Raw genomic sequence first — 107,441 nt, forward strand, 5'->3', positions numbered from 1 at the left:
ATGAAACACCACATAAGGACGAACTGCCCCGCCCTTATGCGCTACGAATGGCCCGAGCCAAGGCGGCGCATGTCGCTGCTCACCATGATGGCCCTGCGCTCATCATCGGGGCTGATACGGTCGTCGCAGCAGGGCGGCGTATCCTGCCCAAGGCAGAAGATGCCGATACCGCCCGCCGTTATCTCACTCTCCTCTCCGGTCGCCGCCACAAGGTCATTACCGCTGTTGTGTGTCACCCCACGGAGAGTTGGGCCGAGGGCCGCCGCTGCGAACGTGTGGTAGAAAGCCACGTCACCTTCAACCGCCTGACAGCTAGACAGATTGACTCTCTCATTGAGGGGGGAGACTGGCACGGCAAAGCAGGAGGCTACGGTTTACAGGGGCAAGCGGCAGCCTTCATCCGACAGGTAGGGGGCAGCCCCTCTGGCGTGATTGGCCTGCCACTGTTTGAGACTGCCCAGCTACTCCGGGGCCAGCCTCTGCCCGCCGGACAACACTGGCTGCTCTGAGCCTTATGGAAATCCGCCTCGCCAGTGCGCCGGGAAATGTCCGCATCGCCCTGCTAAAGGATGATGAACTGCTGGATGTCGCCCTATGGCGACCCGGTGCCCCGGATGGCTGGGGCGATGTGCATATCGTCCGCATCACAGCCCATGCACCCCATCTCGGCGGTGCTTTCGTAGAACTCGCTGGCCCGACTGGCTCAGGCTTTATGAAAGGGCGCAAACTGCCAGCCGAAGGCAGCTTGCTCTACGCTCAAGTAACCCGGTCGGCCCAAAATGGGAAAGGACTACGCCTGCGTGCCCTTCCCTTACCGAATGATATGGAGCTGGGGGACTCTCCACGCCTCGTCACGCCCGGCCCCACCCCATTGGATGACATTCTCCAGCAAGCCCCGGCCGATTGCCCCCTCATCGTTGATGATGCTGCACTAGCGGCCCGCCTGCCCGCTTCCCTACATCCCCGCCTGAAGCGGGCAACCCGCAGTTTTGATGAAGTTCTGGAAGCAGACTGGGCTGCCCTGCTCAGTCCTGATGCCTCGGTTGGTCCGCTAATTGCCCGCATCACCCCAACCCCGGCTCTAACAGCCATTGATCTAGACGCCCACCAGAACCCGGACTTTGCCGCCAATCTGGCATGTTTTGGCCCGTTGCTGCGGGAGATCAGGCTCCGCAATCTTTCCGGCACCCTTCTGATCGACCCGGCGGGCGTCCGCAGTAACAAGCGGCCCGCTCTTGTCCCCTTCCTCCGTAAGGCGGCCGATAAGGAGCAAGACCCGCTCCAGCCCCGCATTACCGGCATCACACCTAGCGGGCTGCTGGAAATGACCCGTCCTCGTCACAGGGCACCACTCCATGAGCTATATAGCTCCCCTCATGGGCAGGGATTAGCGATCCTTCAGCGCATTATTAGTGAAGGCTTGAAAGGTGACCAGCTTCATGCACCACCAGCCATCATCCGAGCATTAGAAGCCGACACTGTGGCACTGAAAGACCTCTTCCATACCACAGGCCAAAGCCTTACCCTCCATAGCCACCCTGTTTCTCCATCACCTTGCTGGAGTCTTTCGTGAGTTGCCCCATCTGCAAAAAACCGACCACTCCTGCCTTCCGCCCCTTCTGCTCCCAACATTGCGCTGATGTGGACCTCGGGCGTTGGTTTAAGGGGGATTATCGCGTCCCCTCTCTGCGGCAAGACAATGATCCAGAAGAGCTTGAGGCCCAGATCGCACAGCTGACAGAAGAGTCCTCCCCTCATACGCCATAGGATTGGTGCATTTTCTTCTGCAAAGAGGGTTGATCACCCCTCATTCATAGGGTAAACCCCTCCTCATAGCCGGGTGGCCATGCTGCCAAGGCCCGGTGCCCAAGTAGCTCAGTTGGTAGAGCATGCGACTGAAAATCGCAGTGTCGGTGGTTCGATCCCGCCCTTGGGCACCATTTTCCTTACCCTGAAAAATTGTTTTTTATCGTTTAGGTACTGTTTCCTGCCGCTCCTCAAAAGACGGTAATAGAGCCTTTACGCAAAATAACTTTCCCTCCCTCAGAGGGCAGGCTTACCATGCTGGTATAGAGTCGAATTCGGTCTCTGTATTCCAGAAGGAAGGGCCTCATCATGACCACAACCTCCCATCCCATTGTTACGCTCAGAAATGGCATCACGCTTCCAGCTCTTGGCATGGGAACATGGCGCATGGGCGATGATCCTGCCCAACGAGCGCATGAAGTCCGTAGCCTTCAGATTGGGCTAGATGCTGGCCTTAAAATTATTGATACGGCAGAAATGTACGGTCATGGCCGCTCGGAAAGCGTGGTTGGGGAAGCCTTGCGAGGGCGAAGGGACCAAGCTTTTCTCATCAGCAAGGTTCTACCTCAACATGCATCCTATAATGATATGCTCAAGGCCTGTGAACGCTCACTAAAACATCTCGGTACGGACTATCTAGACCTCTACCTCCTACACTGGCGCAGCACTATCCCCTTTAATGAAACGCTCTATGCTTTCGAGACACTCCGGGAGCGGGGCCTGATCCGGGATTGGGGTGTTTCCAATTTCGATACGAATGACATGAACGAGCTTGCCGACTTCGGCGCATACCCTCTCGTCAATCAGATTCTGTACAGTTTGGAGTATCGTGGCACGGAATATGACCTTCTGCCACGGGACGAAGACGCACACATCACCAACATGGCCTATTGCCCGATCGGTCAGGGGGGCGACCTGCTACATCATCCCATCCTGCGGGCTATTGCCCATGAGCATAAGACCAGCCTTGGCCATGCGACACCGGCACAAATTGCGCTAGCGTGGGTGCTACGCCGCAGCAACATGATTGCTATCCCCAAAGCGGCAACGCCTCACCATCAAGCCCTCAATATTGCCGCTCAAGAAATCCAGCTAACACAGGGCGATCTGAACGCCCTTGATGACGCCTTCCCACCGCCCAGCGTCAAAGAGGCTCTAGCGGTTATCTAATAAACGTGCCCCCATCCCGGCGTTTCACTGGGATGGGGGTTTGGGGGAACCTTACCCCTGTTCCATACGGTTCATCGTCTTCCGAAGTGGATAGAGGGCCACTTTATGGATCACCGCCGCAGCGTTAGTGACCTGAAGGCTCAGTGTCTCCAGCGGGCTAGCTGGGTAGATCAAAGCCGTGCCGACAGACATGCCCTCATTAGCGAAAACCTCCAATGTGCAGGCATCCAGCACGATCCTCAGCTTGAAGCGGCGGCTGCCCGGAATCAGAGCTGAGGAGAATGTCCCCGTAAAGAAGGGGTGGGTAAACCCGTGCAGATTGCTTCTATCCAGCCACAACTGGCAGGAGAAGCCATCAAAACCAATACTCAGGCTTTCCCCCTGACGGTTGGAAAACACCACCACAAAACGGCCTGCTCGGCCTTGATCCCCATCAGGCAGATTACTCGCCCGATCCTCCAGCGACACATCAAGTAGCAGCTCCACAGCATCCCCAGTTGGGAGAGATAGCTGACGGCTGCTTTGTGGCTCCAATCGAGACAGAGCAAACGGGATAGCGGGCTGCCGTAATGCTTCCAGCCCATAAGGGTTCTGGGCGATCCGCAGCCACCCTGCCGTATCCCGCCGCAGAACAACCTTACGAGGAATGGTCATAATGCCACGCCAGCTTTTATTAGGCAGCTCCTCACAATACTGCCAGTTATCCAGCCATGCGATATAGACCGTCTGATTCCCCGGCATGTTCTCATAGGTCTGAAGAGCGTAGCTGTCCTTGCCGAAGTCCGTCAGGTCCACAATCGTATCATCGGGGGTGAAACGCTCACCATCAAACTGCCCAACAAAATACTGCGTGATGCTGCCCCCCTGTGGACCACCGGGGTTGATGGACACAAACAACACCCAGCGTTTCTCGCCGGGGGCTTCGCCTTCTACCTCCACCTCGGCCAGAGCCGGACATTCGTAATCCACCCCTGTAATGCCGGACGGGCCAAAGTCACTCAGATGCATCCAGTGCTTCAGATCAAATGATCCATAAAAAGACACCTTATGCTCACGGGAGCGGACCACAACCATGACCCATTTTTCGGTTGGAGCATGCCAGATCACCTTAGGGTCACGGAAGGAATTATGCCCGATATCCAACACCGGGTTACCCTCATAGTCCTTCAACGTCTGCCCCCCATCGGGGCTCCATGCAATGTACTGCGTTTGCCGTTGCGGGGTTGCACGTGTGTAGATAGCCACAAGGCCACCAGCCATTGGCGGCAGGGCTGGGGCCATAGGAACGGGCGACATATCGCGTGATACGGGATTGTCACTCAGCTGGCTCAGAAGGTCCGTTTTCGTCTTTGTCTTATCCAGAAGGTCTTGCGCCTGCTTGCTGACCGAACGCCGGTCCTGCTCATCTTCTGGCAATGACGGGAAAAGCTGGGCTGCTTTCTGGGCCGCTGTTTCTACTGACCCGGGCTGAGGTTTATCTTGTGTACGAGGTGGGAACAGGCCAGAGCGGTTATCCCGGTCTAGCACGGCACAGCCACTATAGGCCTCTCCGGCTTCCGTTTCCCGAATCGCAATCGGAAGGTCCTGCCATGTGTAGAGGTCTGTACTAACAGCATGCCCCCAATGAACATGGCCAGCATAAGGCCCAAACGGGTTGTACTGATAGTAAAGATGGAAATAACGCCCATCAAAGATCAATCCGTTTGGATCGTTCATGAATCCTGTTGACGGAGAGAAATGAATATTCGGCCGGTATTGCTTGTCAGCCAATGTCTCATGCACAGGCTGGGGGGCGGCTGCGGCTGCGTTACCCGGCTCGGCATGAGCGTTGTTAGGCTGTGCAGGAGCAGCCTGTCCGCTACCATTACCTTCCGCTGCTTGAGCTCTACCCCCCCAAAGGGCACCTGCTGCCAGAAATGATCCCAGAACCATACGCCGATTGACGGTCATACCCTGACCCCCTCCCTAGGATTTAATGGAGATGACCCGCTCTCAGGTCCGCCGAAAAAATGCCCTTATCCGGTCCTGTTTTGCAAGTCATTTACCATTAAACATAAAACATGTTTTATGATGCGCTACGTTATTAGCCATGCTGTTTCACTCATTGGCAGCGTGGAGCTTCTGTTTTACCGTTCCCTCTGCACTGGCCACTAGGATTACAAGGTGGCCTTCCCGCTGCCACATCGCTCCAACCGCAGGGACCATCGCCCATGAAACGCCTCGACCCTTTCCTGATGTGCCTGATTGGTGCGGTTCTTCTGGCATCGTTTCTGCCCTGTCCGACGATCTGGCAGCCGTGGCTCTCCCGCCTGACATCCCTGCTTATCATGCTGATGTTCTTCTTTCAGGGGGCCAAACTACACCGCAGGGCTTTGCTCGACAGCGTGAAAAACTGGCGATTACAGGGTACCACACTGCTCATCACCTTTCTCGTGTTTCCCCTGTTAGGGATCGGGCTGTATGGCCTATCTCACCAGCTATCAGCTACCGGTTTCCTGGGGCCAGAACTCTGGGCGGGGATGCTCTTCCTCTGCTGCCTGCCTTCCACCATACAATCCTCCATCGCCCTGACCTCCATGGCTCGAGGCAACGTGCCAGCGGCTATCTGTGCAGCCACGGTGTCGAACATTCTGGGCATTTTCATTACCCCCCTCCTTTGTGGCCTGTTCTTCGACCATAGCAGCAGTGGCGGATCCGGCCTTCAGACCATCCTCAATGTCGCAGAAGAGCTGCTCCTACCCTTCATTCTGGGGCAGTGTATGCAACGTTGGGTGGGTCCCATCGTCCACCGTCATAAGTTCCTCATTTCCTGTAGTGACCGTGGCTCTATTATCGTGCTGGTCTATTCCGCTTTCAGTACGGCAGTATTGCAGGGCCTCTGGCATCGTATCCCCGTTATCTTGCTTGTCGGGGTGGGTGTTGCCGATGCCATAGTACTCGCCCTTGCACTGGGCATTACCTATCTGCTGGGCCGGATGATGCGGCAAAATATTGAAGACGACATCACATTGCAGTTCTGTGGTTCCAAAAAAGCCCTGACATCCGGCGTCACTATGGCCAGCGTCATTTTTCCCACCTCAGCTGGGATCATCGTTCTCCCACTGATGATCTATCACCAGCTTCAGCTTTTCGTCTGCACCGTCATTGCCCGCCATTATGCACGACGCCCCCAGTTGGACCATGAAGCTGGCCCGCCACAATAAAGCTATCATGTCGAAGGATCATTGCCTGCCTGTTTCACAAATGCCGCAAGCAGGCTAGGCTTACCTCTCTTGCTCGCCCGCCACGGAGACAGACGTGCCACGTCATCCCACTGAAACACCCTCTATACGCCTCACCTATCTGGAGCGTTTACACGCCCACTTGGTACTAACAGGCACATTGCGAGAGAGCCTACTAGAACTGCTCAGCCGCCCCGCCGCCCCGCCACCGCTCCAACACTGGATCACCACCATTCTGGACCAGAACCAGAAGCAGGAACGGCAGGTCGCCCATCTCCTCCGCACACACGGGGAAAAGCCCCGCAACGACTCAGACACCCTCTCCGGGCTACTGGACACGGTGGTGACCTGTTTTCCCTCGGGGGATGTTCCCGTCCACCTTCTGGGCGTGATGCTGGACATTGCCGGCTGCATCGCCCGGCTGCGCACATCCCTTGCCCTGCTCCTGCTGCTGGCTGAAAAACTCTCCCTAACGGAGGATGCCACCATCCTCACGGAACTGCGCCAGAACAGCCGGAATGCCTCCCGCAGCCTTAAAGAAGTCCTGCCTGCGCTGCTGACAGGCGAGCAATAAGACACAAAAAAGGGGCTGCACACTCATGTGCAACCCCTTCTTTATTCAACAGACGATCAGCCTGACCTTACTTCTCAACAGTCCCAGCAAGCAGACCTGCGAGCGTGCGGGCAAAGCCGCTGGGGTCTGGCAGAGCTTCGCCTTCCTGAACACGAGCAAGGTCCAGAAGGATGCGCGCATGTTCTGCGACGCTCTCGCCCTTCTCCACACGCTCAGCCAGCGCACGGATGAGCGGATGACGGGGATTAATCTCCAACACCGGCGGTAGAGCTGGCATTTCCTGCCCGGAACGGCGCATGAGACGCTGCATGGCCAGGTCCGGCCCGCCTTCGCTTGTCATCACCACAGCACTGCCTGTCAGGCGCACGGTGCTGCGGACATCCTTCACAGCATCGCCCAGAGCGTCCTTCAGGGCCGGAGACAGTTTTGCCACATCGGCGGCTTCACCTTCTTCCTCGGTCTCCAGAGCGAACTTTTCAAGATCACCATGAGCCTGCGCTACGGAACGGAAGGTCTTATCCTTGTAGGAGTGCAGACGATCCGGCCAGAAGCTATCCACGGCATCAGAAAGCAGCAAGACTTCCAGCCCACGAGCACGGAAACCTTCCAGCTGGGCAGATGCCTTGAGGGCATTCAGATTGTCTCCGACCAGATAATAGATGGTCTCCTGCTCTGGCTTCATGCGGCTGATGTAATCATCCAGCGTTGTCAGCTCATCATCACGAGTGGAGTGGAAGCGGGAGAACTCAGCAATTTCCTGCCGATGTTCGGAATCTTCCCAGAGACCTTCCTTGATGACGAGGCCGAAATTGTTCCAGAAGCCAGTAAAGGCCTCACCACCTTCCTGCGCCCGCTTCTTGATCTCGCTGATCACACGCTTTGTTACAGCCTTGCGGATGCGAGCCAGAACCGGCGTGGACTGGAGCATCTCACGGGAGACGTTCAACGGTAGATCATCCGTATCGACCACCCCCTGCACGAAACGCAGCCAATTCGGCACCAGATTGGCTTCATCGGTGATGAACATGCGCTTTACATGCAGGTGCAGGCGGCTTTCACGGCTGCTCTGCTCCATGAAGTCGAATGGACGAGCACCGGGGAGGAACAGCAGCGAGGCAAATTCAACCGTACCTTCGGCCTTCCAATGCAGTGTGGCGTATGGTTCATCAAACGCACGAGCTACATGACGGTAGAACTCGGTATATTCCTCAGATGTGATCTCGGATTTCGGACGTAGCCAGAGGGCCTTGCCCTCATTGATGGTTTCTTCCTTTTCCTTGCCGTCTTCGTCCGGCTCATGCAGCACGACCGGCCATGCAATATGGTCAGCCCATTTGCGGATGATGCTACGCAGACGCCACGGATCAATGAATTCCTCGGCATCATCCTTCATATGCAGGACGATGTCCGTACCCGGACGGTCACGCTCGGCGGGGCCGAGGCTGTAAGAACCTTTACCTTCGGAGACCCAGCGAGCAGCGACATCCTCACCAGCACGGCGGGACACGACATCGACCTTATCCGCCACCATGAAAGCAGAATAGAAACCCACACCAAACTGACCGATCAGGTTCGGGCGTTCTTCCGGCTTGGCGTTGCTCAGCTTCTCACCGAAAGCCTTAGTACCGGACCGAGCGATTGTGCCGAGATTCTGGGTCAGCTCATCCGGGCTCATGCCTAGCCCATCATCAGAAAGCGTGATCGTCTTGGCATCTTTATCGGTTGAGATATGAATAGACGGCGTCTCTGGCAAGGAGAGGGCCGAATTGGTCAATGCTTCGAAGCGGCGTTTGTCTATAGCATCGGCCGCATTAGCGACCAGCTCACGCAGAAAGATTTCTCGGTCGGAATAAAGAGAATGGACAACCAGATCAAGCAGCTGCCCGACCTCGGCGCTGAAACTATGCTGCTTCATCTCTGCTGCGTTCTTGCCATCACTCATGATGCGTCGCTCTCCTCCAAAATGGCAGGCTCCATAGGCTTCATCTTCTGCGGCCATCCTGCCCCGCCGCCATAAGATGGTGCAGATATGGGAGAGGCCCTTCCCGCTTTCAAGCTGTTAACAGAGCGGGAAGGAGCTGTTCATTAGTCCTCATGCAACCACAAGAACGACCTCAGACGAGACCGAGAGATGTTCCTTCATCCACCACGATGGCCGACCCATGCAGGGCCACAGCCCCCGGGCCAGCAAGAAACTGCACCACAGCGGCAATATCTTCCGGCGTAGAGAAGCTCCGCTTACTAGGGTTAGCGTCTGCCACGGCCTTCAGGACATCAGCCTTCGTGGGGTCGTTAATCAACGCATCATGCATGGAGGTCTTTACCCGGCCCGGCTCCACGGCATTGATGTTAATGCCCAACGGCCCGAGTTCGAGAGCAAGACTGCGAACCAGAGCCGTAGCAGCCGCCTTGCTGGCAGCATAGCCCGCATACCCGGCAAAACCGTAAAACCCACAGATGGAGGAAATCGCTACAATCTTCCCTCCCGGCACATCACCGTCCTTACGCCGGATGAAAGGTAGGGCCGCCTGCACAACGTGCCACATGCCGTTAACATTGATGGTCATCATTTTATCGAACGCATCAGGCGTTTCATCCGTAATGGGCGTTCCAAAAAATACGCCTGCGGAATGAACTAGAACATCCAGCGTTCCGACTTTGTCACCAATGCTCTTCATCACCGTTTTTACGGCGGCAAAATCCGTGATGTTCACACCATAGGCACAAACCTGCACATCATGTCCTGCTTCCCGGCCTGCTGCCTCTACAGTCTGGACAATTTTTGTATAATCACGCTCCGGGCTACTACCTAGAAGGATAAGATTATCCCCTGCCCGTGCAAATGTCTCTGCAATTGCCAGCCCAATGCCGGAGGTACCACCCGTTACCAATACGGTTCTGCCCTGTGCCATGCCCGCTATTTTCCTTCCATATCGTCATGCCATGACCTGAATGGCCATAGCTCCAGATATGGTCAGGCGGGCACGACTTGTCCACCATGCCCGCCCCGGAACAAGTCGTCCGGCTTTTAGAACGTACTACCGCCTAGCCTTACGCCCTCTCCAGTGGTTAAATCGACTTCGCAGAGATAAGGACCAGCAGCCAGCAGCTCGATGGACAAGAAAAGCGGTTGAGCTGTTTTCTCTGCCCTGTCAGACAGAACAAGACGGGCCTCGCCCTTAGTCCAACGGCAAGGAGAGGCTTCCTGCACATCCCACCCGTCCCGTTGGGGAGCGGAGAGAAAGCCTGTCACTTCTTCCCGCATGCCATCTTCCCAAAAGAGTTGTACTCGACTAACCAGCACACCCAGCCAGCGTCTATCATCCACAAAAGGACCGATCACATCACAGGGGCGACTGATGCGGGAGATAAGCCTGACTTCATCGCATGGCTCTATCAGACGGAACAGATACCGCTTCCCAGCCTTGCGAACCAAAGGCAAAGCATGACCCGATGGAGCCAATACGGTCAGATCGGGATCGGTAACTAAGTCTCTCGCTTCATTTGTTCCTGATGTGAAACGTTCCTGAATCGTACGATAAACAGGCTCCACAAAAGCCCGCTGAACACCTAGCGGTGCCGCTGCATCTTTCTCCCAGCAACGGCTAATACTTTCAGACCACTGACCTGCCTGAAAAATAAAACCATGACGATTGCCGGTTTCTAGGTAACTTTCTGTCAAAGCACCATCAACCTCGACAATAGCGTGAGGCTCGACCTCAAAATGCCAATAGTCATATTCCGTAAGGCTTCGATCATAGAAAATGGAAGAACCATTGACCAACATCCGTACCGGTATGAAATGACCATCTAGCAAAAGACAATGCTCTGCCGTAACGAACATATCCTTCTGCGGCACATTATCCGCCAGTGCATTCCGCCGGATACATACAGGCCAGCCAGCCTCATCATCGGGTAATTCAGGCCGAACAGAAACATGCCCCTGCCCAACCCATGTAACCCGCCGAAGCCCCTGTGACCGCCCCTCAGCCGTAAAGACCTGCACGGAATCCCCTACAGCTAACGTCTCCACGGCTACAGTTCCCGTATCCGTGCGGACCATACTACCGGGCAGATAACAGGTTATGACACCACCTCTTCCATCATCATGACCATTATTTCTGGTAAAATTATAGCCATAGCCCGTGATGTTCCCCAGAAAATCCCGCTTAGCCGTACCGTTAACTCGTAGATTAAACGGATCACCTTGCAGCGTTGTTGTCCGCCCGAGGCTCAAAAAACCCAGAGCATCAATCCCATCGCCAATTTTTGTCCGGTCTGTACTAGGGTCGTAAACAGCCCCAACAGACTGCGTATTCGGAAAGTCCATGACAAAATTCGAAGGGATTTGTGTTGTTGGCCTACCGAGGCTATCCACAAAATTAACTGGGACATCAAGCCGGACACCAAACCCCTGCATTTCTATCCGCAGCTCACCAGCATTAGGCCCCACCGTAATAGAGGACACTGCAGATGCGCTCAACAAACTGGAACGAATAACAAGGCGGCCCCCATCCAGCGTAAGCGAATTGCCTAGCCCTAGATTGACGAACCCCCCACCTACATAAGCTGTTGCGCCCCCCTGCACAGTGATGGAACAGTCACCACGCACCTGCCCTAAGAGAGAAGACAGGTCCACCTGAACAGGATCACCCGGTGAGGTATCCCGCGTGCGGGTCACAACGATGGATGAAAGCCCCCCAAAATCCAAAAGACTGGGGATTGATCCACTACCGTAGATAGTGGCTTTGCCAGCTTCCACCCTGATTAATGCCATGGCCATGTATTATATGCCCCGTTAGCCATTATGAAACGGGGAATGACTTAGGTCATTTTATTTAAAGTAAAATTAAAATACCCTTTTTAAAAAGCAATTTACGCGTTTAAAAAAGATAAACATGAAGTATAAACCAAAATTATGCCAATATTGTCTATATTTCTACACAATATACCAATTTTTGACATAGTTACACTCCTCATCATGCCCCACCTTTCAGGAAAATTATTTCACCATACTCAGTGGAGCACATCAGCCAATGGCGTTAGAACCAGCTACGGATACCAAAGGTGAAACGGGCCTCACTTGCCGTCTCACCCCGTTTCCGCGCCATATGCCGCCCTTGCGTAAGGGGAGAATCATATGTCACGGCAACATAAGGAGCCATTTTACGCCAAACCTCATACCGCAGACGCAACCCGGTATCGATATCCGCCAACCCTGACCCAATCTGCCGCCTTGGGTCAGCACGACTATAAAGATTCAACTCCACTTGCGGTTGAAGAATTAGCCTATTGGTCAACAGAATATCGTAAGAACCCTCAAACCGAGCCGCTACACCACGATCACTGAAATAACCGGTCGCCTGCACCTCGAACTGGTACAGGGCCAACCCCTCCACACCAAAAGCACCCCAGGCACGGGTCCGACGACTATCCAAATCCAACCGGACACCACCCTGCAGGTTAAAGTAAGTGGAGATCGCCCGACTATAGAGCAGTTCCTGATCCCCATCATGAACTTTCCCTTTTGTCATGGTGCCTTCGCTCTTCAGCCAGAGACGGTTATAATCTCCACCATACCAAGCCTCACCATCCCAGCGGAGTGATGACTTCCCACCAGCCTGATACCGCCCCTCAAACTCATCCAGCACACCATGAAACCAGCGGCCCATATCCATTGCATGCATGTGGTGTCCAATATCCACTACAGGGGCAGGCGCATCCACGGCTTTATGAACGATGCGGGGCTTTTTCTCCGATAGCGGCTTTCCGCTTGTCTGTACCTTCGATGTGGCAAGGTGGGAGGAAGCCTTCATACCCGGCATGTCCATGCCCTCCATGTCGGACATGTCCATATCGCCCATATCGGACATATTCATTCCGGACATGTTATTATCATCTTGCCCAGCAGGTGCAGAAGTTCTCCCATTATCAGGGGCAGAATGGGTCATAATCATCCCATCCATTGCCTGCGCTGACGTGGCCAGAAGACACCCCATGACTATCAAGGGCAACGATTTCCCTGTTTTCATGAGATTACCACCTCCCGGAACATACCCGTTTGCATATGGTACATGAGGTGGCAGTGATATGCCCATGTGCCCGGCGCATCTGCCGTTACCAGCACACTCATGCGTGAACCGGGCTGCGAAATGACGGTATGTTTTAGAGGTCGATGCTGGTCATCCGCCCCATTTTCTAACTCACTCCAGAGACCATGAAGATGAAGGGGATGTTCCATCATCGTATCATTGATGACCATAAAACGAACTCGCTCACCACGGGCCAGATGAATCGGTCCGGATTCGGAATATTTACGGCCGTTGAACCCCCATATATATCGCTCCATGTTTCCCGTGAGATGTAGGATGATCTCCCGTGACGGCGGGCGTTGATCCGGTGGTGGCCGCAAGGCAACAAGATCACTATAGGCCAGCACACGGCGACTTATGCCTTCCAGCCCATCCCCCGGACTGCTGACACGCTCGATTGGGTTGGCAGCCACATTTTGGTTTTCCACATTCAAGGGCGGAGGACCGGGATCATCAATCTCATCGGCCGGTGTCCGTTGTATGACGGGCGGCATGGCCATGCCCTTCATACCCTTCATAGGCATGGCCATGCCCATATCCACCATGCCCCGCACGGGTCGGGGGTCCATCGGTGGCACGTCTCCCAGCAGGCCATATCGTGGCGTCAACGTGCCACGGGCATAGCCTGTTCGGTCCTCACTTTGGGCGAAGATCGTATAAGGCTGTACCTTCTGTGGTTTCACCATTACGACATAAGTCTCGCCCGGACCGATACGAAACTCATCAACCGGCACGGGAACAACGGGATTCCCGTCTGCTTCCACCACCTGCATCTCCAGCCCCGGGATGCGAACATCAAACAGCGTCATAGCCGCCGCATTGATGACGTGCAGGCAGACCTGCTCACCAGGCTGAAACAGCCCGCTCCATCCAGCTGATGGGGCCTCACCATTCATGAGATATGTATATAAGACCCCACTGACATCAGAGATATCTGTGGCACTCATCCGCATGTGGGACCACTGCAAACGGCTCTTCAACGCCGCACCCAGGCCGCCAGCACGGCGGCTTTCCTCTGGCAAAGACGCAAGACTACGCTGCCGGAAATTGTAATAATCGTCCTGCATCTTGAGGTTATCGACAATCTGCTCTGCCGACACGTCCGACCAGTCCGACAGCAGAATCATATGATTCCGATCAGCCTTTGGCAGCAGGGCTGGCCCCGCAGGCTCGACTACCAAAGCCCCATAAAGGCCCGCTGATTCCTGATGGCCCATATGGCTATGATACCAGTATGTGCCACTCTGGAGGACCGGAAAGGAATAAGTAAACTTTCCACCAGCAGGAATCCCCGCAAAACTTAGCCCCGGCACACCATCCTGATCACTTGGTAAACGGATACCGTGCCAGTGCAGAGATGTTGGTTCATCCATGTGATTATGAACATGAATACGAACCTCCCGCCCTTCCTGCCAACGCAGAACAGGGCCGGGCATTTGACCATTAATGCAATATCCCTCGCCAGAATGACCCGCAATACGGACCTTCCGACGGGTAATATGTAAGTCCATCTCCAATGGAGGAAGCGGTTTGGTCACAGGAAGTTCGGCCCGGCCTGTCCCTGACAGAGCCATGAAAGAACCCGCTGCCCCCAGACCAGCCAAAAACTGGCGGCGCAGCATAGAATGATGCGACATAATAAATTAACTACCTGAAAGACGTAACACGAACAGCCAGCCCCTACAGGGCCGACAGACAAGGCAAGTCAGACAGACAGTGCGGCAGGTGGACGCCAAGGAAGTGCCCTAAAGGACCACAAAGGCCGTTGCGCTTCATAAAACGGGAAAGCCGCTTCCGACATCCGCACGGGGGCCAGCGTCTGCTTTTCTGGCAAAAGCCCAGCCTCGCAAACCGCATGATGGCTCTGACAGCATGGGGCCATACTATCTTCCATAGCCATTCGGGATGATGACGTATCTTCCATCATTGTGTCCGGCATCCCCACCACAGATTGCAGGTGGGTCATAGAGGATGGCATGTCCACTCCACCAGCCATAGCCATAGGCATGACAAACAGCGGCAGCTGCATCATCAGACACAGCACTACCCCCATCATCATACGAAAGAGCCATCTAACTGGCATGATACGCCTTTTCTCCTCCTGCGATCCTCACCAGATTAAGGAGGTTCCTCCCTTTTGGGAAGGCAATTCCTAACACCCCTTATCGCAAGCGAGATTTTCATGAGCCACTCCCTGACCCTGCCCATCACCGGCCTGAAATGCGATGGCTGCATCCGCTCCCTGACCCGTGCCCTTGAAGCCTCCCCGGCCATCGAGACAGCCACTGTCACGCTCGACCCGCCACAGGCACACATCATTTTCGCTGGCCCCGCCCTCTCTAAGGAAGACTGTGCGCTCCTTATTCAGAGGGCCGGTTTCGAGACGGCCTAAAGAAAAAACCACCGGGGTCCATGGCCCCCGGTGGTTCTTCAATATCCATGTTACCACCCCAAACGGGCGGCCATGTCATGGCGGATTAGAAAAGTCCGCCACCCTTGGGCAGCAGGCTGCCTGTCAGGAAGGACTGCACCGCACCATCACGGTAGCCCTGTGTCCCAACATAACCACCGGACAGACCCAGCATTGCGCCCGTCAAGCCGCCAAACGTCAGTCCCAGAATCACGCCGACGGCCTCAGCAATCACACCAACACCGATGACACCGCCTGTACCGTTGGCACCACCGTTAGCACCACCCGTGAGGCCACCAACGGCCGCACCGACAACACCATCCACGATGCCGCCGACGAGGCTATCTGCCAAACCAAGCGAAGCACGCACAGGGAAAAGGCCAGTGCTGCTATTGCTGCTTCCTGAAGAACCCGTCCCGTCACGGTAGCCGAAAAGACCAGCACCAGATACCGCACCAAGCTCGTTAAAAGAAAGTTCACGCATTTCTAGAACCTTTCAATAAACTCACACTCAATTGCGAGTGGGAGCAGTATGCATTAAAAAATGGAAATATGTTTTCATTATGTCGCTGTTATTTTTGATTTTTTACCATATTTTTTATGGTTTATTACCTACGCACTCCTATTTTGTACTTTTCCTTATTTTTAAATCTACCTTCTCTGTTTTTTAACATTAATTCCTTAGAGTCCCGCATCGGTGACAGTCATAGAGGCTGCCCAACCCTCTGTAGTTTAAGGTACAAAACATGCGTGAACTTAGCGTTGTAGAACTGGATGCCGTTTCTGGTGCTGGTTTTCTGGGCGACCTATTCGGTCTTGGCGGTTCCTCCAACCGTGCTCAGGGTACCGGGACCGGGGTATCTAACGGCTTGGCAGACTCCATCCTCGGCGCTATCGCCGGTGCTTCCATCGGTGCAAACAGCGGTATGATTATCGGCGGCATACACGGCGGTGACGGCGGTGGCGTCCTCGGTATTGGTTCCATTGGTCAGGCTGTTGGTCTGATCGTGCCGACCATCATGGGTGCCATCAACGGTTGTATTCTGGGTGCTATCTACGGCTTTAGCAACGGCCAGACATGGATCAACCAGCTGATCCAGGGTACGGCTAACGGCACAATCGGTCAGGGACCGAATGCTGCTGCTATTCGTATCTAAAACCAGCCTTCACCCTAAATCTCTTTAAAAAATCCCCGCCTGTTTTTCGGACAGGCGGGGATTTTTTTTCCCAAAATAGATGTCCCACTATCAAGCGGGACTAGGGCTGGCAGCTCCCGCCACAGGTGAGGCCGGGGCATCCCCTCCCTGCGACAGATTAGCCATCATCTCGGCTGAAACACCCATAACAAATATCCCATCCGCTCTTTCCGCCGTACCGGGACGATGGGTTACAACTACTCGGGTAATGGGCAGCTCATTCAACACCGCCTCCACAGCCTGTTCAGAAGCAGGATCAAGATTGCTCGTTGCTTCATCAAGGAACAGAATACGGGGAGCCTGATACAGCGCCCGAGCGAGAATCAAGCGTTGCCTCTGCCCACCGGACAGCGTGCTCCCCATCTCACCGACAATCGTTTCCAAGCCCATCGGCATACGTTGAATATCTTCATGAATCTGTGCATTTCTTGCACATTCTGCCACCCATTCTAGGTCCATCTCATCATCAAAGCCTGAAATATTCTCGGCAATGCTGCCAGAAAAGAGAATATCATCCTGAAGAACACCAGCAATCCGGGCACGATAAGCCTCCCTGTTGGCGGCTTTCAGTTCCATACCTTTCCAGAATATCTGGCCCTCTTCAGGTTGGATAAGCCCCATCAACAACCCCAGCAAAGTGGATTTGCCACAGCCTGAAGGCCCAACAATCGCCAGACTTTTTCCCGGATAAACCTTTAGATTCAGGTGACGGAACACCCATGTGTCTTCCTTACCGTAACGATAGCCGAGATTACGACATTCCAGCATCGGAACATCCGGATTCTCCATTCCATCGTCATCGACAAACCCAGCAGTATCGCTCACAGGGCTATCTGCCTCGCTCCCTTCTGCCTCGGCCAACGCAATATCAGACAGACGGTCACACTGAACCTTCAAATTTTTGATCTTAAAAGCAACGCCGATCAAACTACCAACACGACCACAGAACTGGTCACGATAGCTCATAAAAGCCATCAACATACCAATGGACATACCACCGGACATCACCATCCGTGCCCCCAGAACAAGCGTTGCCACTTTATCCAGAGCGATCAGAATTTCCTGTGCTCGCGCGAAGATGAGATCATAACGCTGAATACGCAGCCCCGCATTGATATTGTCGATCATCCGGTTAGTCCAGACGACTGTCCGACGCCGCTGGAGGCCCATCAACTTGATGCTGCGGATACCACGCAATGTCTCGATAAAATGCCCCTGCTGCGCTGCTGAATGAACAAGAGTTTCTTCGCTCATCTCCTTATAAGGGCCGTACTGGATGAAGCGCACAACTAGATCCACTAACACAGTGATCGCCACAAGGGCCGCCATCCATTTGCCGTATATGATGATCATGACCAACATACCGATGGCCATGATTCCATCTAGAACACTCTGCACTAGGTCTGTCGTAAAAGTATGCTGAATGGCCCCGAGGCTGCCAAAGCGGGATATAATGTCCCCCGCCCCACGCTTGGCAAAGAAATCCTGCGGGAGGCTGAGCAAATGAGTGAACAGGCTGACATTCCATTGCAGCGAGATACGGGTAGAGAAAATCATCACCAACCATGTGCGGAAGGTAGAGATTACACCCTGTATGACCACAAGAATGAGCATTCCGGCCGCAATGGTCCAAAGGAGAGACTTGTCGCCTGTTGTCAGCACCTCATCAACGACCACCTGCCCTAGCATGGGGTTGATGAGAGCCAGAGCCTCCAACCCCAGAGATAACCCGCCCAAGGTCCACAGGACCGTTTTTAGCCCCACGATATGGCGGAACATGTCCCGCACCTTCAGCAAGGAGCGGTCATCTTTTTTCTCGAATTTAGTTTCCGGCGTCAGCTCCAGTGCCACGCCAGTAAAGTGACGGGACACCTCCTCCAAGGCAACTTTCCGCTCTCCTCGAGCCGGATCGTTGATGACAATGCCGGAGTCCGTAACCTTCGTCAGCACAACAAAATGGTTAAAGTCCCAGTGCAGGACGCAGGGGCGGGAAAGTTTGCTGAGGTCATCCAGCTCCAGCCGGACAGGGCGGCAATGCAACCCATAGCGGCTGGCAATTTTCATCAAGGCCCGCAAATTAAGCCCCGTGCCAGACACCGATGTCTCTCGCCTTATGGAGACAAGATCTACCAGACGCCCGTAATGGCACAGCACCATAGCCAGACAGGCCAGTCCGCACTCTGCAATTTCTGTCTGTAGGATAACGGGAACCTTACGCCGAAAACCGGTATGGATAGTATGAAGATTCACGGCGTCCCCTCTGTCTGATGATTATGTCTGGAAGGTACGGAAGATGGGGTAGTTTCTGGCCGGGAGACCCTGTCCGCCAGAGAGGCAGCAGGAGCAGCACTGCCAGATATGGATCGGACCGTGTCCACCATGGACACCACAGGGTCCAGCAGCCACTGATAGAGTTTGCGCTGGTCGATGGCGATTTCCGCATCCACAGCCATACCAGGGGTCAGCTTTTCATGCTGACCATAAGCAATGATGAAATCCTGATCCGGCCGAACACGGATACGATACACATCTGCACCGGGCTGCGGCGCAGACGCACTGCCACCCTGCTGGCCCGTTCTAGCCGCGTAATTGCTCCGCTCTGGCAAAGGCGCCTTGGTGACCTCCACCACTTCCCCCTCGTAGAGACCGAAACGCTGGTAAGGATAAGCGGCATATTTCAGCAGCACATGTTGCCCGGGTCGGACGAAGCCAATGGCCTGACTGTTCACATACAATTCCGCTTGCAGCTTGGCCTTGTCTGGCAGGATGCTCAGCAAGGACTGCCCGGGATTAACCCGCTGCCCCACGACTGTGCGGATGCCATCCACCGTCCCACTAACACGGGCGTTGACAACCCCCATGCTCTGGCCATGTGCCTGAATGATCTGCCTCTGAACATCGGAAAGACGAACGGCAAGATCGTTCATGTCTTCAGCAACCTTATACTGGTGCCGATTGATCCTATACTGGAGGTCAGCCATATGGCTGTTCATTTCGACAAGTGTCCGCAAAGTCTGAGACTGCGTATCCATAAACTGGACATAGCTGAAAAGCTGACTTTGGAACTGGCTTTCCGTCACGAGATGACGATCCATAGCCGTCCGCATCTCGTTCATGGCCCTTTCAATCAGGGGCAGGGACTTCTTGTCCCGCCCTGACTGCTCCTGCAACATACCATATTGCTGATGCAAAAAATTAAGCTCATCCTTAAGAGAGGACAGCTCTACTGGAGCATCAGAAGCTAGAAGTTTCTGCCGGCTTTCCAAAAGGTTCTGTTCTCGCCGCAACCCATCAATAAGCTGACGCCCAGTCGCCCCGGATTCCGACCAACTGGAAACATCCACGCTGAAGAGCCGCTCCCCCGTTGTCACATGATCACCCTCATGGACATGGATTGTGGCAATAACACCGCCTTGATCCGCCTCCGCAACGACTAGCCCTTCTGGCGGCAACATGACCCCATTGGCATGAATACGCCGCGTATAGGACCCAAAAGCAACGTAAACCCCCAGACAGACGACAAGTGCCACAGTACAGAGCGCTGCGATCTTCCCCGAGAGGGGTTCGATCAACTGGACGGAGCCGATCCACGCCTCCTGCCGCCATTTCAGGGCCTCTCCCCTAAAAAGCGGGCTTGCTGAATCTTCAGCCATACACCACACAAACAGTTAAAAGAAAAAGTAAATGAATATTAACGGTTATCATGCATAATATTATATCCACACACAAAACAAGCAAGTCACTAAATGACTAATGCTTTCTTTACTTGAGGTTAATATTTTATGTATCTTTTCTTTTGCTTGCCAGAGAAAAGACACGCCACTCTCCTAATAGCGTTCATCAGCTTATTCTCACCGCTACCCACTCTGGCAGCAACGGACCCAGCCCCTGTCACGCATCTTTCCCTGCCAGAAGCCATGGCTATCGCCTATCGCTCCAACCCAGAAATACTCCGCGAGCGGGCCATATTGAGACAGACAGATGAATCCATGCCGGAGGCTCTGTCTGGCTGGCGACCAACGGTGACAGGCAGTGCAACGGCTAACTATAATGAATCCAACTACGTCACGTTCCCGTATGGGGGGAGCTTTCGCTACAATCAGAAATTCCGGGCACCAGGCTATGCAGCGGGTGTAACCATCAGCGAGCCTCTCTTCCGTGGGGGCAAAACGTGGGCTTCCATGCGCAAGGCTCGCAGCTCCATCCTTGGGGAGCGGGCCCACCTCGTGGATATTGAACAGCAGCTCTTCATCAATGTTGTTTCGGCCTATGTAGCGGTCACACAGGCCCGTGCCCTGCTGGCCTTAACACTGGAAAATGAACATACCCTGAAGGGTCAGGTCGAACTGACAACCCGACAACTTGCCCTGAATCAGGCTACCCGTACCGATGCCCTTCAAGCGGAATCGCAATATGAGGCGGCACAAGCCTCCACACGTCAGGCAGAAGGGCAAGTTCGTGTTGCGGAGGCGACCTTTCAACGAGTCATAGGAATTGTTACGCCAGAAAAACTTTCTCCAGCAGAACAGCTTCCTTCTCCTTTTGTTTCAGAAGCGCAAATAAATCAGCTAACCATCAATGACCTACCACAGGTCATGCAAGCTCAATATCAGCTTGAATCAGCAAAGCATGACGTTAAGCTAGCCATCGCCGAGCTACTCCCAGAGGTTTCCGCTCAAGCCTCCTACCAACGGCAGGTGAATCAAGGGAACGGTAAATTCTCCGAAGACGCCACAGCCGTCATGCTTCAAGCCTCCCTGCCGCTCTATCAGGGTGGTGGTGAGTATGCCCGCATCCGGGCGGCCAAACAGGCGGTTGACGCTGCTCTCCATAATCTAGCCGAACAGCGTCGTGAAGCTCGGGAAACAGCCCTGAGTGCGTGGCAGAAACTTACTGCCGATAGCGACCAGCTTGCACGGAACCAAAAAGCTGTCGCTACTGGTGTGGAGGCCCTCCACGCCATTCAGCAACAGGAACTTCTAGGCGTTCGTACCACCTTTGAGGTTCTCCAGCAGCAGGAACTACTCTTTGATCAACAGAAGACGCTCGTCCAGAACGCTACCAACCTGATTCAGGATTCCTACCGGCTGGCCGCAGCAACCGGCCACCTAACAGCCAAAGAACTCAAACTGCATGTAGCCCTCTATGACCCTCACGCCCATTATCATCAGGTAAAATGGAAACTCATCGGGATGGAGTAAAACGCTTCCCGCCTAAACATACCTGACACGCTACAGACCTCTCATTCTGCTCTGGTCCTGTTCCAGTAAACAGGGCAGAATGAAACACCATGCAGCCTAAGTCCGACCCTACCCTCGCCTCGGTTTCCGCTCCTCTTACACCATCTGGTGTAAAGGATACGCCCTGCGCCCGGCAGAAGGCCCGGCGGGCAAGGTTCGTCCAAGGCAACATCATGCGCCATGTTATCACCATGGCCGGGACGGGTGCCATCGGGCTGATGGCGGTCTTTTTCGTAGACCTGCTCAATTTCTTCTACATCTCCCACCTACATGACCCCACACTAACGGCAGCCATCGCCTTCGCTACCTCTCTGGGGTTCGTACAGGTGGCCGTGTCCCTCGGCATGTCCATCGGGCTTGGTGCCAATACGGGACGCCTCATTGGTGCCTGCCGCCACTTCCGTGCACGACGCCATGCTTCGGCGTTTCTTGTCCTCATGCTGGCTGTCACGACCACTCTTGGCCTTATCACGGCCTGTCTGGCGCACCCGCTTCTACAATTGCTCGGGGCACGAGGAGCGGCGCTAGACCATGCCACGCACTTCCTCTACATCACCTCACCCGCTCTGCCACTGGTCTGCTTGGGCATGGCCCTGTCCTCACTCCTGCGCGCTGTGGGGGATGCAGGCCGTGCCATGAGGGTGACGCTAACGGGGGCTGCCTGCACGATCATCGTAGACCCCATACTAATCTTTGGCCTGCATCTGGGGCTAGAGGGAGCAGCTATCAGTACCGTGCTTTCACGCTGCGTCATTTCCCTGAGCGGATTTCTCAACCTCCGGGGGCATGACATGCTGGAACGCCCCCGCCTAAAAATGATTCCCCACGCTAGCCGGTCCATCGGTGCCATTGCCCTACCTGCAATTGGCACAAACATGGCCACACCCATCGGCAATCTCATCGTCACGCATGCCATGTCCCGCTTCGGGCTTGAGGCCGTATCCGGGCAGGCGGTGATAGACCGCATGGTGCCTGTCGCCTTCGCCTTCGTCTTTGCCCTAACGGGCTCCGTTGGCCCTATCATGGCGCAGAATCTGGGTGCCCGTCAGCCTGACCGCGTTAGGGAAACCTTCCTCTCAGCCCTTAAGCTAACAGCCCTCTGTGTTGGGCTGGATTGGCTGACCTTCGCCCTATGCGAACCGCTGATCCTCCATGTATTCCATGTTCAGGGAGCGGGGATAGAGCTGGTGCGGCTCTTCTGCCACTGGGCCGTGGCCAGCTACATGTTTGTTGGGCTGCTCTTTGTCTCCAATACAGCCTTCAACAATCTGGGGCACCCGCTCTATTCCACTGCCTTCAACTGGGGACGGGCCACATTAGGCACGATCCCCTTCATCGCCGTTGGCGTCCATTATGGCCCCCAAGGGGTGATGATCGGTCAGGCTCTGGGCGTCACGCTCATCGGCTCTCTAGCCCTTATTGCCGCCCTTACCGTCATTCACCGCCTCAGCCAGACTCTCCCTCACCGGAAGGACAGAATGCACTAGCCATTCTTTCCACCGGCAAACACTGCCCGATAGAAAGCTAGCTCCCGAGCAAGGGAGTCTGCAATCACATCGGCATCCCGGAAGCCATGCCCCTCTCCCGGATAAACATGCAAGGACGATGCCAGAAGCTGCTTTTGTAAAGCCTGCCCCTGAGAGAGCGGCACGACACGGTCGGCATCCCCATGTAGGAACAACACGGGTGCCGTGATCTTCTCCGGCCATGAAAGCGGCGAGCGGGCTAAATAGACCTCTTCTTCCTCCGGCCACGGCGCCACAAGGCCATCCAAATAGCGGGCTTCGAAACGGTGCGTTTCCTCAGCGAGCCCCCGCAGGTCTGTAACGCCATAGAGGGATGTCCCCGCCACAAACAGGTCAGACTGCGCCAAAGCGGAGAGGACCGTCAGCCCCCCAGCACTGCTACCACGGATGACACAGCGTTGTGGGTCCACCAGCCCTTGCTCAATCACACCTTGAACGGCCCGGCAGCAGTCCTGCACATCCAGTACTCCCCAGCGTCCATCCAGTGCAGCACGATACGCCCGACCAAAGCCAGTGGAGCCACGATAATTGACATCCAACACAGCAAAGCCCCGTGATGTCCACCACTGGACCTTGAAGGACAGGTCTGTCCGGGCCTGCCCAGTCGGGCCGCCATGAACGATCACAACAAGCGGCGGCTTCCCCGCTACAGCCTCACAATGCGGCCCCTGTGCTGGGCGATAGAACTGGGCATAAAGCGGCCCCAGCCCATCTTCCACGGGGAAAGATAGCGTTTCTGGCAAAGCAATATCCGCCGCCACAACATCGGATGGCAGCTCCCATGCCTGACGAACAATCTCCCGTTCCTGAGCGGCACCATCCAGCGTACCAATCAGCAGGGCAGGGGGTGCATCGGGGGGGCTATTCAACCAAGCAAACCGTTCCCCATCACCCAAGGGGACAGGGACATCATCCGGTACAGCACCAGCCAACACATTCTGCCAACCGGATTCCGGTTCATAAAGCAGGGTCACCGGCACGCCATGCCGTACGGCACGGGCCAAAAGCCGCCCGCCTGGTAGAGCCGCACAACAACTCTGCCCGAACACCCAAGCCGGAAGCCCCACCTCAGCCGGGGCCGGGGGTAGAGAGCAGGCATACCATGCTACGGTATCAGATTCCGCCAATTTTTCAGGCTCAAAAGCAACTGGCGTCCAATGTCGATCATAGCCGGAAGGGGCATCAACCGGAGCAGCATCAGACAGCGCATAAAGACGCGACCCATCCCAGAAAGGCCCCATCACGCTACAATCCTGCCCCGTCCCGCCGGCAAGGCAAAGCGTCCCACCTGCGCCGGAAAGGTCCGTCACATAAAGGCCCGTTTCCGTCCACGGCATATGAGGATTCTGCCATGCAATGAAGGTTAGAAACCGGCCATCAGGCGAAAGACGGGGAGACATGTAAAAATCCGCTCCACTCTGGAGGGAGCGGATCATCCCCTCTGCGTCAATTTCCACAAGGTCTGCCCGTTCTTCACCTGTGGCTGTTTCTACTTCCCGGACGCAAACAAGCCGACCATCACGCAAGGAGAGGTCGGCGTAGCGATACGTCACACCCTCCGGCCCTGTGGCGGGACAAAGGGGGAGGGCGGTACGACCATTGAAACTGCGCCAAAGGCCCCCTTTTCTACTATCACTAAATACCACAACCATATCCGGCCCGTGACATTCAGCAGCCCATGCCCCGCCACCATAAACATGCATGTCCGTGCCCACCTGGGCCTCTGATGGTGTGAGGTCATGCAGGGTGCCGTCAGGTGCTCGCCCGACTACAACACTTCTTCCCTGTTCATCAGGGCGTCGCTCCTGCCAGAGAACCCAGCCCTCCACGGCTCGTATTTCCGCAAAGCTGCGTGTCCGGCGTGTCATAAGGTCTGGTGTGACCCAGGGCAGGGAGGGAAGGGATGAGGACGGGGGTGACATCATGGTGTCTCTCCTGCAAAAACGCTCTTGCCTTATTTCGAACTGCCCCGGTATCCTGCAAGCAAGAAAAACTGGCAGGGCAGTCCGCCATCTGGACCGATTCTTCCGGCTGGGCTGGCTGGTGCAACCGCGTGCCCCTTTACCTAGAGGAAGCCTCCCCCCTGATACAGCATCTCTCTGCTTTTCTCGAACATCTCCCCCCGCTCTATGCGTATTTAACACTGGGAGTCATTATCCTTCTGGAGAGCACAGGCATCCCTCTGCCTGCCGAGAGCCTGCTTATCTTCGCTTCGCTTTATGCCTCCCATACGCACCATTTCACCCCAGAAGGGTTGATCATCTCGGCTATAAGCGGCGCTATCATTGGGGATAATATCGGCTATATCATTGGCTATCAGGTCGGGTATCGCCTGCTGGAAAAGCACGGACACAAGGTCGGCCTACATAATGACCGCCTCATTCTTGGCCGCTATCTCTTTCGCCGCTTCGGAGGGGTTGGTGTGCTGCTAGGCCGTTTTATTGCTTTCTTGCGCATCCTAATCGCCATTCTCGCCGGGGCCTCCCGGATGCCGTGGCCGACTTTTACACTCTATAACGCCCTCGGGGGGGTACTCTGGGGGGCGTGCTATGTACTCATTCCCTATGAGCTTGGCAGCCAGATTGACAGCTTCACCGGCCCTGTCGGCATTGGGCTTGCCACCGTTATGCTGACACTTCTGGTCGGTTCTTTCCTTTTCCTCCGCCACCATGAGCATACACTCGTCAAAAAAGCATTAGCTGACGAGGAGCAGCGGGCAGCCAGAAAGAAGAAACACCGTCATTTTCACTAATCAGAGGCTCAGACTTTACACCGCAACGTGGAAGGGAGGGGAAATACCCTCCCTTATGGCCGTACCACAATCATAATGACGATGAGGACCATCAGGACAGTCGGCACCTCATTGGCGATCCGGTAGAAACGTTCGCTATGCCGGTTCCGCCCGGCGGCAAAGTCACGACGCCATACGGCGCAGGCCCCGTGGAACATAAACAAGCCCAGAAGACAAACAACCTTTACCCACCACCAGCCAGAAGACCAGCTCACAACACCGGGTAGAGAGGCCATCAAGGCCCCTGTAAAGAACGTCACAATCATGGCTGGAGCCATGATCTGCCGCTGCAGGCGGCGTTCCATCAAGCTGAAACGGGCACTCTCCTCGGAGCCTGCCTTGATCTGCGTGTGATAAACAAACAGACGGGGCAAGTAGAACATCCCGGCCATCCATGACACAAACGCCATGATGTGTAACGACACAAACCAGCTAAGATGGTCTAGCAGAAACAATACCATAATCCAGTTATCTCCCGTACGTTCCGACCCAGCCGTCAGCTCCGAGCATCAACGCCTTCTATAGCCATCTTACGACTACCCCTACTTGAAAGCCGGGGCCAAAGCAGCCTCCAGCAAAGGCATAACCTCATCCAGATGCTCTACCCGCACAAATCCTTCTACCGGCCAAAAAGCAGGCAGAGGATGAGAGGCTGGCCGTAGCAAAATACAGGACATGCCTGCCCGCCGGGCTGCATCGGCCCCAGTATCACTATCCTCAACCACCACAGTTTCCTCTGGCCTGACACCTTCCACCTCGGCACCATGCAGATAGACGGCCGGGTCTGGCTTGGGTGTCCCCATATCCGCTGCGGAATGGATGCGCTCTTCTGGCAGAAGACGGTTCATCCCGGTGAAACCAAATTTTGCATCCATCTCTGCCATGGATGAATTAGACCCAACACGAACAGGAACATGCCGTGCCGCCAGAGCCTCCAGCAGAGGAATGGCCCCTTCCACCGGCTCGACACCTTCCTGCATAAGCCTGACGAGATTGTCCCGCATTTTCGTATTCGTACCGGGGGGCAGGGGATGGCCCAGCTCGACCTCCAGCTCCTTCACCACATTCGGTAGGGCTTTACCCGAAAAACGGGCCATCCCCTCCTCATCAGAAATGTTCAAGCCCAGCGACCGGGCAAAACCCGCCGTTGCTCGGCAGGATGGCCCTTCGCTGTCGATCAGCACACCATCACAGTCGAAGATGACCAGCTTCAGTCCCGGTCGCAGTGCATCTTTCATGATTATACGTCCCTGATCGTCTCAACCAGCGTGGCCACATGTTCCGGAGGCGTGGTTTTAATGACCCCATGCCCCAGATTGAACACATGTGGCCGCCCTTTAAGGCTATCCCGAATGCGGCGAGCTTCTGTCTTCAAGGCCTCACCGCCATTCAGCAGGATCATCGGATCAAGATTACCCTGAAGGGTCACCGTCTCGGGCACCATTTCAGCCACCTTAGCCATATCCGCTACCGTATCGAGGGCTAGGGCGTTGATGCCAGTCTTCTCAGCATATTCCGCTACCATGACGCCGCCCAGACGGGGGAAACCGATCAACGGCACATCTGGGTGGCGGGCACGAATATGGGCAACGATCTGCCGGGTCGGCTCAATAACATAACGGCGGAAGGCCTCCGGCGGGAGGATGCCACCCCATGAATCAAACAGCATGACGGCCTCTGCCCCAGCCTCAATCTGCCCACACAGCATTTCAGCCGTGTTGCGGATCAGAATATCCATCAACTTATCAAACAGGGCTGGGTCATTTTGCATCATCGCCCGGATATGGGCGAAATCACGAGAGCTACCCCCCTCGACCATGTAGCACGCCACAGTAAAGGGGCTACCAGCGAAGCCTAGCAAGGTTGTTTCTGCTGGCAGTTCCACCCGCAACCGGCGCAGGGCCTCCCGCACGGGGGCCACAGCTTCCATCATCCGCCCTTCATTCAACCGGGCAAGGTCTGCCTCGCTGCGAATGGGGGTCATCACAGGGCCGCGCCCTTCCTCAAAGCGCAGGTCCTGGCCCATAGCCCATGGCAGAATGAGAATATCCGAGAACAAAATCGCCCCATCCATGCCATAGCGGCGGATGGGCTGTAAGGTCAGTTCCACAGCGATATCGGGGGTCATACAGCGTGTGATGAAATCCGCCTGCTCCCGCATAGCCCGGAACTCTGGCAGATAACGCCCCGCTTGCCGCATAAGCCAAACAGGCGGCGGCCAGACAGCCTCACCCTTCAAAGCCCGCAGAAGCGGCTTGTTCTGTGTCTCCCCCCCCATAGGGGCGGCTCTGTCCTGTTGTTTCATGCCTGTACCTTGTTCAATATCCCGGGAAAGGGGAGGGGGTGACGTGCCCCCGCCACGGCCATATCCATTGTATGGCATCCGTAGGATTATCCTTGCCCCGCAGGAGCGGCGGGCGTCAACTATGTTCAACTATGTAATGTAGACGCTGTCGCAAGAGGAACTGATATGATAGCGGCTGCTCAACAGACCGTAAGGAGTACCCTTCATGCCCGTTCTTGCCAGCGGTTCTACCATACGCCGCCAGCTTCTTAATGCGGCTGGTGTCACCGTGACTGTAAGCCCCGTGGATGTGGATGAAGATGCCCTGCGCCAGCAGGCGGAGCAGAAGGGCCTATCCTTACAAGAGACAGCCCTTGCACTAGCCCACGCCAAGGCAGAAGCGGCGTCCCCCCAGCACATCGGGCGGCTCATCATCGCCGCAGACCAAATTCTGGGACTAGACGGACAGGCCTTTGCCAAACCGGCTGACCTAACAGAAGCCCGTACCCATCTTCTAGCATTGCGGGGCCGAACACACACCCTCCACACTGCCGTAACACTTTGGCGAGACGGGCAGGCTCTCTGGTCCCACAATAGCAGCCCAACACTGACCATGCGGTCCTTCTCAGATGATTTTCTAACCCAATATCTCCAGCAGGAGGGCACTGCTCTTCTGGCCTGCGTTGGGTGCTACCGGATCGAGGGTCTGGGCATTCAGCTTTTTGAATCTGTCTCTGGCAGCAGTGATGCCATTGCAGGGTTGCCGCTTCTTCCCCTACTGGCGGCCTTACGGCAACAAGGTGCCCTGACAGCATGAAAACAAACCGACAGACTCCCTGAATACAGGGGATAATATTTTGTGGAAAAAAGTGCCTTTACCCCCTTGCCTTTCTCTCCTGTGTGACGCTATACACTCCCCACGCGATGCATTACGGATGCACCGTAAAAAGTGGGGCCATAGCTCAGTTGGGAGAGCGCTTGAATGGCATTCAAGAGGTCGTCGGTTCGATCCCGATTGGCTCCACCATATTTCCTCTTACAATTTGTTTCATGTGAAGCATTGGTCGGATAGCCCGTCTGGTTCTATCGCCGGTACTGCCACATCATCTTCAGCCATGTTTCTTTCCTGATGCAGGCTCACCCCACACTTACGACCCGCCTGCGTCATGGTGCCAGAGTGGTTTTTCCTCCCGGCTGGTGGGGGTTTACCCTCCGCACTTGGGCGGCCCTCTTACTCTCCCTTCTTGTCGCCTTCTGGACACAAATTGAATCCCCTGCCAGTGCCGCTGTAACAGTTATGCTGCTGGCTCAGCCTCTGCGGGGGCAGGCCCTCAGCAAAGCCTTTTACCGTGTCGTAGGAACCCTAATTGGGGGCGTAGTCGCACTCTGCCTCATCTCCATGTTTGGGCAGGAACGTCAGATTCTGCTCGGCGGATGCGCCATCTGGATGGCCATATGCGCCTATGTCGGCACATTACGCCGGGGGTTCCGGGCCTATGGGGCGTTACTGTCCGGCTATGTCGTGGCCCTGATCGCCATTGCCCATATTGATGCCCCACAAAATGCTTTTCATGTCACGATCGCTCGTGTGTCCACCGTGATGATCGGGGTAGCCTCCATCGCTACGGTCGCTCTGCTTTCTGGCACGCCGCATGTCTGGCCCCGGCTTGTGCGTGGCCTTCAGAAAGTGGCTGCGGAAGCGCGCCATGAAACCCACCTCGCCCTAGACGACACAACACCTACCCTGACCTCACTAGAGACCATCGCCCTCTCTAGTACCGTTTTCTCTCTGGCTCATCAGGTGCATGACACCCGCACGGAACTCACCAAAGGCAGACTCCGAGCAAAAGGGGCACAGGTCTGTCTGATCGGTATGGTCACGGCCCTATCCTGCTGCCGCAGCCTGCTCTTCCTCATGCGCCATGCCACTATAAACCCCGCTGTCATGGCACTGACACGCTCGGACATACACGCCCCATCCGGCACGGACCGGACGACCATTATGACCGACCTGCTTGACCGCCTGCCAGCGGATACCCCCCGCCTAACCCGAGCCGATGCGTGGCGTCTGGAGCGCACTGCCAGCCTGATCGCCAGCCGCCATAGCAGCCGCAAAGGACTCAACACACTTCTGAAGGCGGCTCCTCTGGGTAAGGTAAAGGCCATGAGCCAGTTTGCCTTCCATCCGGACAGAGTGGCAGCGTTCATCAACGCTATCAGAGTGCTATTCTGCTTCAGTGTAGCGGCGGCCCTCTTCATCGGCAGTGGGCAACCCAATGCCTCCACGGCCCTTTCTCAATGCGCCATGCTGCTGTGTCTGGGTGTTACCCAGCCTAATAGTGCCACCTTTGGCCGGGGTATTTTGGTCGGTACGCCACTCGGCATCATTACAGCCGGGATCACATCCTTCCTCATCCTGCCACACACCAGCACGGTGCCCAGCATGGCCATCATCATGCTCCTTCAGGTCACCATCAGCTGCCTGCTCATCATGAATCCGGCCACAGCCGCCATGGGTTCACATTACGCACCTTTTTTCTTCGTCTTTCTGGGGCTGAACAACCACCACGACTATAACTTCCTCAGTTTTGTGGACCGCAATACATTCTATCTCTGTGCGGCGGGGATCACTGCCTTCTTTCTCATCAAATTCATCCCACCACAGCCACGGCAGACACGTTTCCGCATCACTCTCTCCATCGCCAACGAGTTGGAACGCCAGTTTTCTTCTCGTTCTCCCGCTTTCACACCGGCCTTGCTCAGCCGTAAATATGACAGACTCCACCAGCTCTACACGCTAAGCCGCACCATCAGCGAGGCCAGCAAAGGCAAAGCGGCATGGCGTATCTGCGAACGATTCATCAGCCTAGCCGACCTCACAACGGCTCTGGCCCGACTGGAGCTAGACCTCAAAACAGCCCGCCAGTACCCAGAACTGGCCCAGCTAGCTGAAACCACACAAAAAGACATGAGCCATATGGAACTCTTTTCACTGGCGGAGCATCTCTCCCTCATGGCAGAAAAGATGCTCTCTCAGGTGTCTTCCTCCTCCAAACCGGCCTATGTTGTGGCTGTTCTCTGTGCAGCAGGGCTGGAAGAAGTTCGCTTTCTCCTCCAAGAGAATAAATCTGCTCTTCGCCACTACGGAATAGGACGCAGGAGATGGTAATGCGCCATCTGGTCATCAATCTGGACGGACTGTTTGTCTCTTCCTTCATCATCGATCTGGCCCTTGCCCTGCTGGGGACATTCCTGCTCCGCCTCATCCTCCAGTGGTTGCGGCTCTGGCGTTTCTTTGCCAATCCGCCCTTGGCACAATTCGCCATTATGATCTGCCTGCTCGGCCTGTTCACCATCCTGCTATAAGGCTGCCAGTGTTTACCCGTGCCTATCGCCTCATCCGTTTTTCTGTCACGGCCTCCATCCTTTGCGTGGCCGGGTTCGTAGCTGTTGTCCTCTGGGATTATTACACCGCCGCTCCTTGGACCCGTAACGGGCAGGTTCGTGTTCAGGTGGCTAATATTGCCCCTCGTGTTTCCGGGCAAATCCTCACCGTGCCAGTGCATGACAACCAGCAGGTCCATGCCGGGGATGTGCTTTATGTCATCGACCCATTCGACTATCAGGTCGCCCTTGAAAAGGCCGATGCGGATGTAAACAAGGCCAAGGCAGACCTCGACTTCCGCCTGAATCAGGCCCGGTGGCGCCATGCCATTCCCGGCACGGCTGTCTCGCAGGAAGAAAAGACGCAATATGAGGCATTAGCCCAGCAAGCTAGGGCCATTTACAATACGGCACTCGCCCAACGCAAACAGGCTCAAATCAATCTGGATCGCACAACTGTTCGCAGCTCCATAGATGGCATCATCACTAACCTGACTATGAGACCGGGTGACTTCGCTTCTGCGGGGCAGGTGAACATTCATGTCATCGACACAAATTCGTTCTGGGTAGACGGGTATTTTGAGGAAGTGAAAGTCCACGACCTTAGTATAGGCGACCCAGTCCGCATGGACCTAATGGGTTATCACACGCCGCTTTATGGGCATGTAAGCAGCATTACCCGTGGTATCGCCAGCAAGAACGCCCTAACAAACACCCTTGGCCTCCCCATGGTGGACCCCGTCTATACATGGGTGCGGCTGGCCCAGCGTATCCCTGTCCGCATCAGTCTGGATACCATTCCGCCAGACCTCAACCTTGCTGCTGGCATGACCGCAACGGTCACGGTTATCTCCGAAAAAGGCAACAGACGGCGGCGCAGCAATGAGGATGCCTTCCAGCATCTCAGTGACGATCTCCGCCATCTCTTTGGTTATAAGTAAGGCGAGGAGAGGCCGCCAATAAAAACGTGCCTCTCCATCCCTATCAGGCGTGCTGAGCGGCCTTCTCCCAAGACACTTCTTTATGGGGGACACCACCAGAACGCAGCAAATGACGTAGTTTTTTGACGATGAGGAAAACCTCAATATTTTGGTCCCCACCCTGCCTATTCCATGCCTTCTGTCCCATCTCCACGATGTCCTTATCCTCATGGAAGATGCGATTTGTGAACACACCCAGCTTTGAGGTCTTCCGACCAAGCAACGGGGTACCAATAATCCGGTGAGATATCGATCCTGCGAAGATCATTAAGGTTGTTCTGACAATACTTCAGTCATAGCACCAACACCGTAATGCTTATTTTGAAGAGCAATACCCAACACACGCCAGCACACCACTAACGGCCATAGCGTTCGATAAAAGGTTACTGCCCTCAGGATAGAACGGGCGTTCCTTTGCAGGCGATTGGAATGTTATTATATAACATTACCTCTGCTTACGGCTTGAAAGTCTCTCATGTCCCTGTTGCGCCCCTTCGCCTACCTGTCCTTCCTTCTGCTGCTGATGGCAGGTCTGCTGCCCCACCCGGCCCTTGCCGAAACCAAAGCAGGGCAGGAGCAGGCTTCTCCGCTGCTGACCTGCGTGGAACCCGTATGGTGCGATGTTGCCCAGCAGATCGGTGGCCCGGCGTTGCGGACAAACGCCCTCATCACCAGCGAAGGGTTAGACCCCCACCATCTTCAGCCGTCCCCGCTCATGGCCCGGCAGCTCGCTATGAGTGATGCCGTGCTGCTCAATGGAGCGAACTATGATGACTGGGCAGCAAAACTTCTACCGCCTTCTGTAACGCTCTTCATAGCTGCGGATCACACGGGCTGGCTGGCAGGGGATGACCCACATCTTTTTTTCGACCTCCCCACCGTGCGAAAAACAGCCCAGCAGATCGCCGCATGGCTTATAGAGAGAGCACCACAAAACCATCAGGACATCAGCAACCGCCTTGCTCTGTTCGAAAAACAGATCGACCTGATCTCCGAACGTCTCCAGACCATCAGTCAGGCACATCACGGCGCACCTTTCGCCATGACTGAACCCGCTGGTGCACGTCTCCTTCTAGCCGCAGGGCTGGAAATGACAGACCAGAGCTGGGCCCGAGCCTTGATGAATGAATCTGGCCTCGCTCCCTATGATACCGCCCAGCTGGAAACCGCCATCCAACGGAAAACCATCCGCTTTATGGTCTATAACCCGGCCATCAGCGCGCCTCAGGCTAGCAGAGTAGAGGAGATGGCCCGACAGGCGGGTATTCCTCTCATTGCCATTGGAGAGAGCCTCCCAGCTAAGCAGCACTGGCAGGACTGGCTGAACACCATTCTGACGTCACTTGAAGAGGCCCTGAAACAAACAGCCTCCCAAACTGCCCCCATCCAATCCCAGCCATGAAAGAGGCCCATCTTTCCTGCCGGGACGTCAACCTTCAGGTCGGCAGGCACTCCATCCTACACCACGCCACGCTAGACCTTCCTCTGGAAGGGCTGACCATATTGCGTGGCCATAACGGGGCTGGGAAGACCTGCTTCCTCCGGGCCCTCATGGGACTGCTTCCTCTGCAAAACGGGCAACTTCTCATCAATGGACGGCCTCCCGTTAAAGCCCGTCAGCATTGTGGTTACATGCCCCAGAAAGCCGATGATACAGCCCCCATGCTACCCGTTATCAGTCATGTTATGGCCTGCCTGAAGGGAACGCATTGGGGTATTCCTCTCCTCAACAGAACCCGCCACAAAGCAAAGACCCTTCTTGAAGAAACCGGAGCTCTCCCCCTGGCAGGAAAGCCACTAGGCGTTCTTTCCGGCGGGGAACGGCAGCGAGTGGCACTAGCGCAAGCTCTCGCCAATACTCCAGACCTGCTTATTCTTGATGAACCTTTCGCTGCGCTGGACCCTAAAAGCCATGAGGCCCTTCTTCAGCTCTTTGCTCGACTTCACCAGCGCAACGGGACAAACCTGTTCATCACGGCTCATGGCCCTCTAAAGACCCAAAACCTCCCACTGCCCATACGAGAGATCACCCTAAAGGAAGGCACGCTGTATGTCTGAACCCGGCCTCTTTACCTTCCCTTTCATGCAACATGCTTTTCTGGGCTGTTTTCTGGTCTCTCTACTGGCTGGTAGTTTAGGATGGCTCATGCTGCTGCGGCGACAGGCCTTTGCCGCCCACGCTCTACCTCACATTGGTTTCAGCGGGGCGGCGGCAGCTGTGTGGCTGCACTTTCCTCCACTCATGGGCATGGTGGCGGCCAGCATGATGGGCGGTTTCTTTATGGGACGGGAGCAGCAGGGCAGGGGGCATCCCGCCCAGCGGGATACGATAACCGGGCTCATTCTAGCCGCCAGTCTAGGCATTGGCATCTGGTGCCTGCATGAAGCCAATGAAGCATCATCCCAAACAACGACACTGCTTTTTGGTGATGTTCTAGGGCTAGATAGCTCAACACTGGGCCTACTTGCAGGGCTAGTGGTGGCCTGCCTCGCTGGGTTGGCCCTTCTTTGGCGGCCTCTGCTTTTCATCAGCCTCTGCCCTAGCCTCGCAGAGGCACAGGGCCTCTCATCAACCCGACTAGGGCAGCTCTTTCTTCTCCTCGCCGCCCTTGCTGCCGCTGCCTGTGCAGAAATCGCCGGGGCGTTGCTCTGTTTCAGCCTGATGATCGGCCCGGCCTCTGCCGCCCTAAAGCTAGAACTCTCTCCCCTCCGAGGGATAGCCTGCTCCGTACTGGGTGCGCTCCTGCTCTCATGGGGTGGGCTGGTCCTTTCATGGTATAGCAACATCCCACTGCCATTCTGGATTAGTCTGGGCGGGGTTGGCCTTTACCTGCTGGCCTGTGCCCGCATGAGGCGAAAACTACCCCCGTCAGAAATCCGTAAGATTCATCAGAATTGAATGAAAAATAACAAGGACGGCCACAACAATGACATGAAACAGGATCACCCATTTCCCATCCAGTACGAACACCTCATTATCACTCTTCGGCCAGACAGTCCGAAACAGCTTGTACCAGAAAGACGGTGACGTGACCGGTCCTGCTGAAATTTTCATCTCTGTCTGTCTCCCTCATGACCATCAGATATCCGGCCTGACTTTAGAACGGAATGGACACTCCCAAAAGGATGACAGTTACCACAAATTATAAAACTTCTCCTTGAGAGCGGTTCCTTTCCCCGCTATGCGCCCTTATCATGAAATTCTGATCGGTCCATCATTCCTGCCCCGGCGGGGTGATAACGACCTTTTGACCTATTTGAGAGATTTTTCCGTGACGCACCCCGCCATGCCAGACCCTCAGGAACATTTTCTGGATGGACCAAGCCTCCCCACCGGGGTGACACGCTTCTGGTTGGTGCGTCATGCTATTGTAGAAAAGACGGCACGACAGACCATGTATGGCACGCTAGACGTGCCTCTTTGTCCCCAGCACCTCAGCAACCAACAGCCCGCTTACAAAGCACTTGCCCGCCGTCTACCCCGCCAAGCACTCTGGTTTTCCTCTCCCCTCCAGCGGGCCCGCAAAACCGGACTGACTATCCAAAAAGCTGGAAATTTCTCTGCCCCTATGGAAATAGACCCCGCTTTCATCGAGCAGTCCATAGGGGAGTGGAATGGCACCCCTCATGACACGTTCCCTGCCTTGCTCAAAAAGCCAGCCCCCCCTTTCTGGTCTATCGCTGCGGATGAACGCCCCCCGGGGGGAGAAAGTATGATGGATGTCCGCCAGCGCATCGGTCAGGCACTGGATAATTACGCCCAGCAGAATACTGGACAGGACATGATCGTCCTCAGCCACGGCGGAGCGATCCGTATGGCACTGTCCCACTGTCTGGACATTCCCGTGGACACCGCATTACGCCTCTGCATCCAAAATCTTTCCCTGAGCATCATCGAGCATATTGCTGGATATTGGAGAGTGGTTGCCATCAACGAACTTCCTGACTTCCAAGAGTCCGCAGAATGAAGGAGTGGTTCAAGGATGATCTGTTCCGCGTTGTTCTAAAAAATGCGGGGAAGCTGGGTTCAACCAAACTAATCGGAGCCGTGGTAGGCCTTGCTGCCTTGGTCATGACCGGGCGAGCACTGCACCCTCATGACTTCGGTGTCCTAACCCTAATTGCCTCCTATATCGAAACCGTAGCAGCTATCGGCCAATTCCAAAGCTGGCAGATCGTCCTGCATTATGCTGCCGTTCCTTGGCAAAAAGGCGAACGTCAGACTGTCCAAACCAGTATCAATCTGGCCATTGGTTTGGATATCTGTGCCGGGCTTGTCTCCATGATTTTTGGTATGCTGGCCTTTCTCTGCTTGGGCAAGACGCTGGGCATCCATGATAAACCCACCCTGCTGGTGCTGCTCTACTGCACACTGATCCCCGGTATGGGCAGTACGGCAGCCTATGGGATCCTCCGACTTTTCGACCGCATAGACCTCGTCTCACGCCAGCAGCTCATCACACCGACCGTCCGTGCCATTGGCTGCCTGTTCGCCTTGTTGAGCGGCACCAAGCTGACCGGGTTTGTCATCGCTTGGTATCTGGCCCTCCTTGCCGGGCAACTCTATCTCTGGGGCACGGCCCTGCTTGAGCTAAAACGCCATGATCTGCTCAAAGGGCTACGCCCCAGCATCATGAAGGCAGCCCGGCAGATGCCCGAAGGCATGTGGAGCTTCGTCTGGACAGCCAGCATCACTACTATTCTGGAAACAGTCTGGGAGCCGATCAGCAAACTACTCGTGGGTAAGATTGTCAGCACATCAGCTGCGGGTCTCTATTCCCTATCCATGGAATTTCTGGATGCTGTCCAGCGGCCTGCCAAGCTGCTGGAGAAAAGCTATTATCCAGAAGTTGTTCTCATGAACCCACGGACCTCCGCCCCCTGGAAGCTAGCCCTGCGGACAAGTGTTCTTTCCGGTGCGTTAGGGCTACTGGCTATGTTGGTGGTCTATGTGGGCGGAAAACCTGTCATCAGCATGTTCGGCCACCGCTTTGGTGATGCAGCCACCCTGATGATGTGGATGTCGCCATCGTTGGTCTTCTTCACCGCTGGTCTGCCTATGGAGGGCGTCCTCTACACAGCCGGACGCTCCCATTATATCATGCTGGCACAGCTTGTTTCCGTCATTCTGTATGTCCCGCTCCTCATCTATATGGGCCATCATTATGGCCTAAACGGCGCAGGGCTTGCCTATGCTCTTGGCATATTCTTCGCTACCATGACTACATTCGTCATGATGGGTATGACCTATCTGCGCCGGAATAAAATTATCCTCCCGCACGAAAGAGAAACCCGCCAAAATAGCAACCTGCCTACTGCATCAGGCAGCTAAACCTCATCAGGAGACGAGCCAAACCCATGCCCATCTTCCCCTTCCGCCCTTCTGCCAGCCGCCGCAGCACACCGGCTTTCCCACAGAAGATGCTGGATACCGTCTTTGAGCATGTCCTTCTTGATGATGTTCCTCATCCTGACACGCCACTGCCGGATGACGTGCTGCCAACCTGTGAGATGGCCGAGATCAAAGATGGCTATAATCTCTGCTGGCAGCTTCTGGAGCATGGTGTGGACCGCAAGGCCTTCCGCCGCCTAATCCTGAAGATTGCCCTTTCTGGCAAGGCTAGTGAAGAAGAACAGCTAGCCTTTAAATATGCACGGGCCAAGTTCAAACATATGCGCTTTGCCTGTGCCAACTTTACCCGGCATCACCGCTATCCGATCCTGCTGCATCTCATTACCATCGTCATGGGCAATATGCAGGATGCTTTTAAAAACCATCAGAGACGAGCAACCCTGACTAACGGTCTTATCCTCTGGGTGGCTCTATCACCAGCTTATTACTGGCTCATCGCAGCACCGATAGCCCTGTGGAAAGAAGACAATACGGCCGGAATCATTGCTTATCAGAAGAAAGAAAATGCCAAACTGGCAAAGCTGATCCGCAAGCTAGATTCCACAACGGGCCATGAATTCCATGTCATGCGTAAAATCATCAGCCGCCGTGTGGCCTTCAATGATACATTGCGCACGATCCGCCCCTCACAAAAACTAAACCAGCTTTCCGAATATCTGGCTACGATCAACGGCCTGATGGGCGATTTCCATGATGGATTGATTGAGAAAAAGCTGGAGGGAACGCAGGATTACCGGCGAGACCGCTTTCAATCACCGGAGGAGATACCCCAGCGGCTTCAGGCTTTCCTGAAACGCTGCCCTCGTTAAACAATAAAAAACCGGGCTGGCTACATTAACCAGCCCGGTGCAACAGAGAGAACCCGCTCGTCAGACAAGCTCGTATTTTTCCAGCAGAGATAGTACTTCCTGCTGCACAGCCTCGTAGGACTGCCGAGCATCGACCTCAACCAACGGTGCATGATTAAAGGTCAACTGCGGCATAAGCTCCGCTTTGACCCGCAGAGCCTCCAGATCATGATCCGGTTTGCGACTATGTGCTGTCTCTGCATCCACATTCAACCGAATGACTAGATCGGGCTTAAAGGCCGCGATTTTGCGGTAAATGCCACACTCCAACCACGCCAGAAAACGGATCAGCGGATTATGACTATAGGCCGCTGAAAGGCCGGGACCATCACACTGGCCGGGAACTTCCATCTGCGGATAACGATCCGTCACGACAAGAAAGCCCTTCTCTACAGCTCGCTTAACCCGCCAAAAACGCTTCAGCCGCACCAAAGAGAAAGCAAACAGAACAATTCCTGTCAACAAACCCGGCATTTTCTCGCCTTTGGTCCGGGCCTTCTTGGCCTTTTTATTCAGCTTCTTTTCCAGTGCAGCACCGATGAAGGGCAGGGTGCCAATCCGCCGCCCGAGATCACCAGAACCCAGGCCAAGATACCCATAAACCGCCGGTCGTGTTTCAGAAAAATGCTGGACCAGATATTGGCTGATGCTGGATTTCCCGGACCCATCACACCCAACAAGCGACACTAACCTGCCCGCACGACCAGCCTGTCCACCACTATGAGGGCTGCTTCCAGCCTGACCGGCTTGGGGATATAGCGCCAATACCTTACGGACCGTTTCCTCCGCCTGAGCCAGCACATGTGCCAGAGGTTCGGTCGCATCAATATCAACGATGGGGGCCCCTGCAAAATCTAGCCTTGAAAGGTCATCAATCTTGCGAGCCAACTTGAAGGCCACATGATCAGGCTTGCGCCGTAAGGCTGTCTCCAGATCGACATTAAGCCGTATGACGACATCCGGCCTGAACCGAGCCATCCGTGCATATAGCGTCCGTTCTACCCCGCTAAAGAGCCGGAACAAAACACCATCACGATTCAAATTCGCCAAAGTAGGGCCGTCCATAGGACCGGGAACGCTATTCTGCGGGTAGCGATCCGTCAGTATCGTCATGCCCTGCTCATGCTTATACCGCATAAGCCCGTAACGCAGCACCCGCCGCATGGACAATACAAACCCCGACACGGCTGCCAGCACACCAGCCTTTTTGCCGGACTGTATCTTGCTATTCTCTTTCTTAGCCTTGCCCGTCACATACGGGCCGATTAGGGGGAAGGGGGCTAGCGTCCGCTCCAAATTACCTGCCTGCTTGCCCAAGTGGCAGAACGCTGTTGGCCGTTCGGCCTGCAACAACGCCAGCAGGGCCGTCCCCACGGTGGACTTCCCACTTCCATCGCACCCGACCAAGGCTATCACCGGCTGATGCCGCCCTGCGACCGACCGAGGCTTGAACTCGCTTACACGCATAGCACTCTCATCTTTCCTGACGCTGCCATCCTATCCTGTCCTGCCTGTCCATAACAGACTTATGGTAAGGCCGCCCGCATAAAGTGCCTTGTATCTTCCTCCCCGACTTTCATCAGCCAACACAAAGCACTTCACAGCAATATGGCAGAAGCAGATAGCACCCGAGTTCGCCCTAACAAATTACAAAAGGCCTATAAGTTTAACATGCTGGAACACGTCATCATCCCGAAACACTTACGACCATAAAAAATGGCTGGCACCTGTAAAGCTACCAGCCATCCAGCAACACTTATTAAAGGCCTATCTCTCAGGCTCTATCATCACCCGGCTGCGGGCCAAACCTGTTGTCCCCCGGCGTCCCCGGCAAACAAAGAAAGATGATATTCACGATAGGCAATAGAAGCCACCAGCCGGAACGGTCTGTATCATGTAACCGCCGTACCCCAGCAGCTATACTAGGAAGAAAACTGAAAAGGACATATAGCCCTCTCAGGATATCAGTACCTATGATACGGCTAACGAATAACAGGCCGATAGAAATAAGGAAATTAAATAGCGCAAAATACCAATATTCAGGGCGATTTGCCCGACCATTAAATGTAACGTAATTTTTAATACATTTTATGTAAAAATCGAATGGGTTGCCGCTCTGCATTTCTTGTCTCCTAAAAAAGAAGACTTAACCCTTCTCGAAAATAAACAGAAAGTCAATGTTTATCTATTTATTTCAATTGAAAATATATTCTCCATTATGCCCCGATTAAGGACTTACAATGCCACTCCATACCGACGAGCACACCAGACCACGACAAGATAAAGCAGAATAGTCAGCACACAACCAGCCGCCAGACTACCCCAAAAGGGCCAGCCACGCCGCAATAGAAACGGAATTAATAAAAACATAGGCAAGGATGGCAAAACGTACCAGAAGGTCGCCTCACTATGAGTAGCCATCAGTTCCCGATCAGGCTTTTCAACCCAAAGGAAAAGCATCCCCAGCACTGAAACAAGTGGCAATGAAGCAATAAGAGCTCCCAAAGCCGGCAAACGACGGGCCACCGTAGCGATAGAGGCCACAAGCACGGCGGAGAGACACGTCTTAAGGAGAAAAGGTATCATCATCTTTCCAGCAAAAAACACAAAGTTGAGTGTCCTGCCGCTGGCATCTGGAAAGCTGTTTACATTTTTTCAAGGGAAATCGGCCGATTGTGGTGGGCACACTAGGGCTCGAACCTAGGACCCGCTGATTAAGAGTCAGCTGCTCTACCAACTGAGCTATGTGCCCACAATCGGTAACCGATGGATGGTTATCTATCAGCCCTTATCAAACCTGACAAGAGGATTTTAAACATTTCATCAAAAAAATTAGCCTTACCCGGTCAGACGGGCCATCAAAGCCTCAAACTGCTCCAAAGATGAATAATTGATCTTCAATGAGCCACTTTTTCCGTTAAACCGGATCTGCGTTTTCAGGCCAAAACGGGCAGAAAGGTCTTCCTCCAACCGGGTGATCTCCGGGGCAGGGGCCGCAGCGACCTTGTCCTCACTGGCAGCCTTGTTCAGACGGGCCACAAGGTCTTCTGTCTGACGGACATTCAATCCCTTTGCTAGCACCTCCGCCATACCAGCTACCGGGTCAGGATGACCCAGCAAAGCACGGGCATGACCAGCACTCAGCCCACCATCCCGCAACTGGACCAAAACCGCCTCCGGCAAGTTCAACAGACGCATGGTATTGGTGATATGCGAACGAGACTTGCCAATCGCCCCAGCAAGTTCTTCCTGCGTCAGGCTATACTCCTGTAGTAGCCTTTGCAGGCCCATTGCCTCTTCAACGGGGTTCAGATCCGACCGCTGGAGGTTCTCAACCATAGCGGCCGCCATAGCATCCGTATCATCAAGCTGACGGATATAAACCGGCACTTCATGCAGACCCGCCTTCTGGGAAGCCCGCCAGCGGCGTTCACCAGCAATGATCTGATACCGCCCCTTCTGTTCCGGGTCCGGCCGGACAAGAATAGGCTGAATCACCCCACGGGAGCGGATGGAATCAGCCAGTTCTGCAAGGCGATCCTCATTCATATCGCGGCGAGGCTGGAAAGGGCTGGGGGCCAGAAGGTCCACCCCCAAACTCCCCGGTTGGGACGGAGTATGAACCTCCCCCTGTGGGGCGCCGACACGGGCCAGATTGGGGGCCTGATCCCCCAGAAGAGCCGCCAGACCCCGGCCAAGTTTGCGGGAGGAGGGGGATGCCTTCTTAGCCATGTCGCTCAGCCTTTCTTCTTCAGCCGTTTCAACAGCTCAGCTCCCAGAGCCTCATAGGCCAATGCCCCAGTAGAGCTGCGGGCATAATCCATGACGGGACGGCCATGACTCTGCGCCTCGGAAATACGAATATTACGAGGAATCATCGTTTTAAAAACCTGATCCCCAAAGAAACCCCGTGCATCTTCTGCAACCAGAGCAGACAAATTGTTACGGGTATCGAACATCGTCAGCACGATCCCTTCCAGATGCAAGTCTGCATTAAAGGCTAGACGCACCCGCTCGATGGAACGAACCAACTGGCTAATCCCTTCCAGAGCGAAAAACTCACATTGCAGCGGCACTAGCACGCTCTGAGCCACAACAAGCGCATTGAGGGTCAACAATCCAAGGCTAGGCGGGCAGTCGATCAGAATAATATCATAACGGCTTAGCAACGGTTGCAGGGCGTCCCGCAGCCGGTATTCCCGGCGGTCCTGATCAATCATCTCCAGCTCGGCACCAGCTAGGTCGCCATTAGCGGGCATGACATCCAGCTTTGGCACAACGCTAGAGCGCAGGAGTGTCTCAGAAGGAGCATCCTCCAGCAGGGCACCATAAGTCCCACGGCCACGCTCATCATATTCCAGCCCGAGGCCGGTAGACGCATTCCCTTGCGGGTCTAGGTCCACCAGCAAGACACGCTTATGCCGTGCCAGAGCCGCCGCCAGATTCAGGCTGGTGGTCGTTTTGCCGACACCCCCCTTCTGGTTGGCAATAGCGATAATGTGCGGAGTGTGTGAGGCAGCTTTAGACACGTCTGAAATCACTGATCCTGAGAAGGGCCCCGTCAGGGTCTGTTCGACTGGGAAGGGTTTCATATGTCATGTGCCAGTCGGAGCGGGCACTGGTCAACTCATCTGATGCTTTTCTTCCCTTGAGGAAGAGACAATAACCTTCTTCCTTCAGCAGGGGGCGTGCCCAGTCGAGCAGCTGGGGTAGGGGAGCTAGCGCACGGGCAGTTACAATGTCTGCCGGCTCAACATCCGCCTGTTCAATCCGTTTTGCCAGCACGGTAACCCGGGCACCACATTCCCGGGCAGCCTCCCGCAGAAAAGCACATTTGCGCTGATCAGATTCAATCAGCGTGACCGGGTTATCCGTGGCAATCGCCACGATTAAGCCAGGAAACCCACCACCAGAGCCAAGGTCTGTTATCCGGGCACCGGCGGCAATATGGGGGACAAGCTGGAGGCTGTCCTCAATATGACGCTGGCGCAGATGAGCAATATCCTTTGGGCTAACGAGATTGATCTTCTCATTCCAACAGGTCAGCAAGCTGGCAAAGTGAGCGAGCTTCTTTTCTGTTTCATGTGAAACATGCGTCATCATGTACGGCTCCTGACATAAGCAAGCAGAGCAACAAGAGCCGCCGGGGTCACACCCCGGACACGCCCCGCAGCGGCAAAATCAGCAGGACGGGCGGCACTCAACCGCTCTTGCATTTCCTGACTCAGCCCCCCGATTGCCCCATAATCCAGATCATCCGGCAAGCGCAGTGCAGCTTCACTTTTCAACTGCTGAATCTCCCGCTCCTGCCTGCGCAGATACCCACCATAACGGGCCTCTGTCTGCACATGCCGCCCAATACGGACCGGCAAAGCGGCAAACCACGGGGCAAGGCTAGCGATTTGGGCCTCATCAGCCTGTGTGGCCAGCACATCCAGCAGGCTGCGCCGCCGCCCATCCTGCGAAACCTCAATGCCATGCTCCCGCAAGTGTTGGGGTAGGAAGGCCGGTTTCCGGGCTTCTTCCATCGCCTCATCAATCTGGCGCACGGTGTTCCGGAATGCTGCTTCACGTTCTGGCCCAACACAACCCGCTTCAATAGCCTTGGGAGTGAGACGCAGATCAGCATTATCAGCCCGCAACAGCAGACGATATTCTGCCCGTGACGTGAACATGCGATAAGGTTCGCTGATGCCGTGCAAGGTCAGGTCATCAATCAACACGCCGAGATAAGATTCCTCACGCCCCAGCGTCAGCGGCTCCTTACCTCCTACAGCACGAGCCGCATTCAGCCCGGCCAAAAGCCCCTGTGCGCCAGCCTCCTCATAACCAGTCGTCCCATTGATCTGCCCGGCAAGATACAGACCGGGCAAGGCCCGCAGCTCCAGAGACGGGCGTAGTTCCCGTGGGTCAACATAATCATATTCTACGGCATAGCCGGGAGTGACGATGCGGGCTGTCTCCAGCCCCGGCATAGAAGCGATCATCTGCGCCTGTACATCGGCGGGTAAGGATGTGCTGATGCCGTTGGGATAGACCAACTCTCCGCCCGGATTGCCCGGTAGTGCCTCTGGCTCCAAGAACACCTGATGACTGTCCCGTCCTGCAAAACGGACGATCTTATCCTCAATGGACGGGCAGTAACGGGGTCCCCGTCCGGTGATCTCACCGCCATACATGGCCGAAAGATGCAGGTTATCTTCAATGATCTTATGCGTCTGCGGCGTTGTCTGCGTGATGCGGCAAACAATCTGCTTATTGGGTAGCGAAGTTGTCAGCGTGCTAAAGGCTTCCGGCTCAGCATCGCCCTCATCGGCGGGCAAGGCTTCCCAGTTGATGCTATCACGGGCCAGACGGGGCGGGGTGCCAGTTTTTAGGCGGCCCATTTTTAGCCCCAGAGCTTCCAGCCGCGACCCTAGCTGCGTGGCAGGGGCATCACCAATACGTCCGGCTGGCTGACTAACCCGCCCCGTATGGATCACACCCCGCAAAAAGGTGCCACTCGTCAGCACGACAGCCCCAGCAGAGAAACGCTGACCATCCTCACAGATCACACCCCGGACATGCCCTTGCTCAACAATCAAGTCGCCTACTGCTCCGGCCAGCATGGTCAGGTTGGGTGTGGTAGCTAGAAGCTCCTGAATAGCCGCCCGATACAGCGAGCGATCCGCCTGCGCCCGTGGCCCATGCACCGCTGGCCCTTTGGAGCGATTCAGTAGCTTGAAATGAATCCCGGCCCGGTCTGCCGCTTTGCCCATAAGGCCATCAAACGCATCAATCTCCCGCACAAGATGGCCTTTACCAATGCCACCAATAGCCGGATTGCACGACATGCTCCCCACAGTGTCCAGCTTGTGCGTCAACAACAAGGTTCGGGCACCGAAACGAGCGGCGGCGGCGGCGGCTTCTGTCCCGGCATGACCGCCCCCCACCACGATGACATCATAAATATGCGTAGGTGATGTACTCATTGAGGTAACGTCACTTTCCTATACAGAACTGGCCGAAAATCGTATCAAGCAAGGCTTCGACATCCACATGTCCCGTCAGCCGTCCGAGAGCCTGCATAGCTAGTCGCAGCTCCTCACCACGAACCTCCGGCCATGGGGCTTCCAACGCACATGTCAGATGCTCCTGCGCTTCCTTCAATCCGGCTCGATGACGGGCACGGGTCAAAGGTGGCGTGCCACGCTGAGCCATGAGACGAGCTAGGTGAGCCTTTAGCCACTCCCGCAAAGGGGCTAACCCTGCTTCATCCTTTGTATGAATGCCGAGCTCGCCCGCCTGTGCCGGGACAAGGTCCGTCTTTGTCCGCAGCTTTATGGCATGCTCCGCCAGCAAGGGCGTGTCATCATCCGGCCCAACGAGATGAAAGAGCAAGTCTGCATCCTTAACGTGCCGCATGGTCCGGCGGATACCTTCCGCCTCAATTTCATCATCCGTTTCTCGCACGCCCGCCGTATCAATAAGCCGAACACGGATACCTTCAATCATCCAATCGACAGCAATGGCGTCCCGGGTGGTGCCCGCCTTTTGCGTAACAATGGCGGCATCCTGCCCGCTCAACGCATTTAATAGGCTGGATTTGCCAACATTCGGTGCCCCGGCCAGAACGATCTTCAGACCATCACGGACGATCTCACCCCGCTCATCAGCAAGATGAGCCTGCATCTCCTCACCTAGGGCGCGGCAATCACCCAGAAGAGCTTCTTCCACCTCCGAGGGAAGCTCCTCATCCGGGAAGTCGATCAAAGCCTCCTGCTGGGCCAGAATCTGCCGCAACCGGGTAGCCCAACCCATATAAAGCTGGCTCAATGCCCCATCGGCCTGACGCAGAGCCTGATGACGCTGGGCCTGCGTGTCAGCCTCTATCAGGTCCGCTATGGCCTCAGCCTGCAGCAAGTCCATCCGGCCCGCCTGCACAGCCCGCCGGGTAAATTCCCCCGGTTCAGCAGGGCGGGCACCAAGCGACACAAGTGCCTGTGCCACGGCTTCTACAATGGCTGGACCTGCATGAAGATGCAGCTCGAAACTGTCTTCTCCCGTGTAGGAGCGTGGCCCCGGCAGCCAGAGGACAAGAGCATGATCCAGCACGTCACCTTCATGCCTCAAAGCCCGTAAGCTAGCATGTCGGGGCGCAGGCACTATCCCGCAAAGGGCTTTCAGCAGGGCGGCACTGTCTGGCCCACTAACCCGCATGACGGCAATAGCCCCCTGCACCGGGCCAGTTGCCACGGCAAAAATAGTATAAGTGGATGTACTGGATGGTGTCATGCACCTTTCATACAGCACTCAGACGGGAAAAGCAGCGGCCCGAAGAAAGAATTGACGCCCCCCAGCAAAACGGGCAGCCTTATTTTCATGCCACAGCTTTCTTTCCATTCTCCCCTCGGTGCCCTAACCCTCAGCGAAGAAGAGGGGCAAATCGTCTCCCTTGATGAAGGCTGGGGCCGGGACCAAAGCGAAACGCCCCTCCTGCTGAAGGTGCGGGACATGATGCAAGATTATTTTGACGGTGAAGCGGTGGACTTCCAGTCTATTCCGTTGATGCTTGATGGCACGGCCTACCAAGAACGTGTCTGGGCAGCTCTCCGTGCTATTCCCCACGGTCAGACTCGCACTTATGCCGATTTGGCCAAAACTGTCGGCGGGAGTCCGCAATCCATCGGTCAGGCCGTAGCCCGGAATCCATTGCTCATCCTCGTTCCTTGCCATCGTGTCCTGCCCTCACATGGCAAGAGCTATGGTGATTATAGTGGATTTGAAGGCACAGACAGCAAGGCTTTCCTGCTAGAGCTGGAACATGAAGCAGCCTCCGACTGAAACGGCTTACTCCCGTTAGATAATTAAATAGAGAAAAGGGCAGAGTCATTAAATGGCTCTGCCCTTTTCTCTAATTGCCCAACAAACTGAACGAAATTTCAGTTGTTCATCGCATCGAAGAAATCCTGATTGGTCTTGCTGTAACGCAGCTTATCCAACAGGAAGTCCATGGCATCCATTGTGCCCATCGGGGCAAGGATGCGGCGTAGGACCCACATCTTGGAGAGGGACGCCCGATCCACCAGCAGCTCTTCCTTACGGGTGCCGGACTTGGTGATGTCGATAGCCGGGAAGGTCCGCTTATCTGCCAGTTTACGGTCGAGCATAAGTTCGGAGTTACCCGTCCCCTTGAACTCTTCGAAGATGACTTCATCCATGCGGGAACCTGTATCAATCAGGGCCGTAGCGATGATCGTCAAGGAGCCACCTTCCTCGATATTACGCGCCGCACCGAAGAAGCGCTTCGGCCGCTGGAGGGCATTAGCATCCACACCACCGGTCAACACCTTGCCGGATGATGGCACGACCGTGTTGTAGGCACGGGCCAGACGAGTGATGGAATCCAGCAGGATGACCACGTCACGCTTATGCTCAACGAGACGTTTTGCCTTTTCCAGCACCATCTCTGTCACCTGCACATGGCGATGTGCTGGCTCATCAAATGTGGAGGACACAACCTCACCACGGACAGACCGAGCCATGTCCGTTACTTCCTCTGGCCGCTCATCAATCAGCAACACGATGAGAAATACATCTGGATGATTAGCAGAAATGGAAGCTGCAATGCTCTGAAGCATCACCGTCTTACCCGTTCTCGGCGGTGCCACGATCAAAGCACGCTGGCCCATGCCGATGGGGGAGACCAGATCAATCACCCGAGAGGTGTAATCCTTCTGGTCCTTACGATCACGGCCCTTACCCTTGGCAGGAGCCGGAGCAGCACCGCTTTCCCCTGTTGGTTCGGTTTCCATACGGAGGCGCCGCTCGGGGAAAAGGGGGGTCAGGTTATCAAAATTGATGCGGGCACGGACCTGTTCCGGTGCTTCAAAATTGATCGTATTGACCTTCTGAAGCGCAAAATAACGTTCCCCGTCCCGAGGGGCACGGATCTCACCTTCCACCGTATCGCCGGGGCGCAGGGCAAAACGCCGCACCTGAGCCGGAGATACATAAATATCATCCGGGCCAGGCAGATAATTGGCTTCTGGGCTACGGAGAAAGCCGAAGCCATCCGGTAGAATCTCGAGCGTTCCTTCGCCGTAAATGGCCTGTTCACGCTCAGCAAGAGTCTTGAGGATGGCAAACATCATATCCTGTTTACGCAGGGATGATGCATTTTCGACCTCCAGCTCTTCAGCAAAAGCCAGCAGATCAGCAGGGGATTTCTTCTTCAGTTCGGCGAGATGCATGAAATGATGCGCCTTGATATGCCCCGGTGGGGTAATAATCGGGAGAAACAACAACCAGATATAGGCCGGATACCCGCACGGTCCCGCATGGCGGACCATGCGCCACGGAGCATGCCAGACCTTAGGGGCAGGCAGAACTGCCTTCCGGTGCGAAGGAGACGACCCGGAAGGCAAAGCAGGACGCCGCCACCATCAGGTCGGCTTTCTTCCTAGGTGAAAGAGGGCCGCACTGTCAAGCGGCCCCCACTAAGGCAAAGTCGGCCTCTTAGACCACCTTCAGCATGGCATCCGCCGTGCGCAGAGCAAGGGCCATGATTGTCAGTGCCGGGTTGGCCGCACCAGAACTTGGGAAGGTAGAATGGTCGCTGATCCACAGATTATCGATGTCAAAACTACGCCCATACGGGTTTACCACCGCTTCCCCAGCGTCTGTTCCCATCCGGCACGTCCCGATCATATGGGCCGCACGGCTGATAACACGGATATCCTTCGCCCCAATGGACTCCCACATCTTTACCATCAAGCGGGAGGCATGACGGTGCATGGCTTCCTCATTAGGGCCATATGTATGGTCGATCCGTGGTTTGGGCAGGCCAAAAGCGTCTTTCTCATCAGAGAGGGTCACACGGTTCTCATCTCGTGGCAGGCTCTCGCCATGCATCCCAATCCCTGCGCTGTAATTATAGGCTGCCAATGTCTTGCTCAATGCATCACCACGGCGTCCATCCGCCCGCACGAGGTTAGCAGCCCATGTTAGAGGCATCATACCCAGAGACTGCAACAAATACCCCCCGGCAAAGTCAGCATCCTTTGGCCGCAACATATCCTCAGAGATCGTCAAGGACGGATACCCCTTATTGGGACGTGTTTCTTCATCAAACACACCCCAAACCTGTGTGGAAACGTGCGTCATGTAATTACGGCCTACCTGCCCGGAACTGTTTGCGAGGCCATTATTCAGAAGCAAACGTGCCGTTTCCACAGCCCCAGCGGACAGCACGACAGCCTTACATTTCTGCCGTTCTTCCCGCCCATTGCGAATATAAATAACCGCCGTAATGCGCCCTTGGCTGTCCCTTTCAAAACCGGTTGCCATGCACCCGGCCCGCAACTCTGCCCCATACGCACAAGCTAACGGCAAATACGTATTATCTGCGCCGGATTTTGCCCCGTTCCGGCATCCCTGATGACACGCACCACAATTCACACAGCCTCCACGGCGACCAAAATGAGGCTGATCACGATCTTTTGTTACTACAGCCAGAGGACCATCCGCATGACGCAGGCCAATATTATCACAGGCCTGACGCATCTTCAGAGCCGCCCGGTTAGGTGCAGCCGGAGGATAAGCATAATGGCGGCTTTTATCCCAAGGATAATGAGCAGGGCCGCTCACGCCGATGAAACGCTCCACTTCTTCCACGTAAGGTTGAAGCTCCTCAGCACCGAAAGGCCAATCCACACCTTTTCCGCTCTCGCTGTATAGCTTGTAGTCTCGAGGATCCATGCGAGGAAGAAACGCTCCATAGTGCAGGAGGGAGCCACCAATCCCCGTTCCACTATTATTGCCACCAAAAGCCTGAGGTGTACCACCACCAGAAAGACGCTCATGCAGCCAGTACAATTCCTGTGCAGTTGGCTCATCCGGCGTATGGGATCGGGCATTAAAAGATGGCCCAGCTTCTAGCGCCACAACTTTACGCCCGGCCATGGCAAGCCGGGCAATAAGTGGCGCACCACCCGCACCAGTACCAATGACCACAACATCGGCGGTTTCCTGTGAAAAATCGTTATGTGTTTCCTGCATCATGCAACGGTTTCCATCAACTTATGGATTAAAGATGTTTGTACTGGGGTACATGGGGACAGTACTGCCTAAGGCGAAAGAGGTACCGAGTACTGGGGACGGTACTGTACCCCCTTATAAAACGGGGATTGTACACAGCCCTGCTGTGGAAAAAGAAGGATAACATTCTGAAGCCCTTGCTCTGCCTGACTTCCAGAGGTTGTACACAGTGTTAGTAAACTGGGGTACATTTTTCGAAAGCCGGGTACCCCGATTTCCACAAGGTTCTTCAACAACATCTAACTCTTAGATTTATAATCTTATTTGTTGTGTTGATCGGATGTTTCATCCCTCAACCTAGCTTCAGTCTAACCTGTAGCATTGAAAAATAAGACAGTATTATCCCCCTACGACAGTCTTTTCCGTACCCCTTACACAGGCGGAAAAGCCCTGAAAGACCCCCTTATGACAGTTCTAAAAAATGGCGCTCATTTTTGGGCTCAAATGCCTCTCTTTTGGTAAGAGATTCACTAGAAAACCCTTGAATTTCCTTATCTCCACCGGTCAAATTGGATGATATGCCCAGTTGTTCTTGTGCAATAGGATGCGCCAGAAACGCAGCAACGATTTGGTTGCGGAGATCACCACTCCAGAGAGCCATTTGCGCTGCAGAAAAAGGGGCTGAAGGGACATCAGGCAATGAACCATCAAAAGCCTTATCCAAGATTGTACCACGTTGTTCCGGGCTAAGAGTGGGGTAATTCTGCTGGAACAGAGCCTGCGCATAGAGGTTCAAAGAGGTAAGACCCTCTTCCCATGCGGTAAGGTCTGTCGGAAGATCAGCAAAACGCCATCCATCTCCCGGCCCGGCGAGAGTATGGTCAATCATGACAGCCAGATTGAGATGTACATCCCCTAAAAGGGGAGCTTGTGGGAGAATGTCATCACAGACTAGCTCAAGGAGCTGAAATGCCTCTGAAGACAGATGTTCTCGCTGGCCTTGTTCCTGTTCCATTCTTTTGAGCAGAGCAGTGCGTGTTCGGGCGGATAGATGATCTGATTGAAGAAAGCTGGGCAAGGGGCGTGCCATGAATTGTTTCCTGCTGGATAGAGTGAAAAGATAAAGAGAAGGCTTTACCCTATAGCCTCATAGGGAGATATAAGGCTAATGAGAGACTGGGTCTCTTCCGGGAGGTGGGAGATTGGGTCCATTTTTCAAGTTCTGGAATGGCAGGAGTCACGATGACGGTTGAAATTAAAGTCCCTGTGCTTGGTGAAAGCCTGAAACAGGCAACCGTAATGCGTTGGCTTAGGCAGTCTGGTGAGTATGTACAGGCTGGTGAAGCTGTCATGGAACTGGAGACGGACAAGGTCACATTGGATGTGGCATCTCCTGCAGCCGGGGCATTGAGCCATGATCTGCCAGAAGGCACCGATGTTGAAGTAGGGCAGGTCATTGCCTCAGTAGATGATCAGGCTACCCCCCCTGTGGTGGAGCAGACCAAACCACAAGCTCCTCAAGAGGCGGATGTAGAGCAGAACGTGACTGACCATGGATCGGCGACATCTGGCGAAGCCGATCGACCTGTGGTGACTGGTGGCTCCGTTACGCATGCGGCACCGGCGTTATCTGATACACCTGAATCTCTCCCGACCGAAGACGGAACAGGAGAACGGCGTGTGCCTATGAGCCGCCTGCGCCAGACCATTGCGCGCAATCTCAAGGCGGCTCAGAATAACGCAGCTATTCTAACAACGTTCAATGAAGTTGATATGAGCGCTGTTAAGGCACTGCGTAGCCAGTATCGCGATCTATTCGAGAAGAAGCATGATGGAGCCCGACTAGGCTTTATGTCCTTCTTTGCTCGGGCTGTTGTGGGAGCTCTGAAGGATTTTCCGGTGCTGAATGCCCGGATCGAGGGTAATGAGATCGTTTATCAGGATCATGTCAATCTGGGTATTGCCGTAGGAACAGAGCGTGGGCTGGTTGTTCCAGTTCTGCGAAAAGCGGAGACCTTAGGCTTTGCCGAGTTGGAACGCCGCATTGCCGATTATGGCAAGCGAGCCCGCAAGGGAGGGCTTGCGCTGAAGGAGCTGGAAGGCGGTAGCTTTACTATCACCAATGGCGGTATTTTCGGTTCATTGCTATCAACCCCCATTCTGAATGCGCCACAATCCGGCGTGCTGGGGATGCATGCCATTCAGGATCGGCCCGTGGCACGAGATGGACAGGTTGTCATCCGGCCTATGATGTATGTGGCGCTATCCTATGATCATCGTCTTGTAGATGGGCGAGAAGCTGTCAGCTTCCTTGTGCGGCTTAAGGAACTGATCGAAGACCCTCGTCGCCTGCTGTTGGATATCTGATTTCCAGCCACAATAAAGAAAACCCCCTCCATCTTGATCGGATGGAGGGGGTTTTTCATCTGTTCAGTGCAGGGATACTGAGCAGAAAGTGGGGATCAGTGCCCCCAACCAGCAGGAATCTTGCCGCCATTGTTGGCCAGCTCGGTGTAAACCTGCTTGATCAGCCAAACATTCATCGTGGCTGTATCGTTCTTATCCCCGGTATAATGCAGATCATCAGCCAGAGCCTGACGGGCCTGCAGGGAGCTGTCGAGGCCCAGAAGCTTGAGCAGATCGACAATGGATTCCTTGTAGTTCAGCGGCTGGCCTGCTTTGGCGGCCAGTTCCTTCAGAACGGCATCAACATCTACCTGTGAGATGGAGGGAGCTGCTGAGGCAGCGGCTGGCTGTGCCGTATCTGCTGCCTGGGCAGAAGAGCCGAACAGGCTTGTTGCAAAGCTAGAAACTTTGGAAACGATATCGTTAAAGAGACCCATGATATATTCCTTCCCTGAAACAGGAATGACTGGTCGGTATGACCCTGCCACCGGGAGCGGCAGCAGGGAGCATGACAGAAAAGATCAGTAACGGTACAGGTCGTGTTTGAACGGCCCGTTAGGGGAAACCCCAATATAATCCGCCTGAGCCTGTGTCATTTTGGAGAGCGTTGCGCCCACTTTAGCAAGATGGAGAGCCGCAACCTTTTCATCAAGGATTTTCGGCAGGGTATAAACTTTTCCTGCCTCATACTGGCCTGCTTTTGCATTCCAGAGTTCGATCTGGGCCAGTGTCTGGTTGGTGAAGGAAGCGGACATCACGAAGGACGGATGACCGGTAGCATTGCCCAGATTGACCAGACGGCCCTCGGAAAGAAGGATGAGGCGGCGGTTCGGGGCCAGCTCAATCTCATCAACCTGCGGCTTGATGTTGGTCCATTTGTGGTTGCGCAGGGCAGAAACCTGAATCTCACTATCGAAATGCCCGATATTGCAAACAATGGCCCGGTCCTTCATCTCACGCATATGCTCGATGGTGATGATGTCCTCGTTACCGGTGCAGGTCACGAAGATGTCGCCACGGGGAGCGGCGTTCTCCATCGTGACGACCTCATAGCCTTCCATAGCGGCTTGAAGGGCGCAGATTGGGTCAACCTCTGTCACCAGCACGCGGCAACCTGCGCTGCGGAGAGATGCGGCGGAACCCTTACCCACGTCACCATAGCCAGCCACAACGGCAACCTTGCCAGCCATCATGACATCAGTGCCACGGCGGATAGCGTCCACAAGGCTCTCACGGCAGCCATAGAGGTTGTCGAACTTGGACTTGGTCACACTGTCATTAACGTTGATGGCTGGAACTTTGAGTGTGCCTTTGCGCTCCATGTCCCAAAGACGATGCACACCCGTTGTGGTCTCTTCGGAGATGCCACGCACTTCCTTGAGGAGTTCAGGGTATTTCTCATGCATGAGAGTGGTCAGGTCCCCGCCATCATCGAGGATCATGTTCGGTGTCCAGCCATCCGGCCCCTGGATGGTCTGCTCAATACACCAGATGAATTCTTCCTCGTTCATGCCCTTCCAAGCAAAAACGGGAATGTTAGCGGCAGCAATGGCAGCGGCAGCCTGATCCTGTGTGGAGAATACGTTACAGGAGGACCAACGGACCGTAGCACCGAGGGCGATCAGCGTTTCGATCAGCACGGCGGTCTGGATGGTCATGTGCAGGCAGCCGGCAATCCGTGCGCCCTTCAGCGGCTGGCTTGTGCCATATTCCTTACGGAGGGCCATCAGGCCCGGCATTTCACCCTCAGCGATGGAGATTTCCTTACGGCCCCAGTCGGCCAGGGACATGTCACGAACCTTGTAGTCCTGCGTAGCCATATATGTTTCCTTAGTTTTAGGCAGTTGATCATCATGGACGGAACCGCAGGCAGGCAAGGCCTTTGTGCGGTTCCTGCACTAGGAAACTATAGAGCCTTGCTGTGAGGCTGGAAAGAAGAACGGACCAACAGTTTTCCGTTACAAAATAGTGTCATCCATATTGCGTCCTATCGGGCAACGTGCCAGAGAACGGGCGGTATTCATATGCCTGGAACTTTGGCTTTTCCCGATAAAAGGGATGTCCGGCCGCCTTCAGTCCGGGCAGGAAAACTGTAATGGGGGGTGGCTGTGCCCGACAATACTGCTCCAAATTTTCCGTTTACAGTGCTGGACCCTTCTCTGAAGGAAGCTCACCCTATGGCCCGGATCAAAGGGCTTGTCTGGGCGGTTCGTGCCGTGCCGGGGCAGGGTATTACACCGCTAGAAGCCGAAGAGGTGCAGCGTATTCTTCAGTCTCCCAGCGAGGAAGGCTATGAGGCCGCATCCGGGGAAAATGGCTGGTGTTGGCTGCATTTCGATACGGTGCATAGTTCTGCCCGTACCTATGTAGGCCGTCTGCCGGGTATGCCAGAGGACGTAGGCGCTATGCTGGCGGAGACGGATTACGGCATTGCCCTTGAGGCCGCCGATGATACGGTATGGGGGGCTCTCCCAGCTTTTGATGATGCTCTGGCAGAAGAAGACCGGGAAATCTGTGCTTGGCGTTTTGCTATGCGGCAAAATATTCTGATCACGACACGGCGGACCCCCATTCCTGTATTAGGATCGGCCTACCGTTCTCTCCAGACACAGGGCGTGCCACGCAATCCGGCTGGGGTGATCGATCGTGTCCTGCGGGATTTTACGGGCACGGTGCGGCGGCAGCTCGCGCAGCTTGATGACGAGTTAGATCGGGCAGAAGATGTGTTGTTAGCTATCGTCCACGGGTCAGACCTTGGTCATTTGGGTGGTATTGTCGGTAAGGTTCGGCGTCGTTCAACTGAATTGCGGCGCGTGGTCATGCCAATTGACCGTGTTCTGCGGGATGAAGACCTAGAACTGCCAGAATGGGCTGAAGATGACCTGCGGGACCGTGCCGAACGGCAGATACATGCTGCGCTGGACGATTTGATCGCTCTTCAGGACCGGGCACGGTCCTTGCAGGATGAGCTAGCCTCCAGTCAGGCAGAAGAAACTAACCGCCGGCTCTGCATCGTGTCGATCGTGACGACCCTTATGCTGCCGGCCACTCTGGTTACAGGGTTCTTTGGCATGAATACGGGAGGCATGTTTCTAGCATCTGGTGGATTGGGAACCATTTTTGCTGGTGGCCTGTGTGTTGCCGCCATGGCTGTGACATTCATTTTCATGAAGATGGCCCGCCTGTTCTGACAGAATGAACCATAATGACTGGAATGAATACAGGATATGACTGGTCTTGATAATAACTGAAATAAACGCAGTTGCTTTATTGCTTCTCATTCTCATCAATCAAGCTGATGTCTCTGTTCAATGACATTAATCAAATAAAATATCATTTTTTTAAAAGTGAAGGGGATGGACATTGTCTGAAAAGCTACTTACCCTCCCGAGGTGAAGGTTGATATCGGACTGGATTAGGACTGTTTATTAGAGAAACAGGATCAATCATTTTCCCTTTTCGGTTGGTATTACCTAACGTCCATAGTCAGATTAAAGGTAGGAGTCCTTACATGTCTGATAAGAACATCATCCGCACGACCGCCGGCGCCCCATGGGTGAGCAACCAGGACAGCAAGTCCGCCGGTCCTCGTGGTCCGCTGCTGCTGGAAAACTATCAGCTGATTGAGAAGCTCGCTCATCAGAATCGTGAGCGTATCCCTGAGCGTACTGTTCATGCAAAAGGCTATGGTGCTCATGGGACGCTGACCATCACCAAGGACATCACAAAGTACAGTTGTGCGTCCATCTTCTCCAAGGTTGGGAAGAAGACGGATATGTTCCTGCGTGCTTCCACTGTGGCTGGTGAGCGTGGTGCTGCCGATGCCGAGCGTGACGTACGTGGTTGGGCACTGAAGTTCTATACCGATGATGGTAACTGGGACTTGGTGGGGAACAACACGCCGGTGTTCTTCATTCGTGATCCTATCAAGTTCCCGGACTTCATCCACACGCAGAAGCGTCATCCCCGCACCAACATGCGTTCCGCTACCGCTGCATGGGATTTCTGGTCCCTCAGCCCGGAGAGCCTGCATCAGGTCACCATCCTGATGTCTGACCGTGGTATCCCCAAGGGTATCCGGAACATGAACGGTTATGGCAGCCATACCTATTCTCTGTGGAATGCCAAGGGTGAACGCTTCTGGGTGAAGTTCCACTTCAAGACACAGCAGGGCCATGAGTTCTACACGAACGAAGAAGCTGCTCAGGTTGTTGCCGGGAACCGTGAATCCACTCAGGAAGACCTGTACGAGAACATCGAGAAGGGGAACTTCCCCAAATGGACGTTCTACATTCAGGTGATGGAAGAGGAAGAGGCCGAGCGCGTCAACTTCAACCCGTTTGACGTGACCAAGGTTTGGTCACACAAGGACTATCCGCTGATCGAAGTTGGTGAGCTGGAGCTAAACCGTAACCCGGATGATTATTTCTCCGAGGTTGAGCAGGCTTCCTTCTCTCCGTCCAATATCGTGCCGGGTATTGGGTTCTCACCGGACAAGATGCTTCAGGGCCGTATCTTCGCTTATGCGGATGCTCACCGCTATCGTGTCGGTACGCATTATGAATCCCTGCCGATCAACCGTCCGAAGATTGCAGTGAAGAACTATCATCTGGATGGTGCGATGCGCTTTGATGCGCCGAAGCGTGGGGATGGTGATTACTACGAGCCGAATTCCTTCGGTGGCCCGGTGGAAGACAAGGCTGCGATGGAACCGCCGCTGCGTGTAAGCGGGGACGCCACATATTACGATCACCGTAGCGATGGCGATGATTTCGCACAGCCTCGTGCTCTGTATAATCTGTTCGATGATGCGCAGAAGCAGCGTCTGTATAACAACATCGCTGGTGCTATGGCCGGTGTGCCGCAGAACATCATCGACCGTCAGCTGGGCCTCTTCGAGAAGATCGACCCTGCTTATGCTGAAGGTGTCCGCAAGGCACTGAAGGGCTGATAGGCTTTTAAATCCACCTTCCGGTTTTTCGGAGGAGGGATATAAAAAAGGTCCTCTGGGTAACCATTCCCGGAGGACCTTTTTTGTGGGTTATGCTCGGCTCAGCCTATCCGGCGAGCTGTGAAATCGTGCATTTGACCAAAAGAGAGGGAGAGTTCCTGTTCTGGCAAAAGTCGGCCAAGCTGGGTGAGTGTATCCAGATGCTCTGCTAGATGGAACGTAACATCCCCCAATGTCAGTTGGTGGGGGCTATTTGGCAGGAAGAAGGCTGGGCCAAGGACGGTCCCGTCATGAGTTTGAATAGTGGCTAGTTCCCGGTCAAACATCATGGCTAACCCGAACAGAGCTTCGGCTGTTAGTGGCAGGAAAACATCATTCTCTGTGATGAGAGAAGCATCGAAATGGACCTCATTCATTTCCGGCCCGATGCCAACCCAGTTTTGAATATCTTCCGAACAACGTAAGGCAATGATGTTCGGCATGATAGGAATGACATCCACGTCCGGCAGAGGAAAGGGGAGAGAAACCTGTTTCCGGAAATGCGCCCTGACGGAGGAATTGTCTTGGTTTTTCTGCGGCAGGGGGGCTTCGAGATGGAGACTCAATCCCGGTACTATTCTGGTGTCGAATAGTTGGCGGACAACCCTGTCATTGAGGGTATCATGACCAAGCATCTGCCCCGTTGTATCCAATAGCCATAGGGGAGGGGGAGGAGATGCGGGTGGTTCGTGATCAGTCTGATGGATGTTCATGAAAAAGGCAGCTCCCTGACAAGATCGCCTACAGGCTTATATGTTCCACGGGAAACATTCCAGAGGTTTGGCCGTTTTTTCAGGCAGGGAGCTTGCTTGATCAGGGAATTGTGTCAACCAGAACTATTTCTGTGTCGTCCAATGCCTCAAGCGTGATGGCTTCTTCCTCGCTGATGGCAGCACCGCTGCGTGTGGTAACGTGCTGTCCGTTTAAAAGAAGACTACCGGATGCGAGAACGAGATATAGCATCCGACCTTTGGCGGGTGTGTAGTGGGAGCGCTGCCCTTTTTGGAGAGTTAGTCCCAGAACACGGGCTTCGGTATGGATGGGCAGAGCTCCTTTATCATCCGCATAGCCGGAGGCCAAAATGGTGAATTGGCCTGTTGTCTCTTGTTTGGGGAAACGTCTTGTCGCCCATGAAGGCTTATGACCTTTTTCTGTCGGAGTGATCCATATCTGAAATATCTGCGTGGGGATGGGTTCGAGGTTGTATTCACTGTGGAAGATACCTGTCCCTGCGGACATAACTTGCACATCCCCGGCTTCGGTCCTGCCTGTGTTGCCGAGGCTGTCTCGGTGCGTAATGGCCCCACGGCGAACATAGGTGATGATCTCCATATCCTTATGGGGGTGAGTATCAAACCCTGTGTTAGGGGCGATGGTGTCATCATTCCAGACACGCAAACGACCCCAGCCCATACGGTTTGGGTCAAAGTAATGAGCAAAAGAGAAATGATGACGTGCATCCAGCCAGCCATGATCAGCATGGCCGAGTTGGGCGAAAGGGCGGATATCAATCATGGTATGAAACCTGCTGTTGTCGAAGATGGCTAAGCATGTAGGAATGGTCCTACTGTTTCATAGGGAAATGAAAGAAAGGCATTGTTGCCATATTTTATAGTATGGTGAGGAGCCGGGTTGTCTTAGCCCACTTCAGGCAAACGCAAAGGGGGTAGAAAATGAAGTTGCCGGATTTCGAGGCTTGGGCAATTTTTGCCAAGGTGGCAGAGCGTGGCTCTTTTTCTCAGGCTGCTAAAGAGCTTCAACTCTCACCGCCGACTGTTTCCAAAGCGGTGAGTCGTCTGGAGGAATCTCTTGGAGCTGCGCTGTTCAGCCGCAACTCTCGGCATATGTCCATTACGCAGGTAGGCCAGCGTGCGCTAGAGCGGGCAAACCGCATGTTTCTGGAAGCAGAACTGGCCGAGAATGAAGTCAGGGGCGGGGGCATCCAGCCTTCTGGACTGATCCGCATGACAGTGCCTACTACTTTTGGCCTTAGGTATGTAGCGGCTGTTTTGCCTTCTTTTCTGGAAGCCTACCCGGAGATTGATGTGTTTGTCAGTTTTACGGACACGTTGGCTGACCTTGTGTTGGAAGGGTACGACCTGGCGATACGGATCGCCACACTTTCTGACTCGGCCCTTAAGGCTCGTAGAATATGTACGGTACGGCGTATTCTTGTGGCCTCGCCAGAGTATTTGAATCGTCTTGGTCGTCCGTCCCACCCGCGAGAGTTGGAAGGCAGGAAGAGCTTTGTTTACGTCAACGGGGATACATGCGGGGTCATTAGATTGACCGAACGACAGACAGGGGAAAGTTATACGCTTTCTCAGTCGGCACGGTTTCAGTCCGATAATGGCGAGGGCTTTCTCCCTGCACTGGAGGCTGGTTTGGGCTTTGGGTTGTTACCGGATTTCATAGTGAGCGACGCCCTTAAGGAGGGGCGGTTGGAAGAAATGATGCCAGCATGGGGGGCAGAGGATATTGCGCTCTATCTTGTTACAACAGGCAATAAACTGCGGCCCCAAAGGGTAAGCCTGCTGATGGATTATTTGGTCAGGCAGTTTGAAGCGCCGTCATGGCGACTACCTGTTTAAGGGGGGAAATCAGGATAGTGCCGGTATGGTTCCTTCAAAAACTGAAAGGCTTTCTTTCTTATTCTGTCATATTCAAGTCCCGGAGGGCACGGTATCCCTGAAGCTAGTTAATGCCTCCGCTAAGTGAGGGGGCTGACCGGAAGGGATGGTTACTATGTCTAAGATTCTCGTGCTGTATTATTCGTCTTATGGCCATGTAGAGACTATGGCTCGTAGTGTTGCTGAGGGTGTGCGTGCTGCGGGCGTGGAAGCCGTTGTAAAACGTGTGCCGGAGCTGGTTCCGGAAGAGGCCGCCAAAGCAAATCATTTCAAGTTGGAGCAGGAAGCTCCGATCGCCACCCCGGCTGAACTTGCTGAGTATGATGGCATCATTGTAGGCGCTCCGACCCGTTTTGGGCGTCTGCCAGCACAGATGGCTAATTTCTGGGATCAGACCGGTGGTCTTTGGGCCAATGGTAAGTTGATCGGTAAGGTTGGTGCTGTATTTACCTCCTCGGCTACCCAGCATGGTGGTCAGGAAACAACGCTTTACTCTCTGATGTCCAATCTGCTGCATCATGGTATGGTCATTAGCGGTCTGCCCTACAGCTTCCAGGGGCAGATGCGGAATGATGAGATTGTCGGCGGTGCTCCGTATGGTGCTACGACCATTGCTAATGGTGATGGCTCCCGCCAGCCAAGCGAGACCGAACGGGCAGGCGCACATTTCCTTGGGGAGCATGTGGCTGGTCTGGTTAAAAAGCTGGCCTGATTTTTCAGTTACTTTCGTTCACGCATAAGACCTTGATGGGGGCCGGTTTCCGGCCTCCATTTTTTTGTGGTCAATGTTCCATGTGAAACAGTTAGCCCGCCACGGGTTTATGGTGCTGCCCGACCAGCAGACATTTTTTCATCACGCTAGAGAGAATGGCTTTTTTAAGTGGACGAAATCGGCCATGTGTCGGGTCAATCGGGTAGTTGCTCTTCTCAGGAAGGGTGCAGCCATAGACACGGATTAACAATGTAAAATGGCTGAAGATGTGTTTTACCTCTCCACAATCCTCCCACTGTGCTTGTATGGGCGCGCACTGGGTAAAGGCCGTTTCCGCTAATTGTGCCGGAGATGGTGTAAAGCGTTCTTCAGACCACGGCGTGCCGGGAAGTTCATCCGTTCCCCCTAGTAATCCCTCCGGCGGACGTGAGCGGAGCAGGACGTTTCCTTCTGAATTAATGATACGGAAGAGAATGGCGTGCCGTGTAGGGCGAGGCTTTTTCTTCTGTCGTGCGGGCAGGGCTTCAGCCATGTTGCGGGCCTTGGCAAGGCAGCACTCCCGCCACGGGCAGGTCAGGCAGGAAGGAGACCGGGGAGAGCAGAGGCTCGCTCCGAGATCGAACAGAGCCTGCGCAAAATCAGAGGGGCGGGCTTGCGCTGCTGGGTCATCATTCAAATGGCTAGCTAGTCGGGCTAGCAGAGGGCGGGATGCAGGCAGAGGGTCTTCCACGGCATTAAGCCGTGCTGTGATGCGCTCCACATTACCATCGACCGGGACGGTGGGAATATTAAAGGCAATGGCTGCAATGGCTCGGGAGGTATAGGCCCCGATGCCGGGGAGTTTCTGTAGGTCCTCAACTGTACGGGGAAAGGCTCCCAACTGATGGACGGCCTGGGCGCAGGCATGGAGGTTCCGTGCGCGGGCATAATAACCTAGGCCGGCCCAAAGCTGGAGAACCTCATCCAGCGGAGCTTCTGCCAGAGCACCGACCGTTGGAAAGTGGCTTAGAAAACGCTCGTAATAAGGAATGACCGTCTGCACGACAGTCTGCTGAAGCATGATTTCACTGAGCCATACGTGATACGGGTCAGCCTGTTGGCCGGGTGCTGCACGCCAAGGTAGTGTGCGGCGATGGCGGTCATACCAGTGGAGAAGAAGGGAAGCATCAGGTGTCACGCCGGTGTCTATGACGAAGAAAAGAGGTCAGGGCAAGGGGAAGGTGTTGAACTGTTTCCGTCCATCCCGGGGATGATGGTATGAAGGCTGTATATGCAGCATGATGGAATGGGACCTATGGCAGACGAGACCAGCAGAAAAAGCCCCGCCCGTTCATCGGCTTCCGGGCAAGGGTGGAAAACGGACGACAAGGGGTGGACTGAACGACGCCGGGGCACAGCCCGTATGATCGGGGCATTTCTACCCTCGCTGACAAAACCCATTTTTCGGAAAAAATCGCCGCTTTATGTCCGGTTGCTTATGGAGTGGGATACGCTGGTTGGCCCTACGCTAGCGGAAGTGAGTGAGCCATGCCGCCTAAGGCCGGGTGTATTGACCATACGCTGTTGCGGTCCGGCGGCGGTAGAAATGCAATATGCAGCTCCCCGTATTCTGGCCAATATCAATACGGCTTATGGCCTCTATGGGGATGAAGCCTTGCAATATATAAAGCTGGTGCAGGATCGGCCCGTCCAACGTAAGCCGTCTCGTCCTCCCCAGAAAAAATGGAAGAATGCCCCCCCAATTCCCGTAAGCGGTATTGAGGATGACGAGCTGAAAGAAACGCTGGAGCGTCTGGGCGGTCATATCCGTGCGAAAAAGCAAGGGACAAAAAAAGCCCGCCACTTTTAAGGGTGGCAGGCTTGGGCCCCGTGCCCTCGGCCTAAGGCGGAAGACACGAGACAATGGGACGGTCTATTAGTCGCTTACGATGTCGGAAGCCTTATAACCTTGTGCGAAGAGGTGTGTCCGCATCCCGGTAAAGTTGACCTGCTGCTCAATCACCTGCCGCACATTCGGCTTGGCGTGGTAAGCAATACCAAGGCCAGCCGCCTTGAGCATGGGGATGTCGTTTGCACCATCACCCGTTGTCAGGCTGGCAGAGAGCTTAACGCCTCGCTCGGCACAGATGGTTTCCAGATGTTCTTTCTTGGCATCCGGGCCGAGAATGTCACCAATCAGCTGACCGGTGATGATGCCATCCTTGATCTCAAGCTGATTGCCGTAGTGCTCATCAAAACCGAGCGTCTTGGCAGCCCGTTCGGTGAACCAGTCAAACCCACCAGAGATGAGGGCCGTGCGTGCGCCATTAGCCTTCATGGTATGCACCAGTTCCTTGATGCCGTCCGTGAAGGGAAGGTGCGCCAGAACGTCCTTCAGCAGGGATTCAGGGTGGCCCTTAAGGCCGATGGTGCGCTTGCGGAGGGATTCATCAAATTCCATCTCGCCATTCATGGCACGTTTGGTGATTTCGGCTACATAGTCACCCGTGCCCGTTGCCTTGGCCAGATCGTCCAGTGTTTCACCATCAAAGATGGTGCTGTCCATGTCGGACACAAGCACGGCTTTGCGGCGGCCACGGGTCTTGGTGAGAATGGCATCGACTTTGTAAGGAGCCAGAGCAGCACGGATTGTTGCAGGCGTGGCATCACCGGGGCCGGGAGGCGGGCAGAAAATGTCAACGGCTTCACCTTCGGACAGAACGACCGGCGGTTCACCTTTGACAAGAGTGCGGGCAATGTCGATCGCCTCTTTGGGAAGAGTCCCATGGCGGCGATTGGCAACAAGAGTCAGAACACAGGGAAGGGACATGACATCTCTCGCTAAAAGATCAGAAGATATGGCAGAATAAGTGTATGAACTCTTCTGAAAACGCCCTCATTGTGGCGGGGCCGACCTGTTCGGGCAAGTCGGCTTTGGCCTTTCATTTGGCAGACCTGTATTGTGGTACGGTCATTAATGCGGATTCCATGCAGGTTTATAGGGAGCTGCGCATCCTCACAGCCCGCCCTAGTGAGGAAGAGGAAGCTGCTATTCCTCATCGTCTGTATGGCGTTTTACCCGCCGCTACGCCTGGTAGCGTAGCGTGGTGGCGGGAACAGGTTCTGGCAGAAATGGCCGCTTGTCGTGAGGCTGGGCGGTTGCCGATCCTCTGCGGTGGAACAGGCATGTATCTTCGGGCATTGACAGATGGCCTTGTGGAAGTGCCCGACCCCGGAGAGGAAGCCCGAAAACAGGCCCGCACTTTGCTGGAAGAGATAGGCCCAGAGGCTCTACACGAAAAGTTGATGCAGGCGGACCCGCAGACAGCCTCTCAGCTTCATAAGCAGGATTCCCAGAGAATAAGCCGTGCGTGGGAGGTTTTCGTAGGAACAGGCCGGGGGCTAGCCTCGTGGCGGGAAGATAAAACCTTGCCAGCTGCACCGTACCGTTTCATTTCGCTGCAGCTGGACCCTCCCCGGGATGAATTGCGGGCTGCCATTGTCCAGCGTTTTGACGCTATGGTGGACGCAGGGGCGTTGGACGAAGTAGCGGCTTTGCGTGAGCAGAACCTGTCGCCCAGCCTTCCGGCTATGCGGGCTCATGGCGTGCCGGAGTTGGGGCAAGTGCTGGCAGGGCAGAGCAGCATGGAAGAAGCCAGACTGGCCGCAACCCGTGCCATTGGCCGTTATACCCGCCGACAAGCGACATGGTTTCGCCACCATAGGTTGAGTCGGGAAGGGGATGGCGAAATAATATTTCAAAGAACTGGCATGAAAGAGTTCTTTTCGAGTAAAAAAATGCAGGAAATTGAATATTTCATATCATCCAGAATTGACGGACCCGTTCCAGAGCGATAGAGCAGAAGCGTTGCGTTAATCGGCAAAAGGACAGATGCCATGCCTGCCAGCGAGACAGCCCCCATGATGGCAACAGGTGCCGAGGTTATTCTGCGCGTTCTCGAGGAAGAAGGTGTGGATGTCATTTTTGGCTATCCGGGTGGGGCTGTCATTCCCATCTATGATGAACTCTTCAAACAGAAGAAGATCCGTCATATTCTGGTGCGGCACGAGCAGGCAGCAACTCATGCAGCTGAGGCCTATGCCCGTTCCACCGGTAAGGTTGGTGTGGTGCTGGTGACCTCTGGCCCGGGCGCAACAAATGCCGTGACAGGCCTGATGGATGCGAAGATGGATTCCATCCCGCTGGTCTGTCTGGCCGGGCAGGTCCCCGTGTCGGTGATCGGTACGGATGCTTTCCAAGAGGCAGACATGGTGAACATCACCAAGCCTGCTACTAAGGCCAGTGTTCAGGTGCGTGAGGCGGCGGCTTTAGCCCCGACCCTGCGGGATGCCTTCGCTCTGGCCCAGTCTGGTCGTCCCGGTCCGGTTTTTGTGGATCTTCCAAAGAACATTACAGCGTCTAAAGCACCTCTGCCTCCCCGTCCTGCGGCGGTGAAGGAAGAGGCAGCCGCAGTGACACCAGATGCACAGGCCATCAGCCGTGCTGTTGAGGCCATGAAGAAGGCGCGCAAGCCTCTGCTTTATGTGGGTGGTGGTGTTGTTAACTCAGGGCTGGAAGCAGCAAAGCTGCTGCGGCAGTTGGCAGAGAAGACGGGTTTTCCCGTGACATCTACCCTGATGGGGCTGGGGGCTTATCCATCTTCCAGCGATCATTTTCTGGGTATGCTGGGAATGCACGGTTCTGTGGAAGCCAATATGGCCGCCCATGACTGTGATGTGTTGATCGCTCTGGGTGCTCGGTTTGATGACCGGGTGACAGGCCGTGTTGATGGCTTCTCGCCTCATTCTTTCAAGATTCAGGCAGATATTGACCCGCGCGAGTTCGGTAAGATCGTGAAGGTTGATGTCATGTTGCAGGGCGATCTGAAAGACACGCTGAAAGCCTTGTTGGCAGGCTGGGGCGATGCGGCAGCACCGGACTTGTCCGGCTGGTGGAAGGAAATCGACCAGTGGCGGGCGGTGAATGGTTTTGGGTTCGAGCAGGATGAGGCCGCTACGGCCAGTATCAAGCCGCAATACGCTATTCATCGCCTGTATGAGAAGGTTAGAGCTGGGGGGCGGGACTGTTTTGTCTCTACCGAAGTTGGCCAGCATCAAATGTGGGCTGCTCAGCATTTTGGCTTTGATGAACCCAATCACTGGCTGACGTCAGGCGGGCTGGGAACCATGGGATATGGGTTGCCGGCCGCTGTGGGTGCCCAGATTGCCCATTCTGATGCACTGGTGATTGATATTGCCGGTGAGGCCTCCACCCTGATGAATATTCAGGAGCTGGGGACGATTGCCCAGTATCGCCTCCCGGTGAAGATTTTCATCTTGAACAACCAGTATATGGGCATGGTGCGGCAGTGGCAGGAGCTGGTTTATGAGTCCCGCTACTCCCATTCCTACAGCGCAGCCTTACCGGATTTCGTGAAATTGGCGGAATCGTTCGGTATTCGTGGTCTGCGGGTCGATGCGAAAGGTGGGCTGGATGAGGCTATCGATACCATGCTGAACCATGATGGGCCGGTCCTGCTGGATGTGCATGTGGAGCAGGAAGAGGGATGCTTCCCGATGATCCCGTCTGGTTCCTCTCATGACCAGATGCTTCTTGGGCCGGGGCGTGTTTTCGGTGGGGCACGGTTGACAGAAGAAGGTAGACATCTCGTCTAAACTTAGAGTTTTTCCGGCTCCTCGGTGCTCTTATGGGTGTGGGGAGTGGGGTTGAGTGTTTTGTGTTGGGGAGTGATCTCCCGTCGGTGCAGGGCAATTTAAGGGTCTGTGCCTGTTGAGTGAGGAAGAGTAAGAGCCATGCGTGTTTATTATGATCGTGATGCAGACATTAATCTGATCTGTGAGAAGAAGGTTGCCATCATTGGTTACGGCAGTCAGGGTCATGCCCACGCCAATAACCTGCGCGACAGTGGTGTGAAGGACATCGTGGTTGCTCTGCGTCCGGAGTCCAAAGCCAAGGCCAAGGCAGAGGCTGCTGGTTTCCGTGTTGTGACGCCTGCTGAAGCAGCCGCTTGGGCCGATGTTGTGATGATCCTGACACCGGATGAAGGCCAGGCCGCTCTGTATAAGGAGCAGCTGGCCCCGAACTTGAAGCCCGGTACAGCTCTGGTGTTCGCTCATGGTCTGGCTATCCATTTCCGCCTGATCGAGCCGACCGCAGATATGGATGTGTTCCTGATCGCTCCGAAGGGCCCGGGTCATACGGTGCGTTCTGAGTATCAGCGTGGTGGCGGTGTGCCTTGCCTGGTAGCCGTGCATCAGGATGCTTCCGGCCATGCTAAGGATGTGGCTCTGGCCTATGCCTCCGCTGTTGGCGGTGGTCGTGCCGGCGTGATCGAGACGAGCTTCCGTGAGGAAGTGGAAACCGATCTGTTCGGTGAGCAGGCTGTTCTGTGCGGTGGTACGATCGAGCTGATCAAGGCTGGTTTCGAGACGCTGGTAGAAGCAGGCTACGCGCCGGAAATGGCCTACTTTGAGTGTCTGCATGAGATGAAGCTGATCGTGGACCTGCTGTATGAAGGCGGCATCTCCAACGTTAACTACTCCATCTCCAACACGGCCGAGTATGGTGAATATGTCAGCGGTCCGCGCGTTGTGACCCCGGCTGCCAAGGATGCCATGCGTGAGGTGCTGAAGGATATTCAGAACGGCACCTTCGTGCGTAACTTCATTCTGGAAAACCAATCTGGCAATGTTGGCTTCAAGGCCTCCCGTGCCCGTGATGAACAGCACCAGATTGAAAAGGTTGGCGCCAAGCTGCGTGAGATGATGCCGTGGATTGCCAAGAATAAGCTGGTTGATAAGACCCGCAACTGAGGTCTTTTTCACAGCCATTTGCGAATGGGGAGGATTTTCCTCCCCATTTTTATTATGGCGACATTTGGGCATTTACTGTCGAAAGGTACAGAATAGAGTTGCGTTAAACGTTATATTCCCTTAGAGGTCACGCTTCCGCTCCTTCATTGGGAAAGGCTGCGGCAATCTGCTGGTTCAGGAGTACGTTATGGACGCACTTGCTCGACTGGGGATGGAATCGGACCTTCCGAGAGATATCCAGAACACTGAGGCAATCGATACGGTCTTTGAGGACTGTAAGGACTTTTTCATTAAGCGTGATGGTATTACCTACGCAGGGAACCATCTTCTCATCGATTTCTGGAACGCTAGAAATCTTGATGACCCCGATCAGATCGACGCTACTTTAAGGCGTGCTGCCGAGGCAGCCGGGGCGACCATTCTTCATGGTCATTTCCATCATTTCACACCTAATGGCGGTGTGTCTGGTGTGCTGGTGCTGGCCGAGAGCCATATTTCCATCCATACATGGCCTGAACGTCATTTCGCCGCTGTTGATATCTTCATGTGCGGTGTGTGCGATCCCAACATGTCCATTCCTGTTATGCAGGAGCTGTTTCAGGCAGGACGTGTGGAGATTGACGCTTTTAGACGTGGGCGTGTCAGCGAGACACGGCATACAGGGCGGTAAGCTGGATTAGGAAAGACCGGGTTTTCTCCCTGTTTTCCCATAGACTATAGTATTGTTCCCGTTCGCTAGCCGGGTCTTTCGGGCTGGGTGTAAAGAACGGGACCGGGGGCTGCGTGCCTTGCTGCCTGTCTCGTAAGGGGAACAGGTGGTAAGGCGTGGCCCTGTAATGAAGAAAGGATGCCGCCATGACATCTGGCACATCTTCTGGAACCTGGTTCAACGAGGCGCTTTATCCCGATTGGGGCCAGCGTTTCAAAGTGGTGAAAGAGCTGGTTCATAAAAAATCGCCATTTCAGGATATCCGCATTTTCGAAAGCAGTAGCCACGGCCGTGTGCTGGTGCTGGATGGCATCGTGCAGATCACCGAACGGGATGAGTTTATCTATCAGGAGATGCTGGCCCATGTGCCGCTCTTTATGCATCCCAACCCCAAGCGTGTTCTTATCATCGGGGCCGGCGATGGCGGTGTGCTGCGCCGTGTCCTCCAGCATGAAACGGTTGAGAAAGCCGTTATGGTGGAGATTGATGGTGATGTGATCGAACTTTCCAAACAGCATCTGCCGATGTTTGGGCAGGATGCGTGGAATGACCCACGGGCTGAGGTCATCGTTGGGGATGGTATTGATTACGTCAAGAAAGCTGGTGATGCTTCCTTTGATGTCATCATCGTGGATAGTACAGACCCGATCGGTGTAGGTGATGTGCTGTTTACGGATGATTTTTATAAGAACTGCGCTCGCATCCTTTCGGATGAAGGGATCATCGTCAATCAGTGTGGCGTCCCCTTCCAGCAGGCTGATGAGCTACGGGAGACAACGGCCCGCCGTGCGAAATTCTTCCCCCATGTTACGGCTTATCTGGCGGCTGTGCCGACCTATGTCGGTGGGTTTATGACGCTGGGTATGGCCAAAAAGGGCACACCGCCCCATAAGCTGGATGTGGCCGAGCTAGCCCGTCGTGCGAAGGGCATCGAGGCAAGCTGCCAGTACTGGACACCAGATGTGCATGTTGCCTCTTTCAGCCTGCCTCCTTATATCGCCCAGAACCTCCCCCGCCCGTAAGGGCCATAGAGAAGGAACCCCACCATGCGCCGGACAACAATCGCAGACTTCCAGAAAATGAAGGATGAGGGTCGGCGGATCGCCATGCTCACAGCCTATGATTATGCCTCGGCCCTTATTGCCGAGCAGGCGGGTGTACCGGTCATTCTGGTGGGGGACTCTCTTGGAATGGTCATGCAGGGGCAGGACACGACCCTGCCTGTGTGTGTGGATGATATGATCTACCACGCCCGCATGGTTATGCGGGGTAGCCATAAAGCTCTTGTCGTGGTGGACCTACCCTTCTTGTCTTACGCAACGGAACAGGATGCGGTGGATGCCGCCCGGCGTGTAATGCAGGAAGGTGGCGGGCAGGCCCTGAAGCTGGAAGGCGGGCGGGAAATTGCCCCGATTGTTCGCCGGCTGACGGAAATGGGGGTGCCTGTTATGGGGCATCTGGGGCTGACACCACAGGCCCAGCATCAGATCGGCTTGCGGGCGCAGGCCAAACAGGTAGAGGCAGCTCGCAAGCTGCTGGATGATGCCCGTGCTTTGGAAGAAGCGGGAGCCTTTGGCATTGTGTTGGAAGTTATTCCGGCTGAATTGGGCGAGCTGGTGTCTCGGTCATTGACCATTCCAACCATTGGGATCGGGGCCGGAGCAGGCTGTGACGGACAGGTTCAGGTCTGGCATGATGTACTAGGTCTTTTTGAGGGGAAATCACCCCGTCATGCTCATCGTTTTGCCGAAGTCGGTGAGCAGATGGTGGGGGCGCTTTCCCATTATGTCCGACAGGTGGAGGAAGGGTCCTTCCCGACACAGGCACAGAGCATCAGCATGAAGCCAGATGTTCTGGAAGCTTTGAAGATGAAGGGTTGATTTCTTCGCTCATGCAGTATGGCGGAGGGTGCGCTCACCCGGATTGTCAGACGGGGATGAAGCTGGCAGAGTGGTTCACTTCCCCCTGTATTTACAGGACGAAAACAGAATGACGGATGAAACATTGAAGCCCAGCCCCCTTCACGCCCTGCATGAAGAGCTGAATGCCACGATGGGAAGCTATGCAGGCTATGCCCTGCCGGAGCATTACCCTTCCGGCATGGAAGTGGAGCATCTCCATACCCGTAAACAGGCGGGGCTGTTTGACATTTCCTTTCTGGGGCAGGTCCGTGTCCGTGCCAAAGAGGATAATGCCGCCATCGCGGCTGAGGCTCTCGAAGCCTTGATGCCGCTGGATATCAAGAGCCTTGAGAAGAACCGGGTCTGTTACGGCCTGTTGACGACCGATCAGGGGGGCATCCGGGATGATCTGGCCATTTCTCGGCAGGAAAATGATTTCCTGCTGATGCTGAACGGCCCGAACCGGGAAGATAATGCCGATTATCTCGAAAATGCCATAGGCGATGATTGCAAACTGATCCGGGAGTTCGACCGGGCCATGTTGTCATTACAGGGGCCGCAGTCGGCGGAAGTTCTTTCCCGTGTTTTGGGGCAGCAGGTCATTGCGGGTATGCGGTATCGGGATAGTGCTGAAGTGCCGTGGGAAGGGGGTAGCATTGTTGTAGCCCGCTTTGGTTATACGGGGATGGAAGGGTTTGATATCTCCATAGCGGCAGAGCAGGCAGAAGCTTTTGCCCGCCGCCTGTTGGCGGACCCAGATGTAGCGCCTGCTGGGCTGGCCACCCGCAATAGCCTGCGTATGGAGGCAGGGTTGTGTCTGTATGGGGCCGATATCGACAAGACCACATCCCCTGTGGAGGCCGCTTTGGTTGGCAGCATTGCTGCTTGTCGCCGGGCCAGTGGGGAGCGGGCTGGCGGTTATCCCGGTGCCCAGACGATTGAGGGGCAGATGGAGCATGGTATCTATCGCCAGCGTGTCGGCCTGCGGCCGCAGGAGGAGGTTCTGTTAGGGGGTGGTGTAGAGCTGTTCTCTGATGAGGAAAGAACCGACCGTGTCGGGCGTGTTACTTCCGGTTGTTTCAGCCCGACTCTGCGGGCCATGATTGCCATGGGGTATGTCACCCCCGCCCATGCGGCAGAAGGGACAACACTGTACGCCACAGATGCGGAAGGGCAGCCTCATAAAGTCATTGTAACGGTTCTGCCTTTCATCCCGCAGACAGGACACTGAACACCAGCAGAAAACAGATGGTGAAGTTTATGAACAGGGCTTTACATGGCCCTGTTTTTTGTTGAGGCTCACTTCATGCAGGGCCCAAGGTATGGCACGGTTCGCAGCTCCTTATTGATGAGGGAGCGGCTGACGGGAATGTGTTTTGCCAGTGGCTGCTTTTGTGCTCAGTGTAATGTTATCAACAGCTGGGCATGGCAACTCAAGGAGAGTCGAGATGAGTGAGACCATCCATATTCTGGCGCTTATTTCCATTTCGGAAGATAAAGCTGCTCAGCTGGAGAAGGCCGTGCAGGTCTGTGCTGGCCATTCGTTGAAGGAAAAGGCCTGTCAGCGTTACGAAATTTCCCGTGATGCTGAGAAAAAGGGTCGCTTCACGGTCTGTGAGATCTGGGCCAGTAAGGAAGGGTTTGAAGCCCATCTTGCTAGTGAGCATTTTGGCCATCTTGCCGGTTTTGCCAAAGAACATGGTGCCGAGCTGGAGGTCATCCGTCAGCAGCCGCTGCATCCCGCATCGTAAGCTGGATTTAGGGAGAATCACCACATGGCTGATTATCGTCTTGGAATTGATTTTGGCGGCACGAAGATCGAAATTCTTGCGCTGGACCGTGGCGGCAAAGAGGTGCTGCGTGAGCGCATCCCCAACCCCGGGGTCTATGACAAGGCCATTCAGGCTATCCGGGACCTCGTGCTAAAGGCGGAGGAACAGGTCGGCTGCGTTCCAGCTCATCGCATCACGGGGACACAGCTTACGTCCACGCTGGGCATTGGCATTCCCGGGTCTCTGTCCCCAGAGACAGGCCTCGTCCGTAACTCCAACGCAACATGGTTGAACAATAATGCGTTCAAGCGTGATGTGGAGGAAATCCTCAACCGCCCTGTGCGGGTGGAGAATGATGCCAACTGCTTTGCCCTGTCCGAGGCTGCTGATGGAGCTGGGGAAGGCTATTCAACCGTTCTGGGTGTAATTATCGGGACAGGTATGGGTAGTGGCATTGTGGCGAATGCCCGTATTCTGTCCGGTCATCATCACATTGCTGGTGAGTGGGGACATATTCCTCTGCCGTGGGTTAAGCCGGAAGATATGCCCATGCGGAAGTGTTTCTGTGGTAACGAGGGGTGTCAGGAGCGTTATCTCTGTGGCCCGGCTCTTGCTGCAGAGTGGAAGGGCGAAGGGAACCGCTCTCCTAATGGGATTGAGGAAGCCGCTCGGAATGGGGATGAGGCCGCCATTCGTGCGCTGGACCTCTACATGGACCGTTTCGCCCGTGCCTGTGCACAGGCTGTTAATTTCCTCGACCCTGATGTGATCGTGCTTGGCGGTGGCGTGTCCAACCTCTCCAGCATTTATGAGCGTGTGCCCAAACTGCTGCCTCGCCATGTGATTACCTCCCCTTGCACAACGCCGATCGTGCAGAACCGTCATGGTGATAGTTCTGGTGTGCGTGGGGCTGCATGGCTGTGGGATGTAACAGAAAGCGGCCTGCCACGTAGCTAACTAAATCTAGCAGAGTGCCTTACCCTCTTTATGGGGGTGAAGAGCTAGAGGATCGGGGCCTTTCCTGTAAAGGGAGAGGCCCTGATTTTATGTGGGCAATACTTAATCTGGCAGAGAGTCCTGATATGAAAAAACCGCCTACCCCGCATAAGAGGGTAGGCGGTTTCCACAAATCCCACTTCCCACTCCCGGAGGAGCAGGAAGGCAGAAGTAAGGATTAGACGGAGTAATACATCTCGAACTCGACCGGGTGCGGTGTGTGTTCGAAGCGGTACACTTCCTGCATCTTGAGTGTGATGTAGCTTTCGATCTGATCCTTCGTGAAGACATCCCCTTCCAGCAGGAAGGCGTGGTCGGTCTTCAGGGCTTCCAGAGCTTCACGCAAGGAGCCGCAGACGGTCGGGATCATGTTCAGCTCTTCCGGCGGCAGCTCGTACAGGTCCTTGTCCATAGCTTCGCCCGGATGGATCTTGTTGCGGATACCGTCCAGACCAGCCATCAGCATAGCACTGAAGGCCAGGTAAGGGTTAGCTGTCGGGTCGGGGAAGCGGACCTCGACACGCTTTGCTTTCGGGCTGGTAGCGTACGGAATACGACAGGAAGCGGAGCGGTTGGCGGAGGAGTAAGCCAGCAGCACCGGTGCCTCGAAGCCCGGGATCAGACGCTTGTAGGAGTTGGTGGAAGGGTTGGTGAAGGCGTTCAGTGCCTTGGCGTGTTTGATGATACCGCCGATGTAGTACAGGGCTTCATCAGAGAGATCAGCGTAACGCTTGCCAGCGAAGAGCGGCTTGCCGTCTTTCCAGACAGACTGATGCACATGCATGCCTGTGCCGTTATCGCCATAGATCGGCTTGGGCATGAAAGTGGCCGTCTTGCCGTAGGAATGGGCAACATTGTGCACGCAGTACTTATAAATCTGCATGAAGTCGGCAGACTTTACCAATGTGGCGAATGCCGTGCCCAGCTCGTGCTGGCTGCGGGCCACCTCGTGGTGATGCTTTTCGATCGGCAGGCCCATCTCGCCCATAGTGGCGAGCATTTCGGCACGCAGGTCGTTCTCGCTATCCACCGGCGGAACCGGGAAGTAACCACCCTTGCGGGCCGGACGATGGCCCATGTTGCCTTCCGGATATTCCTTCATGGAAGCATCCGGCCCCTCGATGCTGTCGAGGTGATAGGTGCCGTAATTTTCACCTGTGCCAAAGCGGACGCTGTCGAAGATGAAGAATTCAGCTTCCGGGCCGAAGAAGGCCGTGTCACCCAGACCGCTCTTTTTCAGATAGGCTTCAGCCTGTTTGGCAGTCGCACGGGGGTCGCGGTTGTAATAGCCGCCTGTTTTAGGGTCGATGATGTCGCAGATCAGGATGAGCTGCGGGCGTGCAGCGAAGGGATCGACAACAGCTGTTTCCGGGTCCGGCAGGAGGACCATGTCGGACTCATTGATGGCCTTCCACCCCTGAATGGAAGACCCGTCAAACATGAAGCCTTCTGTGAAGGTATCTTCCTCAATGGTACGAACAGTTTGTGTTGTGTGCTGCCACTTACCTTTTGTATCGGTGAAGCGGAGATCGACAAACTCGATACCATGCTCTTCGATCAGCTCAAAAACGCGTTGTACGGCGGCTTTCTGAGGGGAAGGGCGTTGGGCGGAAGAAGAGGAAACTGCTTTTTTTGCCATGGCTGCATGCCTCGCATTTTTTGAACTGATACCAAAACGATTAAGGGACAATTGTTCTTCTGTCGAGGGCTTGCTCGTAAACTTCATTTTATGAGACAGGATATTCTCAGTTTTTTATACTTCTCGGCTCTCGAGCTGATTGGAAAACCATCTGGTGGTCATGTCTGAGCCTTCCCTGACAACACTCTCTGATTCCTTGTTTTTTCACGATGCCCTGCCGTGGACATCTGATGATGTAAATCGTCAGCTTTCCCGCAGCCTCTCCGGCATGGATGATGGGGAACTGTTTCTGGAATATCGGGAAGAGGAAACGCTGGGGCTAGAAAACGGCTTGCTGCGGAATGTGGGCTTCAACCGGTCTTCCGGTTTTGGCCTGCGGGGTGTGACGGGCAGCCAGACTATCTTTGCTTATTCCGACTTACTGGGCATGGAGGCCCTTCAAAGGGCCGCTGAAGGGTTGGGAACTGTGGATCGCACAGCCCTCCGCTTGGGCCAGCAGGCCCCTGCCAGTCCGATGAATGGTGAAGCGGTTAGCCGTTCTGCTCTTTATGGGGTGACCCACCCGCTGGAGGGAGGAGAGTTCTCGCAGCGTGCGGCTCTTCTGGGCGAGATTGACGCTTATGGTCGTGGGCTGGATCGTCGTGTGGTGCAGGTCAATGCTACATTGAACACGCAGTGGCAGGTTGTGCGGATCATGCGTCCTGCTTGCCTTCAGAAGGAGGAGGTCGGCCCGTTGGTGGATGTCCGCCCCTTGGTCCGGCTCGATATTTCCATTGTGGTAGAGCAGGACGGGCGGCGGGAGAGTGGCCGGTCTGGGCAGGGGGGGCGCTATGCTCTGTCCCGTTTGATGGCCCCTGCATGCTGGCAGGCTATGGCGCAGGAGGCTTTGCGTCAGGCTCTGGTAAATCTGGAGGCTGTGGCTGCACCGGCGGGTGAAATGCCCGTTGTGTTAGGTGCTGGATGGCCGGGGATTCTGCTGCACGAGGCGGTGGGGCACGGTCTGGAAGGCGACTTTAACCGGAAGGGCACGTCTGTCTTTTCCGGGTGTGTGGGTAAGCGTATTGCTGCCCCGGGCGTGACGGTTTTGGATGATGGAACCCTGCCGGAGCGGCGTGGTTCCTTGAATATGGATGACGAGGGAACACCGACCAGCCGGACGGTGCTGATTGAGAATGGCATCTTGCAGGGGTATATGCAGGATAGGCTAAATGCCCGTCTGACAGGCGTTGCCCCTACGGGGAATGGTCGCCGTCAGTCATATGCTCATGCACCAATGCCCCGCATGACTAACACCATCATGGCGGGAGGCAATGCTTCGGAAGAGGAAATGATCCGTTCCACCAAGAAGGGGATTTATGCCCGTAACTTTGGTGGGGGGCAGGTTGATATTACATCCGGTAAGTTCGTGTTTGCTGCCTCGGAGGCTTATCTGATTGAGGATGGCAAGATCACATCGCCTGTGCGTGGGGCTACACTTATCGGTAGTGGAGCGGAAGTGATGGAGCAGATCAGCATGATCGGTCCTTCTATGGAATTGGACCCCGGCATCGGAACATGTGGTAAAGCCGGGCAGGGTGTTCCTGTTGGTGTGGGGCAGCCGATGCTGAAAGTCAGCGGACTGACGGTTGGGGGGACAGCCTCATAAAAACATTCAGGAAAAACAGAATGTTATATTGTTTTTCCTGAATATGTCTCAGACAGATAAAACAAGTTGAATATGTTTCAGATATAAATAAATTTTCATTTCTCTATTGCAAAATATCTTTTTGCTGTCGTAATATTTTTTCATCGCAGCAATGAAAGATGGTTCACCGTGATGAAGAAGTCCGTGCGTTACGCAGCCCTTCTGTCCAGTCTCTTTGCAGGTACTTATAGTGTCTCTGCGAACCTGTATGCCGCGGATGCCACCACTGTTGCTGCCAACGCCGGCTCCCAGACGGACGATAAATCTGCTAAAAAAACAGGTAAGACAGCGCAGCCTGTCAAAGTCTCTGCAACGGGCGGGACGGCATCTCAAGGTGCAGTAACCCAGCAGCCGGTTGTTTCCATTGCGGAAAAACCGGGACCGAAACCACTGCCAGAACAGTGGTATACAGGGTCTCTTTATTCGCCATCACCTGCGCTGCCTGTGCCGGGCATGATTGCTGTGGAGCCTTATGTGGCTGCTGGCCTGCCAGCTGGAGCGTTTGATTCCAACGGGCATCTCAATACGAGAAAAGGGGCTGGTGGACAGCATTCTATCACTCAGTTCTCCTTGGCAAAGTACGGTATTACGAAGAACCTTTCCATCTACCTGCTGCCAACATACAGCTATAGCTGGGGGAACCATAGCAAACCTTCTGGTCTGAAGTTCAATGACTTGCCGGTGGAGTTCCAGTACCGGTTGACGCCGCATTATACGCCATCCATCACGCTGTATTTTGGTGTGAACACACCAACCGGTGACTATAAAAATCTTGCCAATGCTTCAGAAGGCGTTGGTCAGGGTGTTTGGGCACTTCGGTATGGTGTTCATAGTCAGTTTGCTCTGCCGTTCTTCAAACATGCTATGCGTGTGCGTCTTTGGGCGCAGGTCCGTCACCCGGTGGCCAGTACGAAGCTGCACAATATTACCAGCTATGGAACGGAGAAGGGTTTCACCGGGCGTGGCCATGTTGGCCCTTATGGGAATGAAGGTGGCTCGGTCGAGCTAGGTATCACCAAGAAATGGGTTTTTGCGCTGGATCTGTACCACACATGGGCCACCTCCAGCTCGGTTAATGGATATAACGTTTATTCCAAGAAATATATCAATTCGCGGACGGGTTGGTCTGGTGCCTTCAATGTTGGTCCCGGTATTGAATATAACTGGACATCAAGTATTGGCGGAATTGTCGGCGTGATTCTGCCGGTGGCTGGGCATAATACATCTCGTTCTATCTCCCCGCAGGCCGCCGTGTTCGCTGTGTTCTGATTGGCCTAGCTTAGAGTATAAAGAAAACCCCCGTCTGCTTTCAGGCGGGGGTTTTTTCGTATCAGCCCTGAGGTAGGAAAAAGACCCTGAAAATACTCTTCAGGATGAAGGGAATAGCGTACTGAATGGTCAGCAGTAGGATGAGGGGAGCGAAATCCATCATGCCTGTTGGTGGCAGGATATTGCGGATAGGCTGGAGGACAGGTTCCACAAGCTTGGCCAGAATTTCAACGATGCTCATCATGAAACGGTTGGAATGGGGGTTTATGATGCCAAAGCTGACGGCCATGGTAGCGAGACAGTAGGCAAGGATAATCCACGTATAGACATCCAGTACCACCATGAGCAGGTTGATGATCTGGAGATAGATGATGGCAGCATGCACAGGCAAGAACCCCTCTCGGCGGCGTGAGATGAATGCGGATTATTACATGTAACAGTCTTCTTCCCGGCTGGCGAGATCAGGTGCTGTTTGCCCACATCTTGACAGTTCCAGCCGTGCATGATGTCCTATACCATACATCGTGGGGCTATAGCTCAGTTGGGAGAGCGCCTCGTTCGCAATGAGGAGGCCAGGGGTTCGACTCCCCTTAGCTCCACCATGATTTCCTAATATATGATGCCCGTTTGAGCGTCCCCATTGGTGGGGAGTACCCTGCATGTGTTCCATAAAGGAAAGAACATGCAGGATCATGCCGAAGACTTACGGTGTCGGGATGGATTGGGAGATATGCTCCGCTAGCTGCACGACAAGTTTGCGCATGAGAGCAGCCGTATCAGCGTCTGCTCCGACAGGGCCAGAGGCAGAAAGATGGGCAATATTGCGGATGAGTGGTTTGTGGCGGTCACGCGGGACGATGGCCCAGTGTGCATTCAGGATAGCTTGCCCGCTGACATCCACATCAAACTCCGAAATGGCAATCATAATCTGCATGTCGGCAGCCTGAGCTAGAGGCTGATCCGTGACCAGAATATTATGTTGTATTGCAGCCACTTCGTTCGTGATCAGGTCCGTGACACTGAGAGAGAGACGTGATGCCCAACGGGAGTTGGGGCTGCGGTGGATCTCCTCACCCTGCCGTGTGATGATGTCCTGGCAGTCCAGATAGTCTGGCATAACAACCCTGCTTAGCTGCACGACTGTTGTCTGCGGGGAAACCCGTAGGGATTTGTCGGAGTGGACAGGGATACCGAGCGTGTAGATATGCAACTGTGGAGAGGTGCAGCCTGCAAGCATGCTGCAGCCCCCCAGAAGAGCAAGGGCGGTACGGCGGAAAGGAAACATCATGGGCGGCGTCCCATAAGCAGGAGTTGCGGGTTGCGTTCCACATCGCTGGCGAAACCACGGAGAGAGGAGGCTGTTGCGGCAATATCCCGTAATGCAGCGTCCAGATTGGCCCGGTCTACAGAGCGGGCTGAAAGAATGTCCTGAAGTGCCTCCAGCGTGGCCGTGGCAGAGGCAAGCGTCTTGTGGATATCCTTACCGCGCATCTCCAGCTGGGAGTTGCCTGTATCAAGTAGCTTGTCCATTTTTTCCAAGGTCACATCCAGCTGGGTCCGCAGGTCTCTGATAGTCTCTGTGGCAGTTTGTATGGTCTCTTGCGACTGGTCAGAGGTCTTTTTCATGCTGGCAATGAGGCTGGGTAGGTCCTGATGGAGGCTATCGCTCAGTGCTGTGATGGAAAGTAAAGCAGTATCAGCATGCTGGCTGATATCCTTGATAGGAATCTGCTCCAGCGTGTTTTTCAGTTTTTCCATGGCAGAAAGTCGGACGGGGATTTCTGGCAAGGAGGTGATACGAGGGTGCAGTGTGGCTGGGACAGATTTGTCAAAATCTAGCTCGATATTAGACTGACCCGTTACGAGGCTTTGGAGGTTCAGCCCAGCACGCAGGCCGTCATCAACCATGACCTGAAGATTGATCTGCTTTCCCCTGGCGTTGTCTTCGACGACATGCACCTGCTCAGTTTCCAGCGTGATGATAACGGGGATATAGGCTTTACGGTCTTGCGGGTCGACATGCAGGGTAATGCTCTTGACTGACCCGACCTTCACGCCACGGAAGTTGACCGGGGCACCGACAGAGAGGCCAGAAATGGAGTTCTGAAACACCAAGGCTACTTCCCGTGTTTTGGAGAAGAGACGAAGGTGACCAAAGGCCATAATGATGAACAGTAGCAGTACGCCCCCAAGGACAACAAAGAGGCCGATCTGGGTTTTCCTATTGGTGTTTTCAGACATGCTGTTCGGCTTTCTGTTCTGTCTGGGAGGGGATGGAAGCAGAGCGGTGCATGAAGGCTGTTACCTCTGGTAGGGTACAGCTGTCATGCAATGCACGGGGAGAGCCATGAGCAATAGGCTTATGCGTGATAGCATCTAGAAAGATGCCATCATCGGCAATGGTGAAGAGGCTGGGTAACTCGTGGCTGACGATGACAATCGTGGCACCCAGCCCATCACGCAGGGTGAGGATCAGATCATCCAGTCGAGCGGAGGTGATCGGGTCCAACCCGGCGGAAGGTTCGTCAAAGAAGAGAATGTCGGGTTCTAGCGCAATAGCCCGTGCGAGGCCGGCACGCTTACGCATTCCCCCGGAAATCTCGAAAGGGAAAAGGTCGATGGCGTGTTCCATCCCGACAAGCCCGAGTTTCAGGCGGACCATATCTTCAATGACATCGGGCTTGAAGTCCGTGAACATTTCCAGCGGCAGGGCGACATTTTCCCCGACTGTCATGGAGCTCCACAACGCACCACTCTGGAAGAGGATGCCGTAGCGGCGATTAATGGCTGCACGGTGGGCGTCATCCTGCGCCCAATAGTCTTTGCCATCGACCATGATGCGCCCTGCCGTAGGGCGAAGGAGGCCGATCATGCTCCGCAGCAGGGTGCTTTTGCCGCAGCCCGATCCGCCCATCACAGCAAAAATAGAGCCTTTCTTCAGGTCGAAGGAAACATTCTGCTGGATGATCTTAGGACCAAAAGAAAGTTGAAGATCACGGACGGAAATGAGCGTTTCTTTATCAGGCATCATTATATCCCGACTGCGTTGGCGAGGACGGCAAAGATAGCATCTAGAGCGATCACCCCGACAATGCCGATCACGACAGCTCGTGTTGCAGCAATACCGACATCAGCAGCACTGCGGCCTGCTTTCAGGCCGATCCGACAGGCGGCTAGAGCAATGAACCCGGCAAAGAAGAGGGCCTTAATGAAGCCGAACGCAAACTGACTGAGTTCCACACCATTGAAAGTGGATAGCCAGTAGCCGGTGGGCGAAAGGTCCATCATGGTCATGGAAACGACAAAACCGCCAAAAATGGCAACTAGTGTGCCATAGAGATACAGCAGCGGCATCATAAGGATCAGCGATAGGATGGAGGGTAGCAGGATATAGCCCGCTACGGAGATTCCCGTTACCTGAAGGGCATCAATCTCCTCATTCCCTTGCATGGTGGAGATGCGAGCAGCATAGGCACCACCCGTTCGCCCTGCCATGATGATGGCTGTCATGATGGCAGAAATCTCGCGTGCGGAAGCAATGCCAACCAAATTGGTCACATAGATCTCGGCTGCAAATTTACGCAATTCTAGCAGTCCGACAAAAGCCAGAATGGCCCCGATCAGAAAATTGACAATGCTGACAATGAGCAGGGCAGAGGGGCCAGCGTTCCAGACATCCACGAGCAGGTCTTTAAGGCGCATGGAACTCTTGCCCCGCAGGGCTTTGAAGGCACCCCGCAGTACATCCAGCAAAAGGGAACAGGATGTGCTTATTTCTTGGAGGATGTTTAAAGTTGTTCCGCCAATGCGGGCCAAAATCCCTTCTCGGGCGTCTTGATGGGGCGAGGGGTGACCTGCCTTGCCCGGGAGAAGAGCTAGAAGCCGCTGTGCTGAGGAAGGGAGGGTGTGATCGTCAAAAACTAGTGAGGCCTGAAAGGCCGCTTGTTTGACGTTCCACAGAAACATGATGAAACCGGAATCCCACCCTTTAAGACCGGCAGGATCAATCGATAGGCTCTGTCCTGCTTTGGGAGAAGCAGCAGTGAGTGCGTCTTCCGGGAACTGCATCAACTCATTAGACAGGGCTTTCCATTCCCCGTTGATCGTCAGCGAAAGGCCGGTATCCGTATTATCGACAGACCAAGAGGGAGAGGATGCCTCTTGTGCAGGGGAGGAGGAAGACGCCTGCTGGGTCATGGGAATAGAGGGACGGGGCACCATGCCATCGGCATGGAGAGGGTGGAGATTTGTAGCATGGTTTTGCTCACAAAATGTCTTGTCCGGTCATTCTATGTCAGTTTTTTAATGAAAGCGAGCGCTTCCATTTAGAGCTGTTCTTGGCACACGGGATGAGTTTTCCGCTAGGGGGTGGCTTGTCCGTGACTAGCATAGAGCCGCAGATGCAGCTTGTGCCCGTTGGAATAATTCAGCCCTTCGAATTGGTCATACAGAATGACCTCTGCCCCGAGTCGTTTAAGCTCTTGTTGAAAAGCTGGTTCATCTTTTTGGTCCACAAGGGCCAGAGTGCAGCGGGCATGGTCATGCAGTGCATCTGCCGCCTGTAGAGGGGACAGCAGGCTCACTGTTCCCCCCGTAAGGAAGACGAGACTTGGCTCCCTATAAGAGGGGGAGAGTAGGGTGCTTTCAGGGCAGGGACGTAGCTCTCTGAAACTTTCTGCAATACGAGGGGAGAGTTGGATGCTGGTTAGATGGGGCATTACGCACAGGAAAATACCGACCTCGGCAAGCAGGGCAGTTCCTATGGAACAGATGGCCCCACCTCGCCAGTCTTGTTTCCAGAAAAGTCGGATGCCCGCCAGAAGAAGCGGCAGACTCCCAATAGTAGGGATAAGTGTAGCTGCGGAGAGATGCCCTTCCATCTTGTAGAGGAGAACAGGTCCAGCCGTGCAAAAGAGAAAACCCGCTACCCCCCAAAGCAGGGCGTAGAGAGTAATGCCCAGTTTTGCCCAAAGAGATCGTAATGGGTTGAGAGGCCACGCCGTGAGGCTAGCGGCGGTTAGAAGGGCAAGGGCCGGATAGGTTGGCAGGACATAATGAGGAAGTTTAGTAGCGAGACACTCAAAGATGAACCAATGAGGGATGATCCAACAGAGAAGGAATAGAACTTCAGGTTTGGTATGCCGCTGCCAGATAGCGGGGAGAGCACGAACAGTCGCCAGAGCTCCCGGCCAGAAGGCCAACAGGAAGAGGATGAGATAATAACCGGGAGGGAAACCATGCGTTTCCTGAGGGTGTGCAATCTTACCAAGCAGATTATGCCCTACGGCACGACGGAAGAACTCACCATGACTGACCACGGCAATGCCAATACACCAAGGTAGGGTGATGAGCAGGCTGATTATCCAGCCCCATCCTGCCCGTAATTGCCGAATGAGAGCCATACTGCGCAGGCAGATGGAGAGTGAGAACAGGGTGCCGAGTGCAGGAATAAGGACGATGGGGCCTTTTAGCATCAGGCCGATCCCGAGAGCGCACCAGTAGAGCAGACTGAACCGGTATGGTGTTGAGCGTTCCGCTCGCATATCGTCAAAATGGCGGAGTAGCAGTGCCTGAAGGCAGAGAATATCGAGGAGAAGGACGCTGTCGATAGTCGCCATTCGACTTTCTGCAGCGAAGAGAGGGGCGACCAGCAAAAGACTCGCTGCACATAGTCCGGTAATTCCGCCGAATAGTCGGGAGCCGATCCATGCTGTCAGGAGGACACTGAAGACGGATGCCAGCAAGCTTGGGATGCGGTATGGCCAGCTTTCATGGCGTAGGTTGCTGTTTTGTGTGATGGCTTCGGTGGTTTTTACTGCTCCTGCTTCGAGCCAATAAATACCTGCAGGTTGAAGATAGCGTGGCTGATCCTGAAAGCGTATGTCCAGAAAATTGCCTGAAGACAGCATCTGGGCTGTAGCCTGCATGTAGCGGGGTTCGTCCCGGTCCAGCGGTGGGAGGCTGAGGCGTCCCGGCAGAGCGACCAGAAAGGCCACAATAGCAAGCAGGGCATAATGGCGGAAAGATAGTGTCATGAATACTCCGCTGCACACCGGATGAGCCGAGATGATATCTGGCCCTTAAGGGAAAGATCAGCCCGCTGGGCTGGTTGCGGTTGTTCCGGTTTTATCGTTCGGTCAGCGGTGGTGGGCGGCGGGTCCGGTTCTGTAACCAGAGAACGCCCAGCATATCCCGCACACCAACGAGAGCCCGATGCAGATTCGTATATTTGGAGTACCCATGCAACCGAGGTCTGTGTTGCGTCTCAATACAGATGAGCGGGGCACCGTAGCTTTTCATCAGGGCGGGGATGAAGCGGTGTAGCCCTTCAAACTGCGGGAGGGAGAGAAACAACTCACGCCGGAACAGTTTAAGTGGTCCGCCCGTATCAGGGCAGTCATCTTTTAGCAGGCGTTGGCGAAGCCCATTGGCAAAACGGGTGGCTAGCCTGCGGGAAAGCCTGTCTTGTCGTTTACGGCGGATGCCGACCACAAGAGGGCTGACAGGGTCTTCATCATGAGCCAATGCAGTTTTAAGCATTGTCTGAATGAAGGTGGGATCATCCTGCCCATCGCCGTCCATCGTGGCGATCCACGGGGCACGAGCGGCCCGAATGGCCGTGCGCAGGGCTGTTGATTTACCCAAACATGAGGGGTGAACAAGAATACGTAGCTCGGGAAGTATGGTGCTGCGGGCTTCTTGCAGTTTTTGGAGGGTGTCGTCCGTGCTGCCATCATCCACGAAGATGACTTCCGTTGGGGGAAGGGCTTCAAGGGCTGTATGGATTTCCTTACAGACGGGAAGGATATTCTCGCCCTCATTCAGGACGGTGACCACGACAGCCAGTAAGGGACTGGTCATCTCACTGGCTGTCATGATGTTTTACGCAGCTTTGTCACCAAAGGCATGCGGCAGTGCCTCTAGCCCATTATTGATGAGCTTGTTGGCAAGGTCGGGGTCTTCTGCCAGCTTTTTGCTGAGGACATCCTTTGCGGCGGCTAGAGCCAGAGCGGCAGCCTCACGGCGGATATCACGCAGAGCCATTTTTTCGGCCGCTTCGATGCGCTCACGAGCCATTTTCTCGTGGCGAGCAACAAGCTCTGCGGCATCACTTTCGGCCTGAGCACGGAGCTTCTGCGCCTCTTCGTTGGACTTAGCGATCAGTGCCTGAGCCTCTTCCTGTGCCCGGCTATGGTCACGGCGGGAGTCCTCAAGCATCTGTTCAGCTTCACGGCGGAGACGTGTGGCTTCGTCCAGATTCTTACGGACTTCATCAGCGCGGCCATCAAGCTTGGAGGCGATACCCCCCCAGATCTTGCGGCCAAAGATGACGAAGAAAAGGACAAAGGCAAGCGCTGTCCAGAAACGGGGTTCATGAAACATGCTTAGCTCCTCGTGGCGTGGGCGTGTTCAACAGCAGCGGCAATGGCCTGCTGGTCAGCTGTGCCAATGAGGCGCTCGGTGAGAGCCACGGCAGTGCTGGAGGCGATCTCATTGATCTGGGCCAGCGCATTGTTGCGGGAGAGAGCAATCTGCGCTTCGGCTTTTTTGATCTCAGCTTCCAGACGGGCTGCTGTCCCTTCTGTCTGAGACCGGATGTTCTCTCTGGCAGCATCACGGATACTCTGGATGGTGGCAGCTGCCTCCTCAGCGGCTTTTTCGCGCGCTTCGCAGAGTTCTTTCTGTGCCTGATCAGCATCTTTTCGGGCACGGCGGGCTAGGTCCAGATCATTCCGGACACGAACCTCACGGGCCTTGATGACGTCCGCCACTTTGGGGAGGGCGGAGCGGCTCAGAAGCAGGTAGAAGACAATGAAGATAAGGGCACCCCAGACCACCTGCCCTTGTAGCAAGGGGTCTTTAAAGTGGAGCTGGGGCATGCCTTCCGCCACGGCCCGGCCCGGTAAGGCCGCAAGGGGGGCGGCGGCAGACAGGAGGAAACGAGGCGTAAGGCGCATGGGTCCTGCCCTCAGACGAAGAGAATAAGGAAGGCGATCAGCAGGGCGAAGAGGGCGATGGCCTCTGTCAGGGCGAAGCCGAGCATGCCCAGACCGAACACATGCGGGCGGGAAGCCGGGTTACGGGCAATGGAGTTCACCAGAGCAGCAAAGATATTACCGATACCAGCACCGACACCGGCGAGAGCAATCACGGCAAGACCAGCACCAATCTCACGGGCGGGATGAAGAAGATCCATGGTTCAGGTTTCCTTTAAGACAGGGCGAAGGGAGACACGTGGAGACAGTCAGTCACTTAGTGAGCGACAGCCTCACGCAGGTAAATGCAGGTAAGGATGGCAAAGACGTAAGCCTGTAACAGCCCTACCAGCAGCTCAAGTGCCGTCAGTGCGATATTCAGCACAAGCGGAGCAACAGCCAGCGCATCGCCGACAACTCCAAGACCGGCAAGCATGATCGTGAAACTTGCAAAAACCTCCAGCAGCACGTGCCCGGCCACCATATTGGCGAAAAGACGGATGGACAGGCTGATGGGGCGGGAGATGTAGGAAAGAATCTCGATAGGAACCAGAATGGGGGACAGAGCGATCGGCGCCCCCTCCGGCATAAAATGCTTCAGAAAGGCCACGCCCTGAAAGCGCAGGGACGTCAGGATACAAAGGATGAACACCGTTATCGCCAGAGCGAACGTCACGGCGATGTGGCTGGTGAATGTGTAGGAGAACGGCAGCAGGCCGATATAGTTACCGGCCAGAATAAAGAAGAACAGAGCAAAGATGAACGGGAAGAAGGCCGTACCTTTTTCACCGATGGTATCAACGGCGAGCCCGTGTACAAATTCGTAGCTGACCTCTGCCGCAGCCTGCAAGCGGCCGGGGACAACGGCTTTTGGCTTCATACCGACATAAAGAAATGCCAGCACAACAGCCACGCTGATGACCATATAGAGTGGGGCCTGAGAGAAACACAGGGCCTCACCAAAAGAACCAAAAATCGGATGCAGCTCAAACTGTCCGAGCGCGTCAATCGTCGATCCGCTGGCCACGCTGGCTTCTCCCGTCTTTCTGTGTCCCGTTATCGGGGACATCCATCACATTCACAACACGCCAGACATTCCGCAGGCCGGCTGCCATACCAAGCATGGCGAACACAATTATAAACACAGGCCTGTATCCTGTCCATCGGTCAAGCTCATAGCCAATGCCTAAGCCTACGGCAATACCGGCGATCATGTCGCTGGCGATACGGAAGGCCATACCAAGGGAGGACTGCTCAGAAAGTGTGGATGATTTTGCCTTTTTTGCACGAGGGGCAACCTTCTGCTCCAGTTGGGCAAGCCGGTCGTCAAATTGGTCGCGCTTTATCGCCTCGTGATCGGTCATCCGCGATCTCCCCTGTGTCCCCGCCGGGTGGCGGAACAACGCTTTATCCCCACTACGCTCGTAGTAGCGGGGAGGACATCCGTACAGGACAGGAACTAGCTAGACAGGCCATTCAGGGCCTGTCAATGCTTTCCCGTTCTGCACGGATGGTATGATGCCTTAGCCAACGAGGCGGAGTTTGCGGTTTTTCGGCCGTGAAGACGGACCGTCCTGCTCCGGCCCGAAAGGCAGCATGGGGGCTTCCTGCTGTTTTTCGCCGCTTTCTGTGGGGGCATCGGGCATACGCTGGCCTAGGTAGGCTTCCGAGAGGGCCCGGAAGGCGTAATCCAGCATGGAGGTCGCATAGCTGGCCATGTCATCACCCTCTACGGTGCCGCAGGCACCAAAGCGGGAATAGGCGAACTGTTCGACAAACACATCCAGCGGCACGCCGAACTGGAGGCCGATGCTGACAGCCTGACTGAAACATTCCATCAACCCACGAGCCATAGGGCTTTCACGGGGCGGTGTGAGAGTGAGGGAGGCAAGGGTACCATCCTCAAATTCACCCGTTCGCATGAAGAGGCGATGGCCGCCGATGGACGTGCGCTGACTAAAGCCGCCTTGCCGCATGGGTAGGGGACGACGGACGCCACGCCCCAGCTTTTCTTTGAGGTCATCCAGTTCTGGCTCCGGCAGTGCCGGGAGATGGTCGCAGAAAGGCTGGATAGCATCATGCATTAAGGCATGGGCTTGGGCCCCAGCGGGCTGAAGAGGGGGTTGCCCATCTAAGGCAAGGGCCAGAGCGGCTTCTGGTGAGAGGCCTTTATGGGCCAGCCGGTTGAGTGTGGAGGGGCGCAACCCTCCCTGATTGGTGACCAGAGAGAAAATTGGGCCCGGTCCGCAGGCTTCCACATCTAGTAGCGCATCGACAGGCCCCGGAGAGGAAAAGCCGGTCTCAATAAGGGCAAGCCCGGTCACGGAATGCATGGCGGAGCTGATGGCAATGCTAGCCTGTTCGATATCCGGTGCGTGAGGGCAGGCAAAGGCACTGTCCGGTGTCGCTGTGCCCGAGCGAGCAACTAGCCGTGTAAAGCGGGCGATGGCTGAGGCTGTGGCTCGGCCTTCGTTGCTGTCATAATCCAGCCCAAGGGCAGCTAGGCAGGCATCAAGGTCCGTTAGCAGGATGAGACCGGCGGGGCCGTCACTGTCATCATGAGGCGCTGGATCATCAAAAAGAGGTAGATCGCCACTGCGATAGGGGCGGCGGGCCGCTTCCAGTCTGCGCAGGCTATCGCATGCCAGTTTCAGGCAGGCTGCAAAATGTTCCGTGGCGAAGATGCCATCTTGCACGAAGCCGGAAAGACGGATGATGAAGCCGGGTTGTCCATCTGGTTCGTTGCGCCAGATAGCGGCGTTAGGCGCCATTTGCTGCATCAGTAGCAGGCAAGACAGGCTACGTCCGATAGGCGGAGCATCCTGCGGGCTATGAGGCAGTGGGGGAGTGGAATCAATCATCTCCACCCAGCGGGCAGCTTCACTGGCAAGACGGACCGGTCCACCTTCCGCAGTGGTCAGCTGGATGAGTGCCTGAGCGGCATCGTCACTCCAGACAGAAGGGAGGGTTACCGATCGCAGAACTGCGCTGTCGGGGTCTGTGTTCGTCTGAAGCGTTCTCATGTGAACGCCACTCCAGTGAAGATGCGCTTTCATAATTAGTGAGTCTAGTACTGAAGGAAGGATGAGGAAACCGTAATCCAAGGGGGATAGCGGGCATAAGCAGGCTAAAAAGTGGGGATATGGGGGATAACTATCCCTTGTAGGGGGAAGAAGAAAAAACGGCGTCCATCATGCAGGGTGTTGGACGTGAGGGGCGGAGTCCGCTAGAGCGGTATGCGTGACTGCATGGTGGGTCAACAATACTAGGTGAGGATGCTTCATGGCTTCGGATAATGCCGGGTATATCGCAGCAAGACGGGCCAGCCGGGACCGGATGGAACTGCTGGTTGGGCTGGTGACGGCAGTCGTGCTGGCGGTGTTGATCGTGTTAGCCCTTGTTGGGCGGCAGCATCCGCAGGATAGCGGCTATCCTCTTCATGCATCATTCAGTCATATTGATGGGTTGAGTGTAGGGTCGGATGTCCGGCTGGCCGGTGTTACGGTTGGTCATGTGCGTAGCATGCAGGTGGATACCCATACATTTCAGGCCAATATTGTTTTTTCTGTTTCACCGAGTATTCAACTTCCTGTGGATAGCGGGGCTATCATTACATCGGACTCCCTATTGGGTGGGAAATATGTGGCCTTAACCCCCGGTGGTGATTCAAATATGTTGAAGCCCAACGGGACGATCAGTGAAACGCAGGGAGCGATCAGCCTTGAGCAGTTGCTGAGTAAGTTCATCTTTTCGGTTACGGACTCCCTTCAGAAAAAGGCGGCACCGGCTGGGCAGTCGGGTGAATCTCTCCCTTCTACGCCGTCTGCAGGTGTTGGGTCAGAGCCGGGTGTGGGGCAGTCAGCACAGTGAAGCATCATCCTGATGAACCGGTCTGGCTGGACCGGGATGGTCAGCCCATAAGCTGCACGGGTAAGCTGCGTGTCCTGCGGGAGAACGAAGAGGAATTGCGGCAAGTACTGCGTGATGCTTGTGCAGATGCCCTGCTCATGGATGTAGGGCCTGTATTCCTGCGGCATCACATGGAACAGATTCTGGCAGATGTGATGGCCGAAAGTGGAGCCGGAGAGGCAGCAGGAAAGGAAGGTGCGGAGTGAGGATCAGGAAGAGTGTTCTAGCCCTACCCTGTCTGGCAGGTCTGTTGGCTGCAGTGCCGGGTGCCCTTCATGCGGAAGGTGCTAGAGGTGTGGCGGCTCCGGCTGTTTACCCGGCCACGACATGGCAGGGGCGTAATGGGGCGGTGTTGCGGATCATGCGGCGTCTGGATTCTCATGTGGAGCTGGTGCCACTGCGTGTGGGGGTGGATACCACCTACGGGCCTTTGTCGCTCCGGTTGGAGCGTTGCTTGCAGAAGCCGGATGGCCTGCCAGCGCAGACAGCCGTTTTGCTGAAGATTGAGGAGAATCAGGACTCTGGCAGCTCTCCTTTTGAAGGATGGATGTTCACGGATGACCCCGCTCTGGGCGCTTACGCTGGGGCCTTGTATGATGTGCAGGTCGTGTCCTGTGATGGCGATAAGGTAGAGCCGATGGTTGGCCCTTTGCCAGAACCTATACCGCCGCAACTGCCTATGGCTATGGCGCCGCATGTGGAAGCGGATGAAGGGCAAGGGCCGACAGTGCTAGCTCCTCCTTCGGGTGGGAGTGGCGGACAGGGTAGTGGGTCTTCTGGCCCGACATCCTTACTGCCGCCGTCACCATCATTGCCAGCACCGCAGCCGGCACCGGGTACGGTTACTCAGCCCTAAAATCTGAACGGGATACAATAGAAGGAGAGGGGGATGCTGTTTACCGACAAGCGGCAGATAAGGGCCGTCTGGCGAATTGGTGGGCTGTATATTCTAGCCGCTCTACTTGTTTTCCTGATCGTTTTTGTAGCTGAGACGTTCTTGCATATGGTGCCTTGTGAGCTGTGCCTGTGGGAACGTGGGCCGTGGCGGGTGTTGTTGGGGATTGGTGTACTGGCTTTGGTGCTATCTCCACGCTATGCCCGTTGGGCGGCTGTCGCTGGGCTTGTTTGCCTACTGGTCAGTGTTGGGCTTGGGGGTCTTCATGTTGGGGTAGAACAGGGATGGTGGCCGAGCCCTGCTGCGGAGTGCCATGTTGCCCTCGTGGAAGGGCATAATTTTTCGGATTGGATGGCCCATCTCCCTGCACGGCCTACTAAACCCTGTGACCTGCCAGATTATCCCTTCGGTTTGCCTGTCTCGATGACAATGCTTTCGGCCTTTTATGCTGTGCTGGTTTTCTATTTGGCAGTTCGGGAAACGCTGCGTCTGTTTCGTTTCGTGCGGAATAATCGGGTGGGTGTGTAAGTCGAATTTGTTGTGAGGATGTGTCCAACGGAAGGAAGCTGCCATGTCTCTGGCTGATTTTCTGTGTCTGTACCGACAGGGCTTTGCCCGTGTGGCGGCTTGTACCACGCCTATCACATTGGGTGAGCCTCTCCATAATGCGATGGTCGTGCGGGAGTGGCTGGAGCGTTGCCATAGCCAGGGCGTTGCTGTTGCCGTTTTCCCAGAGCTGGGGCTGACGGGGTATACGTTGGAGGACATCTTCTTCCAGCAAGTGGTGTTGGAAGGAGCGCAACAGGCCCTGCTGACGCTGGTTGAAGAAACAGCCGACTTCATGACCGTTGGCATTGTCGGCCTTCCCTTGCGGCGGGGGGATGCCCTGTATAATTGTGCGGCGGTTTTCCACAGGGGGCGGATTCTGGGTATTGTTCCCAAGACGATGCTGCCCCGGTATCGGGAATTCTATGAACCCCGACATTTTACCAGCGGGCAAGGTTGTTCGGGCACCATCATGTTGGGTGGACAGGCTGTACCGTTCGGGACGGATATTCTGTTTAAGGCAGAGGATATCCCCGGCCTGACGCTGGGTGTGGAAATCTGTGAAGACCTTTGGGTGCCGCAGCCGCCTAGTGGAGCGTTGGCGCAGGCTGGGGCAACGGTTCTGGCTAACCTTTCAGCGTCCCCTGTGACAGTCGGGCGGGCGGAGCAACGTGCTTTGCTCTGTAAGGCGCAGTCCATGCGGACAGCCAGTGCCTATCTTTATGCGGCTGCTAGTGAGGGCGAATCCACGACTGATTTGGCCTGGGATGGTCAGCTCCTGATTCATGAAGCGGGAGATTGTCTTGCCTCTTCGGAGCGTTTTGTCCGGCAGGGAGAGATGGTCGTGGCGGATATCGACCTCGACCGACTGAGGCAGGAACGGCTCCAGAATGGCTATTTCGGTCTCGCTGGTGATGATGGTTTCCGGCATGTTGATTTCGCTCTGGCCCCGGAGGTGAAAGACTGGGGGCTGCGGCGCGATGTTCCCCGGTTCCCCTTTGTTCCCGCCCGTCCAGAACTCTGCGAGCAGGATTGCCGAGAGGCGTGGGGTATTCAGGTTCAGGCTCTGTGTCAGAGGTTGAGGGCAGCTCATGCTAGCACCATGGTCATTGGCGTGTCGGGAGGGTTGGATAGTGCCCTTGCGCTTCTGGTTGCGGTGAAGGCAGCGGACTGTCTGGGGTGGGAGCGGAGCCGTGTTCTGGCCAGAACGATGCCGGGCTTTGCGACAGGTAGTGAGTCCCTCGCTATGGCACATGGCTTGATGGCAAGTCTTGGTGTTAGTGCCGGGGAATTGGATATTCGGCCCACGGCGTTGGCTATGCTGAAGGCTATCGACCATCCCTATGGGCGTGGTGAGCCAGTCCATGATGTGACGTTTGAGAATGTACAGGCTGGATTACGGACGGACTTTCTTTTCCGGTTGGCCAACCACCATCAGGGGCTGGTGATTGGGACGGGGGATATGTCCGAGTTGGCCTTGGGGTGGTGTACCTATGGCGTTGGGGACCAGATGGCCCATTACAATGTGAATGCGGGCCTGCCTAAGACGCTTATTCAGCATGTTATCCGCTGGGCTGTGGGGCATGATGATAGTTTCTCCGTTACTGCCCGTACGATTCTGGAGAAAATTGTATCAGCGGAGATTTCACCTGAGTTAGTACCAGACCAAGGGCAGGGGGTGCAGAGTACTCAACAGGTAATCGGCCCTTATCCATTACAAGATTTCACTCTTTACTATGTGTTGCGTCATGGATTCGCACCGGAGAAGATTGCTTTTCTTCAGTTTCATGCGTGGCGGGATGCTGAAAAGGGTAGCTGGCCGCTGAACTATCCAGAGCGGGATCGGGTCGGGTATGATTTGCCGACAATTATTCACTGGATGCGCCTGTTCATGAGGCGGTTTTTTGCGACTAGTCAGTTCAAACGTTCGGCCATGCCTAATGGGCCGAAGGTCGTGGCGGGGGGGAGTCTATCCCCCCGTGGGGACTGGCGGGCACCGTCCGATGGCACGGCGAATCTTTGGATTGCGGCGTTGGAGCGTCTGGCATCCCGCATACGGTGATGGGCCGAGGCTAGCCAATCTAATTTCATTTTATGAAGCTTTATCAGTGCCTTGTGTGCAGGAGTGCATGCAAGGCATTGTGCATTTTTCTATTTAGAATCGTTATTTTTAACTAAACAGCTATGAACGGGTTGTCGTTGCGTAATGCAAGGGTTACTATTAGGAAATTAATAAGGAAGGGTTTTGTAATCCTTGCACGGTCCCGCCCGGAAAGGTCGGGTTCTAAATAGGCTGTCACACATATTCCTCAATTTGGACCAGAAGAGGCCATGAAAGATGGCGATTTCTACAGCCAAGAGGGGAAGTGGAATGGTCTATGGCCCCGGTCGAGGAGACTGGCCTTCCTGTTGGCCCTGTTGAGTGTGATCAACGCTGCATTGAGGTGAATTTTCTTGGCTATCGTAACCGTTCCCGGAGGGCAGCAGCATCAGTTCCCCGTAAACGTTCCCATTAAAATGGCGGATCTGGATAAGCTGTTTTCAACCTCCTTCGCATCTCTGGTGTCTGCCTCGGGGTCCGGGGATGGCACTGGTTCTCAATTGTCTCCTTCCGAAGTTGTGGAGGGTGGCCCGCTTACATCTCTTGATGCAGATCTCCTCCGCATGGGGGATGATACGGAGAGTCAGGCGGCTACCGTGCTGGGTGGGCAGGACACTGTCTCCGCCGCTGGTGATGGGACGCAGCTTTCTCTTGGCGGTACGCTGAGCTTCCTTGGTGGTGTGGGGTCTGGCACACGTTCTGTCGGCGATAACGCAACCATTTTCGGGACAGCCAATAGCGTTTACCATTACGCCCGTCAGGGTAGTGCTGGGCAGAGCGTCTTTGAGACGGATCATCAGAGCAATGCTCTGAACCCGGATAATATCCTGTTTGATGCCTCAGCATCTCATCAGTCTCTGCAGGCTTTTGCCGGGATTGGGGATACGATCAACGGCGGTACAGCGTCCGACACAATCACCGTTAACAACACGGTGGCTGGTGGTGTTGATGCCGGTGCAACATTGAGCGGTGGTAGTGGGTCTGCCAACTTGTTCCAGTTCCTGAACAACAAAGGCGGCCATTACACGATCTCCGACTTCGGTAAGGCTGCAGGTAACAAGGTTGGTCTTAAGGCAACTGACGAGCAAATCGGTCAGATGCTTGAGAATCAGACCGTCAAGGGTGGGAATACCACTATTGATCTGCCGAATGATCAGGGTCAGATTACCTTCCTTGATCAGGGTCAGCTTCAGCCGAAAGACTTCCAGAAGTTCTGATCTCTTCTGCTCCGGTCCCGTAAAGGGGCCGGAGTTTTTTTATGCAGCAGACATGGCAAGAGCGCCGTTTCCACAATGGAGGCGGCGTTTTTTTTATGCTTCAATTTTGGGAGGGGGGATATTTTTGGCTGGGGCGGGAGGATTCGAACCTCCGCATGGCGGAATCAAAATCCGCTGCCTTACCGCTTGGCTACGCCCCAACGCTGCGCCCTTAATATCGTGAACCTTAAAGGGGGTAAAGAGAGATAGAGTATTTTTTGTTGATGTGTGGTCAGGTTGGCTCATCATGGGGTGTGTGATTCACGACAGTTTGCTCATCAGGTGCAATATGGTCGGGTAGTCCGCCCTCTGGTGTGGCTGAGAGACTGGAGGTTGAGGCTTCCTTCAGTAGCCCCATTCGTTCGGCACGGGCTAGGGCGCCATCCAGTGTCTGCATCGTTGTGGCGAGGTCCGGCGAGTCGTCTTTTTCCCAGCTGATGAGTGCTCTGGACCACAGGGCTAACAGGGCATTCAGGCGAACCAAGCCGGTGAGGCCTTGCCGGTTCAGCATAGCGGCATCGGCAATCCAGCGTAGGCTCTCCATAGTCGTACCTGCGAGGAAAGCTGCTAGTGCAGGGTCACGGGGGAGGGTCCGCATGATGGCACAGATGCCAGAGCGGTAATCCTGCATGGCATCAAAGCGTCGCATGAGGAGGTCGAATAACCGCTCACGAACAGTCGTGCCGTAACTTTCCCCACAAAGGGCTGCATCATCAATCTGCTGGTTTAGCCGCAGCAGAATCATGGCTTTGAACGGAAAACGCTGCCGGACTTGCTGGAGAGGCAGTTCTGCTTCACGTGAAGCATCAACAAGGGAGACACGCTGCCAGCCTACGTCCTGGGCAAGCTGGAGCGTAGCTTCAATCATGGTCCTGTCAAAGAGCGGGTCGTGATGGTCAGCGTTCATGATGGTTGTCCCTGTCCGTGCGGCAGCGGTGATGGGGCAGGTAGGGAGGCCCTTGTGGAGGCCCCCTACCTGTGGCCGGTTTTAGTCATCAAGCTCGCGGGAGCGTTTGATGGCGGCCTCAGCGGCCAGCGGAACTAGGCGAGGCCAGTTCTCTTCAGCCATAAAGACATTTAGCGCAGCAGCGGTCGTGCCATTGGGGCTGGTGACGTTCTTCCGCAGGGTTTCGGCTTCATCGGGCAGCTCATGCAGCATCTTGCCAACGCCATAAATCATGCTGCGGACTAACGTGCGTGCGGCCTTTTTCTCCAGTCCCAGTTCTTGGCCTGTTTTCTCCAGCAGTTCGGCCAGAAGAAACACATAGGCCGGGGCAGAGCCTGCAATGGCGATGACGGAGCGCAGGTCTTCTTCATGCGGGACAGGGACAACGGCTCCCACCTGTTCCATCAGGCGGATGGCCAACTCTTTTTGTGCCTTGCTTACATGTGGGGAGGCATAAAGCCCCGTGCTGCCAGCTCCTACGCTGGAAGGTGTATTGGGCATGGTGCGGATGATGGGCATATCGGCCCGGCCGCACCATTCAGCCAGTTTCTCGCAGCTTTTACCTGCCATGACGGAGAGTAGAGCGGCTTTATCCATCCTGGAACCCAGCACGTTGCGGAGGGCCTTTAGCATAGGCTCTGCGCCAGCGGGTTTGACGGCCAGCACGATGATATCCGGCTGGACGTCATCTGTGATCTCTTCCGGTGTGCGAAAGACAGTGCTGCCAGCGGGAGCATCCTGAATCTTCCGGTCTAGGATGAAGAGGCGTGGCGGGTTCGGGCTGCTGACCCAACCCCGCATAAGGGCACCGCCCATTTTGCCGCAGCCGACTAGAAGGAGGGTAGGTGTTGTCATGGAGGATCTCCGTGTCTGTGTGGGGATGAATAGAGGGTCAGCGTTGTGAGGATGGGGCTGTCAGGGCCTGTTCCAGTTCGTCCAGTCGGGCTTCCAGAGCCTGAAGGCGCTGTGTGGTCTGCTCCTGCTCGGCCCGGGCACGAGCTGCCATTTCCTGCACGGCATCAAATTCATCCCGGCGTACGAGATTAAGAGAGAACAGGATCTCGTTGATCTGGCTACGGATGAGCGTATGGACCTCCTCCCGCAGGCCAGATGCGGCAGAGAATGCCGTTCCGGCAAGGCCGGTCAGGTCATCAAGGAAACGGGGGCGAGAGACCATAATGTGTACTCCTGGACATTCAGCATTGAAAACGGACCTGTCTTTCCGTCATGACTCTTTCAGAACCGGACACTGGTCTGTCAACCAGTCATCCCTGTTTCTGCGTTCTCCCTGTTGGAAGCCGCTTTCTGCCAGACTATACAGGAAGAATGATTATCGTCACCGGCGGAGCCGGATTTATTGGGTCATGCGTACAGAATGCCCTGTTCCAGCGCGGGCAGCGGACTGTCGTTGTGGATTATCTACACGATCAGGGAAAGTGGCGTAATCTTGCCAGCCATCCGCCCCATCTTTTGGTCCCCCCTAATGAGCTGACAGCCTTTCTGGCAGAGGCGAAGGGGGTGGAGGCCGTCATCCATATGGGGGCCATCAGCGAGACGACCGCTCGAGATGGCGATTTGGTGTGGCAGAGCAATGTTACTCTCTCCCAGCAGCTTTGGCGGTGGTGTGCGGAGCAAAAGGTTCCGTTCCTCTACGCCTCTTCTGCGGCTACTTATGGGGCAGCCGATAGGCCGGACCTGTTCGTTGATGGGTTGAGAAGTATTGAAGGGCTACAGCCGCTCAATCTCTATGGATGGTCCAAACAAGCATTCGACCTTTGGGTAAAGCGGACAGTGGAAGCTGGAGAGCCAACCCCGCCGCAATGGGCTGGTTTGAAGTTCTTCAATGTCTATGGTCCTAATGAATATCACAAAGGGCGGATGATCTCGGTCATCAAGGTGAAATATGATGAGTTGATGGCTGGTGGCCCTGTGCGCTTGTTCCAGTCAGACCGGCCCGATATCGCTGATGGGCAGCAGAAGCGTGATTTCATCTGGGTTGGTGATGTGGTGAATGTTCTGCTCTGGCTGCTGGAGCACCCTTCTGTCAGTGGGCTGTTCAATTGTGGAACAGGACAGGCACGGACCTATGAAGCTCTGACACGGGCTGTTTGTGCCGCAGCGGGGCGGCCGGCAGAGATTGATTATATCCCAATGCCAGAGAGCCTAAAGGGGCAGTATCAGTCCTTTACACAGGCGGATATGAGTGCCCTGTATGAGGCAGGCTATACGGCGTCCTTTACCTCTCTGGAGGAAGGGATTAGCCGTTACATTGGCGAGTATCTGGCTTCAGGAAGGTCCTATCTGTGACATCTCCGCTTGTCTTTCCGGGGTTGGACCCGGTCGCTTTTCAGATCGGCCCGGTGGTGGTGCGCTGGTATGCTCTTGCTTATATTCTGGCCTTCATCATTGCGCTGCCCCTAGCCCGTAGGTTGGTTCAGCTCGGCCCGAAAGTAGCTTCAAAACTGGCTGTGGATGACTTTCTCGCCTATGCGGTGCTGGGTGTGCTGCTGGGGGGACGACTGGGTTATGTCCTGTTTTACCGGCCTCTTTTCTTTCTTTCCCATCCTCTGGAAATTTTCGCCACGTGGAAGGGGGGCATGTCTTTCCATGGTGGAGCGGCAGGCGTCATTATTGCATTGGCCCTGTTTACGTGGCGGCGGAAGCTGAATTTCTTGGCTTTCTCCGATCGGATCGTGGTTGTGGTGCCGATCGGGTTGGCCTTAGGGCGGTGTGCCAATTTCATTAATGGGGAACTCTGGGGTCGGCCTGTGGCGAGTGCCGTGCCGTGGGCTATGATCTTTCCAGCTGTAGGGCCGGAACCCCGGCACCCTTCCGAACTTTACGAAGCCCTGACAGAAGGTGTCCTGCTCCTGATTGTGATGTTTCTGGCCGTGAGCCGCCGCCCCTTGCGGGCACGGGCTGGGTTTCTCTCCGGTCTGTTCCTGTTTGGTTATGCCTGTGCCCGGGCTTTTTGTGAGCTGTTCCGCCAGCCGGATGATAATATCGGTTTTCTGGCAGGGGGTATCACAATGGGGCAGATTCTGTGCCTGCCTATGGCATTGGCCGGGATTGGTCTCATGGTCTATGCCTTCCGTCACCCAGCACGGGAAACAGACTGGATAACAGAATGACGTGTCCTCCGTTGATACAAGCCTCTCTATTGCCGGTGCAGCATGGATTCTTTACCCGGCAAGGCGGGGTATCGGCAGCTCCTTACGAGACACTCAATGGTGGGCTAGGGACGCAGGATCGGCTTGAAGACGTGCAGGAAAATAGGCGGCGTATGGCTGCTGCTATGGGGGTAGAGCTGGAGCAGCTGGTGGCGCTTCGGCAGGTTCACGGGGCGGATGTGCATGTGTTGCGGCGGGTAGAAGATGTCTGGTCGCACATGAAGGGCCATGAGGCTCTTCCCGCAGGGGATGCGCTAGTGACGGATAGTCCGGATATCGCATTGGGTGTGGCAACAGCGGATTGTGCCCCTGTGCTTCTGGCTTCGGAGGATGGCCGGGTTGTCGGTGCGGCCCATGCGGGGTGGCGTGGAGCCATAGGGGGTGTGCTGGAGCAGACCGTGGAACAGATGCGCTTGTTGGGGGCGGAGGGGCTTCGTGCCGTGGTTGGTCCCTGTATCGGTCCAGCTTCTTATGAGGTGGGCGAGGATATGCATCGGGCTGTTTTGGAGCAGCACCCGGAAGGGGAGCGTTTCTTTGTTCCGGCGGTACGGGATGGTCACTATCAGTTTGATCTACCTGCTTTCTGTCTCTCTCTTCTGGATAAGCAGGGCGTGCGAAGCGCATGGACAGGTCACGATACGTTGGCGGGTAGGCAGTTTTTCAGCCATCGCCGGGCCACCCTGAAAGGGGATGCAAGAACAGGGCGTCAGGTCTCTGTCATTCGTGCGGGGCGGGTAGGCTGACGGATAAAAAAATTGTCTTTTTTGCTTTTTTCCGCTAGGGCGGGGCAACCATCCGGCACCCCTGGAGGCCGGTTGGGTGTAATAATTCAAGAACGCAGGAGCGTATAACGTGGCGAAAGTAACGACACTGGAGATCTCCCAGCGCGCCAAAGCAGGTAAGGGGGCAGCGCGCGCAACACGTCGTGAGGGCATGGTCCCGGGCGTGGTTTATGGTGGTAAGAAGGAGCCGACTCTGGTCTCCATCGATCCCCGCATCATCATGAAAGAGCTGCACCGTGGTGCTTGGCAGTCCCGCCTGTACCAGTTCAGCATTGGTGGTGAGCAGGTTCATGCCCTGATCCGTGACATCCAGTTCCATCCGGTGTCCGATGCGCCGATTCACATCGACTTCCTGCGTCTGGTCCCTGGCCAGAGCGTGCATGTTCAGGTTGGCATTACCTTCACGGGTGAAGATGAGGCTCCTGGCATCAAGCGTGGTGGTGTGCTGAACATTGCTCGTCACTCCGTTGACGTTGAAGTGCCGGTTGAGAACATCCCTGAGCATTTCACGGTTGACCTCAGCAAGCTGGACATCAACGACAACGTGCGTTGGGACGACCTTCAGGGTACGGAACATTCCACACCGACCCTGCATATCCCCAACTTCGTGATCGCCTCCATCGCACCGCCGACGGTCGATGAAGAGGCCGAAGAGGCTTCTGAGGAAGCCGCTGCTGAAGCTAAGTAAGAGGTATTACGGTTGTGAAGCTCTGGGTTGGGCTCGGTAATCCGGGTGTATCAATGAGCCGCAACCGGCATAATATCGGCTTCATGGCAGTCGATGCGATTGCCTCGCGCCACGGGTTTAGCCCGTGGCGCAAGCGTTTCCGTGGGGAAACGGCAGAAGGGATGGTCGGGCGGCAGAAGGTTGTTCTGCTCAAGCCACTGACCTACATGAATCTGTCTGGTGACAGCGTGCAGCAGGCAGCACATTTCTACAAAATCCCACAAGATGAGATTACCGTCTTTCATGATGAGCTGGATCTGGCTTTCGGGAAGATGAGGGTCAAGCGGGGCGGCGGAGCTGCCGGGCATAACGGCCTGCGCTCTATGGACAAAGCCCTTCCCGGTCCTGATTATTGGCGTGTCCGTCTGGGTATTGGTCATCCGGGTAGCCGTGAGAAAGTACATGGCCATGTGCTGGGGGATTTCTCCAGTACGGAACGGCCAGAGCTGGAGCTATGGCTGGATGATATGGCGGATGCTACGCCACTTTTGGCGCAGGGTGAGCATGAGGCCTTCATGACGAAGACAGCTCTGCGGCGGAACTGAACATAGAAGAATCTAACAGGCCTGCGGCTGCATGAGATGAGACAGACCGACAAGGCATAATAAAGGGGAGAGAGCGAATGGGGTTCAATTGCGGGATCGTCGGCCTCCCCAATGTCGGCAAATCCACCCTCTTCAATGCGTTGACACAGACAGCTTCGGCTCAGTCTGCCAATTACCCGTTCTGCACTATCGAGCCGAACACCGGGCGGGTTGCGGTGCCAGATGAGCGGCTGGAGGTTCTGGCCAAAGCGGGTAATTCCCAGCGCATTGTGCCGACGAGCCTTGAGTTCGTGGATATTGCCGGGCTGGTGCGTGGTGCCTCCAAGGGTGAAGGGCTGGGCAACCAGTTCCTCGCTAATATCCGTGAGGTGGATGCTATCATCCATGTTCTGCGTTGCTTTGATGATGACGATATTACCCATGTTGAGGGTGGTGTGGACCCCGTGCGTGATGCGGACATCATCGAAACGGAACTGATGCTCGCCGATCTGGATAGTCTGGAACGCCGCAAGGTTGGGTTGGAAAAGCGTGCCCGCGGTAATGACCGTGAGGCCAAGGAACAGCTGGAACTTATGGAGCCGCTGCTGGCTGCTCTGCGTGAGGGTAAACCAGCCCGTACGGCTGTTCCTGAGGGGAAGGAAGCCGAAGCTGCCCGCCTCCAGCTGATGACAACGAAGCCTGTTCTATATGTCTGCAATGTTGAAGAGGCTTCAGCCTCAACGGGCAATGCTTATTCTGAGCAAGTTCGCAAGCGAGCCGAAGCGGAAGGGGCCGGGGCGGTCATCGTGTCCGCAGCTATTGAGGCAGAGGTCAGCCAGCTTGAAGCCGAAGAACGGGCCGAGTTTCTGGATGGCCTCGGCCTGAAGGATAGCGGTCTGGACCGTGTGATTGCTGCTGGTTATCGCCTGCTGGGTCTTCAGACCTATTTTACAGTTGGTCCGAAGGAAACCCGTGCATGGACAATCACGGCTGGCACGAAAGCGCCTCAGGCTGCCGCTGTTATTCATAATGACTTCGAGCGTGGCTTCATTGCGTGTGAAACCATCGCTTATGATGATTACGTGGCCTACAAAGGTGAAGCTGGTGCTCGTGAAGCAGGTAAACTGCGTGTCGAGGGCAAGAATTATGTTGTGCAGGATGGTGATGTCCTGTTGTTCCGTTTCAACGTGTAATCCTTGCCCATGAAGGGACATTCTTCCCTTCGTAAGCCCTCAGCGACTCCGCTGGGGGCTGCGGCCTCCCGCTTTGGAGATGGCCGCCGGATGCGCATTGGCCTGCTGGGTGGTTCGTTCAATCCGGCGCATGAAGGGCATATACAGCTTGCCCGCAAAGCATTGGCGAGTTTGAAGCTGGATCAGGTTTGGCTGATGGTCTCACCGGGGAATCCGCTTAAAGCCCGTAAAGGCATGGCTCCTTTTCACCAGCGGTTGGAAACGGCGCAAGCGTTGGCGGATGGGCGGCGTATCATCGCTATGGATATAGAGCAGAAGCTAGGGCAGCGTTATACAGTCAGAACTGTGGCGATGCTTCAGCAGCGTTTCCCTCATTGTCGTTTCATCTGGCTTATGGGGTCGGATGGGCTGGCGCAGTTTTCTCGTTGGCGGTTATGGCGGCGGCTAGCGCAGTTGGTGCCGATTGCTGTTTTGCCTCGGCCGGGAAGTATCATACCAGCCCTTAGGGGGCGGGCCAGCTCTGTGCTACGGCGGCATCGTCATGATGGAAGGTCAGCGTCTCTTCTGCTAGAGAAAAGAAGTGGGCCGGGATGGACGTTCCTTTCTGCGCCTCAGAATGACATATCGTCGACTGCTTTGCGTCAAAAAGGGCTGTTTCGCCCGTCTGTCGATCAGGAGTGAGTATCATCATCAACGAGACCGAAATCCCCGCTTCCGCCCCTCTTTCCGAGGAAGGGCTGGCCCGTCTTCTGTCCGTCATCACAGAAAGTCTGGATGAGGATAAGGCTGAGAATATTGTTGTACTGGACCTGACAGGCCGTGCTGGTTTCGCCGAGCGCATGGTTATTGCTTCTGGTCTTTCCGAGCGTCAGATTTCCGCTATGGCCCAGCACCTTGAGCGGCGTTTGAAGGAAGAAAATCTAGCCCGTCCGCAGATCGAAGGTGATCAAGGAAGTGATTGGGTCCTGATGGATGCTGGTGATGTGGTTGTTCACCTCTTCATGCCGGAAAGCCGTGAGCTGTATGCGCTTGAACGTATGTGGGGTGGTGATTTCGAGGCTGCTGCGGAAGAAATCGCTGTTGAGTAAGATGATGTACGGCGTGAGAGTGCTCTGATGAAGCTCATTGCCGTAGGGAAGCTAAAAGCGGGACCAGAACGTGAGTTACTGGACCGCTATTGCTCCCGGTTACGCCCGAAACTGGAAATTGTAGAGGTTGCTCAGGGTCGTGGTGCTCCGGCCGAGTTGAAGCGGCGGGAAGCAGACGCTCTTTTGGCGGCCTGCCCTGACAATGCCTTTCTGGTTGCGATGGATGAAGGCGGTAAACTCGTAGACAGCCGGGTTTTTTCATCCCAGTTGCAGGGGTGGCAGGAGAGTGGTCGCCCTGTCTGCTTCATGATTGGTGGTGCAGAAGGATTTGACGCTGCCATTATTCAGCGGGCTGATGCTGTGTTTTCACTTGGCAAGTTGACATGGCCTCATATGTTGGTCCGGGTCATGCTGGCGGAACAGCTCTTTCGGGCGCAGGCTATTCAGATGGGCCACCCATATCACAAAGCCGGACGCCCGTGAAAAAACGGGCAGCCCGGCTTTAGTAAAACTCAAATTATGGCCTCGTTCCCTGTTACTGGAGGGAGCGGCTCGGTGCCTCATCCCCGAAGAAGTTGGTATCAGCCGGAACGGACGCTGTTTCCATGTCGCTAGCTCTCCCTCTGGCAAGGACATTGCGATAGCGGGGAGAATCTGGCGCAGAGCCATCAGGACGGTTGTAGATGAAGCCATGTGTCGGGTAGATGCTGCCAAGGCGGCCGCTATTACCGGCTAGAGCCACACGGACAGCCGTCCAATCATTTTCAGGGGAAACATCCACTACTTTGATGTTGTGGCTGATGCCATTGGAGGCCCAGTGGGCCTGATCAATCAGGATGGTTCGGCTATCGACCTGTTCCCGGACAACAGCAACATGACCAAGCGGCATACGGCGTGTGGGGCGGAAGCTCAGCACTGCACCTGTTTCGGGCTGCTGGCCACGGGCATAAAGACCCTCAGCATTACGCCACCAATCCCGTGCATTACCACGGATATGGAAGTCTGTACTCTGATGCACATAAGCCACACACTGGATGACATGAGCGTGGCCGTAATGGCGATAATGTTTATGAAGGAAATGACCGCTTCTGACTATACGGCTTGAGTGGCGGACATGATGCCTCGCTTCGGCCTTGGGAGCGCAGAATGCTGCCGCAGAAAACATCAGACATGATAGAAATAACCGTTTTCCGGCACGGCGCATGATACTTCTTCCCGTTCTGTTTGACCGAATGGACCTCACTCTTTCAATAGTCCCAAGAAACTATCAGAAGGCTGGTATGAGTGACAAGACAAATATTGATTTAAAAGGGCTATAGGGACCTGAATAAGATTTAATATTAGGAAATATATATCAATCATAAATATCTTTCACGGCAATTATACTCACTCGGTAAGGTGAAGCACCTGCTAGGAGGGGGTGCTTGATAAGGAAAAAAGAAAGAGGGCATTAAATCTGTATTCATGTGACAGAAACATTTCTGTTTATTTTGCTGTTCTTTTTTCTATATTTTCCATTTTAGCAGGCCGGATGTGCTAGAAGACCAGTTTCTTGTCGGGTGGGTTATGAAGTTGTAAGTCATTTCTTGATCGATGCCGTCGGAAGTGGAAGCCCACCATGAAATTAACCTTGCGAAAAGTGACTGTGACACCGATTCGACAGAATTGTACGATTCTGTCTGATGAATTAGGGCGGGCTATTATTGTCGATCCCGGCGGAGAAAGTGCACGCCTCGCCCAAGAGGTGGTGGGGCTACATGTCGAGGCTATTTTGCTGACACATGGTCATCTTGACCATGCTGGGGGTGCGGCAGACCTCAAGGCGTTGCTGACGGCACGGCAGGGGCGTGACGTGCCTGTTATTGGGCCGTTACGGGAGGATTTGTTTCTGCTGGAAAGAATCGAGCAGCAGGCAGCGGCCTTTGGGTTAAATGGGATGAAAAGCGTCACCCCGGATCGTTTTTCCAAAGATGGGGACGTGTTGTCCTTTCTGGGGCACGAGATCGAGGTGGCGCATGTCCCGGGGCATACGCCCGGCCATGTTGTGTTCATCTTGCGGCAGGCGGGAGTAGTGATTGCGGGGGATACGCTGTTTCGTGGCACGGTGGGGCGTACAGACTTTCCATATGGCAATGAGCGGCAACTCCTGGAAAGAATCCGTAGCAAGTTGTTCACCCTCCCTGATGATATGATCGTGCTGCCGGGACATGGCCTACCGACCACGATTGGGGAGGAGCGACAGAACAATCCAGCGTTCCAGCATTAAGTGTCCGTTCCGTGGCGGGGCAGGGAAGGAGAGGAAAGAGATGAGAGGACTTTATCGATGGAGCCTTCTAGTGGGAGGGCTCTTTCTAGCGAGCGCAACGGCCATCATGGGTATTGCTCGTGCAGAAGAGACGATTACGGAAGCTCAGCCGCCTTTGCCTGAAGTCGCTTTGACCATTACGGATCAGGCGGGGCGAGGGCATGATTTTAAAGTGGAAGTAGCCAGCACGCCGCATCAGCAGGAGGTTGGTGAGATGTTCCGGAAGCAAATATTACCGGACCATGGCATGTTGTTTGTCTGGCCGACACCGCAAAGCTCTGCCATGTGGATGCGGAATACATTTGTTTCGTTAGATATGGTCTTTATTGATGACCAGAACCGTATTCACGCTATTGAGGAACATACTACGCCTTTAAGTGAGGGAATCATCAGTAGTCACGGGCCTGTCCGGGCTGTGTTGGAGCTGCCAGCAGGAACTGCGGAAAAGCTAGGGCTGCTTGTTGGCGACCGGGTCACGTCCGAGGCTTTGGCTGGCGGGGCGCACTGATGTGTCCCGCACGGTTTTTATAACGGGCGTTGCAGGGTTCATTGGGTCTCATATGGCCCGGTCCCTTCTGGCACAGGGGTGGACGGTTGTAGGGATCGATAATGAGCAGTCCACGCCGGAGATGGTGTCTCTCCGTCTTGCTTCACTCCGTGGGGTGCCCAGATTTTATTATACGAGGGCTAATTTGTGTGATCGGGGCGTTTTGGCCGATCTGTTTGCTGCTCACCCTGATATTGATGTTGTTCTACATCTCGCCGCCCGGGCCGGGGTGCGGCAATCCCGCCTTAATCCTTATGCCTATATAGAAGATAATATTACGGGGCAGGTCAGCCTTTTGGAGGCGTGCCGATCCTTACCGCAGTTGCGGCATATTCTTTATGCGTCTTCATCGGCTGTTTATGGGCCATCTGCCACGTTGCCTTTTTCGGAAGAGGCGGAGATCGGCGCGCAGGCCTCTTTTTATGCGACAACCAAAAGGATGAATGAACTGACGGCACAGACCTATAGTCATCTTTATGGGTTTGCGCAGACAGGGATGCGCTTTTTTACCGTGTACGGTCCACAGGGGCGCCCGGATATGGCCTGTTATGGTTTCGCTAAAGCGATTCATGATGGAACCCCCCTTACACTCTGGGATGCTGAGGGGCTGGCAAGAGACTTCACCTATATTGATGATGTCGTTGCGGCGATTTTACGTCTGATGGAGACACCGCCAGCAGTGGGGGAAAGTCGCCTCTTCAATATAGGGTATGGCGAGCCTCGTTTAGTGGGTGATCTAGTCCGCTGCTTAGAAACAGTGCTGAAGAAGAAGGCCATTGTTCAGAAAGCATCCAAGCCTGCTGAGGACATGCTGAGGACATGGGCAGACACAACAGCTTTGAAAAAAACGATTCCATGGGCCCCACAGGTTCCTTTGGAGGAAGGGATCAGGCTGTTTGGTCAGTGGTTTTCTGCGACTTTTTAGGATTTTTTAACGTTTTTTGAAGTTTTTTTGATTTTTCTTCTTTTTTGGGGTTGTGCGGGTAGGGGGTTCTGCGTATA

108 protein-coding genes and 5 tRNA genes (1 of these 113 cut by a window edge) are annotated in these 107,441 nt (G+C 55.1%); 60 read left to right on the forward strand and 53 right to left on the reverse strand.

Annotated elements, in window-relative coordinates:
* The 5 genes from AL01_RS07265 to AL01_RS07285 form a co-directional block, all read left to right on the forward strand.
* A protein-coding gene (locus AL01_RS07265; protein WP_077396795.1) for a Maf family protein crosses the window boundary here: on the forward strand, positions 1–509 show its 3' portion. 112 nt of this gene lie to the left of the window's left edge; 509 of the gene's 621 nt are visible here — the last part of the coding sequence; its start codon lies beyond the left edge, outside the window; its stop codon occupies positions 507–509.
* 5 nt (positions 510–514) lie between these two features.
* A complete protein-coding gene (locus AL01_RS07270; RefSeq protein WP_077396796.1) occupies positions 515–1,573 on the forward strand; it encodes a ribonuclease E/G in 1,059 nt (352 codons plus the stop codon).
* A complete protein-coding gene (locus AL01_RS07275) occupies positions 1,570–1,767 on the forward strand; it encodes a DNA gyrase inhibitor YacG (protein ID WP_077396797.1) in 198 nt (65 codons plus the stop codon). The genes AL01_RS07270 and AL01_RS07275 overlap by 4 nt, the downstream gene beginning before the upstream one ends.
* Positions 1,768–1,864: 97 nt before the next feature.
* Positions 1,865–1,940: transfer RNA gene (locus AL01_RS07280), tRNA-Phe, on the forward strand.
* Positions 1,941–2,115: 175 nt separating this feature from the next.
* Complete coding sequence (locus AL01_RS07285) at positions 2,116–2,976, forward strand: aldo/keto reductase (protein ID WP_077396798.1); 861 nt, start codon at positions 2,116–2,118, stop codon at positions 2,974–2,976.
* A 51-nt stretch (positions 2,977–3,027) separates the two neighbouring features.
* On the opposite strand, the gene AL01_RS07290 is transcribed toward AL01_RS07285, so the two are convergent.
* On the reverse strand, positions 3,028–4,926 hold the full coding sequence (locus AL01_RS07290) for a glycoside hydrolase family 32 protein (RefSeq protein WP_077396799.1): 1,899 nt from the start codon (positions 4,924–4,926) through the stop codon (positions 3,028–3,030).
* 260 nt (positions 4,927–5,186) lie between these two features.
* On the opposite strand from AL01_RS07290, the gene AL01_RS07295 reads away from it, so the two are divergent.
* Both AL01_RS07295 and AL01_RS07300 read left to right on the forward strand, forming a co-directional pair.
* Complete coding sequence (locus AL01_RS07295) at positions 5,187–6,179, forward strand: bile acid:sodium symporter family protein (RefSeq protein WP_077396800.1); 993 nt, start codon at positions 5,187–5,189, stop codon at positions 6,177–6,179.
* Positions 6,180–6,273: 94 nt separating this feature from the next.
* Entirely contained in the window at positions 6,274–6,771 is a 498-nt protein-coding gene (locus AL01_RS07300) for a DUF892 family protein (RefSeq protein WP_143280731.1), read from the forward strand.
* Positions 6,772–6,838: 67 nt separating this feature from the next.
* On the opposite strand, the gene htpG is transcribed toward AL01_RS07300, so the two are convergent.
* From htpG to AL01_RS07330, 6 genes are all read right to left on the reverse strand, one after another.
* Positions 6,839–8,713, reverse strand: a complete 1,875-nt coding sequence (gene htpG / locus AL01_RS07305; RefSeq protein ID WP_077396984.1) for a molecular chaperone HtpG — start codon at positions 8,711–8,713, stop codon at positions 6,839–6,841.
* Positions 8,714–8,885: 172 nt separating this feature from the next.
* Positions 8,886–9,683 carry an SDR family NAD(P)-dependent oxidoreductase gene (locus AL01_RS07310; RefSeq protein ID WP_077396802.1) on the reverse strand — a complete coding sequence of 266 codons (798 nt, stop codon included), beginning with the start codon at positions 9,681–9,683 and terminating at the stop codon, positions 8,886–8,888.
* 116 nt (positions 9,684–9,799) lie between these two features.
* Complete coding sequence (locus AL01_RS07315; RefSeq protein WP_077396803.1) at positions 9,800–11,554, reverse strand: Hint domain-containing protein; 1,755 nt, start codon at positions 11,552–11,554, stop codon at positions 9,800–9,802.
* Positions 11,555–11,813: 259 nt separating this feature from the next.
* The gene (locus AL01_RS07320; RefSeq protein WP_241502762.1) at positions 11,814–12,659 is read right to left on the reverse strand and encodes a copper resistance protein B; all 846 of its coding nucleotides are present in this window, start codon (positions 12,657–12,659) and stop codon (positions 11,814–11,816) included.
* Positions 12,660–12,799: 140 nt separating this feature from the next.
* Positions 12,800–14,500: a copper resistance system multicopper oxidase gene (locus AL01_RS07325; RefSeq protein WP_077396805.1), complete on the reverse strand. Its 1,701-nt coding sequence runs from the start codon at positions 14,498–14,500 to the stop codon at positions 12,800–12,802.
* A 68-nt stretch (positions 14,501–14,568) separates the two neighbouring features.
* Entirely contained in the window at positions 14,569–14,946 is a 378-nt protein-coding gene (locus AL01_RS07330; RefSeq protein ID WP_143280732.1) for a hypothetical protein, read from the reverse strand.
* 99 nt (positions 14,947–15,045) lie between these two features.
* Between AL01_RS07330 and AL01_RS07335 the strand changes: the two genes are divergently transcribed.
* On the forward strand, positions 15,046–15,255 hold the full coding sequence (locus AL01_RS07335; protein WP_077396809.1) for a heavy-metal-associated domain-containing protein: 210 nt from the start codon (positions 15,046–15,048) through the stop codon (positions 15,253–15,255).
* Between the two features lie 85 nt (positions 15,256–15,340).
* Here AL01_RS07335 and AL01_RS07340 read toward each other — a convergent pair whose 3' ends face one another.
* Positions 15,341–15,757: a hypothetical protein gene (locus tag AL01_RS07340; RefSeq protein ID WP_077396811.1), complete on the reverse strand. Its 417-nt coding sequence runs from the start codon at positions 15,755–15,757 to the stop codon at positions 15,341–15,343.
* Positions 15,758–16,019: 262 nt separating this feature from the next.
* Between AL01_RS07340 and AL01_RS07345 the strand changes: the two genes are divergently transcribed.
* Positions 16,020–16,430, forward strand: coding sequence for a hypothetical protein (locus AL01_RS07345; RefSeq protein ID WP_077396813.1), 411 nt, complete (start codon positions 16,020–16,022; stop codon positions 16,428–16,430).
* Positions 16,431–16,520: 90 nt separating this feature from the next.
* On the opposite strand, the gene AL01_RS07350 is transcribed toward AL01_RS07345, so the two are convergent.
* Positions 16,521–18,719: a peptidase domain-containing ABC transporter gene (locus AL01_RS07350; protein ID WP_077396815.1), complete on the reverse strand. Its 2,199-nt coding sequence runs from the start codon at positions 18,717–18,719 to the stop codon at positions 16,521–16,523.
* Positions 18,716–20,122, reverse strand: coding sequence for an HlyD family efflux transporter periplasmic adaptor subunit (locus tag AL01_RS07355; RefSeq protein WP_077396817.1), 1,407 nt, complete (start codon positions 20,120–20,122; stop codon positions 18,716–18,718). Before AL01_RS07355 ends, AL01_RS07350 begins: the two co-directional genes overlap by 4 nt.
* Positions 20,123–20,251: 129 nt before the next feature.
* On the opposite strand from AL01_RS07355, the gene AL01_RS07360 reads away from it, so the two are divergent.
* Both AL01_RS07360 and AL01_RS07365 read left to right on the forward strand, forming a co-directional pair.
* Entirely contained in the window at positions 20,252–21,670 is a 1,419-nt protein-coding gene (locus tag AL01_RS07360) for a TolC family outer membrane protein (RefSeq protein WP_077396819.1), read from the forward strand.
* Between the two features lie 89 nt (positions 21,671–21,759).
* Positions 21,760–23,196, forward strand: coding sequence for an MATE family efflux transporter (locus tag AL01_RS07365; protein WP_077396821.1), 1,437 nt, complete (start codon positions 21,760–21,762; stop codon positions 23,194–23,196).
* Here the strand turns inward: AL01_RS07365 and AL01_RS07370 are convergent.
* On the reverse strand, positions 23,193–25,160 hold the full coding sequence (locus AL01_RS07370; protein ID WP_077396823.1) for a S9 family peptidase: 1,968 nt from the start codon (positions 25,158–25,160) through the stop codon (positions 23,193–23,195). The genes AL01_RS07365 and AL01_RS07370 overlap by 4 nt on opposite strands.
* Between AL01_RS07370 and AL01_RS07375 the strand changes: the two genes are divergently transcribed.
* Positions 25,139–25,987: a DedA family protein gene (locus AL01_RS07375; RefSeq protein ID WP_077396825.1), complete on the forward strand. Its 849-nt coding sequence runs from the start codon at positions 25,139–25,141 to the stop codon at positions 25,985–25,987. The two genes, AL01_RS07370 and AL01_RS07375, sit on opposite strands and share 22 nt — an antisense overlap.
* Before the next feature lie 53 nt (positions 25,988–26,040).
* Here the strand turns inward: AL01_RS07375 and hemJ are convergent, their stop codons facing one another.
* The 3 genes from hemJ to hemE form a co-directional block, all read right to left on the reverse strand.
* The gene (gene hemJ, locus AL01_RS07380; protein WP_077396827.1) at positions 26,041–26,487 is read right to left on the reverse strand and encodes a protoporphyrinogen oxidase HemJ; all 447 of its coding nucleotides are present in this window, start codon (positions 26,485–26,487) and stop codon (positions 26,041–26,043) included.
* Between the two features lie 81 nt (positions 26,488–26,568).
* Positions 26,569–27,264 carry an HAD family hydrolase gene (locus AL01_RS07385; RefSeq protein ID WP_077396829.1) on the reverse strand — a complete coding sequence of 232 codons (696 nt, stop codon included), beginning with the start codon at positions 27,262–27,264 and terminating at the stop codon, positions 26,569–26,571.
* A 2-nt stretch (positions 27,265–27,266) separates the two neighbouring features.
* Positions 27,267–28,304 carry a uroporphyrinogen decarboxylase gene (gene hemE / locus AL01_RS07390; RefSeq protein ID WP_077396986.1) on the reverse strand — a complete coding sequence of 346 codons (1,038 nt, stop codon included), beginning with the start codon at positions 28,302–28,304 and terminating at the stop codon, positions 27,267–27,269.
* A 232-nt stretch (positions 28,305–28,536) separates the two neighbouring features.
* On the opposite strand from hemE, the gene AL01_RS07395 reads away from it, so the two are divergent.
* The 5 genes from AL01_RS07395 to AL01_RS07415 all read left to right on the forward strand — a co-directional run bounded on the left by AL01_RS07395 (position 28,537) and on the right by AL01_RS07415 (position 32,635).
* Entirely contained in the window at positions 28,537–29,127 is a 591-nt protein-coding gene (locus AL01_RS07395) for a Maf family protein (protein WP_077396831.1), read from the forward strand.
* A gap of 134 nt (positions 29,128–29,261) precedes the next feature.
* Positions 29,262–29,337, forward strand: a tRNA-Ala gene (locus tag AL01_RS07400).
* 102 nt (positions 29,338–29,439) lie between these two features.
* The gene (locus AL01_RS07405) at positions 29,440–31,479 is read left to right on the forward strand and encodes an FUSC family protein (protein ID WP_077396833.1); all 2,040 of its coding nucleotides are present in this window, start codon (positions 29,440–29,442) and stop codon (positions 31,477–31,479) included.
* A complete protein-coding gene (locus tag AL01_RS07410; RefSeq protein WP_164468761.1) occupies positions 31,479–31,676 on the forward strand; it encodes a DUF1656 domain-containing protein in 198 nt (65 codons plus the stop codon). Before AL01_RS07405 ends, AL01_RS07410 begins: the two co-directional genes overlap by 1 nt.
* Before the next feature lie 8 nt (positions 31,677–31,684).
* Entirely contained in the window at positions 31,685–32,635 is a 951-nt protein-coding gene (locus AL01_RS07415) for an efflux RND transporter periplasmic adaptor subunit (RefSeq protein WP_077396836.1), read from the forward strand.
* A gap of 43 nt (positions 32,636–32,678) precedes the next feature.
* Here AL01_RS07415 and AL01_RS07420 read toward each other — a convergent pair whose 3' ends face one another.
* Positions 32,679–32,867, reverse strand: a complete 189-nt coding sequence (locus AL01_RS07420; RefSeq protein WP_193791542.1) for a hypothetical protein — start codon at positions 32,865–32,867, stop codon at positions 32,679–32,681.
* A gap of 282 nt (positions 32,868–33,149) precedes the next feature.
* On the opposite strand from AL01_RS07420, the gene AL01_RS07425 reads away from it, so the two are divergent.
* The 3 genes from AL01_RS07425 to AL01_RS07435 are packed head-to-tail and all read left to right on the forward strand — an operon-like array spanning position 33,150 to position 35,573.
* On the forward strand, positions 33,150–34,076 hold the full coding sequence (locus AL01_RS07425; RefSeq protein WP_077396838.1) for a metal ABC transporter solute-binding protein, Zn/Mn family: 927 nt from the start codon (positions 33,150–33,152) through the stop codon (positions 34,074–34,076).
* Positions 34,073–34,732 (forward strand): metal ABC transporter ATP-binding protein, encoded by a 660-nt coding sequence (locus tag AL01_RS07430; protein ID WP_077396840.1) that lies wholly within the window; start codon positions 34,073–34,075, stop codon positions 34,730–34,732. The genes AL01_RS07425 and AL01_RS07430 overlap by 4 nt, the downstream gene beginning before the upstream one ends.
* Positions 34,725–35,573, forward strand: coding sequence for a metal ABC transporter permease (locus AL01_RS07435; protein WP_077396842.1), 849 nt, complete (start codon positions 34,725–34,727; stop codon positions 35,571–35,573). The genes AL01_RS07430 and AL01_RS07435 overlap by 8 nt, the downstream gene beginning before the upstream one ends.
* Here AL01_RS07435 and AL01_RS07440 read toward each other — a convergent pair.
* A complete protein-coding gene (locus tag AL01_RS07440) occupies positions 35,544–35,729 on the reverse strand; it encodes a hypothetical protein (protein WP_077396843.1) in 186 nt (61 codons plus the stop codon). The genes AL01_RS07435 and AL01_RS07440 overlap by 30 nt on opposite strands.
* Positions 35,730–35,856: 127 nt before the next feature.
* On the opposite strand from AL01_RS07440, the gene AL01_RS07445 reads away from it, so the two are divergent.
* The 3 genes from AL01_RS07445 to AL01_RS07455 are packed head-to-tail and all read left to right on the forward strand — an operon-like array spanning position 35,857 to position 38,896.
* Positions 35,857–36,642: a histidine phosphatase family protein gene (locus AL01_RS07445; protein ID WP_338024790.1), complete on the forward strand. Its 786-nt coding sequence runs from the start codon at positions 35,857–35,859 to the stop codon at positions 36,640–36,642.
* Complete coding sequence (locus AL01_RS07450) at positions 36,639–38,006, forward strand: lipopolysaccharide biosynthesis protein (protein WP_077396845.1); 1,368 nt, start codon at positions 36,639–36,641, stop codon at positions 38,004–38,006. Before AL01_RS07445 ends, AL01_RS07450 begins: the two co-directional genes overlap by 4 nt.
* A gap of 26 nt (positions 38,007–38,032) precedes the next feature.
* Positions 38,033–38,896, forward strand: a complete 864-nt coding sequence (locus AL01_RS07455; RefSeq protein ID WP_077396847.1) for a hypothetical protein — start codon at positions 38,033–38,035, stop codon at positions 38,894–38,896.
* Between the two features lie 60 nt (positions 38,897–38,956).
* Here AL01_RS07455 and AL01_RS09430 read toward each other — a convergent pair whose 3' ends face one another.
* From AL01_RS09430 to mnmE, 9 genes are all read right to left on the reverse strand, one after another.
* Entirely contained in the window at positions 38,957–40,402 is a 1,446-nt protein-coding gene (locus tag AL01_RS09430; protein WP_206599223.1) for a nucleoside/nucleotide kinase family protein, read from the reverse strand.
* 307 nt (positions 40,403–40,709) lie between these two features.
* Entirely contained in the window at positions 40,710–41,057 is a 348-nt protein-coding gene (locus AL01_RS07465) for a DUF805 domain-containing protein (protein ID WP_077396849.1), read from the reverse strand.
* Between the two features lie 113 nt (positions 41,058–41,170).
* Complete coding sequence (locus tag AL01_RS07470) at positions 41,171–41,521, reverse strand: DUF3147 family protein (protein WP_077396989.1); 351 nt, start codon at positions 41,519–41,521, stop codon at positions 41,171–41,173.
* A 90-nt stretch (positions 41,522–41,611) separates the two neighbouring features.
* Positions 41,612–41,687 (reverse strand) — tRNA-Lys (locus tag AL01_RS07475).
* Between the two features lie 86 nt (positions 41,688–41,773).
* On the reverse strand, positions 41,774–42,667 hold the full coding sequence (locus AL01_RS07480; RefSeq protein WP_077396851.1) for a ParB/RepB/Spo0J family partition protein: 894 nt from the start codon (positions 42,665–42,667) through the stop codon (positions 41,774–41,776).
* 5 nt (positions 42,668–42,672) lie between these two features.
* Positions 42,673–43,473: a ParA family protein gene (locus AL01_RS07485; RefSeq protein ID WP_408735442.1), complete on the reverse strand. Its 801-nt coding sequence runs from the start codon at positions 43,471–43,473 to the stop codon at positions 42,673–42,675.
* Positions 43,457–44,035 carry a 16S rRNA (guanine(527)-N(7))-methyltransferase RsmG gene (rsmG, locus tag AL01_RS07490; protein WP_077396990.1) on the reverse strand — a complete coding sequence of 193 codons (579 nt, stop codon included), beginning with the start codon at positions 44,033–44,035 and terminating at the stop codon, positions 43,457–43,459. The genes AL01_RS07485 and rsmG overlap by 17 nt, the downstream gene beginning before the upstream one ends.
* Positions 44,035–45,906 (reverse strand): tRNA uridine-5-carboxymethylaminomethyl(34) synthesis enzyme MnmG, encoded by a 1,872-nt coding sequence (gene mnmG, locus AL01_RS07495; protein WP_077396855.1) that lies wholly within the window; start codon positions 45,904–45,906, stop codon positions 44,035–44,037. The genes rsmG and mnmG overlap by 1 nt, the downstream gene beginning before the upstream one ends.
* A 10-nt stretch (positions 45,907–45,916) precedes the next feature.
* Entirely contained in the window at positions 45,917–47,209 is a 1,293-nt protein-coding gene (gene mnmE / locus AL01_RS07500) for a tRNA uridine-5-carboxymethylaminomethyl(34) synthesis GTPase MnmE (protein WP_077396857.1), read from the reverse strand.
* Between the two features lie 87 nt (positions 47,210–47,296).
* On the opposite strand from mnmE, the gene AL01_RS07505 reads away from it, so the two are divergent.
* A complete protein-coding gene (locus AL01_RS07505; RefSeq protein ID WP_077396991.1) occupies positions 47,297–47,758 on the forward strand; it encodes a methylated-DNA--[protein]-cysteine S-methyltransferase in 462 nt (153 codons plus the stop codon).
* 98 nt (positions 47,759–47,856) lie between these two features.
* Here AL01_RS07505 and rho read toward each other — a convergent pair whose 3' ends face one another.
* The 3 genes from rho to AL01_RS07520 all read right to left on the reverse strand — a co-directional run bounded on the left by rho (position 47,857) and on the right by AL01_RS07520 (position 52,043).
* Positions 47,857–49,167 carry a transcription termination factor Rho gene (gene rho / locus AL01_RS07510; protein WP_077396992.1) on the reverse strand — a complete coding sequence of 437 codons (1,311 nt, stop codon included), beginning with the start codon at positions 49,165–49,167 and terminating at the stop codon, positions 47,857–47,859.
* Between the two features lie 265 nt (positions 49,168–49,432).
* The gene (locus AL01_RS07515) at positions 49,433–50,977 is read right to left on the reverse strand and encodes a GMC family oxidoreductase (RefSeq protein WP_241502764.1); all 1,545 of its coding nucleotides are present in this window, start codon (positions 50,975–50,977) and stop codon (positions 49,433–49,435) included.
* A gap of 439 nt (positions 50,978–51,416) precedes the next feature.
* Positions 51,417–52,043 (reverse strand): gluconate 2-dehydrogenase subunit 3 family protein, encoded by a 627-nt coding sequence (locus tag AL01_RS07520; RefSeq protein WP_077396859.1) that lies wholly within the window; start codon positions 52,041–52,043, stop codon positions 51,417–51,419.
* 152 nt (positions 52,044–52,195) lie between these two features.
* Here AL01_RS07520 and sucB point away from each other — a divergent pair, with 152 nt between their 5' ends.
* A complete protein-coding gene (gene sucB / locus AL01_RS07525; RefSeq protein WP_077396861.1) occupies positions 52,196–53,320 on the forward strand; it encodes a dihydrolipoyllysine-residue succinyltransferase in 1,125 nt (374 codons plus the stop codon).
* A 95-nt stretch (positions 53,321–53,415) separates the two neighbouring features.
* On the opposite strand, the gene AL01_RS07530 is transcribed toward sucB, so the two are convergent.
* Positions 53,416–53,796, reverse strand: a complete 381-nt coding sequence (locus AL01_RS07530) for a DUF3597 domain-containing protein (RefSeq protein WP_077396863.1) — start codon at positions 53,794–53,796, stop codon at positions 53,416–53,418.
* Between the two features lie 84 nt (positions 53,797–53,880).
* Positions 53,881–55,179, reverse strand: coding sequence for an adenosylhomocysteinase (gene ahcY, locus AL01_RS07535; protein WP_077396994.1), 1,299 nt, complete (start codon positions 55,177–55,179; stop codon positions 53,881–53,883).
* Positions 55,180–55,467: 288 nt separating this feature from the next.
* Here ahcY and AL01_RS07540 point away from each other — a divergent pair, with 288 nt between their 5' ends.
* Positions 55,468–56,550, forward strand: coding sequence for a CorA family divalent cation transporter (locus AL01_RS07540; protein WP_077396995.1), 1,083 nt, complete (start codon positions 55,468–55,470; stop codon positions 56,548–56,550).
* A gap of 320 nt (positions 56,551–56,870) precedes the next feature.
* Complete coding sequence (locus AL01_RS07545) at positions 56,871–58,310, forward strand: catalase (RefSeq protein ID WP_077396864.1); 1,440 nt, start codon at positions 56,871–56,873, stop codon at positions 58,308–58,310.
* Positions 58,311–58,411: 101 nt separating this feature from the next.
* Here AL01_RS07545 and AL01_RS07550 read toward each other — a convergent pair whose 3' ends face one another.
* Entirely contained in the window at positions 58,412–59,062 is a 651-nt protein-coding gene (locus tag AL01_RS07550) for a hypothetical protein (RefSeq protein ID WP_077396866.1), read from the reverse strand.
* Positions 59,063–59,162: 100 nt separating this feature from the next.
* Positions 59,163–59,864, reverse strand: coding sequence for a pirin family protein (locus AL01_RS07555; RefSeq protein WP_077396867.1), 702 nt, complete (start codon positions 59,862–59,864; stop codon positions 59,163–59,165).
* Positions 59,865–60,022: 158 nt separating this feature from the next.
* Here AL01_RS07555 and AL01_RS07560 point away from each other — a divergent pair, with 158 nt between their 5' ends.
* Together AL01_RS07560 and wrbA are read left to right on the forward strand one after the other, a co-directional pair.
* On the forward strand, positions 60,023–60,940 hold the full coding sequence (locus tag AL01_RS07560) for a LysR family transcriptional regulator (protein ID WP_077396870.1): 918 nt from the start codon (positions 60,023–60,025) through the stop codon (positions 60,938–60,940).
* A 154-nt stretch (positions 60,941–61,094) separates the two neighbouring features.
* Positions 61,095–61,691: an NAD(P)H:quinone oxidoreductase gene (wrbA, locus tag AL01_RS07565; RefSeq protein WP_077396872.1), complete on the forward strand. Its 597-nt coding sequence runs from the start codon at positions 61,095–61,097 to the stop codon at positions 61,689–61,691.
* Positions 61,692–61,782: 91 nt separating this feature from the next.
* Here wrbA and AL01_RS07570 read toward each other — a convergent pair whose 3' ends face one another.
* On the reverse strand, positions 61,783–62,868 hold the full coding sequence (locus AL01_RS07570; RefSeq protein ID WP_077396874.1) for an A/G-specific adenine glycosylase: 1,086 nt from the start codon (positions 62,866–62,868) through the stop codon (positions 61,783–61,785).
* A 117-nt stretch (positions 62,869–62,985) separates the two neighbouring features.
* On the opposite strand from AL01_RS07570, the gene AL01_RS07575 reads away from it, so the two are divergent.
* Positions 62,986–63,540 carry a DUF721 domain-containing protein gene (locus AL01_RS07575; RefSeq protein ID WP_158075954.1) on the forward strand — a complete coding sequence of 185 codons (555 nt, stop codon included), beginning with the start codon at positions 62,986–62,988 and terminating at the stop codon, positions 63,538–63,540.
* A 66-nt stretch (positions 63,541–63,606) separates the two neighbouring features.
* Here the strand turns inward: AL01_RS07575 and serB are convergent, their stop codons facing one another.
* Positions 63,607–64,500 carry a phosphoserine phosphatase SerB gene (serB, locus tag AL01_RS07580; protein ID WP_077396878.1) on the reverse strand — a complete coding sequence of 298 codons (894 nt, stop codon included), beginning with the start codon at positions 64,498–64,500 and terminating at the stop codon, positions 63,607–63,609.
* 44 nt (positions 64,501–64,544) lie between these two features.
* Here serB and miaA point away from each other — a divergent pair, with 44 nt between their 5' ends.
* The 9 genes from miaA (at position 64,545) to AL01_RS07630 (ending at position 73,843) form a co-directional block, all read left to right on the forward strand.
* Positions 64,545–65,528 (forward strand): tRNA (adenosine(37)-N6)-dimethylallyltransferase MiaA, encoded by a 984-nt coding sequence (miaA, locus tag AL01_RS07585; RefSeq protein WP_077396880.1) that lies wholly within the window; start codon positions 64,545–64,547, stop codon positions 65,526–65,528.
* Positions 65,529–65,567: 39 nt separating this feature from the next.
* Positions 65,568–67,346: a biosynthetic-type acetolactate synthase large subunit gene (gene ilvB / locus AL01_RS07590; RefSeq protein ID WP_077396882.1), complete on the forward strand. Its 1,779-nt coding sequence runs from the start codon at positions 65,568–65,570 to the stop codon at positions 67,344–67,346.
* Between the two features lie 138 nt (positions 67,347–67,484).
* A complete protein-coding gene (gene ilvC / locus AL01_RS07595) occupies positions 67,485–68,504 on the forward strand; it encodes a ketol-acid reductoisomerase (RefSeq protein WP_077396884.1) in 1,020 nt (339 codons plus the stop codon).
* A 187-nt stretch (positions 68,505–68,691) separates the two neighbouring features.
* Positions 68,692–69,174 carry an adenosylmethionine decarboxylase gene (gene speD, locus AL01_RS07600; RefSeq protein WP_077396886.1) on the forward strand — a complete coding sequence of 161 codons (483 nt, stop codon included), beginning with the start codon at positions 68,692–68,694 and terminating at the stop codon, positions 69,172–69,174.
* A gap of 185 nt (positions 69,175–69,359) precedes the next feature.
* Positions 69,360–70,235 (forward strand): polyamine aminopropyltransferase, encoded by an 876-nt coding sequence (gene speE, locus AL01_RS07605; RefSeq protein ID WP_077396888.1) that lies wholly within the window; start codon positions 69,360–69,362, stop codon positions 70,233–70,235.
* Positions 70,236–70,259: 24 nt separating this feature from the next.
* On the forward strand, positions 70,260–71,093 hold the full coding sequence (panB, locus tag AL01_RS07610) for a 3-methyl-2-oxobutanoate hydroxymethyltransferase (protein WP_077396890.1): 834 nt from the start codon (positions 70,260–70,262) through the stop codon (positions 71,091–71,093).
* A gap of 109 nt (positions 71,094–71,202) precedes the next feature.
* Entirely contained in the window at positions 71,203–72,345 is a 1,143-nt protein-coding gene (gene gcvT, locus AL01_RS07615; protein ID WP_077396891.1) for a glycine cleavage system aminomethyltransferase GcvT, read from the forward strand.
* 217 nt (positions 72,346–72,562) lie between these two features.
* On the forward strand, positions 72,563–72,865 hold the full coding sequence (locus tag AL01_RS07625) for a putative quinol monooxygenase (RefSeq protein WP_077396895.1): 303 nt from the start codon (positions 72,563–72,565) through the stop codon (positions 72,863–72,865).
* Positions 72,866–72,889: 24 nt separating this feature from the next.
* Entirely contained in the window at positions 72,890–73,843 is a 954-nt protein-coding gene (locus AL01_RS07630; RefSeq protein WP_077396897.1) for an ROK family protein, read from the forward strand.
* 217 nt (positions 73,844–74,060) lie between these two features.
* On the opposite strand, the gene glnA is transcribed toward AL01_RS07630, so the two are convergent.
* On the reverse strand, positions 74,061–75,521 hold the full coding sequence (gene glnA, locus AL01_RS07635) for a type I glutamate--ammonia ligase (protein WP_077396899.1): 1,461 nt from the start codon (positions 75,519–75,521) through the stop codon (positions 74,061–74,063).
* 160 nt (positions 75,522–75,681) lie between these two features.
* On the opposite strand from glnA, the gene tldD reads away from it, so the two are divergent.
* Positions 75,682–77,166 (forward strand): metalloprotease TldD, encoded by a 1,485-nt coding sequence (gene tldD / locus AL01_RS07640; RefSeq protein WP_143280733.1) that lies wholly within the window; start codon positions 75,682–75,684, stop codon positions 77,164–77,166.
* Between the two features lie 171 nt (positions 77,167–77,337).
* A complete protein-coding gene (locus AL01_RS07645; protein WP_077396903.1) occupies positions 77,338–78,474 on the forward strand; it encodes a hypothetical protein in 1,137 nt (378 codons plus the stop codon).
* 61 nt (positions 78,475–78,535) lie between these two features.
* Here AL01_RS07645 and AL01_RS07650 read toward each other — a convergent pair whose 3' ends face one another.
* Positions 78,536–78,859, reverse strand: a complete 324-nt coding sequence (locus AL01_RS07650) for a YggT family protein (protein ID WP_241502773.1) — start codon at positions 78,857–78,859, stop codon at positions 78,536–78,538.
* A gap of 141 nt (positions 78,860–79,000) precedes the next feature.
* On the opposite strand from AL01_RS07650, the gene AL01_RS07655 reads away from it, so the two are divergent.
* Positions 79,001–79,076, forward strand: a tRNA-Ala gene (locus tag AL01_RS07655).
* Between the two features lie 101 nt (positions 79,077–79,177).
* On the opposite strand, the gene AL01_RS07660 is transcribed toward AL01_RS07655, so the two are convergent.
* From AL01_RS07660 to AL01_RS07715, 12 genes are all read right to left on the reverse strand, one after another.
* Entirely contained in the window at positions 79,178–79,762 is a 585-nt protein-coding gene (locus AL01_RS07660) for a PqiC family protein (RefSeq protein ID WP_077396905.1), read from the reverse strand.
* Positions 79,759–80,715, reverse strand: a complete 957-nt coding sequence (locus tag AL01_RS07665; protein ID WP_077396907.1) for an MlaD family protein — start codon at positions 80,713–80,715, stop codon at positions 79,759–79,761. The genes AL01_RS07660 and AL01_RS07665 overlap by 4 nt, the downstream gene beginning before the upstream one ends.
* Positions 80,708–81,505: an ABC transporter ATP-binding protein gene (locus tag AL01_RS07670; RefSeq protein WP_077396909.1), complete on the reverse strand. Its 798-nt coding sequence runs from the start codon at positions 81,503–81,505 to the stop codon at positions 80,708–80,710. The genes AL01_RS07665 and AL01_RS07670 overlap by 8 nt, the downstream gene beginning before the upstream one ends.
* Positions 81,505–82,671, reverse strand: a complete 1,167-nt coding sequence (locus AL01_RS07675; RefSeq protein WP_077396911.1) for an MlaE family ABC transporter permease — start codon at positions 82,669–82,671, stop codon at positions 81,505–81,507. The genes AL01_RS07670 and AL01_RS07675 overlap by 1 nt, the downstream gene beginning before the upstream one ends.
* Positions 82,672–82,835: 164 nt before the next feature.
* The gene (locus AL01_RS07680) at positions 82,836–84,509 is read right to left on the reverse strand and encodes an ArnT family glycosyltransferase (protein ID WP_077396913.1); all 1,674 of its coding nucleotides are present in this window, start codon (positions 84,507–84,509) and stop codon (positions 82,836–82,838) included.
* A 91-nt stretch (positions 84,510–84,600) separates the two neighbouring features.
* Positions 84,601–85,350, reverse strand: a complete 750-nt coding sequence (locus AL01_RS07685) for a glycosyltransferase family 2 protein (protein WP_077396914.1) — start codon at positions 85,348–85,350, stop codon at positions 84,601–84,603.
* 6 nt (positions 85,351–85,356) lie between these two features.
* On the reverse strand, positions 85,357–85,857 hold the full coding sequence (locus AL01_RS07690) for a F0F1 ATP synthase subunit B family protein (RefSeq protein ID WP_077396916.1): 501 nt from the start codon (positions 85,855–85,857) through the stop codon (positions 85,357–85,359).
* Between the two features lie 2 nt (positions 85,858–85,859).
* A complete protein-coding gene (locus AL01_RS07695; protein ID WP_077396918.1) occupies positions 85,860–86,432 on the reverse strand; it encodes a F0F1 ATP synthase subunit B family protein in 573 nt (190 codons plus the stop codon).
* 11 nt (positions 86,433–86,443) lie between these two features.
* On the reverse strand, positions 86,444–86,671 hold the full coding sequence (locus AL01_RS07700) for an ATP synthase subunit C family protein (RefSeq protein WP_018979931.1): 228 nt from the start codon (positions 86,669–86,671) through the stop codon (positions 86,444–86,446).
* 56 nt (positions 86,672–86,727) lie between these two features.
* The gene (locus AL01_RS07705) at positions 86,728–87,477 is read right to left on the reverse strand and encodes a F0F1 ATP synthase subunit A (RefSeq protein ID WP_077396920.1); all 750 of its coding nucleotides are present in this window, start codon (positions 87,475–87,477) and stop codon (positions 86,728–86,730) included.
* Complete coding sequence (locus AL01_RS07710) at positions 87,455–87,814, reverse strand: AtpZ/AtpI family protein (protein ID WP_077396922.1); 360 nt, start codon at positions 87,812–87,814, stop codon at positions 87,455–87,457. Before AL01_RS07710 ends, AL01_RS07705 begins: the two co-directional genes overlap by 23 nt.
* A 159-nt stretch (positions 87,815–87,973) precedes the next feature.
* Positions 87,974–89,473, reverse strand: a complete 1,500-nt coding sequence (locus AL01_RS07715; protein ID WP_241502765.1) for a TSCPD domain-containing protein — start codon at positions 89,471–89,473, stop codon at positions 87,974–87,976.
* 259 nt (positions 89,474–89,732) lie between these two features.
* On the opposite strand from AL01_RS07715, the gene mlaD reads away from it, so the two are divergent.
* From mlaD to AL01_RS07745, 6 genes are all read left to right on the forward strand, one after another.
* Positions 89,733–90,320, forward strand: a complete 588-nt coding sequence (mlaD, locus tag AL01_RS07720) for an outer membrane lipid asymmetry maintenance protein MlaD (protein ID WP_241502766.1) — start codon at positions 89,733–89,735, stop codon at positions 90,318–90,320.
* Positions 90,317–90,565, forward strand: a complete 249-nt coding sequence (locus AL01_RS07725; protein WP_077396926.1) for a hypothetical protein — start codon at positions 90,317–90,319, stop codon at positions 90,563–90,565. Before mlaD ends, AL01_RS07725 begins: the two co-directional genes overlap by 4 nt.
* Positions 90,562–91,215, forward strand: coding sequence for a DUF2155 domain-containing protein (locus AL01_RS07730; RefSeq protein ID WP_077396928.1), 654 nt, complete (start codon positions 90,562–90,564; stop codon positions 91,213–91,215). Before AL01_RS07725 ends, AL01_RS07730 begins: the two co-directional genes overlap by 4 nt.
* 33 nt (positions 91,216–91,248) lie before the next feature.
* A complete protein-coding gene (locus tag AL01_RS07735; protein ID WP_077396930.1) occupies positions 91,249–91,782 on the forward strand; it encodes a disulfide bond formation protein B in 534 nt (177 codons plus the stop codon).
* A gap of 43 nt (positions 91,783–91,825) precedes the next feature.
* The gene (locus AL01_RS07740; RefSeq protein WP_077396932.1) at positions 91,826–93,862 is read left to right on the forward strand and encodes an NAD(+) synthase; all 2,037 of its coding nucleotides are present in this window, start codon (positions 91,826–91,828) and stop codon (positions 93,860–93,862) included.
* 392 nt (positions 93,863–94,254) lie between these two features.
* Positions 94,255–95,118: a hypothetical protein gene (locus AL01_RS07745; RefSeq protein ID WP_077396934.1), complete on the forward strand. Its 864-nt coding sequence runs from the start codon at positions 94,255–94,257 to the stop codon at positions 95,116–95,118.
* Positions 95,119–95,243: 125 nt separating this feature from the next.
* Here AL01_RS07745 and AL01_RS07750 read toward each other — a convergent pair.
* From AL01_RS07750 to AL01_RS07765, 4 genes are all read right to left on the reverse strand, one after another.
* Positions 95,244–95,318, reverse strand: a tRNA-Gln gene (locus AL01_RS07750).
* Positions 95,319–95,389: 71 nt separating this feature from the next.
* A complete protein-coding gene (locus AL01_RS07755; protein WP_077396936.1) occupies positions 95,390–96,064 on the reverse strand; it encodes a hypothetical protein in 675 nt (224 codons plus the stop codon).
* Between the two features lie 81 nt (positions 96,065–96,145).
* Positions 96,146–96,958, reverse strand: a complete 813-nt coding sequence (gene proC, locus AL01_RS07760) for a pyrroline-5-carboxylate reductase (protein ID WP_077396938.1) — start codon at positions 96,956–96,958, stop codon at positions 96,146–96,148.
* A 37-nt stretch (positions 96,959–96,995) separates the two neighbouring features.
* Positions 96,996–97,280 (reverse strand): accessory factor UbiK family protein, encoded by a 285-nt coding sequence (locus AL01_RS07765; RefSeq protein ID WP_077396940.1) that lies wholly within the window; start codon positions 97,278–97,280, stop codon positions 96,996–96,998.
* 149 nt (positions 97,281–97,429) lie between these two features.
* On the opposite strand from AL01_RS07765, the gene rfaD reads away from it, so the two are divergent.
* The 9 genes from rfaD (at position 97,430) to AL01_RS07810 (ending at position 104,070) form a co-directional block, all read left to right on the forward strand.
* Positions 97,430–98,410 (forward strand): ADP-glyceromanno-heptose 6-epimerase, encoded by a 981-nt coding sequence (gene rfaD / locus AL01_RS07770; RefSeq protein ID WP_077396942.1) that lies wholly within the window; start codon positions 97,430–97,432, stop codon positions 98,408–98,410.
* Positions 98,407–99,234 (forward strand): prolipoprotein diacylglyceryl transferase, encoded by an 828-nt coding sequence (gene lgt, locus AL01_RS07775; RefSeq protein WP_077396944.1) that lies wholly within the window; start codon positions 98,407–98,409, stop codon positions 99,232–99,234. Before rfaD ends, lgt begins: the two co-directional genes overlap by 4 nt.
* Entirely contained in the window at positions 99,231–100,016 is a 786-nt protein-coding gene (gene pgeF / locus AL01_RS07780) for a peptidoglycan editing factor PgeF (protein WP_077396946.1), read from the forward strand. The genes lgt and pgeF overlap by 4 nt, the downstream gene beginning before the upstream one ends.
* A 109-nt stretch (positions 100,017–100,125) precedes the next feature.
* Positions 100,126–100,743: a 50S ribosomal protein L25/general stress protein Ctc gene (locus AL01_RS07785; RefSeq protein ID WP_077396948.1), complete on the forward strand. Its 618-nt coding sequence runs from the start codon at positions 100,126–100,128 to the stop codon at positions 100,741–100,743.
* A gap of 14 nt (positions 100,744–100,757) precedes the next feature.
* Complete coding sequence (gene pth / locus AL01_RS07790) at positions 100,758–101,327, forward strand: aminoacyl-tRNA hydrolase (protein ID WP_077396949.1); 570 nt, start codon at positions 100,758–100,760, stop codon at positions 101,325–101,327.
* Positions 101,328–101,404: 77 nt separating this feature from the next.
* Positions 101,405–102,499 carry a redox-regulated ATPase YchF gene (gene ychF, locus AL01_RS07795; protein ID WP_077396950.1) on the forward strand — a complete coding sequence of 365 codons (1,095 nt, stop codon included), beginning with the start codon at positions 101,405–101,407 and terminating at the stop codon, positions 102,497–102,499.
* 9 nt (positions 102,500–102,508) lie between these two features.
* Positions 102,509–103,180, forward strand: coding sequence for a nicotinate-nucleotide adenylyltransferase (locus AL01_RS07800; protein ID WP_077396951.1), 672 nt, complete (start codon positions 102,509–102,511; stop codon positions 103,178–103,180).
* Positions 103,177–103,587, forward strand: coding sequence for a ribosome silencing factor (rsfS, locus tag AL01_RS07805; RefSeq protein WP_143280734.1), 411 nt, complete (start codon positions 103,177–103,179; stop codon positions 103,585–103,587). The genes AL01_RS07800 and rsfS overlap by 4 nt, the downstream gene beginning before the upstream one ends.
* Positions 103,588–103,614: 27 nt before the next feature.
* Positions 103,615–104,070: a 23S rRNA (pseudouridine(1915)-N(3))-methyltransferase RlmH gene (locus AL01_RS07810; RefSeq protein WP_077396953.1), complete on the forward strand. Its 456-nt coding sequence runs from the start codon at positions 103,615–103,617 to the stop codon at positions 104,068–104,070.
* A gap of 52 nt (positions 104,071–104,122) precedes the next feature.
* Here AL01_RS07810 and AL01_RS07815 read toward each other — a convergent pair whose 3' ends face one another.
* Entirely contained in the window at positions 104,123–104,791 is a 669-nt protein-coding gene (locus tag AL01_RS07815) for a CHAP domain-containing protein (RefSeq protein WP_077396954.1), read from the reverse strand.
* 414 nt (positions 104,792–105,205) lie between these two features.
* On the opposite strand from AL01_RS07815, the gene AL01_RS07820 reads away from it, so the two are divergent.
* The 3 genes from AL01_RS07820 to AL01_RS07830 are packed head-to-tail and all read left to right on the forward strand — an operon-like array spanning position 105,206 to position 107,364.
* On the forward strand, positions 105,206–105,853 hold the full coding sequence (locus AL01_RS07820; RefSeq protein ID WP_164468762.1) for an MBL fold metallo-hydrolase: 648 nt from the start codon (positions 105,206–105,208) through the stop codon (positions 105,851–105,853).
* A gap of 40 nt (positions 105,854–105,893) precedes the next feature.
* Entirely contained in the window at positions 105,894–106,400 is a 507-nt protein-coding gene (locus AL01_RS07825; RefSeq protein WP_077396955.1) for a DUF192 domain-containing protein, read from the forward strand.
* Between the two features lies 1 nt (position 106,401).
* A complete protein-coding gene (locus AL01_RS07830) occupies positions 106,402–107,364 on the forward strand; it encodes an NAD-dependent epimerase/dehydratase family protein (protein WP_241502767.1) in 963 nt (320 codons plus the stop codon).
* The last annotated feature ends 77 nt before the right edge of the window (positions 107,365–107,441 follow it).

It is taken from the genome of Bombella intestini (assembly GCF_002003665.1).
Taxonomy (GTDB): domain Bacteria; phylum Pseudomonadota; class Alphaproteobacteria; order Acetobacterales; family Acetobacteraceae; genus Bombella; species Bombella intestini.

Bases quoted from the DNA above. Each gene is read 5' to 3' on its own strand.
- AL01_RS07470 (WP_077396989.1), bottom strand. From the start codon at position 41,521: ATGATACCTTTTCTCCTTAAGACGTGTCTCTCCGCCGTGCTTGTGGCC.
- AL01_RS07685 (WP_077396914.1), bottom strand. From the start codon at position 85,350: ATGACAGCCAGTGAGATGACCAGTCCCTTACTGGCTGTCGTGGTCACC.
- AL01_RS07335 (WP_077396809.1), top strand. From the start codon at position 15,046: ATGAGCCACTCCCTGACCCTGCCCATCACCGGCCTGAAATGCGATGGC.
- AL01_RS07270 (WP_077396796.1), top strand. From the start codon at position 515: ATGGAAATCCGCCTCGCCAGTGCGCCGGGAAATGTCCGCATCGCCCTG.
- AL01_RS07315 (WP_077396803.1), bottom strand. From the start codon at position 11,554: ATGGCCATGGCATTAATCAGGGTGGAAGCTGGCAAAGCCACTATCTAC.
- AL01_RS07645 (WP_077396903.1), top strand. From the start codon at position 77,338: ATGAAGAAGTCCGTGCGTTACGCAGCCCTTCTGTCCAGTCTCTTTGCA.
- serB (WP_077396878.1), bottom strand. From the start codon at position 64,500: ATGTCCCTTCCCTGTGTTCTGACTCTTGTTGCCAATCGCCGCCATGGG.
- AL01_RS07515 (WP_241502764.1), bottom strand. From the start codon at position 50,977: ATGATGCAGGAAACACATAACGATTTTTCACAGGAAACCGCCGATGTT.
- AL01_RS07530 (WP_077396863.1), bottom strand. From the start codon at position 53,796: ATGGGTCTCTTTAACGATATCGTTTCCAAAGTTTCTAGCTTTGCAACA.
- AL01_RS07295 (WP_077396800.1), top strand. From the start codon at position 5,187: ATGAAACGCCTCGACCCTTTCCTGATGTGCCTGATTGGTGCGGTTCTT.
- AL01_RS07290 (WP_077396799.1), bottom strand. From the start codon at position 4,926: ATGACCGTCAATCGGCGTATGGTTCTGGGATCATTTCTGGCAGCAGGT.
- hemJ (WP_077396827.1), bottom strand. From the start codon at position 26,487: ATGGTATTGTTTCTGCTAGACCATCTTAGCTGGTTTGTGTCGTTACAC.
- AL01_RS07695 (WP_077396918.1), bottom strand. From the start codon at position 86,432: ATGCGCCTTACGCCTCGTTTCCTCCTGTCTGCCGCCGCCCCCCTTGCG.
- panB (WP_077396890.1), top strand. From the start codon at position 70,260: ATGCGCCGGACAACAATCGCAGACTTCCAGAAAATGAAGGATGAGGGT.
- AL01_RS07505 (WP_077396991.1), top strand. From the start codon at position 47,297: ATGCCACAGCTTTCTTTCCATTCTCCCCTCGGTGCCCTAACCCTCAGC.
- mnmE (WP_077396857.1), bottom strand. From the start codon at position 47,209: ATGACACCATCCAGTACATCCACTTATACTATTTTTGCCGTGGCAACT.
- gcvT (WP_077396891.1), top strand. From the start codon at position 71,203: ATGACGGATGAAACATTGAAGCCCAGCCCCCTTCACGCCCTGCATGAA.
- AL01_RS07550 (WP_077396866.1), bottom strand. From the start codon at position 59,062: ATGAACATCCATCAGACTGATCACGAACCACCCGCATCTCCTCCCCCT.
- AL01_RS07425 (WP_077396838.1), top strand. From the start codon at position 33,150: ATGTCCCTGTTGCGCCCCTTCGCCTACCTGTCCTTCCTTCTGCTGCTG.
- AL01_RS07545 (WP_077396864.1), top strand. From the start codon at position 56,871: ATGTCTGATAAGAACATCATCCGCACGACCGCCGGCGCCCCATGGGTG.
- tldD (WP_143280733.1), top strand. From the start codon at position 75,682: ATGTCTGAGCCTTCCCTGACAACACTCTCTGATTCCTTGTTTTTTCAC.
- ilvC (WP_077396884.1), top strand. From the start codon at position 67,485: ATGCGTGTTTATTATGATCGTGATGCAGACATTAATCTGATCTGTGAG.
- AL01_RS07560 (WP_077396870.1), top strand. From the start codon at position 60,023: ATGAAGTTGCCGGATTTCGAGGCTTGGGCAATTTTTGCCAAGGTGGCA.
- AL01_RS07340 (WP_077396811.1), bottom strand. From the start codon at position 15,757: ATGCGTGAACTTTCTTTTAACGAGCTTGGTGCGGTATCTGGTGCTGGT.
- mnmG (WP_077396855.1), bottom strand. From the start codon at position 45,906: ATGAGTACATCACCTACGCATATTTATGATGTCATCGTGGTGGGGGGC.
- AL01_RS07370 (WP_077396823.1), bottom strand. From the start codon at position 25,160: ATGATGTCACCCCCGTCCTCATCCCTTCCCTCCCTGCCCTGGGTCACA.
- htpG (WP_077396984.1), bottom strand. From the start codon at position 8,713: ATGAGTGATGGCAAGAACGCAGCAGAGATGAAGCAGCATAGTTTCAGC.
- pgeF (WP_077396946.1), top strand. From the start codon at position 99,231: ATGACGTGTCCTCCGTTGATACAAGCCTCTCTATTGCCGGTGCAGCAT.
- AL01_RS07310 (WP_077396802.1), bottom strand. From the start codon at position 9,683: ATGGCACAGGGCAGAACCGTATTGGTAACGGGTGGTACCTCCGGCATT.
- wrbA (WP_077396872.1), top strand. From the start codon at position 61,095: ATGTCTAAGATTCTCGTGCTGTATTATTCGTCTTATGGCCATGTAGAG.
- AL01_RS07430 (WP_077396840.1), top strand. From the start codon at position 34,073: ATGAAAGAGGCCCATCTTTCCTGCCGGGACGTCAACCTTCAGGTCGGC.
- AL01_RS07385 (WP_077396829.1), bottom strand. From the start codon at position 27,264: ATGAAAGATGCACTGCGACCGGGACTGAAGCTGGTCATCTTCGACTGT.
- AL01_RS07690 (WP_077396916.1), bottom strand. From the start codon at position 85,857: ATGTTTCATGAACCCCGTTTCTGGACAGCGCTTGCCTTTGTCCTTTTC.
- ychF (WP_077396950.1), top strand. From the start codon at position 101,405: ATGGGGTTCAATTGCGGGATCGTCGGCCTCCCCAATGTCGGCAAATCC.
- AL01_RS07355 (WP_077396817.1), bottom strand. From the start codon at position 20,122: ATGGCTGAAGATTCAGCAAGCCCGCTTTTTAGGGGAGAGGCCCTGAAA.
- AL01_RS07480 (WP_077396851.1), bottom strand. From the start codon at position 42,667: ATGGCTAAGAAGGCATCCCCCTCCTCCCGCAAACTTGGCCGGGGTCTG.
- AL01_RS07625 (WP_077396895.1), top strand. From the start codon at position 72,563: ATGAGTGAGACCATCCATATTCTGGCGCTTATTTCCATTTCGGAAGAT.
- AL01_RS07465 (WP_077396849.1), bottom strand. From the start codon at position 41,057: ATGCAGAGCGGCAACCCATTCGATTTTTACATAAAATGTATTAAAAAT.
- AL01_RS07820 (WP_164468762.1), top strand. From the start codon at position 105,206: ATGAAATTAACCTTGCGAAAAGTGACTGTGACACCGATTCGACAGAAT.
- AL01_RS07810 (WP_077396953.1), top strand. From the start codon at position 103,615: ATGAAGCTCATTGCCGTAGGGAAGCTAAAAGCGGGACCAGAACGTGAG.
- sucB (WP_077396861.1), top strand. From the start codon at position 52,196: ATGACGGTTGAAATTAAAGTCCCTGTGCTTGGTGAAAGCCTGAAACAG.
- rsmG (WP_077396990.1), bottom strand. From the start codon at position 44,035: ATGACGCATGTTTCACATGAAACAGAAAAGAAGCTCGCTCACTTTGCC.
- AL01_RS07675 (WP_077396911.1), bottom strand. From the start codon at position 82,671: ATGACCCAGCAGGCGTCTTCCTCCTCCCCTGCACAAGAGGCATCCTCT.
- AL01_RS07520 (WP_077396859.1), bottom strand. From the start codon at position 52,043: ATGGCACGCCCCTTGCCCAGCTTTCTTCAATCAGATCATCTATCCGCC.
- rho (WP_077396992.1), bottom strand. From the start codon at position 49,167: ATGCATCTCGCCGAACTGAAGAAGAAATCCCCTGCTGATCTGCTGGCT.
- AL01_RS07445 (WP_338024790.1), top strand. From the start codon at position 35,857: ATGCGCCCTTATCATGAAATTCTGATCGGTCCATCATTCCTGCCCCGG.
- AL01_RS07700 (WP_018979931.1), bottom strand. From the start codon at position 86,671: ATGGATCTTCTTCATCCCGCCCGTGAGATTGGTGCTGGTCTTGCCGTG.
- AL01_RS07660 (WP_077396905.1), bottom strand. From the start codon at position 79,762: ATGATGTTTCCTTTCCGCCGTACCGCCCTTGCTCTTCTGGGGGGCTGC.
- speD (WP_077396886.1), top strand. From the start codon at position 68,692: ATGGACGCACTTGCTCGACTGGGGATGGAATCGGACCTTCCGAGAGAT.
- hemE (WP_077396986.1), bottom strand. From the start codon at position 28,304: ATGGGGGGGGAGACACAGAACAAGCCGCTTCTGCGGGCTTTGAAGGGT.
- AL01_RS07440 (WP_077396843.1), bottom strand. From the start codon at position 35,729: ATGAAAATTTCAGCAGGACCGGTCACGTCACCGTCTTTCTGGTACAAG.
- AL01_RS07330 (WP_143280732.1), bottom strand. From the start codon at position 14,946: ATGCCAGTTAGATGGCTCTTTCGTATGATGATGGGGGTAGTGCTGTGT.
- AL01_RS07345 (WP_077396813.1), top strand. From the start codon at position 16,020: ATGCGTGAACTTAGCGTTGTAGAACTGGATGCCGTTTCTGGTGCTGGT.
- AL01_RS07450 (WP_077396845.1), top strand. From the start codon at position 36,639: ATGAAGGAGTGGTTCAAGGATGATCTGTTCCGCGTTGTTCTAAAAAAT.
- AL01_RS07715 (WP_241502765.1), bottom strand. From the start codon at position 89,473: ATGAGAACGCTTCAGACGAACACAGACCCCGACAGCGCAGTTCTGCGA.
- rfaD (WP_077396942.1), top strand. From the start codon at position 97,430: ATGATTATCGTCACCGGCGGAGCCGGATTTATTGGGTCATGCGTACAG.
- AL01_RS07360 (WP_077396819.1), top strand. From the start codon at position 20,252: ATGTATCTTTTCTTTTGCTTGCCAGAGAAAAGACACGCCACTCTCCTA.
- AL01_RS07285 (WP_077396798.1), top strand. From the start codon at position 2,116: ATGACCACAACCTCCCATCCCATTGTTACGCTCAGAAATGGCATCACG.
- AL01_RS07735 (WP_077396930.1), top strand. From the start codon at position 91,249: ATGCTGTTTACCGACAAGCGGCAGATAAGGGCCGTCTGGCGAATTGGT.
- AL01_RS07435 (WP_077396842.1), top strand. From the start codon at position 34,725: ATGTCTGAACCCGGCCTCTTTACCTTCCCTTTCATGCAACATGCTTTT.
- AL01_RS07765 (WP_077396940.1), bottom strand. From the start codon at position 97,280: ATGGTCTCTCGCCCCCGTTTCCTTGATGACCTGACCGGCCTTGCCGGA.
- AL01_RS09430 (WP_206599223.1), bottom strand. From the start codon at position 40,402: ATGCGTGTAAGCGAGTTCAAGCCTCGGTCGGTCGCAGGGCGGCATCAG.
- AL01_RS07365 (WP_077396821.1), top strand. From the start codon at position 21,760: ATGCAGCCTAAGTCCGACCCTACCCTCGCCTCGGTTTCCGCTCCTCTT.
- AL01_RS07410 (WP_164468761.1), top strand. From the start codon at position 31,479: ATGCGCCATCTGGTCATCAATCTGGACGGACTGTTTGTCTCTTCCTTC.
- AL01_RS07665 (WP_077396907.1), bottom strand. From the start codon at position 80,715: ATGTCTGAAAACACCAATAGGAAAACCCAGATCGGCCTCTTTGTTGTC.
- AL01_RS07395 (WP_077396831.1), top strand. From the start codon at position 28,537: ATGCCCGTTCTTGCCAGCGGTTCTACCATACGCCGCCAGCTTCTTAAT.
- AL01_RS07680 (WP_077396913.1), bottom strand. From the start codon at position 84,509: ATGACACTATCTTTCCGCCATTATGCCCTGCTTGCTATTGTGGCCTTT.
- ahcY (WP_077396994.1), bottom strand. From the start codon at position 55,179: ATGGCTACGCAGGACTACAAGGTTCGTGACATGTCCCTGGCCGACTGG.
- AL01_RS07755 (WP_077396936.1), bottom strand. From the start codon at position 96,064: ATGAACGCTGACCATCACGACCCGCTCTTTGACAGGACCATGATTGAA.
- AL01_RS07405 (WP_077396833.1), top strand. From the start codon at position 29,440: ATGCAGGCTCACCCCACACTTACGACCCGCCTGCGTCATGGTGCCAGA.
- AL01_RS07375 (WP_077396825.1), top strand. From the start codon at position 25,139: ATGAGGACGGGGGTGACATCATGGTGTCTCTCCTGCAAAAACGCTCTT.
- AL01_RS07825 (WP_077396955.1), top strand. From the start codon at position 105,894: ATGAGAGGACTTTATCGATGGAGCCTTCTAGTGGGAGGGCTCTTTCTA.
- AL01_RS07325 (WP_077396805.1), bottom strand. From the start codon at position 14,500: ATGTCGCATCATTCTATGCTGCGCCGCCAGTTTTTGGCTGGTCTGGGG.
- AL01_RS07800 (WP_077396951.1), top strand. From the start codon at position 102,509: ATGAAGGGACATTCTTCCCTTCGTAAGCCCTCAGCGACTCCGCTGGGG.
- ilvB (WP_077396882.1), top strand. From the start codon at position 65,568: ATGCCTGCCAGCGAGACAGCCCCCATGATGGCAACAGGTGCCGAGGTT.
- AL01_RS07575 (WP_158075954.1), top strand. From the start codon at position 62,986: ATGGCAGACGAGACCAGCAGAAAAAGCCCCGCCCGTTCATCGGCTTCC.
- AL01_RS07740 (WP_077396932.1), top strand. From the start codon at position 91,826: ATGTCTCTGGCTGATTTTCTGTGTCTGTACCGACAGGGCTTTGCCCGT.
- AL01_RS07320 (WP_241502762.1), bottom strand. From the start codon at position 12,659: ATGTCCGGAATGAATATGTCCGATATGGGCGATATGGACATGTCCGAC.
- miaA (WP_077396880.1), top strand. From the start codon at position 64,545: ATGAACTCTTCTGAAAACGCCCTCATTGTGGCGGGGCCGACCTGTTCG.
- speE (WP_077396888.1), top strand. From the start codon at position 69,360: ATGACATCTGGCACATCTTCTGGAACCTGGTTCAACGAGGCGCTTTAT.
- AL01_RS07815 (WP_077396954.1), bottom strand. From the start codon at position 104,791: ATGCGCCGTGCCGGAAAACGGTTATTTCTATCATGTCTGATGTTTTCT.
- AL01_RS07555 (WP_077396867.1), bottom strand. From the start codon at position 59,864: ATGATTGATATCCGCCCTTTCGCCCAACTCGGCCATGCTGATCATGGC.
- AL01_RS07630 (WP_077396897.1), top strand. From the start codon at position 72,890: ATGGCTGATTATCGTCTTGGAATTGATTTTGGCGGCACGAAGATCGAA.
- AL01_RS07670 (WP_077396909.1), bottom strand. From the start codon at position 81,505: ATGATGCCTGATAAAGAAACGCTCATTTCCGTCCGTGATCTTCAACTT.
- AL01_RS07710 (WP_077396922.1), bottom strand. From the start codon at position 87,814: ATGACCGATCACGAGGCGATAAAGCGCGACCAATTTGACGACCGGCTT.
- AL01_RS07455 (WP_077396847.1), top strand. From the start codon at position 38,033: ATGCCCATCTTCCCCTTCCGCCCTTCTGCCAGCCGCCGCAGCACACCG.
- mlaD (WP_241502766.1), top strand. From the start codon at position 89,733: ATGGCTTCGGATAATGCCGGGTATATCGCAGCAAGACGGGCCAGCCGG.
- glnA (WP_077396899.1), bottom strand. From the start codon at position 75,521: ATGGCAAAAAAAGCAGTTTCCTCTTCTTCCGCCCAACGCCCTTCCCCT.
- proC (WP_077396938.1), bottom strand. From the start codon at position 96,958: ATGACAACACCTACCCTCCTTCTAGTCGGCTGCGGCAAAATGGGCGGT.